This is a genomic window from Ketobacter sp. (genome assembly GCF_003671495.1).
Classification (GTDB): Bacteria; Pseudomonadota; Gammaproteobacteria; order Pseudomonadales; family Ketobacteraceae; genus Ketobacter.
Genome location: NZ_RCHN01000023.1, coordinates 1 through 115,343 on the forward strand (window position 1 = coordinate 1; position 115,343 = coordinate 115,343).

Genomic DNA, 115,343 nt, shown 5'->3' on the forward strand with positions numbered 1-115,343 from the left:
CCGTTTGGTGCAAATTGGGCCATCAAATGGCCAAAAATGAAGAGATGCTTGGCTTGTTTTCTTGAGATTGGTGCCAGTTGGTATTTTGCAGGCCAATTACCAAGTTATTCAGAGGTTCCTTAGCTTTGTTTTTCTCTACAACTTCCTCTCTCTTATCAAAAGCAAGACTGTCATCGAATTTTCGACCTACATAATATTCAGGAGACTCTTTTAGGGAATGGTATATTTCTTGAGCTTTGATAGCCAAGACAGACAAGCAGTACAAATCAGTAAAACATACGTTGCTTTTTGTTTGTGAGAGCACGAATCGTAAATGATTAAAGGTTCGTTTGAGCTCTCGCGGGCTTCGTATTAGATATTTAACATAACGATGATATAGATAACTAAGTCGCTCTTGGTCACGTTCAAAACTATCCGTTAACGATTTGTCTGATAAATTCTGAAGTTCTATATCAGCCAGCTTTTGAAGATCATTGTGAGCAATAAGAGGCAAAGAAATCCGTAACTGAACAACTTTATCTAGATATTGGTTCGAATTTTCAATGCCGTGCTTTTCTAGTGAGCTTGCGAGATAAGTAGGATCAAAAGACAGCAAGAAAGATGTCCCAGGAAAGTCAGCTACAGCTTTTACCAACCTAACCACTTGAAACGCCTCATCTGGGGTCAGGCGATCAATATCGTCAATTATGACGACAATTGATACCCCAAGCTTTTTTAGAAGATCGTTAATCTTATTTTTTCTGCCAATTAAATCTAACTCTTTTAGCTTGCTAATTTTTTTAGTGGCTCCACCAACCACTTTGAAAACACCTTGAACTGTAGACGCCCAAGGCTCGACCCCAGGAATGAATTTCATGGCGTTAAACAATTCTGAATATGCCAAAAGCTCCTTAGCGGCTTTCAGCCCTTCTTTAGGTCTGTCAGGAATATTAAGCTGGGATGAAAACTGGACCAAAAAATCTTGAACTAATGCCTCTGCTTTACCAGCAAGCCACGGATTGTACTCAATTATCACAGGGCTATTTTCTTGGTTGCCTAATGATTTCTTGACAAGATTTATAACTGACGTCTTTCCATAACCCCATTCCCCTTCTAGAGAGGACGTCATGCAATCCTCACTAGGAGCGATACGAAGCACAGTAGCTAAATGTTCAGAAAAAGCCGCTCTTCTCAATAGGTCAGGGCTTTCCGAATCTCCAGTAATCGGCTGGTCATTATGATAGCTTCCCATGTACTTATTTCTTCCTTTCTATTCTTTCATAACTTGAAGTACCGAAATGACCTCAACTCATAACGCCCCAATCACTGGGCCAGCGGAGTGGAGCCAATTTTGTGGTATAAAGGAGCGTAGCGACACCACAAAATATTGCGCAACGTAGCTGGCTCCGCGTGCATTGGATTGTTAGGCGACGGGAGTGACATTTGGATTTCGCCAATTCCAAACAACGTCCTTATATTTATCATGCTTTGCACCAATAAGGTCATTCCGGTAATACTGCTCAATCCCATCTTTATTTTTCTCGAGAAACTCAATATCAATCGGCGTCAATCTAAACTGAAAGACATTGCCACTTAGATTGTATTTTTCCGGTGATTCGACCAATATTTCTGCTGTGTATAATCCCGACTTCCAGCTGAACGCATGTTTGATGAAATTATAGATATCTGACATTTCTTCGCATTTCAAAAACTCAAAAGGCTCGAATCCTTCTTTCTCTTTCTCAAATGCAAGTCTTTTAACTGCCTTCTCTTCGACTAACCTTTTATCGGATATAAAGGAAACTTCTTGGCATTGGATTAGCCTTTCTTCGATTTCCTTTAAATTCAGCTTTATTGCTAGAACGCTATTCTCCTTTTCATAAGGAATTGGCCCATCAGCCGTGTCCATTTTGCCAAGACTTTGCCTAATTCCCTGCCACTCAAAAAGCTTTTCCTCACCACTTTCGTGTTTTAATCGAATTCGAAAATTGGACACGACTATGTCGTGATTTTTAACTGAAAACGCCACTCTCATATTCAAGATTGGTCCCAGTGACGTAAACCCAATCTCCGCTGTTTTCTGGGTAATTATTCTAACTTCAGACTTGGTTAGGTAGCTCCTAATAACCGATATAAGATGAGGAGTCCATGCCAATGCTCCTAAAATAGCAATCCAATCAATGAACTTCATTTTTGCTCCTATCTGAATATTCGCCTAACAACTTAGTGAACCGAACCATTCGAGATATCCAAGTCCCGCTCTCCTAACCATCTGTTTTAATAACCAATTAAAAAGTATAGGTTATAAATCAATCCGGCAAAAGCTGAACCTTTCGTGATACCCAGGCCTGCAAATCACGGAACCTTCGGACTATCCCGTAACCCAATACCGCATGTACCGGTATATCCAAATCATGTTCCTTAACCGTACACCCCAGTCTACTGCATATAGGTATACGGCACTCTCAGGCCAGGAACCGATTGCTATGAATTTACAAGCACCAGCCTTACCCACATCAACATCACGGCCAGAAAATTCACAGTGAACAGGGCACCGCGTAATCGTATGTTGTCAGTCAATATCTGCACCGCGCTATGAATAAAACGACCAAGCAGAAACGTGACCGCGCATGCGATGATAAAACTATCCGTAACCCCGGTGGCAATACTCAAAATACCCCCAGCATAAAACAGCAGTGGCCATTCAAACTGGTTTGTCAGGTTTGCGCTTACCTTGGGCTCATAACGTGCCAGTTTGCGAAGCTGGCCCGACCGGGTATCAACGCCCCATGCGGAAGGTGCCCGCAATATTGTCAGCAGAACGTAGAGTAAGAAGACCCAACATACATGAACAAACATCAGAGTAATCAATATGAAATCGCCTTTTAATAACGGGTCTGTTCCCGGTTTGAAGGGGTTCTACCGTGCGGCCGGATGAAGGCTAAACGTGGATAAGCAAAGCAGACCCAACAAAACACACCAGTGCTACCAGAATTCCCCAAAAAGGTATTTTAAACCAGTACCTATATGCCAAGCACAAATAGATGCTGCCTGCAGCAACCGGCAAGATAGAAAACCAAAGCGAGCTTTCCACTGCTTCAAAATGGCACAGGGTCAACGGTATGTAGGTGGCGCTCAACAACATCAACCCCAGGCTATGGCTGGCATTGAATCCCACCCATGCGTTCCACATGCTGGTGTCTTTGGTTAAGCGGGGCGAAGTGCTTTTCATGGCATCAGCAACCGTCGCATCGTGGGGTGAAAACTTATCGGTGAGGAATGTGTAAATCAGATGGATGGCGCCCAACAGCCCGAGCACGGTAAATCCAGCTACCAGCAATACTTGATCCATGTTGTTATCCAGAAAGTGGTTCAGTCTACGTAGGAATAGTCTGGTAATTACCACTCTCTGTCAAAGCCTCCGTCATGCCTTAATCCCTGGCCACAATACCGCTTGCCCGCTCCGCCACCACCGGCATACCATGAGCCGTTCCGGTTATTGGATTGGGTGTATGGGTCACAACGCCGGGCTGCAGGGGCGTCTGTCTGCCGATCTGCTGGCCTTCGTTCAAAAGGGGATCTCCATCAGTGTGGCGTCGCGGGATCGGCGTTTGGTGCCGTCCGTGAGCCGGGCGCTGGCCTGTGTCGCGTCAGAGGATGGCAGGCAGCTGCGGCTGCTGGTGGTGCGTTCCCAAGCGGTGGAGCTGGTGCGGGATCTGGAATGCTGCGGCGCCATCGCGGTGGGCTTTACCGAACCCAGCACCCATCGCACATTGCAGATCAAAGGCGGGGATGCGGCGCTGGTACCGATCACGCCGCGGGATCAGGAGGCCCTCGCCCGCAGTGAGGTTGCCTTCGGTGGCCAGATTGAGCCGTTGGGATTCGACCAGGCCTATACCCGGCGGCTGTTCAGTGCCGGGCCCGATGATCTGGTGGTGATCGCGTTCACGCCGGACAAGGTGTACCAGCAGACACCGGGGCCTGCCGCCGGCGCCCTGTGGGAGCCCGGCTCATGACGCCCTCCCTGAGTGCCATTCGCCCGTGCCTGGAGGGCGCTATCCCCGGCATTGTGGCCACCTGCGATCTGCAGGGGACGCCCAATGTATCCTATGTCTCCCAGGTGCATTATGTGGATGCGGATCAGGTGGCGCTGTCGTTCCAGTTCTTCAACAAGACCCGCCACAATATGCTGCAGAATCCGCAGATGACCGCCTATGTGATGGACCCGGTGACCACCGCCCGTTACCGGCTGGCGTTATTGTATTTGCGCACTGAAACGGAAGGCCCCTTGTTTCAGGCCATGAAAGCCAAGCTGGCAGGAATTGCATCCCACACTGGCATGACGGATGTGTTTGAGCTGAAAGGGGCGGATGTGTGCCGGGTGTTGCAGGTGGAGCCGGTGCCGGGCGAGGTGGCGGCAGCGCCCACGTTAGCGCACTCGGGCCGCAATTGGTTATCGGTGTTGCGGGCCTTGTCGGAAAGCATTGCCCGTCAATCGGATCTGGCGGCATTGTTCGATGAAACCCTTTCAGCTTTGGCGCAGGCAGCGGGCGTGACCCACAGCATGTTGTTGATGGCGGATGCCCATCGACAGACGCTTTATACGGTAGCCACCCGGGGTTATGCGGATTCCGGGGTGGGCTCCGAGATTCCCCTGGGGGCGGGCGTGATTGGGGTGGCGGCGCAATACCGGGTGCCCATTCGCATCACGCACTATGCGGCGGAATACGGTTACGGTCAGGCATTGCGGGCCGCCTGCGCCAGTGACGCCCAGTTGGAAACCGCTATCCCCTTCCCCGGTTTGCCGCAGCCTCATTCCCAGTTAGCGTTGCCGGTGTTGCAAGGTGGGGATCTGCTGGCCGTACTGTATGTGGAATCGGAGCAGGCGGCCGGCTTCAGCTACGATGACGAGGACGCCCTGATGCTGCTGGCCCGTCTGTTGGCGGATGCCATCACGCGGCTGCAGTGGCAGCAGGAATCGGCCGAGAAGGAATCCCCGCCGTTTACCCCGCTGCACCCGCTTCAGGGTCAGCCGGTGGTGGTGCGTTATTACGCCAGTAACCACAGTATTTTTCTGGATGAGGATTACCTGATCAAGGGTGTGGCCGGGGCAATTCTGTGGCGTTTGCTAACGATCTACCATGCCGAACAACGACTGGAATTCAGTAATCGTGAACTGCGCCTGGATGCGCAGCTGCGTTTGCCGGAGGTGGACGATAACCTGGAGGCCCGGCTGATTCTGCTACGGCGCCGGCTGGCGGAAAAAACCGGCGCCCTGGCCCTGGTCAGAACCGGGCGCGGTCGTTTTCGTTTGCAGCTGAATCGGCCGCTGCAGCTGGAGGGGTTGCCTTAGCCGGCGTGGGCCAATTTACCCGGGGCTAATTCACTCGGGGTCAGGTGCAGTGCCTGTTGCAGGCGTTCCCAGTCGGTCGCGGGTAATTGCCCTTGGGCGATGCCCAGCGCGCCGTTGAACACGGCCTCTGGCGCGCCCAGCCGCATGCCGGTCAGAAACCCGTAACGTTCCGGGTGGTTAATGGACGGCAGTATCCATTGCAGGGTGGCGGCGTTTTCTTCCGGGGTCAGGGAGCTCACCAGGGCGTGTTCGATGGCCAGGATCTCGTCATCGGTATAGCCTTGCCAGAGGATGGCGTTGTTGACGGTTTCCTCCTCGTGCATGTGGGTCAGGTTATCCGCCACAAACAGGGCCAGGTTGCGGTACAGGTCGGCTGCCAGCGAATCCCGCTGTTCCTGGGCGGCGCTTGCCAGGCTGATGGCCGCTTGCTCCAGCGAGGCAATCATATCGGTATGGTGCTGGTGATGTTCGTACATGGCCTGGGCACAGCCGGGTTGCACGCGCTCCATGGCCGGGTGCACAAACTGGTTTTCGTGCTGCAGGTGCTTGCTGCAAAAATCCAGCAACTGTTGCAGCTGGTGCAGGGTGCGTTGGCAGGCGCCAGCATCGTGGGGGTCCATACGGCCTACGGCCAGCAGGGTTTCGGTCAGGTAAGATCGAATGCCTTTGTGGATCAGTCGGTAAATATCGTAGCGTTGGGGTGTCATGGTCTCTCTCCGTGATGGGGGCAAGTGTTGGTGCTGTCACGGAGCAAGACTACGGGGAAACGGCGGGGCTGTTTGCTAAATATTGATTAGGGAAATCCTAAGATTTCCCTATCAGAACGAGGACACCTTGTCGTAGTGGGGGTACTCCCTGGATTTGGCCTGCTCATAGCGCAGGGCGGCGCCGGCCACCTTGCCACCGTTGCCCGTGGTGAGCCAGCGTTTCACCCGGCCGGCATCCCCCAGGGGGGTCAGTTTACCGAAGGCGTCCAGCAGCACGATGGCCACTTCGCGGCCTTCCACGGTGCTGACCATGATCAGGCAGCGTCCGGCTTCGGTGATGTACCCGGTTTTGCTCAGCTCGATATCCCAACTGTTGCGGTGCACCAGTCGGTTGGTGTTGCCGTAGCCCAGGGAGTAGCGGGGTTTGCGGAAATGGGCGGTGTAACGGGGGGTGGTGGAGTATTCCTCGATCACCTTGTGTTTGGTGACCGCGGTCACCAGCTTCACCAGGTCCGCAGCGGTGGACAGGTTGCGGGAGGAGAGGCCGCTGGGATCAGCAAAGTGGGAATCCACCATGCCCAGGGACTGGGCTTTGCGGTTCATCTCGGCCACAAAGGCTTCCACCCCGCCGGGGTAGCTGGCGCCCAGGGTGTAGGCGGCCAGGTTCTCGGATGACATCAGGGCCAGGCGCAGCAGGTCCTTGCGTTTCAGGGTGGAGCCCACCCGAATGCGGGAATAGGCGTTTTTGCGGGTTTCCCGGTCCGGCTCCGGGATCATCACCCATTCCTCCAGATCCTGGGGGCCTTCCACCACCACCAGGGCGGTCATCAGTTTGGTCAGCGAGGCGATGGGCGTCTGCCAGTCAGAATGCTTGGAATACAAGGTGTTACCGTTTTCCAGCTCCACCACGGTGGCTTTCACCGAGCCCAGCTGGATGTCCGCCGGGGAGGGGGTTTCCAGGGCCTGGGCCAGGCCCGATAGCAGTATGAGAATGCCGGTCAATAATGTCTTGTAAGTCACTGGTCTGCATGGAATGTGGGTGGACGATATGTGCAGTATAGGGTCCCGTTTACGGGTCGGCAATGGGTCAATAGTTCGACTGGGTGTCGTCCAGGGGCTCGGCGGCGCCCAGATGTCGGTACACCAGAATGGCGGAAACCAGATAAATGATCATGGGCAACAGGAACACCGAGGCGGCGGCGGCCCAGCTCCAGTGCCAGGCGGCGACGGAGCCCATCATGGCCAATGTGGTGTTTACGACCGGCGTAAAGCACAGCAGTGCTGCTACAAAGATACTCAGCACCAAGGGTAGTTCCGTCCAAGCATCCATACCGGCTGTAATCGCAATCATGTGTGAAAAGCCGAGGATGATGTACGAAAGAGTGAATCGCACTTTCATCGTCAATTACCCCCTCATCAAATAGTCCATCGTGAACGTCTATTCGATAGAGTAATGTCGCTGCTCCCAAAGCGCTGGTGGTACTGCGCCATTTGTTTGTCTAATTCTTATCATACTGCGCCACGGCCTTATCCCTCTTGATCAGGCAGCCAACGCGGGACACGTCTTCTGTTTATAAAACATAAAAAACATTTATTGAAGTGAAAGTTAGTAAATACCCCCTGCGCCGGGGTGATAAATTTAATGAATTTGCCTTAAATGATTTTGCCGTGGCGCGCCCCCGGCGAATGGGGCCGCGCCACGGCGTTGGCAGTAACCCTTTATGAGTACCGATAGGGGCGGCCAGCCTTGGCCATATCCTCGTTGTATTGCTTGAAGATTTTTACCACCTTCGCCTTGGTCTCGGATTCTTTGGCAATTTCGTCCCAGAACTTGTGGGCGGCCTGTTCCACCTGATCCCACTCCTGGTCGGGGATGCTGGTGAGTTTCATCTTGGTGCCGTTGACCCGCAGCTTGGCTTCGCCGCCCCAGTACCACCACTGGCGATAGTAGTGGGAACTGTCCATGGTGATCTTGAGCAGTTCTTTCATCTTCTCGGGCAGTTCGTTGTAACGATCCATGTTGGCAAAGAAGGAGCCGATCCAGGCGCCGGAAATGTTGTTGGTGAGAAAGTAGTTGGTGACGTTGGCCCAGCCTACGGTGTAGTCCTCGGTGATGCCGGACCAGGCGATGCCGTCCAGTTCACCGGTCTGCACCGCCACTTCCACGTCCTCCCACGGAATGGACACCGGCACAATGCCGAACTGGGCCATAAAGCGCCCGGCAGTGGGGAAGGTGAACACCCGCAGGCCTTTCAGATCCTTGAGGCTGTTCACCGGGTTTTTGGTGGCAAAGTGGCAAGGGTCCCAGGCGCCGGCGGACAAATGTTTTACGCCCACTTTGGCGTATTCCTCTTCCCAGATTTCTTTCAAACCGTATTGGTTGAACAGCACGGGTACGTCCAGGGAATAGCGGCTGGCAAAGGGAAAGTAACCACCGAATACGGTGACTTCGGTGGGGGATGCCATGGAGTCGTCATCGGATTGCACTGCGTCCAGGGTGCCTTTCTGCAGGGCCCGGAACAGTTCGCCGGTGGGCACCAGCTGGTCAGCAAAATAAAGCTCAATCTGCATTTCATCGCCGGCAATTTTATTGAAACTTTCGATGGCGGGTTTGATGACGTGCTCGGCCAGGGCGGGGCCAGCATAGGTTTGCATGCGCCATTTTATTTTGGGCTTGGCGGCGTACAGGCGGGGCGGAGTCAGGGCAGCGGCGGAACCCGCCAGAAGGGCAGCAGACTTAATAAACGTACGGCGATCTTTCATTGGTTTATCCTCATTTACGTAGCAGTAGACTTCGGTTCAACACATGAATCGGTACAGCATTCAAATCATGACAGCGGGGTGAAGGTTTGGTTATGGTGTTGTTATGGGTTGTACACATAGTTCGGCAACCACAGGGCCAATTGCGGGAAGATCATAATGATGGTCAGGGCCAGCACCATGACCAGCACAAACGGCAGGATGGAACTGTAGATGTCCCGCAGGCTGATGTCCGGCGGTGCCATGGCGCGCATTAAAAACAGGTTGTAGCCAAACGGCGGGGTCATGTAGGCAATCTGGGTGGTGATGGTGTACAGCACGCCGTACCAGATCAGGTCAAAACCCAGGGCCTGCACCAGGGGCACATACAACGGCGCCACGATTACCAGCATGGCGGTGTCGTCCAGAAAGGTGCCCATCACCAGAAACGACAATTGCATCAAAATCAGAATCACCCAGGGGCTTAACCCCAGTTGTTCGGTGAACAGGTTGTCGATGGCTTTCACTGCCCCCAGGCCATCGAACACTGCACCAAAACCCAAAGCGGCCAGAATGATCCACATGAACATGCAGGAGATGCCCAGGGTGTTGCGCAGGGAATTTTCGAACACGGTTTTGTTCATGCGGCCTTTGAGGATGGCGGCCACCATGGCGGCCAGCGCGCCCAGGGCAGAACTTTCCACCAGGCTGGTCCAGCCGTTCACGAACGGCACCATCATCACCGCAAAAATGCCCACCGGCAGCAGGCCTGCCCGCAACAGCCGCAGCTTTTCGGCGCTGCTGACCTGGCGCTCTTCTTTCGGCAATACCGGGCCCAGCTCCGGCTGCAAGCGACAGCGGACGGCGATGTACAGAATAAACAGAGCTGCCATGATCAGCCCGGGCACAATACCCGCCAGCCACAACTGCCCCACCGGCTGGCGCGCAATCATGGCGTACAGCACCAACACCACCGACGGCGGCACCAGAATCCCCAGGGAGGAGCCGGCCTGCACCACCCCGGTCACCATGCGTTTGTCGTAACCGCGCCGCAGCAGTTCCGGCAGGGCAATGGTGGCGCCAATGGCCATGCCCGCCACTGACAGGCCGTTCATGGCGGACACCAGTACCATCAGGCCGATGGTGCCGATGGCCAGGCCGCCGTGGATGGGCCCCATCCAGACATGGAACATCTGGTACAGGTCATCGGCAATGCGGGATTCCGACAGGATGTAGCCCATGAAAATGAACATGGGCAGGGTCAGCAGCGGATACCAGTTCATCAGTTTCATGGCGGCGGTAAAGGGAATGTCGGCGCCACCGGTGCCCCACAGGGCCAGGGCCGCCACCGCCGCCACGGCGCCAATGGCCGCAAACACCCGCTGGCCGGTCATCATCAGCAGCATCATGAGGGCGAACATGGTGGAGGCGATCAGGCTATGAGACATCAAACTTCCTCTCTCTTATCCAGTTCCACACCCCGGATGCGGGCGATGTCCTTACACAATTCCGACAGGGCCTGCAGGATCATCATGATAAAGCCCACGCACATCACTGCCTTGATGGGCCACAGGTAAGGGCGCCAGGCGGTGCGGCTGCGCTGGTTGTATTCCCAGGAGTACATCAGGCTTTCGTAACCGCCATAGAGCAGCACGCCCAGAAAGAACAGCAGAAAGCACACGGTGAAGGTGTCCACCCAGGCTTTGGTGTGGGGTGACCACTGGCCATAGAACAGGTCCATGCGCACGTTGGCATTCAACTGGATGGAATAGGCGCCGCCCAGGATGTAATAGGCCACCATGGCGAACTGGGCGGATTCCAGGGTCCACAGAGAGGGCATAAAAAAGGTTTTGGAAATGGAGGACCATAGCAGTATGCCCACCATGATGAAGATGCTGTACATCATCAGGCGGCCGATGCGGCGATTGAACTGATCGACTAGCCGTACATAACCAACGATGAACCGTGGCATGCCGTGTTGCTACTCCCCATATCAGAAGAAAAGTCTGAATGATATTCCCAAGGGGCACCCGGGAAACTGCATCAGGTTGCCATGGAAACGTCATAACATCTTAGTGGGTTGGGAGCAAGTAATATGCCACCAGAAAGTGTCCGCTGATCATTTGTCACTTTTTTCCCGGGCTTCAAGCATGTAAATTGCAGGTAATGCTGTCCCATCCCTGCTCCTGCCGGAGACCACCGAATGAATCAGCTCCCTGCGCCTTTTTCTGAATACGACCGCACCGCTTTGACCAAGGACGCACTGAAGAAGGGCTTTCTGGACAATCTCTACTTTATGCTGGGCAAGTTTCCCTCGGTGGCCACCCACACGGATTACTACCTGGCCCTGGCGTACACGGTGCGTGACCGCATGCTGCACCGCTGGATCAGTACCGCCAGCACGTACACCGACCAGGGCGCGCGCACGGTCTGTTATCTGTCGGCGGAATTTTTGATGGGCCCGCACCTGGGCAACAACCTGATCAACATGGGCATCTATGGCGAGGCCCGGGAGATGGTGGAAGAACTGGGCCTGGATCTGGATGAGCTGATGGCGCGGGAGGAAGAGCCGGGCCTGGGCAATGGTGGTCTGGGCCGCTTGGCTGCCTGCTTCATCGACTCCATGGCCACCCTGGAGGTGCCCTCCATCGGTTACGGCATTCGTTATGAGTTCGGCATTTTCGAGCAGACCATCGTCAACGGCTGGCAGGTGGAAAAGACCGACAAGTGGCTCAAGTATGGCAACCCCTGGGAAATCGCACGGCCGGAGTGGACCCAGGAGATCAAACTGGGTGGCCACACTGAACGGTATACCGATGAGGAAGGCCGCCTGCGCATTCGCTGGGTGCCGGCCAAGATCGTCAACGGCATCCCTTACGACACCCCCATCCTGGGGTACAACAACAATACCGGCAACACCCTGCGCCTGTGGAAATCAGAAGCGCCGGAATCCTTCGATTTTGAAACCTTCAACCGGGGCGATTATTACGGCGCGGTCAACAAAAAAGTCATCTCGGAAAACATCAGTAAGGTGCTCTACCCCAATGATGAACAGATGAGTGGCAAGGAGTTGCGGCTGGAGCAGCAATACTTTTTTGTGTCCTGCTCGTTGCGGGACATGCTGCGCATTCTGCAGCAGCAAAAACTGCCCTTGAGCCGGTTTCATGAAAAGTACGCGGTGCAGTTGAACGACACCCACCCGGCCATTGCGGTGGCGGAACTGATGCGGCTGCTGGTGGATGAGTATCTGCTCAGTTGGGAGGACGCCTGGGACATCACCCAGCGCACATTTGCCTACACCAATCACACCCTGTTGCCGGAAGCGCTGGAGCAGTGGCCCCTGTCCCTGTTTGAGAAAGTCCTGCCGCGCCACCTGGAAATCATTTACGAAATCAACGACCGCTTTCTGGAAGAGGTGCGCATGCGTTTCTTTGGTGACGAAGCGCGGGTGGCCCGTTTGTCCCTGATCAATGAGGGTGGGTCCCGCTACGTGCGTATGGCCCATCTGGCCTGTGTCGGCAGCCATGCCATCAACGGGGTGGCGGAACTGCATTCCGAATTGCTGAAGCAGGATGTGCTGAAGGATTTCTATGAGCTGTGGCCGGAGAAATTCCAGAACAAGACCAATGGGGTTACGCCGCGGCGCTGGATGGTGCTGTCCAACCCGAAACTCTCGCACTTGATCAGTGAACAGATCGGCTGTGAGTGGGTCTGCGATCTGGACCAGTTAAGCAAACTGGAGCCGCTGGCAGAAGACGCGGGCTTTCGCAAAGCCTGGTGGGAGGTCAAGCGCGCCAACAAGGAACAGTTCTCACGCTTTATCGTCAACCGGACCGGGGTGCTGGTGGACCCGGATTCCATGTTTGATTTTCAGGTGAAACGGATTCATGAATACAAGCGGCAACACCTCAGCGTATTGCACATCATCGCCCTCTACCGGCAGTTGAAAGACAATCCCAATATGGATATTCCGCCGCGCACGTTCTTGTTTGGTGGCAAGGCGGCCCCGGGTTACCACATGGCCAAACGCATCATCAAACTGATCACCTCGGTGGGGGACATCATCAATCGTGATCCGGGCATCCGCGATCAGATCAAGGTGGTGTTTGTGCCCAATTTTAATGTCACCACCGGGCAAAAAATCTATCCGGCGGCGGATTTGTCGGAGCAGATTTCCACCGCGGGTAAGGAGGCTTCCGGCACCGGCAATATGAAGTTCTCCATGAACGGTGCCCTCACCATTGGCACCCTGGACGGTGCCAACGTGGAGATCCGCGAAGAGGTGGGGGCGGAGAATTTCTTCCTGTTCGGGCTCACCACTGAAGAGGTTTATCGCCTCAAAGCCGAGGGTTACCGGCCTTATGATTACTATCAGAATAATGCGCAGTTAAAGGACGTCATCGACCTGATCCAGCACGGATTCTTTTCCCACGGTAATGGTGAACTGTTCAAGGATCTCATTGACGCCCTGCTCTATCACGATCCTTACTGCCTGTTTGCGGATTTTGCCTCCTATGTGGAATGCCAGCAAACGGTGTCGGAGGCGTTTCGGGATCGGGACCAGTGGACCCGCATGTCCATTCTCAACGCCGCCCGCACCGGCAAGTTTTCCTCTGATCGTTCCATCCAGCAGTACTGTGATGACATCTGGAAGGTGCAGCCGGTGCCCATTACCCTGATGACCTGATCATTCCGGTTCCAACAGAAACGCTTCGATTTCGTCAATGCGCTGGGCTGCATCCCGATAGCCCAGCTGAATCAGTTCGCGGGTGAATTCGGAATCAAACAGCAGGAAGCTGGTGAGGTCGGCGCTTTGGGCATCCGGCGTGCCGAGCCCTTCCATCAGGTAGCGAATGCTTTTCGGCATGCGATGCTGCAGGGTTTTGGCAATGATGGCGATGTCGGCAGAAGGTGAAATCACCAGGGGTGACACAATGCGCATGGGCTCGTGATCCGGATCGCTGTCTTCCACCAGGTCCACCAGGGACGCCAGTTTTTCGTGTTCGGTGACGAAGGAGTTCATGCGCTTCAGGTGATCCAGATCCGCGTCCAGGTGATCCAGGAAGATGGCGTTCATCAGCGTACCCAGAATTTGTGACAGGGGCGGACGCCGGAGCTTGGCGGCGAAGTCTTCATCCTGGGTCCACTCCGAGCGCAGCAGACTGTTGGCGGATTCCTGGCAGCGTACACCCACCGCCAGCAGGCGGCGAGCCCCCAGGCGGATGGCCGGGCTCAAGGGCGTCACCAGGCGCATGGCGCCGTCTCCAAAATAGGCGTTGGAGGCGCCGGCGGGCAGTTCCACCGGCGGGAACACGATGGGGATGGCGGCGGAGGCCAGCACATGGGGCAGGGTTATCTCTGCAGAGAGGGCCACCCGCCGGCTTTTGTTCCACAGTGGGTGCCCCGGTTTGCCCTCCACAAAGGTAAAGGCCCGGCCGCTGTGGTAACCGGTGGCGGTGATGCCGAGGGCATACAGGCTGCCTTTGTTCACCGCCTGGCGAATGCCGTCCAGCTTCAGGTTGTTGCCCAGAAAATGATAGAGGGGTGAAGAGTCCACCAGGGACTGCACCCGGCCGGCGCCGATCAGTCCGCCCAATCCAAAGTCCAGGGCCATGCTGGCGGCGTTCTTCATCATGGCCAGGGGATCGGTGCGATAGACATCCTTGGCCTGCAGACTGGACCACAGTTTCACCAGCAGTTTGGAGGCGGCGGTGAAATCCTGGTGTTGGCTGGCGATGGCGGCACCGTTGATGGCACCGGCGGAGGCGCCGGTGATGATCGAAAAGGGTGCGGTCTGGTGCGCGAAGGCCGGAATTTCGCTGATGCGTTTCATGACCCCGGCCTGGTAGGCGCCGCGGGCACCGCCGGCGGTCAGCACCAGGGCCGTGTGGTTATGGGGTATTGCCGGGGGTATTACAGGGGCTTGTTGTGACATGGAGCTACCAACTGTGAACGAAAATCAGTAGCTCCGATGCAGGGAGTATGCCACGGCCTTGAAGGCCACCGGCTTCGTCCCAGTGCCGGTTCAGGAGGCCATCAGATTGCGCTCGATGGCGTCCAGAAAGCCGTACATGTCCACCACCTGTTCCTGATCGGGATGGTTGGTTTTGCCCCGTAAATCCGCCGTGATATAGCCCTGCTCCACGGTGGTGATGAGGGCGCTTTTCAACTGGTCGGAATAGGTTTTCAAAGCCTCGTTTGCTTCCCGCGAGGCCAGGGTTTCCAGCGCATTGGCCACCGCAAACAACAAGGCAGAGGGGTTGAACAGGGCCACCTCGCCGTTGGACTCCAGGTATTTCAGGTACAGATCGTGGGCGGTGCCGTGGGGCGCTTCGTAGAGCATGGTGCCGTCCATGCTTTCGATGATGGAAGACGCCGTGGCCAGACTGCCCCCCAGGGCGGCGGAAATATCGGAGAAGATATCCCCATCCAGGTTGAGAGAGGGATAGAGGCCGTTGCGGGGCGGGTCGGTGATCATCTTTTTCAGTTGCGATGAGGGCCGCATGATCATGAAGGACGGTGGCTGCAGGTTCAGGGCCACGATTTCCTGGCGCACATCCTTGATCACGGTGCTGAATACATCGTCGTATTCCATGTACTCCCGCTTCAGGCCGAAATAGATTTCCTTGCCGTTCTTGGCGGCGTCGCGGAACACCTGCCCCACCCAGTCCTTGATGGCATCCCGGTCGTTGGCCATGAAGATCACCGGGTCGCCCTGCTTGACGTCGCGGGCGCATTTTTCTTCTCCGTCCAGCACCACCTTGATGATGCCGTCTTCGTCCATGGGGGCGTTGAAGCTGCCGTACTGGTCGCCGCCGCCGGCGCTCATACGGGAGATGGACACACTGAAGCGACGGTCGGGGATGCCGTATTTTTTCAGCTCTTCCACCAGCTTATAGAGTTTGCGGCCGGTGGTGTTTTCCGGCACCCCCCAGATGGCCCGCTGCGGTGGGTTGGAGACAATGCGCGCCGCCTGGGCATCGATCAGTTCGTAGAAATACTTTAACCCCAGTTTGTCGAACTCCGCCTGGTACTGCTCTTTGAAAATGGTTTCCACGGTTTCTCGCATCACCCCGTCGTAACCGGAGATCACCGTATCCTTCAGCCCCAGGTACGCGTCGCGTTTTTCGTCGATGGCTCGGCGGAAAAAATTGTGGGCCCACTCCTTCACCTTTTCGGTATCGTTGGAGGCCAGCAACCAGGGGTCGCCCTTTTTGATTTTGCGGCGGTGCAACTCCACCGGGTCGCCACTCTGGCCCACGAACAGCACTTTGATGATGCCGGTGGATTTGGAGATTTCGTTGTGGCTTTCCTTGTTGCCGCCGGTTTCCATGGTGTCCACCACGATGTCCCGGTTGATCCAGTCGGGGGTGAGGCGTTTCAGGTTGCGAAAGGGAATGTCCTCGCGGGTGATGTTGCCGCTGATGCCTTTGCGGATAGCCCCGTTGGGGGATTTGGTGGCCAGGGGTTTCAGGGCGCTGCGCTCCAGCTCCGGCATCTTCGCCAGAAATTCATCCAGCTGTGCCTTGTTCACGGTCATGCCGGCGTTTTTGATGCCCACCCCGTGTTGCTTGAGGGCCTCGATGGAATCCTTCACCACTTCGCCGTTGGTGCGCAGGCGGTTCTCGGCGGACAGGTCCACCTCCACCAGGGGAATGTCCAGCTTGCTGGTAACGAACTGCTCCAGCACCCGCTCGAAGGAGACTTGGGCCATTTCGTCTCCGTGCAGAATGACCAGGGGGCTGTTGACTTTGATTCGATTGGACATGGGGGATCTCCAGGCAAGCGGTTACGCGATTCATTCCGACCATCATACATGGAAGACAGTAGAACGCTTATTCGACTTTAATACAATGCCGGTTTGGCGCTTCGCCTGCTGAACCCCAAAACTGTGCAAGCAGGCGCGGTGCTGCCGGGAAATGGGTCGTTTGCAGCGGCCTGCTTGTTCAGTCCAGGCGTTTAGGCGGCGGCTTCGGCCTGCAGGAACGCGAGGCGGGGATCAGTGCGGCCGGGGCTGATTTCCAGGATCTCGGCACTGACCACCCCGTGGGCAACGAAGGGGTCTTCCTCCACCCGTTGCAACAGGGCCTCGCGTTGGGTGTTGTGGGCCAGGATGCTGCCACCCAATTGCGGTTGCAGGCTGCCCGCCAGCAGGAACACACCGTCGTCGAAGCCTTGTTGCAGCCAGGCGTTATGGTCCGCCATCAGCTCCGGTGCCTTGGCTTTGTGTGCGGAAAATTTCAGTAATACGATGAACATGGTGCTGTCTCCCTGTGCTTATTGTTTGGCGTCATCCACGCACTGTTGTAACCATTGATTGAGCCGTTTGACTTCCTGTTTGAGGAATTTCTCATCCTGAAAAGCGCTGGCCAGGGTGGCCACGCCCTGACTGCGTCCGAGCACATGCATGGCCAGCTCGTCGGCATCCTGTTTGCGCCCCATGGCCTGAAACTGTTGCCGCAGCCAGGTACGGAACAGGGTGAATACCGCGTTGGCCTGGTCCAGGGCGTGGTGGTTCAGTTTTGCCAGTTCGGTGGTGAGGGTGCCCACGGGGCAGCCGTACAAAAGAATCCTGGCCTGATTGGCGATCAAAATATGAATAAAGCAACGGATGCGATCCTGGGGCTGGGCGCCCTGCTGTTCCCACTGCTGCAGCAAGGCTTGGGTGTTGCGAAGGCGCTGGTCGATGACCGCTTCCAGCAGGTCGTCCTTGGTTTTGAAATGGTAATAGAAGTTGCCCCGTGACAGATTCACCGTGGCGGCGATGTCCGCGAAGGAAGTGCTGTCAAAGCCCTGTTCGTAGAACAGCTGGTCCGCCGCATCGACAATCTGCTCACGGGTGGTTCTGCTGGCGGAGGATGCTGTGCTCATAAACAGTTGTGCTCTCAGGGTGTTAGCTACTCAGGAATCTGGCGTGTCTAGGTCATTTGTCCTAGCGTCGAGAGTGAAGCCTAGGACAAGCGTCCTAGGGCTGTCAAGAGGCTTGGGTTACCGGTAGCTTGGGGTGCAGGTCCAAGGTCGCTGGGGTTGAGGCTGTTTGTCCTGGGCTCGTGTTTGTCCTGGGCTATAGTGATAAGGTATGAACATGAGCACACTGCGACACTGGGTGGCACCCATGAGGCATTCTCTTCCAACCTTGAATCCGGGCTGGCTGTTGCTGGTTCCGGCACTGTGGCTGGCCGCCTGCGCCAGCACGCCCACACCGACGTTGGTTAATCCGTCAGTGACGCTGCAGCGCCCGGCGGATGAGCGCAATCGCCTGCACCATCATTATCAGGCCTGGGCAGGCACGCCCCATCGCATGGGTGGCCTCAGTCGGCAGGGCATCGATTGCTCGGGGTTTGTCTATGTCACCTATCGGGACATCTACGGCCTGAACCTGCCCCGCTCCACGGACCAGCTGTGGGACATCGGCGAGGCGGTGGATCTGGAGCAGGTGCAGACCGGCGACCTGCTGATGTTCAAGACCGGGTTCAAACAGCGGCATGTGGGCATCTATGTGGGCGGCGGGGAGTTTATTCATGCCTCCACCTCCAACGGGGTGATGTCCTCCAGCGTGCATGCCCCCTACTGGTCTGATGCCTATCGGGGCGCCCGCCGCCTGCTGCCGTAACGGCGCTTGTTGTGGTGTCTGTTATGACGCATCGGGGGTGCCAGGTGTGGGGTGTGAGTGCGGGGCGGCGGGCAGGTCTGCGTCGCAGGTCACGCAATTGCGGCCCCGGCTTTTGGAGGCGTAAAGCGCCTGGTCGGCCCGCTTCATCAGAAATTCCGGACTGTGTTCGTTGGGCAGGGTGGCGGTGCAACAGCCGATGCTGACGCTCATGGTGCGTTGCATGGATTCCTGCCGGAATGGCATGTCGTGCACGGACTTGCGCAGGCTTTCCGCCAGGGTGCAGGCAGCGGCGGCATCCATGCCTGGCAGGATGGCGGCGAACTCCTCGCCTCCGATCCTGGCCACCGTATCCTGGGAGCGCAGCAGACTGCTCTGGATCATCATGGCCACATGTTTCAGGCAGCGATCCCCGGCCAGATGGCCATATTCATCGTTTACCGACTTGAAGTGATCAATGTCGATGATCAGCAGGGAAATGGGATACTCCAGGCGCGAGGCCCGATTGCATTCCTGTTTCAGGGTGGTTTCAAAGTAGCGTCGGTTGCGCAAGCCGGTGAGGGAATCGTTGTTGCTGAGTTCCGTCAGTTGCCGGGCCTGGTCCTGCAGTTTCAGGTTGCTGAGCACTGCCCGTTCGTATTCCCGCCGCGGTAAGCGGGTCAGGTGATACATGGCCACGCAATACACCAGCAGCACCAGGCCCAGTCCGTTGGGTTGTTCCGACAGGCCCAGCAACAAGGTCAGAATGGACGGGCCGTAGAGGGCGGTGAGGAACAGCCCCACGGTTTCCTTACGGATGGAGAGGTTGATCAGGGCGCCGGAGCTGAGGGCCAGGGTGGCGGTGATGATCAGTGAATAGTGTTCTTCAAACGGGGTGTTGAGCAGGGAGGACAACAGCACACTGGACCAGGTCAGGGCGCTGAGGGCGACCCCGGCGTCCACGAATAAAAACTGCCTGAGCTGGCGGAATTCGGCATATTCCACCCCCCGCTCCAACAGGCGGAAGCGCAAATGGGTAATGAACGCTTCCACGATGAAGATCGCGATCACCAGCGTCAGCTTGGTGGGAGTGGCGTGCTTTACCAACATGGCGGCCCCAATCACCGCCCACACCACCGGATAAAACAGAACGCCGGAGCGAATCCGGTTGCTCAGGTCGTGCAGGCGCTGCTGTTCCAGGGACGGATGCTGCGTGGACGCGATGGTGATCTGCGCCATGGCGCGCCAGCCGTTGAAAATGTCTTTAAAGCGGCCCATAGCCTCCTCGATGATTGGCCTGACCTCCCGCTAGCCGGAATGTCATATTGTTAAACAAATACCACATTGTGCTCGCATAGTATGCGCTCATTCATGAATAACTGCTGAATATTTGTACAATTCAACAGGTAAAATGGTCGTATTGCCTAAAATCATTTTTTGCACAGAGCACAATGATCGAGGTAGTTTCCTTAACAAAATAGGTTGGTCATCGCGTCGGGGCATGGCGTGGCGGCCCTTGCCCTCCCCGGCTTTGCCGGCGCACAATGAGGCCAACTCCATTGAATTCCGGTGGTTCCCATGGTGAGCAAACCTGTGTGGTGGGTATGTTGCCTGGCCCTGAGTGGGCCCGTGATGGCCGAAGCGCTCTGCGCCGACTATGACCTGTTCCAGGACCAGGGCTGGCAGTATCCCGAGGTGCAGGATGCCATGGATGCCTATCTGCGTGAGCACCGCATGCGGGCCAACTGGCTCAACCAGCCAGCCCCCCCGGACCAGATCGGCCGGGACTATTACGAGTGGCTCTGGCACAACAGCTTTGGCGCCCGCATGAAATCCGAGGTGGTGCATCGCTTTTGCGGAACCGGTGGGGCGGAAGTAGAGCGTCAATAGACGAAAGTATGATGACCGCCAGGTCGACTGCTGATAGCGTGAAATCTGACAATAACCATTGCGATCTTTGCCTATCAGTCCATGAAAGCACCCAAGCCGAATACCTATGTGTCGCTGATCGGGACCATCCTCATTATGTGGTTGATGGTGGGTTACGTGTACCTGCTGACCCCGCTGGACACCCTTCCTTCCGCGGCCGAGCGGCAACTGAGCCAGGAAAACCCACTGCCGGCCAAGGCGTTGCTGCACAGTACGGCCCGGGTGGGGGATGCCAGCCTGCAGCTGCTAACCGTGAAGCCCCAGTATCAGGCGAGGGAGCCCGTGGTGGTGGTGGCGCAGCTCAGCGGCGTGCCCCGGGATCAGGTGGAGACCACCCTGGCCAGCCTGTTGATCGAGGGTGATATTCAGGTGCTGGGCCCGATTGCGTTTGCCCGGCATTCGCTGTCCGGGGAATACATTGCCCGCATCACGGACAACCCGGCCACCGGTCTGCCCCTGGCGGCCGGTACTTACAAGGTGGTGGTACGGGTGGGAACCGATCTGGTGGCGGCGGTGCCATTCCAGGTGCAAGCGGAGACAGGGGAACTGGCCTGGCAGGGCAGGCCAGTAAGACAACCACTGAAAGCAGCGATTACGGATAGTACTGGAATCCGATACTGATCATCTGGGACTCTACATCCAATTCGTATTCTTTGTTTTCTGCATCTGGGAATACGGTGTAGTCCAGGGTAATGGCCATGGTTTCGTTTATGGACACCTGGCCTCCGACCCCATAGGAGAAGCCGTTCTTGCTGTACTCATCATTGTCGCTGTCTTCAAACGTGATGCGCGCCAGTCCGACTTTGGCGTACAGCTTGGCCGCGTCACCCAGAGGCAACAGGCCTTTCACGTCCAATCCGATCATGGTGTCTACTTCGGCGTCGATCTCAGTATCTTCAATGGTATCTTTACCAAGACCCATACCCAGGTAGCCTTCGATGGCCAGGTTGGGGTTGAGCTCGCTGCCACCTTTCACGCGGAACGCGGTGGGCTGGCTATCGAAGCTACCGGAGAAGTAATCTGCGGTAAATTCCGCATCCACTTGGCCAATTTCGGCGCCGATGTAACCGGTCTCTGCCCACACAGAGGTGGCAGCAAGGCTGGTTAATGCGACGGTAGCAAACAGTTTTCTCATGGAGACTCCTTATCGTTTTTTCTTGTTTCGTGGTGCAAGGCAGTTGGAACGCGGTGAGGCAGGTAGAAGCCGTGTCGCTCCCGGACTTGAGCAATCAGTTGGTCAAGGCTGTTTCCCAAATGCGATGAAGTTTAATTGTTGTTGGTGCTGGCCGTGGTCAGATCGATCCCCGGTCAGCACGGCTTAATAAATAGCCGATGAGCTAAGGTTGTGCAACCTAATTGCGCAGGTATTTTTCCAGTGGCACGTCGTCCAATTGCTCCGGTTGCAGGTAGCGTTGTGCGTAGTCCCGATACACGCCACTGCTGAGGAACAGCTTGAATACATCCCGGTCGATATCACCACTTTCCACCATGCGATGCAGGATGGCGATGGATTCACTGACCGGTTTGGGAGGCTTGTAGGGGCGGTCCGCTGCGGTTAGCGCTTCAAAAATATCCGCGACCGCCATAATGCGTTCCGGAATGGAGAGCTGTTGCGCTTTCAGTTTGCGGGGGTAGCCTGTGCCTTTGAGGGTCTCATGATGGGTGGATGCGTAGCGGGGAACGTTGGCCAGCTCCGGTGGCAAGGGCAAGGCGTCGAGCATGCGGATGGTGCCGATCATGTGCTCCTGAATTTTGAAGCGGTCTTCCCGCGTGAGGGTGCCGCGGGCGACGGAAAGATTATACACCTCCCCCAGGTTATACAGGTGCTCAGGGATTTCCATATTGATGTGCAGGTGCTCGGCAAAGCGTTTGGGTTGGTGATGGGGGATGATGTGTTGGGGTTTATCCGCCAATAAGGTTTCAGTAGCCGGCAGAGTGGCTGGGGCCTCCGGCTGGCGCATGGCTTCCAGTGGCGACAACCCCAGGCGGTCGTCAAAATGCCGTTGCCAGCGGATCATGGCGATTTCGCCCAGCCGTTGCAATTGCTCCTGCGTCACAAACTCCCCACCCTGATTCAGTTGGGCCACAAATTCAAAGTCGCTCTGCAGTTGCTGGCGTTTGTGTTCCAGCTGCTTGCGCAAAGCGGGTTCCCGGCTTGGGTCTTCCAACAGGGCCTGCAGGTACTGGATCTCGGCATCCCGCCACAGCACTTCAAAACGGGTGCGAATTTCGTGGATGCGATTGTAGATGGTTTCCAGTTTGCTGCCTTTGTCCACCACGTGCTCCGGCGTGGTGATCTTGCCGCAGTCGTGCAGCCAGGCGCCGATGCGGAATTCCCGGTATTCATCCTCATCGCGAAAACGGAACTGGTCGAACGGGGGTTGCTGGCTGTTTTCGGCAGCGGCCACCAGCATCAGGGCCAGTTCCGGCACCCGTGCGCAGTGGCCGGCGGTGTAAGGTGATTTCTCATCAATGGCCTGGGCAATCAACTGAATCAGGGATTCCATCAGGGCGCGTTGCGCCTGTTCGTGTTGCTTGATGGTGGCAGCCATATCCACGATGGAGCGGGACAATTCATAAATCTCGATGATGCTGCTGTCGTGAAATGCCACGTCATCATAACGCCGGTGTTTGATGTGATCGTTCTCGATGGCGAGGCGTTTGATGGGACGCACAATGGGGGCGGCGAACAGCCAGATGAACGGCAATAACAGAATCAGGCAGAAGGCGGTAATGGCAACGGACAGGGTGACCTTCTGCATGCTGGGGGCAAGCAGTTCACGGGTGGGAATCACCACTGCGAACAGATCGCTGTGGGCGGATTCCGGGTTGATGGCCGCCTTGTACACAAAGTGCGGGCGCCCCTTGATACTGATTTCGTGCAGGTGATCAAGAATGCCGGTGCTGGGGGCGAGCAGTTGCGGGTAGGGCACGGTGGTCTTGGGTTGGGTGGCGGCCGCGGCGGTTGGTGTTACGAACCATTTTTTTCGCAGATAGCTCACCTGGTATTCTTCCAGCTGTGACAACGCCTGGTTGAGGATGTTCACCAAATGTGGGTGCCGGTTGCTCACCAGAAAGTGCATTTCATTGGGGATGCGGTCGGTTTTTGGATTCAGGTTCTCGTGAAACTGCAGTTGATCCAGGTAGTAGTGGTCGGCGGTGTAGTGCAACACCGGGGCGGCATCCAGGGTCGCAAACGCGTTGCCGTCCAGTACCGCATTGAGGGCGGCAATGGGATTGGCCACCAGCAGCAGATCGATGTCCGGATAGTGTTGCTGCAGTACATCAATCACCGACCAGCTGGCGGGAATGGCCAGTGTTTTGTGTTGCAGCTGGGCCACGGAGGTGATCGGCGCCTGGCCGGGCCGCGTGACCACGGCATAGGGCAGGCTGACGAAACTGTTGCTGAGTAACCCCAGTTGCTGGTTGGCGGGATTGCTGTAAATGGGCTGCAGGATGTCCAGTTCGCCGGACTGGAACAGGTCCATCAGTTGCGACCAGGTATAGCCGTTGATGAATTCGAGCTGCAGCCCGGTCATGTTGGCGATCATGCGCAACAGATCCACCGAATACCCCAGGGGCTGCGCCGACACGGCGTAATCAATGGGGGGCCAGTCCAGTTCGTTGGAAACGCGGATCTTGCCTACCGACTGGACAAACTCCGCTTGCGCGGTGGAGAGTTCAATGGGGGGCGCGTAAGGCAGGCTTTCAATGGCCGGGCGGGTGCGGTTGGAGGAGATCAATTCACCACTGGGTTGGTACAGGAAAACCTCTGACCCGCTGTTGCCGGTCTGGGCTTTCAGAAACCCCGCCAGGGACGAAAGGGTGATGTCCACGGCCAGCACCGCATGGCCCGCGCTGGTGCGCATGGAATAGGACTGCCCCGGTGCCTGCAGATGCTGGAACAGGTAGGGATCGGTTTTGAACACGGTATCCGGGCGGGCGCTGGTGTACCAGGGGCGCACCCGCGGGTCATAATCGCTGGGCTCGCTGTGGCGGACCCGCAGTTGCAGTTGGTCGTTGTAGTATTCCAGTATGCGTTGGCGCCCGGCGCCCTGCCCCTGCATGCGGATCACGATCCAGCGGTCTTCCGGAATGGCTTTCAATTGGCGGCGGGCGGTATTGCTGCTGTTGAGGTTGACCACTTCAAAGAAGTCGCCGTTGTCCAGCCCCAGATAGATGGCGTAGAACAGGCGGTTGTTTTCCATGATGTCGGCGAACAGGCCCAGGCTGTCCGGGTTGATTCGCCCATTGTGCAGAATCTGGGGATGCTTGGCCAGAATGCGGGCCAGGTGGAAGGCATTGGTGTCGATGGAGTTGAGAAAATTGCGGGTGCTTTCCGCATTGCTCTGGTACTTGGCTACGGCGGTTTCGATGGCCATGGCACGGCTGAAATAGTATTGCAGGCCGATGGCGATCAGCGCGGTGAGGGTGGTGGCCAGGGCAAACACCGCCACCACAGTGAGGCGGATGGAGAAACGCAGGCCATTACGCTGGATCTGGATGGTCAATGGAACCGTGCTCCGTTCAGGAAACCTATTTGCGTTAGTCTTGGCACTATAACAGCCTTCCACCGGGTTTATCGAATTTTCCCGCCTGCCATGACCGGGCAAATCTGCTATGTTAGGGCCGACTATTCAGGAGCATTCAGGATTGCTCAGGACCGCGTTTGTTGGCCAATAGAGGGAAAATATTTGTGTCTGATTTGATTTTGCATCATTACGCGCTTTCACCATTCTCAGAAAAAGTTCGTGCCATGCTGGGGTACACCAACCTGCCCTGGCAATCCGCCATCACCCGGGAGATGCCACCCAGGCCGGTGTTGGCCACCCTGGCCGGAGGTTACCGTAAAATCCCGGTGGCCCAGTGCGGCGCGGATATCTTCTGTGATACCGCCACCATCTCCACCGAGATCGCCATTCGATCCGGCAAGCCGGAACTGGCGCGACAAAATTGCAGCGACGAAGTGAACCAGTTTATCGCCTATGTGGAGCTGGAGGTGTTCTTTGCCTCGGTATTGTCTTCGGCATCCTGGGCCCTGAACAAGAAAGTATTGAAAACCCTGTCCATCCTGGACTTGTTCAAGTTCTTCGCGGATCGTATCCGTATGGGGCGCAATGCATCGATTCCCATGGTGAAGCCCGGTGAGGCGCCCGCTATTCTGAAGCGCCATCTGCAGGACATGGAATCCCGTCTGCAGCAGGATTTTCTGTTCGGTGATACACCCAATGTGGCGGATTTTGCGGCCTATCACAGCCTGTGGATGGTACGGGATGCCGGTGAGAAAAAATACGTGCGGCCCTATCCCGGGGTCAATGGGTGGATGGATCGCATCAAGGCGTTCGGCGAGGGCCAGCGCACTGAAATCACGGCGGAGCAGACGTTGCAGATCGCCAAGAGCAGCGAACCCAGACCCATTACGGATGCAGAAAAGCAGGATGAGCTGATCGGCACCCGGGTCAGCATTGCACCGGCGGATTACGCTCAGGATGCCAGTGTGGGTGAGCTGGTAGGCAGCTCGGCCAATCGCTGGATCATTGCCCGGGACGATCCCAAAGTGGGTCGGGTGCATGTTCATTTTCCCAAGCAGGGTTTCAGTATTGTGGGTCAATAAGGGTGCTAAAAAAAGGGCCCCGTTACCGGGGCCCTCACGTCGGCAGGAAACCTTATTTGAATAATTTGCCCAGGTGCATGAAACGGGTTTCGCCGGAGGCGTCGTCCACTCCATCGTTATCGGTCACCACGTAAACTTCACCCCGTTTGGTGATGGCCGTGCCTTCCACTTTATCCGGCGTCCAGCCGTGGGTGGCGTTCAATTCCGGTAACAGGTCCTTGACCAGGGTTTTGCTCAGTAGCGGGAAGCTTTCACCTTCCGCCGCCGGCGTCAGACCGCTGATTGAGAACTGATACAAGCGCTTCACCGCTGCGTCCACGCCCTGCTGGTTGTCACGTTCGATTACCACGAAGGTGTTGTCGTCCACCGCTGTCAACTCGCTCAGGCCAATCCAGCCCTGGCTGGCGGATTCCAACGGATAATAGAAGAAACTCCAGCTGGCACTGGCCGGTGTGTAGACGCCGATGCGCACCAGGCCTGCCGGATCGCCGGTCCATTCCCGCTGGAACGCAACCAAGACTTTCTCTTGATCGCCGCTGCCGGTCACCGCAACGCCTTCAAAACCGTTGCTCTTCTGCTTGGCGATCACCGCGGCGGGCAGGTTGATTTCCTCCAGCACGGTGCCATCGGCGGCGGTTTTGATCAGCAGGTTGGGGCGGCTGCTGCCGTTGCCTTCCGATACCAGCCAGAAGCTGCCGTCGGCGCGCTGGGCGATGCCTTCCAGATCATAGTCCACAGTGCTGCCGTCTTTGGTCAGAACAATGGCCTGTTTGATGATGGCCGGGCCCTTTTTGGCGATTTCCGCTTTGAAAATACGGGACTGGGCGTAGTAGCTGTCCGGCACGGCATACAGGGTGTTGGCGTCGTGATTGTCCGCCACCATGCCGCTCAGGGCACCCCAGGGAATCAACTGCTTGGGATCGGATTCGATCTGGGGATAGTCAGCAGTCTTGTAACCGTACTGGTACAGGGAGACGGTGGAGCGGATGCCGTCGTCGGCGGAATCCTCTTCACTGGATACCACCAACAGATTGCGGGACGGAATCGCCAGAATGCCCTCCGGGCCGATGGTGGTGGGCAGTAACTGATGCAGTTCCGGCTTCTGGAAGGCGCCGGCTTTGTACACCGCTACGATGTTGGCGCGCTCGTTACCCACGAACAGGAAGTTCTGCTTGCCGAACTCGCCGCTGAGCACCGCTTCCGGCTCCACGCCTTTGTTTTCGGAACGGCTTTCAGGGTAGTGACCGGCACGAATGATGGCGTGTTCCAGACTGGCGCCGGACTCATAGCGGACCTTGCCGAAGGGACTGAAAATGGTGAAACCGCGGCTGCCGCCTTCCACTCCGTTCTCGTCTTCGTAATCCCCTTCGTTGGCGGTTACCATCCACCAGTTATTCAGCCAGGTAATGGCATCCGGTTCACGGCGGCGATCCAGAATGGTGTCCACCGGGTTGATGACGTCGTCTTCCACGGTGTCCACATTGAACAGATCCACCGTGCCGGCGCTGAAATCGTTGATCACTTTGGCGCGGCGCAGATCCACCAGAATGATGTGGTTGTTTTCCTGCAGGGTCACTGCGGCAATGTTGAAATCGTTGATGGCGACGTATTCCGGTTCCGGGTCGCTGGGGGCGGTGGCGGCGTAACCGGTCAGATCCACGCTGCGTACCTGCCAGTGGCTCACCGGCCCACGCATGGTCAGTACCTGCAGGTTACCGGCGGGGAGTTGGGGAATGATGCCGTCTTCAAAATCCTCATCCCGCTCGTTTTCAATGGCCACGGCGGCGTAACGACCGTCCGGGCTCACGGCGATGGCATCCGGTTGCCCGCCCATGTCGAAGTTGGCCAGCCACTGGGGCTGCAGGGGATTGGCAATGGAGTACACCGACAACTTGCCACTGGGGGTGGTGAAGCTGGAGGAGGTGTTGATGGCCACCAGCAGATAATCCCCTTTGACTGCGACCGAGGTGGGCTCGCCATCCAGGGCGATGAAACCGGCGGCCACCGGCGCCTGGACATCCTTAATGTTGATCAGGCCAACGCGCCCTTTGGGGCTGTCGCTGTAGTACACCACGTTGCCATCCTGGCTGGCGGCACTGATTTCAGCCGCAGTGGTATCGTCCTGGGCATCACCGCTGGCGGCATCCAGGTTCTGGTATACCGGGAAGGTGGCCACTCGATTGAAGTAGCGGTCAGAGCCGTGTTTAAAGTCCGGGACGTGGTGATTGGCACCGGCCAGTGCACTGCCGGAGGCAACGGCGATGGAAAGCGCCAATGTATTCTTGATCAATGCGCTCTTGGTTAATGGAAGTTTCATGCGATTCCCCTATTGGTCGAGAACAGTACTCGAAAAACGGTTATGGACATTATCGGTCGTAATGTGACCGGGAATACTAGGCCCGGGAATGTGACAGGGGCATGAACAGCGGGGCAAAGCGGTGTAAAATTTCAGCCAGACCATCAGCTCAGGAAGCACTCCATGTCCGGCGGACTATTTGCAGAAACCGATCTCAACGCCTTGTACTTTTCCCGCAGTGACGCGGATCAGCTGTTGGGCGCCTGGTCGCCCCACCCGTTCCAGCTGGAGGCGCGGGAATGGCCCACGGTGGAGCACTATTTTCAGGCCATGAAGTTTGCAGACCCGGCCTATCAGGAGAAAATCCGCCGGGCGGAGAGCCCCAAGCAGGCGCGCAAACTGGGGCGCACCCGCTTCAAGAAAATCCGTGCGGACTGGAGGAAAGTCAAAGTGGTGGTGATGACCCGTGCCCTGTATACCCAGTGCCGAACCTATTCACACAAAGCCGGGGCTCTGCTGGATACCGGGGATCAACGTCTGGTGGAGAACAGCAGCTACGACTATTTCTGGGGTTGTGGCCGGGATCGGCGCGGCACCAACATGTATGGCCAGGTGCTGATGAATGTGCGCAACAAACTCAGGCAGGAAGCCAGCGACCATCAGACCCCCTAAACACTGAACAGCATAGAGGCCAGGGCCGCCCCGGCCACCACGCCCATCAGCAGGCCCGAGGCCAGCGGCAACGCCGAGCGTTTCTGGGCCGAACTCTGGTACAGCTGCTCTTTCAACAGGGTGATCTCTTCGTTGAGGGTTTGCACCTGGCGCGCCATGTTCAGGTTGTCCTGGCTGAGGTTGCTGAACCACAGGGCCGGGGTGGCGGTTTCCACTTTGTTGCGGTTGACATGGGGGCTGAGCTGGGCGACTCGCTCGGCCCCAAATTGCAGGCCACCCCTGGGGGATTTGCCCACTGCAAAGCCAAGTTGTTTCAGGCAGCTGACGGCGATGGCTTCCCCATTGGGATAATTCAACAGGGCGCTGCTGATGCGGCCGGACACCACCGTGAAATCCCCGAACTGGGCCTGCGCCCACTGGATCAGCTCCGATACCGCCAGTGACCCCAGGCCGCCACCCCGCAGTAAACTGGGCAGCGCGGCTTCGGCGCCGCCAATGTCGAACAGCACTTTGCCCTCGTTCAGATCCACCACCACCTTGAACAGCGCCTCCTCCATGTTGATCAGGCGCTGATCCCCGCCGCGGCCCGCCACCAGGGGCAATGGCACCACCCGCACCAGGTACTGCAATGCCCGCACACCGTCCTTCTCGATCCGGTTCAGACTTTTGTAGATGCAGGCGTAGGTTTCGTCCCCGTCGGCGCGATGGCTATGGGGTTTCAGGCAAATCAGATCCCAGCTCATGATCATCCCTGGTGATGGCGGAGTCTGTTCAGTATAGGAAACGTTGGTGAGACAGCGACCCGGGTTGCGGGTCGCTGGCGGGAGGGGTGAGAGGCCCGGCTGTTGCGTCAGGCGGATTCCATCTTGTAGTCCGCTTCATTGGTGCGGTATTCCGCCCGGCCGGCAATGTTGAGCTGGTTTTCCACTTCACGGGTGGCAAAGCGGTCCACCCACTCCCGGCCACCGGGCACTTTCTTCAGCAGGCTGAGGGCGCCCACGCCCAGGCCAATGGGGGCAAACATGGCTGCGAACGCCAGCAGGTCGGTTTTTTCCTCGTGGACGCCCATGGTGTCGGCGGTTTTGCGGCCCACCATGCGGTTGTACATCCAGCGGCTGGCCTTTTGATCCAGGCGGTGCACCACCCGATCGTACCAGTGGCCCCCCCGGCGCTGATAGGCCTCCATGGTGGCCGCATTCAGGTCCCGGCCGCGCTCGTCGAACTTGTGCCGCAGGGTGGCCTGGCACATGTTCCAGGTTTCCACGATCTGCTTGGGGTCGTTGCTCAGGAACTGATCGTGCATGCCCAGCAGATAGGCCAGGTAGCGGGCCTGTTCCACGGCACAGGCTTCGGCCGCGCTGAACTTGCCACCGTTTTTTAACGCTTTCTTGGCCATCATGAAGTTGAAACCCAGGGCGGCGCCCATCTGGTCCACCTGGGGAATGGGGGTGCCGTACACGCTGTAATCCCACACCTGGGGCCGTTTCAGCAGGCTGGTGCGAACCATGGCATGCATCACCCTAACCTTGACCGCCGACTGGTAGGCCTCACCACCGCGCCGCAGGGCACCCGGCAAGGTGGCCAGCTTGAAGGTGCTGGTGGTTTCACGCATGCGTTTGGCGGCGGAATCGCTGGTGAGGGCGCCGGTGATCACCATGGGCAGGCCCTGGTAACCGTTCACATAGGTCATCATGAAGGCCACCCGCATGATGGCCTCCCCACCCAGGGCAGTAAACAGCCGGTTGTTCTCGCAGGCTTTCTCGATTTTGGTCCAGTCCACCCATTCCGGCACCGTTTCCACGGCGGTCATCAGATCCACCAGTTCCTTGGGCGCTTCCGGCACCTTGGCGATGCCCTCTTCCGCTGCCTTGTCCAGCATGGCCCGGGCCTTCTTGTACCCCAGCTCCGGAATGATGGCGGCAAACGCATCCGCCAGGGGGTCACCCATCAGGGTCAGCTGGCGGAAAAATTCCACTTTATCGGAATCTTCCAGCAAAGCCTGGATACGTGGATTATCTTTAACGATGCTGTTTTCGCCCAGCTCGGTGCGAAAGCGTTCCGGGGTGATGTCCAGATCAACATCACCGTACACGGCAGGAGCGATGGATTTTTGCAGCTTACTGACGTCTCGTGTACTGTAAGTCACTGTTTTCTCCGCAGGGAAGTGGAATGGGAGCTGGAAAGTTCTCTTATATTGCGCAAAAGAGTGCCCCAGGAATTTGCCCTAGTGTAGTCAGAGTGGCGGGAAAACAGTATGACCGTTTGGTCAACGGGATCGATGTTTTTGGTCAGTATGGAAGCAAGACAGGGACAGATTCATGACATACCGCCTGATCGGGATGACGGCATCCGTAGCGACCCAGCGTGTACTCTGGGCCTTGGATTATACCGAAGTTCCCTACACGTTCGAAGATTATATCCCCATGATCAGTACGCCCTGGCTGCGTGCCCGTACTCGCTGCTGGCGCGGGGCCATCAGTGTGCCGGTGTTGTTGGGCCCCGGCTGCTGCCTGCTGGATTCCTGGGACATTGCCCTGCAGATCAATCAGGATCAGCCCATGGCCGGCCTGATTCCCACCCCAAGCCAGGGGGAGGTGGCAGCCCTGAACCAGCTGAGCGAAGCCATCTTCAATGCGGCCCGCAGCCTGATGCTGGCGCGCGCCCTGCAGGATGACCAGGCCCTGCTCGGGGCCATTCCCGCCAAGTTCCCGGCCTGGAGCCGACGCCCTATGTTGCCGATGATGCGGAAGACCTTTCGTGACCTGCAGAACAAGTACAGTGAGCCCGGGGTTTCCCGCGAGCAGCAGCTGGAACGGCTGGCCACTGCCGTAGGCCGGGTGCGGGAACAGCTGGACGGCAAGCCCTATCTGCTGGACCGGGGGTTCAGCTACGCCGATATGACGGTCGCCGCCGCCCTTGCCATGGCCAAGCCGGTACCCCGCTCCGACAGCGCACCCATCACCGCCTATGAACGGGTCAATACCTGCGATGAAGTGGTGGCGGCGTATCCGGACGTGTTCGATTGGCGGGACGGGGTGGTGGCCCGGCATCGGTATCGCAGTTACCTGGGCAACAGCTGCTCTGGTAACCGCCTCCCGGGCAAGCAGCACGAACCATGACCCCCGCCATCCTGCTGGCCCGTAAAGCCAAAATCGTGCACCGGGTACACGAATACTCCCACGACCCGGCGAGCGAATCCTATGGACTCGAGGCAGCGGAAAAGCTGGGGGTCGAACCGCAGCGGGTGTTCAAGACCCTGGTGGTGAGCCTGGATGGCAAGAACCTGGCGGTGGCGGTGATCCCGGTGTCGGCCCTGCTCAGTATGAAAGCCGTGGCCAAAGCTGCAGGTGCCAAGAAGGCCGTCATGGCCAATCCCATGGACGTGGAGCGCAGTACCGGCTATGTGCTGGGAGGTGTGAGCCCGCTGGGGCAGAAAAAGCGCCTGCCCACCCTGGTGGACACCTCGCTGCGGGAGCTCGCCACCGTGTATGTGAGCGCCGGGCGTCGCGGGCTGGAAATTGAACTGAGCCCTCAGGATCTGATCAAACTGACTCAGGGTGTGCTGGCCGACCTGTGCCAATAGCGCTTTTTGTTTGCTCCGACCGTGGGTCTGGGGTATATGAACAGCAACGGCCGCCGCCAATACCAACCTCACGGGACACACCTCACAGGACTAACCCATGCCAGAACCCAAACGCATAGCGCTGTTAATCGATTGCGACAACGTCAGCCACAATGCCATAGAGGGCGTGCTGGATGAGCTGGCCAAGTATGGCATGGTGAACGTGCGGCACGCCCATGGTGATTGGAACAACCCTTCCCTGTCGGGCTGGATTGAGCGGCTGCATCCCCATGCCATCCGCCCCATGCAGCAGTTTGCCTATACCAAAGGCAAGAACGCCACCGACGCCGCCATGATCATCGATGCCATGGATCTTCTGTACAGCAAAAACGTGGACGCCTTCGCCCTGATGACCAGTGACAGTGATTTCACGCCGCTGGTGCTGCGGATTCTGGAAAGTGGATTACCGGTGTACGGCTTTGGCGAAAAGAAAACCCCCAAGCCCTTCGTGGACGCCTGCTCCCCCTTCATTTACACCGAGAACCTGATGCCGGACCTGACGCCGGAAGGGGAATCCAAACCCAACGCCGGGCGGCAGCGGGAGAGCAAAAACCGCAACGTGCTGAAAGGGGATACGTCATTGGTTCGCCTGCTCAGAACCGCAGTGGAGCAGACTTCAGAAGATGACGGCTGGGCGCACATGGGGCGCGTGGGCCATTACATTTCCAACAACAGTTCTTTTTCTGCCATTAATTACGGGTATAAAAAACTCGGCGACCTGATTCGGGCAACTGAACTGTTCGAAGTGGAAATGCGCAATGACGGCAAGGCCATGTACATCAAGGACGCTCGCAAGTGAAACGGTGGTGTAACCCAAACAGGATTGATCCCATGAAGCATTCAAGGCTGAGGTTTATATTGATGCCGGTGCTGGTCACGGCGCTGATGGCGTGCAGCAGCAAGGGCACCTATGAAGCCATTCAGAATGGGCAGAAGAATGATTGCCAGAAATACTACGGCGACGAATACGATAAATGTATCGAACCCTATTCCAAGCCCTATGAGGATTATGAGCGGGATCGAGACGCGTTACTGGAATAAAGTTGGAAAGGAGCGGGAGCATGGACAACATCAAAGCGATCTGTGCAGGCCAGCTCTGGCATCTGGCCGCGCTGGTGGCGTTGTTGCTGATGCTGGTGGGGTACTGTTCTTTGCGCCCGGATCTGTTGCAGGGTGCGTTGCTGGGGGTGAGCACCCAAACCTGGTTCTGGATCGCCATCGCCACGCCGGTGCTTCATCAGGTCTACGTCTGGCTCGTGTGGCGAGTGGAACTGTACACCCGGGCCTTCACCCGGCGTTTTGGCTTGCCAACCGCCTTTAAAGCCTATGCATTGGGGTTTTCGCTGTTGTTTGTGGGGCGCTTGATTACCATCATCCTGCTGGCGTCCAGCAGTGCATGCTCCCTATCCTGGCCGCCGCTCTTGGCCTATGGCCTGGCCGTGTTGATCACGCCGCCGGTGCTGTTCCTGTTCTATTCGGTGAAGCGATATTTCACTTTCGAAAGAGCCTATGGAATAGATCACTTCGATCCGCAATACCAGGAGCCCTATGTAAAACAGGGCATCTTCCAATACACCGATAACGGTATGTATGTCTTCGGGTTGATGGTGCTGTATCTGCCAGGGCTGCTGTGGTTGTCGGAGGCGGCTTTGCTGGCCGCCGCCTTCAATCATGCCTACATCTGGGTTCACTATTACTGTACCGAGCGCCCCGATATGGTGGCGATCTACGGTAAGGCCCCATAGCGGGGCCTCTGGCTTGGCTGATCAGAACTGGGTCACGCTGTAGCGGAATGTTTCACGGCGTTGTGCCTGTCGCTCTGCCGCCAGGGCTTTCAGTCCGTTGAGGGTTTTCACCGGCACTTCAGTGGACAGTTGATTGGTCAGCCAGCTGGGCAGCTCGCCACCCGGGTCGGCATGGCCGAAAGTGCGCACCAGGGTGGAGCCATCCTCCAGCGGCGTCAGTTCCCAGATCACCGTGGCCTGCTCAATGCGAATGTGTTGATCCAATGGTGCCAGGATGTCACGGGTAGCCACACCGACGGCTCTGACCGCTTGGGTGCGGGGGTCTTTTTCCCAGGTGATGCGGGCGAGGGTGTCGCGATCCTTGAGTGGGAAAGGCATCTTGCTTGCGGTGTACACCAGATCCACGTTGGGCGTCTCCTGGGCGAAACGGTAGGATTCGCCGCAACGGTAGACCCAGTCGGTACAGGTGGCCGGGTTGCGAATAATCTGTACCAGATCGTCGGTGGAGGCTTCCACCACGGTGATCGCCAGGTAGGCGCTGAAGCGGGAATCCGGCACAACGGCGGACAGGACTTTGATCCCGCCCTTCTCTTTTTTCAGTTCCCAGTCCAGGTTGTCGATTTCCAGTGCAAAGGCATGGGAGAGACAGGACAGCAGCAGGGTCAGTGCGATCAGGGGCTTTTTCATGGTGGGTTCCTCTTGGGTTCATGTCATTGGCAGCGCCTTCAGTTTGATGACGCTTCTATGAGACTGATACGAACCCGGGGGGCGCAAAGTTGCAGCAGGGCGGGGTTATGGCTTCGTGAATATTGCGCATTGTCTTGCCGGTAAAACAATGCTACATGTTCCGATAACCGGAGCTGACCTAAGGGGTGAAGGGCTGCGGTCTGCCCGAATTACACGGTGCCTGACGTGCGTGTTTCAATTCTGATGTTGATATTGATGGCCTGCCCGGCGGTGGGTGAAGATCTGTCCCAGCCCCTGGTGGAGGCGGCGATTGAGCGTACCCGGCATGCGGTGCGCTATGACGGCCAGTACCGGGTGATCCCGTATCCGAATGGTGATGTGCCGGCAGAGGTGGGAGTGTGTACGGATGTGGTGATTCGCGCCTATCGAGCCCTGGGCATTGATCTGCAGCAGCGGGTGCATGAGGATATGTCCGCCGCGTTCAGCGCCTATCCCTCAACCCGGATCTGGGGCCTGAAGACAACGGATCGAAACATTGACCACCGCCGGGTGCCGAACCTGCAGACATTCTTTGCCCGCCGGGGTAAGGCGTTGCCCATCTCGGATCAGGCGGCGGCCTATCAACCCGGTGATCTGGTGACCTGGATGCTGCCGGGCAACCTGCCTCATATCGGCATTGTCACTGATCGGGTTGATCAGGCCAGCGGTGTTCCCCTGATTGTGCATAACATCGGCGCCGGCCCCAAGTTGGAGAACATGTTGTTTGATTACCGAATTACTGGCCACTATCGTTATCTACCTGACGGATGAAACCGGATTCCATGCAGCCACAGCCCGGGAATTCACAGCCGCTATACCACTACAAAAAATCCCGGCGCTTCCTCTATATGTCAATGAACTACGGCAACCACATGGGTGACCTATCCCGCAAGGGTAAAACAGGAAAGCACAAGGCCTGGGTATCAATAAGGATTATGATGCATAACATTTCTGACATCATGTAACCCCATGATACGGGTGCGTGTTGCTGGATATCACCGGGAAAAGACCTAAACAAGGAGTGAAAATAATGAAACTGCACAATCTTCCTGTGGGGAAACGGGCTGCCTGCGCTTTGCTGGCCGCGACCCTCGCCATCAGCACCGAGGCCGCGCCCTCGATTCCGGCTGCCATCACCACCCCGGACCGGGTTGAAACCAGCATCGGCACGTTGGAGTTCAAGGATGGTGTACCATCGCCCGCCACCACTCAGAAGCTGTACGATCAAGTGGATTTCTCCTACGCTTATCGCGCTTTCATGGACAATCTGCGCGGCGTCAGCGTGCATGCTCTGCGGCAGGGCATGCACGATATGGGGGTGAAGGACGGTGAGGTACTGATTTTTTCGGAATTGATGGATGCCAATTCCCTGTTCCTGACCGCCAACTGTGACACCATTTACGCCATGGGAGCGCTGGATTTATCGCAGGGGCCCATGGTGATTGAGACACCGCCCCTGTTCCTGGGCGTGGTGCAGGATGCCTGGTTCCGCTGGGTGATTGATCTGGGCCTGCCGGGGCCGGACCGGGGGGCAGGTGGCAAGTACCTGATCGTACCTCCGGGCTACACAGGCACGCTGCCCCAGGGTGGATTCAACATTGCACACGCTGAAACCCTGTCGTCGGTCTGGTTTGGACGTTCCTATCTGAAAGACGGCAAAGATCCCAAGCCGGTGGCGGACACCATTCGTAAAACCCTGAAGATTTATCCTTATCAGCCCGGTGGCGCCGGCACCCCCATCGCCGAGTTTCTGGCGGGGCGGGCCACCCTGGGTAAGATCGAGCCCCCGAAGCCCACCGTTTTTCATGAAGGCAGCGGCAAGGTCATGAACACAGTGCCGCCCAACGATTGGCAGTTTTTTGAAGCCCTGAATGAGATCGTGCAACGGGAGCCGGCCACCTCATTGGATGCAGAGCTGATGGGGCCCATTGCTGCCCTTGGCATCAAGAAGGGGCAACCGTTCAAGCCCGACGCCCGCATGAAGAAAATCATGACCGACGCGCTGGCCGTGGCCAACGCCAGTACTCGCACGCTGTTCATGGGGCCGCGGGACCCCAGCTGGTATTTTTATCCGGATTCTTCCTGGTACAACTGGTTGTTTGAAACCGGCTATGAATTCGAAACCCCGATCCCGCGCATCACCAAGCAAGGGGTGGAACCTCACGCACCCACTGGTTATCGCACCATGGATGCCCGCTCGATGTTTTTCTATGGCGTCACCGGCATCACACCGGCCATGGCCATGCGCCTGACGGGCATCGGCTCCCAGTATCTGTTGGCGCTGACCGATGCGGACAAGAATTACTTTGATGGCGCCAGGACCTACAAGATCACCCTGCCGAAAGGCATTCCTGCAGAGAAGTTCTGGTCGTTGACCCTGTACGATACGATGACCCGTTCCATGCTGGCCACACCTCAGCGTTTCCCCCGTGCCGGCAGCCAGAGTTACCCTTCCCCGGCAGCGCAAGCCAATGCCGACGGCTCGATCACGGTGTACTTCTCACCCAAGCAACCGAAGAACGTGAAGCGTGGCAACTGGATCCAGACGGACCCGAACAAAGGCTGGTTTGTGATTCTGCGTCTGTACAGCCCGTTGCAGCCATTCTTTGATAAGAGCTGGCGCCCCAGTGAAATCGAGTTGGTGAGCCAGTAGCGCAACCTGGGTGCCCCTTTGCTGACTCTGACAGGGTCATTCCTGGACTAGTCCGGGTCAGGGAAGCGGCGCCCAAACCCTTCCAGTGGCAATTGCACCGCATTGGTCAGGTAACTGACCGTGCGGTAGTAACCGGCCAACATCAGCAGTTCCAGCATGGCATTTTCCGAATGGTCCACGCGCAGTTGCGTCCACAGGGTGGCGTCCACAGTGCAGGTGGTGTGCAAGGCGTCGCAGAGCTGGATCAGCCGTTGTTCCGGCGCGTCCCAGCAGGCATCCCCGCTGTCACCGTGGACCAGGGAATACAATTGCTCATCGCTTAACTGAACGCGGGGTGCAAAGAACGCCGCGTGCACGCCCCATTCGTATTCGGAGCCGCATCGGGCGGTGACCCGGTGAATGACGATCTCCCGTTGCCGCAGGGTCAGGTGGCCTTTGTCCAACAGCCCACCGGCAAAGAACCGGCTGAACAGACGCGGGTCCCGGGCCAGGGTGGTGAACAGGGTCAACGGTGGAACGCCCGGCGGCATGATCCGGTCCAGGGCGGCTTGGGTGTCCTCAGGAAATGGCGGTGATGCCGGTTCGATACGTGGCTGCATGGCGGGCTCCAGCGTGCTATGATTTTCATAGCAGATTAAAGGTGGTGCTATGAAAAGTAAAGCAAAAGGTTCCCAGCGCCTGGGCCCCCAGGTGGGGCAGCCGGTGCGGGGCTCCGGCAGTGGCAGGCCCATCATGGTGGTTCTGGACCTGCTGGGACGACGCAGTGCCCTGCGCCTGCTGTGGGAGTTACGGGAAGGAGCTCCCCTAACGTTTCGGGCGTTGCAGGAGGCGGCAGAGACCAATCCCAGCCTGCTCAATACCCGACTCAGGGAATTGCGTGAGGCGGGTATTGTCATACACCAGGGTGAAGGCTATACACTCTCGCCCTCCGGACTGGAGTTGCTACAGGCATTGAGCCCGCTGGCCCAGTGGGCAGAGGTCTGGGGTGAGCGGGAATTGAAAGAGCGCAGATCAAAAGGCAAACCTGAATGATAGACGTGCTGGCGATTTTCATAACATTCTTCGCGGTAATCGATCCGATTGGCACCATTCCGGTGTTCATTGCCGTGACCGACCAATACGATCCCAAAGAAAAGCGCCGCATCGCGCTGCTGGCGAGTGTATTTTCTGCGGGGATTCTGTTGTTCTTTGTGGTGGTGGGGGAGCTGATCCTGAAAGCTTTGTCCATCCCGCTGCCGGCGTTTCAGATTTCCGGTGGCATAGTCCTGTTTTTGTTCGCCTTGAATATGATTTTTGGTGACAGTAAACCCGAGGAGGAGATCAAGCTGCTGAAAAAGGATCAGCGGGAGACCGCGATTTTTCCCCTGGCGGTGCCTTCCATTGCCAGCCCGGGTGCGATGTTGGCCGCGGTGTTGCTGACCGAGAACGCTTTGTTCAGTATCTGGGAGCAGGCGCAGACGGTGTTGGTGATGTTGTCGGTGATTCTGCTGGCCTATGTGCTGATGTTGATGGCGGGCTGGATCAATAAACTGATCGGCAGCAGTGGTGCCAGCGTGGTGAGCCGTATCATGGGGTTGTTGCTGTCTTCGGTGGCCACCACCAATATACTGACCGGGTTGAGTGAATATTACGATCTGCTGAAAGGCTGATTGGGAGCTGCCAGCCGCAGCGTTACTTCCTTACAGTGAGTTTTCTTTCGGGGGTGAAGACTGCCCGACGGCTTCCACCCGATTGCGGCCGTTGGCTTTGGCCTGGTACAGCAGGTCATCCGCCATCCGCAGCAGGGCTTCGTGCTCGTCGCGCTGCAGAGGGGTTTCGCTGGCCAACCCGATGCTGACCGTGACTCGGGCGCTTTGCCCCGCGTGGCGAATCACCTGTTTTTCAAATGCGCTGCGAATTTTTTCCGCCACCGTCAGGGCGCCGTCCAGGTCGGTATTGGGCAGCACGATGACAAACTCCTCGCCGCCATAGCGTACGGCAATGTCCGGCGGGCGGCGGGTGCAGTCCTCCAGCAGTCGGCCGGCGGCGCACAGGCAATGGTCACCGAACTGATGCCCATAGGTGTCGTTCAGCTGTTTGAAGTAGTCGATGTCCAACAGCAGGATGGAAAGCGGTGCTTTGTCGCGATAGGCCCGGCGGTATTCATTGGGCAGGGCTTCGTTCAGGAAACGGCGATTGCGCAACCCGGTGAGGTCGTCCTTGGTGTTCAGGTCCCGCAGCAACTGGTTGGCCTGTTCCAGCTCCCGGGTGCGCTGGGTCACCAGGTCGTCCAGGTCCTGATTCAGTTTTATTTGCGAATCCAGCAGCTCCTGTTGTGCCAGGGCGGTTTCTTTCTGTGCCTTTTCCCGCAGGCGCCGCTCATTGTGCACCATGTCCGCCAAGCCAATGGAAAACAGAATCAATTCGAACGCGGAGCACCATTTCATCACCACCGGCGCAATGTGATAAAGCGGTATGATTTTTTGTGAGGTAAGCGCAGTGAACAGGACGCTGATGATCACTGCGCCCTGCCCCAGGCAATAGTAGACGGCCGGGCGGTAACCGGCCATCAGGCTGCGGATGGCAGCGCCGATGAGCGACAAGGCACACACCACGGTAATGCCGGCAGTGAGTTTGGCGGACAGCGGAATCGGCAGGAAGAACAGCGTGGGAATCAATGCCAGGCACAGCAACACCAAGACCTGAAACAGGCGGTGAAAATAGGGGTGGCTGCTGTGGGTTTTGAGATAGGCCATGCCAAACAGAATCACCGCAATACCTGAGGTGTAGCTGAACAGGTAAACCGGAATCTGCTGAAACGTGAGGCTTTCGGGCCACAGGCGGAAGGTGAGCCCGTTGATGCTGGTATTGAACAGCATGATGTTGAACACCATCAGCACATACAGGCCATACACCCGGGAACGAATCCCCAGCCACAGGAACAGGTTGTAAATGCCCAGGCCCACGGTGATGCCGATGTAGATGCCGTCCAGGGTGTCCAGGGTAAAGCGCTGGTCAATGAACGACTGCTCGGTCTGCAGGGTGACCGGGATGAACAGGGAACTGTTGGAGAACACGCGAATGTATATTTCGCCGGTTTCCCCGGGCGTTAAAGCTAAAGGAAACACATAATTGTTCAGGTTAAAATAGCGCTGCGAAAACAGGTAGATGTCACCGGTGACCATGGTGAAAAGCTGATTCTGGCGTTGATGGAAAAACTCCACATTGTCCAGCAGGGGATAGTCCACCGTCAGGTAGAAACGGTCTTCCCGGTTGTCGGCAGTGTGGGACAGCAGGTCATTGCGCAACTTGAAGTACAGCCAATAGGTGCTGTCGTTATAGCCCAATTGCAAATGGTCTTCGTCAACGGCTTTGAAGCGGCCTGCCTGCAGGGCAGCCTTGGCATCCTCCAGGTCCATACGGTGGTCGGGGTCTTCCAACAACATGAGCTGCTTTGACAGCGTCAGGCTGCTGTGTTGATCCTTGATGCTCACAACGGAATCTGCCCGCAGGCTGGTTGCTGATGTGCATACAGCGACCACCAGCAGCAGGCTGAACAATGTGTGGAGCGACAGCGCTCGCGCAAGAAAACGATGCATGTATCGGTGATTCGCAGTCCAAAGGTTAGGCGAAACAGTTTTTGTTTAATGTTTCACCCAGTATAGACGAGTTTCTCTGGGCTCCGTTTTTTGAAGTTATATAAAGAGGTGAATTTATGTCGAGCGGTAATTACGTAATGGATATGTGGCAGAAACTGTCGCCGCTACCGGGGGGTAAGTTTCTGCTGTCACAGGTGATTTCCCGTAAAGCCCCCTACTTCAAAACCGTGAGTGCCACCATTGAGGAGCTGCGCCCCAATTACGCCCGGGTGAGCATGAAGAAGCGCCGTGCAGTGCAGAATCACATCGGCACCGTGCACGTGATTGCTATCTGCAACCTGCTGGAAATGGCCATGGGGGTGTGCGCCGAAGCCTCCGTTCCCAAACACCTGCGCTGGATTCCCAAGGGTATGTCGGTGGATTACACCGCCAAGGCCGGTTCGGATATCACCGGGGTGGCAGAGATCAATCCGGAGGACTGGAAGCCTGGCGATCTTGAGGTCAAAGTCACCGCCAGCGACAGCAGCGGCACCCCGGTTGTGGTGGGCGTCATCAAGTTGTGGATCAGCGAGAAGAGATAACCCCTAACGGGGTTAAGGTGTAATTGCGGCGCAGTCCACATTTTGTTGGACGACCGGGGCAGGAATCTTCGGAATAGCGGCTATAGTGATACTATGTCGTTATTAAACAACCGGCTACAGAGCCTGCTCAGCCTGAAAGGCCTGCTGCTGATCAGCGGAATTCTGTTGTTATCCGGAGTCATCAGGCCCGATTCGGCGCTGCTGCTGGAACGCTGGTATTACCAGTTGGGACAGCGTCTGTCCGCCCCCGCCAACCTGCCTGCCGATATTGCCCTCATCGAACTGGACGCGGAATCCGTGCTGCAATTGCAGCGCGACCCCGGTCAGTCTGATCTGTTGCCCTTGCTGTTACAGCCGGGCCCCCTGGTGGGCATGGTGCTGGATCATCCGTTGCGGGAGCAAAATGTGGCCGCGGAACGCCTGCTGAACTGGCTGGAAAAATCCGCCACCGCGCCAGAAGCGGTGCAGGCCTGGCAGGAACAGAACCGCCGCTTCCAACATTTGCAGCAACGACTGCAGCGCGGTGACATCCTGTTGGGGCTTACCGCGGCCGGTGTTTCTGCCTTTCCGGAACAGGCCTATCCGCTGGTGCTGCAGGACAGCCTGCCCTGGGAGGCCGTAGGCTGGATTCCGGAGGCCATGCTGGGCCGGCTGCGGTCCTGGCTGGATGGGCGTAATCAGTTACAGGCCGCCACCTGGCCGGTGGACCCCCGCCTGCAGGGCCCGGCCTATCGGGCAGTGGACAGGGCGCTCGCCGATGGCCCCCGCCAATTGATCTGGGAACAGGAATCCCAGCTGCACCCGGGCTTGGCATTGGCCCTGTATACGCGGCAACTGGCCCGCACCCTGGAAATCCAGGATGAACCCACAGTGCGGTTCAACAAGGCGTACGCCATTGAGATGGCGCACATTGCCCAACCCATCAGCCGCAGTGGCACCGCCTGGATTCCCGCCAGCGTCCACCCGCTCAAACACTACAGCCAGGCCCAGGCCCTGGCCCGCCCGCCCGCGGAGTCGGTGTGGATCATGGCCACCGACGTAAGCCTGGGGGAATCCATTGCGTCCACCCTGCTGGCCCTGCAAAACCAGCAGACCCTGGTGCGACCTTCCTGGGGGCACTGGCTCAGTGCCGGACTGGTGCTGGTGGGCCTGCTTTACCTGATGTGGATTCAACCCCTGTTCCGCCCCGCCATGGCCATCATGACCGCGGCTGTGATCCTGCTGACCCTGAGCGTGATTCAGGTGGCCTGGCAATTGAGCTACCAGCAGATTCTGCCGTTGCCCCTGGTGATGGCCTGGTTTACCGTCGGTAGCGTTCTGATGCTGGTGTGGCGCTTCCGGCAGCGCCAGTGGACCCAACTGCAGTGGGAGAACCACAACATCAGTTATCAGCTGGGCCAGCAGTGGTATCAGCAAGGCCGGCTGGAGGAAGCCCTGGCCGCGCTGCGCCCCTGCCAATCCACGGAAGCGGTGTTGACCCTGCTCTATGACATTGGTGTGCAACAGGAACGCAAGCGCCAGTATCAGGAAGCGGCCCGCACCTACGGCGTACTGGTGGCGCGCAAACCCAAATTCAAAGACGCCCGCAAGCGCGCGGACGCCCTGCAGCAACTGTCGGAACCGGTGCAGGTCACCACCGACTTTGCCGCCACCCACAGCCTGGTGATGCCCTCCCAGGATTTGAACAAACCGGTGTTGGGCCGCTATGAAATCGAGCGTGAGCTGGGCCGCGGTGCCATGGGCGTGGTGTACCTGGGGCTGGACCCGAAAATCGCCCGCCGGGTGGCCATCAAAACCCTCAGCTATCGGGAATTTGATACGGCGCAATTGAACGTGATCAAGGAGCGTTTTTTCCGTGAGGCGGAAGCCGCGGGACGCCTCAATCACCCCAACATCGTGACCGTGTACGACGTGGGTGAAGAGACTGATCTGGCGTTCATTGCCATGGATTATGTGGAAGGCAAATCCCTGGATCGCTGGGTGGCGGAATCAGCGTTGCTGCCGATCCGTGAAGTCTACGAGATTGTGGCGGAAGTGGCGGAGGCGTTGGCCTATGCCCACCAGCAAAACATCGTGCACCGGGACATCAAGCCCGGCAACATCATGTACGACCAGAACAGCGGCCAGGTGAAAGTGGCGGACTTTGGCATCGCCCGCATCGTGGATGATTCCAAAACCAAAACCGGGGACATGCTGGGCAGTCCGGTGTACATGTCGCCGGAGCAATTGAAAGGGGCCAAGGTCACCGGTGCCAGCGACGTCTACAGTCTGGGGGTTACGCTCTATCAGTTGCTCACCGGCGCCCTGCCCTTCAACGGTGACAGCATTGCCAATCTGGCATATCAGATCCTGAATAAAAAATACATCAGCGTGCGGGAGTTGCGACCGGAATTGTCCGCCGGGGTGGTGCGGGTGGTGAATAAAGCCCTGCAGAAAGAACCGTCCAAGCGTTATGAATCGGCGGCGGATATGGCCAGCGCCCTGCGTGGGTTGCTCACCCGAGAGTTTGGCCGCAGTGACAGCAGGAAGGCCAGCTGATGGATATTTTCGGGGTGACCGACATCGGCTGTGTGCGTAAACAGAACGAGGACTGCATTCATTGGCAGGCGTTACCCCGGGATCGTGGTTACCTGGCGGTGCTGGCGGACGGCATGGGCGGTTACGGCGGCGGGGCCCTGGCCAGCAAGTTGGCGGTGGAATACTTTACCAAGTGCCTGCTGTCCACCTTGGAATTCCAACAGGATTTCAGTAATGACAGCATGCTGCAGATGATGGAAGAGGCCGGTGCCCTGGCCAACAACGCCATCCGCCAGGAACGCAATGCCCACCCGGACTTTCAGAAAATGGGCACCACGCTCATTGCCATGCTGGTGCTGGACGGGCACTACTGGCTGATGCACGTGGGCGACTCCCGTTGTTATTGCTGCGGGCAGGATGGCTTGCAGGCCCTGACCCGGGATCACAGCCTGGTGCAGGAACTGGTGGACAAAGGTAGCCTGACGGAGAAAGAAGCCGAGCGGGCACCGTTCCGCAATATGCTCACCCGGGCCCTGGGGCCGGACCGGGGAGTGCAATTCAGTTTTGCCAAACATCATTTCCACCCCGGTGAATCCTGGCTGCTGTGTTCCGACGGTCTTTACAACACCTTGGACCCCAAGCTGATTGATCACTGGATGCAGGCCGGCTTATCCGCCCAGGAGACCGCCGCCGCTCTGGTGCGGGAAAGTGTACGCCAAAATGCACAGGACAATGTTTCTGTGATTGTCATAAAACAAGATGCCACAAGCAGGAGTAAACACTATGGCCATATTAGCGCAACTGGTCGATGATGTGGTGGTCAGCAAGTTTGATCTGAAACCCGGCCGCCTCAGCATCGGTCGTCATCCGGATAATGATGTGATGATCGATGATATTTCGGTGAGCGGTCATCACGCCATAATTGAAGTGGTGGCAAGCAAGTACATGGAAGGTACGCTGGAATATTTCATTGTGGACAAGGGCAGTAAAAACGGCACCTTCATCAACGAGCAATCGGTGCATGAACGGGAACGGCTGGTGGACGGGGATGTGATTCGCCTGGCCTGGAACAAGTTCAAACTGATTGACGACAACGGCAACCCGTTGGCGAGCACGGCCCACGTATTGCAATAACCCACACGGACAAGATTACCGGATACGTTCATAGAACCCCTTGCTGAAACTGTGTATCATTTTTGGGTCAACCCGCATCGGGTGACCCGGGGTGCGCAGTTTCAGAAATCCTGCTGCCAGTAATGTTGAAGTCAGTTAGGCCGATCGATTGGGGAACACAACGTGTTGAAGAACGAATACAGAGCGGCGCGCTTGGCCGTCGTGTTGGGGGTGGCTCTGCTGTCGGCCGCGTGCAGTACGCAATACGGCCCGAAATCGGCCCAGGGTGGATTCATGGAAAAGCGCATGAATACCACCACCTATGCCCTTACCTTTGAAGCCGGCCAGTTTGCCAACCCCTTTGCCTCCCTGCACGAACTGGTGCCGTTGTGGAAACAGCGGGCGGCGGAACTCTGTGAAAGCGATGATTTTTTCTACGACATCGAAACCGATACCCTGACCCAGAACCATACCCTGTTCGGCACCCAGATTGCCTACGGTTATGTGTATTGCAATTCCAAGATCGTCGACACCCGGGAGCTGGAAAACGACGCCGCCTTTGCCATGTTCCAGAACATTACCGATTCCGCGTTGACCTACCGCGACATTACGCCCTGGTGGGAGCTGTTGCTGGCATCCCGCTTTGAGGATCTGGAACGTGCCCTGGCACAAACCCGGGCGGAGTATCGTCGGGGGGAAGTGGGGGAGGCGGAATTCATTCGCCTGATGAGCACTTTCGGGCGCATCAATCCGGCGGCAACCGCGGCGCTGGACGGCTGGATCGGGCAGTATCCACAATCCGCCTTTGCCTACTATGCCCGGGCCAAACATCTGTACAGTATGGCCTGGCATTACCGCGGCCACCTGAGTTGGGCGGAGGTGACGCCGCAGAACCGGATCAAATTCAAGGACACCCTGCAGCTGGCCAAAGCCGATATCCAGCAGGCCATTGCACTGGACCCGACCCAGGTGCTGTTCGCCAAATTTGAGCTGGACACGGTGCGGGTGCAAGGTCTGCCGCGCTCCGAAGTGCAGGCCGTCTATGAGCAGGCCGTAGGCCGGTTTCCGCAATCCCTCGAGATTCGGCTTCCCTATCTGTATTTTCTGGAACCGCGCTGGGGTGGCTCCAGACACCAGATGCGGCAGTTTGTGGATGACAGCGTGGCGCAGCGCGCGGAGTTCCGTGCCCTGGAGGCCGTCATACTGGCTGCAGACGGGGACGAAAAACTGATGGACAACAACTTTGAAGCCGCCATTGAGCTGTATGAACGGGCCATCGACATTGCGCCATTCCCCTACATCCATCACCAGCTGGGCCTGGCCCAGGAAAAACTGGGTTTGTTCAAGGCCGCCATCGAAAGCTATGGCATGGCGGCATCACTCTCGCCCTACTATTACCCAGCCTACGAAGGCATGACCCGCTGCTACCTGGTGCGCAATCAGGTGGTGGACGCCCTTGGCACCACGGTGACGCTGACCGCGCTCAATAATCAGAACCCGGCGTTGTATGAGTTGCAGGGGGATCTGTTCTACGGCATGCGCCGGTATCCGGACGCGCTGATCAGCTACAAAAAGGCGGCAGTGCTGACCGAGATGAACGGCAAATATCAGCACAAGGCCCGCATGGCCGAATACCAGCAGGACATCCGTGAACGGGATGAAGCCGCTGAGCAGCAGACGCGGGAAGTGGCCCTGTAAGTCCATGAGATGGGAAGTACTTGGGCTGCCGCCATCCCGAAATTGCTTTTCATTCTGCGAACCGGCTGCATTGCGAAAAACAAAACTTCATACAAAACAATGATTTAAAGTTGGCCTGTCAATTGCTAACTATCCTGGTGAAACCCTATCGGAAACCTAATCAGGATAGTGCCAGGTGTTGGAGCTCAGTAGAAAACAGTGTGTTGATGGCAAGTGGCGGTCCCGGCTGGCCATATTGGTGTGTAGCCTGTTGTGGGGTTGCACCCAGCATCATGCCATCCAGTCGCCCGCCAATCCGTCCGGCAAGCAGTACGGTACACCGGAGCAAGCCGGAGAGGTGCTGGAGCAGGCGGCACCGGCTTCCACCGTGTTTGCATCGGACCTGAACTGCCAGGCCAGCGCCACTCAATATGCGCCCCGCCATTATCGGGTGGACAGCATTCTCACCGACCTGAAGAGCACTGCCCCCACCCCGCATACCGGGTTTAACCAGGACATGGCCCTGAGCCCGGGGGACATCATCGAGCTGCAGATTGAAAATGGTGAGGGCTTCAGTGGTCGTTATGTGCTGAATCCTCGCGGTGCCATCAATCTGCCCATGGTGCGCCCGATCAATTTGCGGGGCATGGACAGCATGACCGCTGCGGACCAAATTGAACTGGCCCTGGTACGGGGTGAGATTTTCCAACCGGCGACGGCGGCGGTGCATGTGCATGTGCTGGAATGGTCGGAGATCGACGTAACCGTGCTGGGCGCGGTGTTTCAGCCCGGTCGCCAGTACATCAACAGCAAGAGCATCAACAACCACATCGTGGAGAAGATGACCGCGTTCGGAGATTACTCCAATACCCGCATGCTGTCGGAAGCGTTGCGGGCGGCGTCCGGCGTTCGCCCGGATGCGAAGATTGACCAGGTCATCCTGGTGCGCAATGGCTGGCAGGTGGAGCTGGACATGAGCGGTATTTTCACCGGCCAGAGCGTCACCGATGTGCCACTGATTGCCGGTGACCAGATTGTGGTGCCCAGTACCGGCTGCTTCCAGCGCCATCTGGTGCGCCCCAGCCAGATCACCCCGAAAGGGTTTCGGGTGTTCATGTCCAATCTGATCAAACCGGCGGAATCCAATGCCAACGCGGCGGTGGGACGCTTCAGCAGCAATCTGCCCTATGGCTCGCGCCTGTTGCAGGCTGCGGTGTCGGCCAATTGTGTGGGCGGCACCCAATGGACCAACGCCCCCCGCAAAGTGGTCCTGGCCAGCAACAACCCCCTCACCGGTCAGTACCAGGTGATCGAACGCTCGGTGGAGGAGCTGATGCGGCAGGCCCATGATGAAACCGCCAATCCCTATCTGATGCCGAACGATGCGGTGGCCTGCTACGACTCGGACATCACCAATCTGCGCGATGTGGCCCGTACGGTAATGGAAGTACTGGTGCCGGTGCGGGCGCTGTAAGGGTGTGATGGAAGGGCGTGATGATGAAGCCGGTGGAACCTCACAAGCAGTTGAAAATCCCCACGGACGCGGATCGGCGTCGGGCCCGTCGCCGTGGTTTCCTGCGCAATCCCTACGTTCTGTGGGCTGCCCTGTGCTACGGAATTGTGACCGCGGTATTGCTGGCGTACCTGCGCCAGACCCCGGTTTACAGCAGTTCCATGGCCCTGGTCCTGCCGGGTTCGGGCTCCTCCAACAGTGTCCGTCTCAACGAGGTGGGGCACGTTTCCTCCAGCACCCAGTCCCCTTATTCCAGTGCGACGTTCAACCCGCGGGTGAACTATCGGGAGATCCTGAAAAGTCGCGAAGTGTTGAATGCGGCGGCCACTGAGGTGGCGCTGCCGGTGGAGGTGTTTGGCTTGCCGCGGATCAAACTGACTGAACAAACCAGCATCCTCAGTGTTGAACTGCGGGCGCCCAGTGGCACCCTGGCCCAGGCCAAAGCGTTGGCCCTGTACGCTGCGTTTCAGGATCACCTGGATGCGCTGCGTAAAGATGAAGCCCAACGTCGGGATGAAAGCATCATGAAGGTCCTGGATCAGTACATCGAGCGGGTCAATGTCACGCGGCGGGCCCTGGTGGAGTTTCAGCAACGTTCCCTCCTGGTATCAGAAGAGCAACTGCAGCAGCATACCCGGCACCTGTCGGAGCTGCGTTCTCAGATTCACTCTGCCCAGGCGGAAGAACAGCACCTGCGTAACATGGTGGCGCAGTTGAGCTATGACCTGGGAGTGTCACCGGACCTGGCGGGGCGTGCCTTCAAGCTGCAGACCGATGCCCAGTTTGTCGGGCATCTGAAAGAGCTGGATGAGAGCGCCAAGCAGATCAGCGAGTTTTCGTCGGTGTGGGGGCGCAACCATCCCAAGGTGAAAGCCAGCGAAACCCGACTGGTGAAGGCGGAAAAAGCCGCCTACGATCGCAGTGCCACCATTCTGGGGATGGGCCATGCGCAAATGCTGCATACGGTGAACCTGAACGCCAGCCCCCAGCGTGCCAATCTGTTCAAGGATCTGATCGGCTCCTATGCCCAGGTGCAGGGTATCCATGCCCGAGTGGATGACCTGCGCCTGACTGAACAGCGGCTGCAGGATGAGCTGCGCATTCTGGCCCGGGAAGCCACTGAGCTGAAGCGCCTGCAGCGGGAGCACGATCTGGCTGAAGCGGTGTACACCTCGGCGGCGGCGGAGCTGGAAGCGGGCAAGGCGGACATCTTTGCCTCCTACCCGGTGGTGCAGTTGATGACGGCCCCCAATGATCCCATGCAGAAAACCAGCCCCAGCCTGAAAGTGGCTGCTGCCGGTGGCGTGCTGGGTTATCTCTTCATCAGTGCTGTACTGATCATCATCTGGCAGCGGGCATTCCTGCTTGCCCGCCTGCTCAACCGTTCCTGATTCGTTTCCATCCTGCAAACCGGCCTGCTTTGCAGTTTGGGAATGGGCCGGGCAACGCCTGCCAGGTAAATCGGTTTGGATATTCAAAAGATCAATGCTTTCAGGTGGTTGCGTTGCGTTGCGAGGCTTGCCCAGGGGCTGGCACGGGGTCTGCAAAAGTACTTTTACTCTTAACAGCAACTGACGAGCGTGATGCAGGCCCCATGACCACCACTGCCATTCGACATGACACCGCGATCAGCCAAAACACCGTCACCAGCACTGAGGAACGCCTCATCTGGATCGGCATCGTGTTCACCTACGGGTTCTACCTGACCGGTACCCTGTATGTGGTGGGTTCCCTGATCGGCTGGGCGTTGTTGGCCATGGTGTTGCTGCGGGCCTTTGTGGAGGGGCGCTGGCCGGAGCGTGCGGTGGTTCCGGCGACCGTCTGGGTCTGGATCATCGGTATGCTGGTGATGTTGGTGGCGCTGTGGGTGGCCCATCACGATTACAACATGGGCAGCGGCCAGACCATCAAATCCAGCATTGGCTGGGCCAAGGGCTGGGCATTGTTGGCGTTGTTTCCCTTGCTGGGGGCGGTCATCCACTTCAAGCCCGCGGTTCTGGTTCGCGCCTGTTGCGTGCTGGCAGCGCAGGCCATCGTCTTTGTGCCGCTGGGGCTGGCGGGATTCATGGTGGGCCTGGATGGCCCCCTGTACCTGTCGCCATTGAAAGCCATCGGCGGTCCCATCAGTACCTTTGAAGTGAACCTGTTCGGGATGAACCCGGAGTCCGGCCGTCCGCGTTGGCCCTTCTTTGCTCCCTGGGCGCCCGCCGCCGGTCTGATGGCCTGCATCTATCTGGTGATCTGTTCCCAGGAGCGCAATCGTTTCTGGCGTAACGCCGGTGTTGTGGGGGCGTTGTTCATGTGCCTGTTCTGTCAGTCCCGCGCCGGTTGGGCCATCTTCGTCATGCTGATCCCCGCATTGATTGTGTTTCGTCGTCTGCCCTTGCCGATGGCGTTGTTGATGCTGGGTACCCTGGCCTGCGTGGTGCTGCTGCTGGGTCAGCCCATTTATGAAGGCGTCATGGATTTATACCAGCAGGCCAAGGACAGCCGCCCCGGTTCCACCCGGGTGCGGGCCGCGCTGGCGAACCTGGCGCTGCAACGCTGGCAGGCAGAGGCGCCAATCTGGGGTCACGGGGTGATTGAAACCGGGCCCAAGATGGTGGAGTTCATGCCCATCGGCAGTCATCACAGTTGGTATGGGCTGTTGTTTGTGAAAGGCCTGGTGGGGTTGTTCGCCCTGGCCATTCCCATGGCCATCACCGCGTTGTACCTGGTGCTGGTGTGCGGCGACCGCCCTGCCATCTGGGTCAGTATTCTGCTGATGACCATTCTGGTGTGTTACAGCTTTTTCGAAAACCTGGAAATCCTGGCGTATTTGCTTTGGCCCGCGTTGTTGTGGCTGGGCATGACGTTGAATCCGTTGAAAGAAGGAGAACAACCCGATGACTAAGACATTGTTGATGGGCTACTACGGCATGCAGAACAGTGGTGACGACGCGCTGTTATGCGCTACCGCCATGGGCGCCAAACAGTATCTGGGGGCGCGTGACTTTATCATTAATGCCCCGCGCGAGCTGTCCGTGCCCGCTGTGGGCCACTTTAATGCCCTGCTGGCGGAACCGCAGCGGGTGCCCGGCAGTAATCGCTTTCGTCAGTACGGCGCGGCTTATCGCAGCAACCGGGTGATCTTCGGTGGTGGTTCGGTGTTCCACAGTCGACGGGATCTGGATCTGAACCGGGATCTGTTGAGCCTGGTGGGCGGTACCGGCCATCTGGCCCTGGGAGTTGGCATTGGCCCCTTCGACAGCGTGGCGGCGGAGCGCTCCTGCGCAAAACTGCTGCAGCGTTTGAGTTTTGTGGGCGTGCGGGATGCTGCCAGTAAAGAGATCGCCGACGCCATCGCCCCCACTGCCCATGTGGAGCAGACCTTCGATCTGGCACCGTCGTTGTTGCAGCATCCACACTTTCATCTGCCTTCGCGGCGCCGCCATGGGATTGGTGTGTGCCTGTGCCCGAAAGAGCGGTTGCAAGGGGACCCAGGTACAGAGCAGGTCCGGCTCAAGCAAATTGCCCGTGCCCTGGACATGGCGCATTTTTACAGCGGCGAGCCGGTTTATTTTCAAAATTTCAATGGCCACCCGCAATGGGGTGACGCTGCAGTACACCGCGAAGTGGCCGCAATGATGGATTCGCGGGTGCCGGTGCGGTTTGTGGATTACGATCCCAACCCGTTCAACGTGCTGCAGCAGATGGCGGGTTATCGCGTCGTGCTCAGCATGCGCCTGCACGGTTCCATTTTCGCCTATATGACCGAGACCCCGGTGTTGTCCCTGAACTATCACCCGAAGTGTGAAGGATGGTGTGAACAGGCCGGCGTGCCCTCCCACCTGCGCTTTGACTGTGCCACCTTACAAGCCGACAGCCTCACCGATGAACTCTGTGAAGGCCTGGACGAAGGATTTGAACTGGCCCGCTTACCGGTGGCCCAGGCTGTGAATGCCTCTATCAAAAACTGGAGTAGTGATTATGTTGTTACGCATACCAACCATTTCCGTGGTTATTCCGCTGTATAACAAACGTGCCCACATCGAACGGGCGCTGCAATCGGTGTTCAGCCAAACCCTGAAACCCGATGAAGTGATTGTGGTGGACGACGGTTCCACCGACGGCGGCGGTGAGTGGGTATTACAGGAATACGGTAGCGGGGTACGCTATCTGCGCCAGCCCAACGGTGGTGTCTCTCGCGCCCGCAATCGGGGCATCGCCGAAGCCAGCTACGACTATGTGGCATTTCTGGACGCGGATGATCGCTGGGAACCGCATTATCTCGAGGAGATTCACCTGTTGATCCATCGCTTTCCCAAGGCCACCGCTTTCACCACCGCCTATCAGTTTGTGCTGGGCGATCAGGACTATGTGGACCCGGCTGTGCGGCGTCTGGCCTTGGGTGGCGTGCGTACTCTGCTGGACAATTTTTTTGAAGTGTGTGCCCACGGCGATTTGCCATTCCATATGTCGTCGCTGTGCATGACCAAAGCGCTGCTTAATGAAGTGGGTGGTTTCCCGGAAGGGGAGCCCATGGGTGAGGATCAGGATCTGTTCAGCAAGGCGGCCTTGCGGGGCGCCCTGGCCTACAGTCGCCGGGTCTCCTCCTTCTATCACATGGATGCGGACAACCGGGCCTGCCTGAACAACATCCCTGAGCAGGAATGTCCGTTCAGTCAGCGTTTGGTCAGCCTGGCCGAGCGGGGTGAGCTGGCGCCGGAATTGCGGGAATCCATTCTGGACTATACAGCGGGTCACCTGCTGCATTTAGCCTCTCTCAACATTCGTGCCGGTAATCTCAGCGCCGCGCGTCGCTTGCTGGAGGACGATCGCTGCCGCCGTCGCTGGAAACGTTACCTGTGGTGGCAGACCCGTTATCTGTTGGCCAGCATGCGGGAGCATCCTGCGATAGCAGCGTGAGGAATACGGTTGTCTGAACAGGCAACAGGAGAAGACCAGAACCCCGGTAGTGCACCGGGGTTTTTTATTGGTAGTTGAAAAAATCGGACAGGTGCAGATCGGCGAACAGGTCAATCCCCAGCAGGGATTTGAGCAGATAGAAGGCCAGCAAAAACAGGGGCGTTAACATACTGAGTATGATGTACATGCTGAGCAGGGCGCTGCCCATGGCGGCCTGGCGTCGACGTCGCTCTTCCTGGTTGCGGGTTTGCGAGCGCTTGTCTCGCCCCATCAGCAACACAAAATAAATGCGGACAAAATAAAACGGGAAGGTGCCACGGAGATCGATCGGGTGTTTCTGGTAAGGGCGACTGGCGCGAATCGCGTTCTCGATGGCAGTCACCTGGCGGGGGGTGAAGGTGGAACGAACGGCCGGATCGATCTGCTGGTAAACGTGGTGGGTGAAGGCGTCGGTATGCTGGTCGATATTGATGCTCATTGGGGTGACCTTGGAATCAGGGATTCGATGGTTAGTGGCAGTTAGTGGCTGGCAACGGAGTCGGCCGTGATGGCGTTCAGCCGCTTGCCCCAGCGGGGCTGCCATGCCGGTGCCAGGCACAGCAGCCCCATGACCACCCAGCCGCCGCTGACGCTGAGCACCAGGCAGGCCATGGCCAGGGGCGAATCCGGCGTGAACAGGGCCAGGGTTGCCAGGAGTACAGTACTGCACAGAGTGATGTAACCCAGCTCGCGGCCAACCCGGTGTTGTACCCGCCAGGTTAAGGCCAGTAAGTCGGCGATCAGAACCGGAATGGCCACCAGACACATGAGCTGGGCCACGTCGATGGCAGCTTGCCAGCGATCACCGAACAGAAAAGTGATGTACCAGGGCGCCAGTAGAGCCTGCAACAGATACAACACCAGGATGACGGCAGTGACCATAACGCAGAGGCGCAAGGCCCGCGGCCACTGCCCGGCACGATACTGCTGGCTCAGATAAGGATAGGAACCGGCCAGGTACGCGGCGCTGAACGACTGGCTGATGCCGATGCTGGCGCTCTTGGCAAAGCTGTACAGGCCGAACAGTTCCGGGCTCAACAGGCGGGCGGCAAACAGGGAATCCGCTTGCCAGCGCAATGCCCGCACCAGCTCGCTGCCGAACACCTTGCTGGAAAAGCCCAACAGTTGACGCAGGGTGAGCACATCCAGCACGGGACGTACCCGGATCGGCATCGACCGCAAAAACAGCATAACCCAGAATACGGCGGCGGCCACTTTGCTGTAGGCGATCATGGCCAGGCTGGCATCCAGTAACACCAATGCCGCCACCAGAATGTTTTCGAATGCGATGCAGGAGCCGGAAGCAATGCCGAAGTAGCGCATGCGATTGGCCCGTTGCAGGCGGAATACTTTGATGGACACTAATGGGTAAATCACATGGGCGAGGGCCATGGTCACCAGCAGTGATTCAATGTCGGGGTTGGAATAAAACGCCGCCAGAAAAGGTGCGATGGTGATTTGTAACGCCGCCACCGACAGGGCGATGCTCCATTGCAGGGTGAGCGCATTGCCGGAGATCCGTTCCAGATCATCGTCACGGCATTGGATCACCATGGCGCCGGCACCCAGCTGGGTAAATACCCGTAGAATTTCGTGGCACATCAGGGCCAGCATAATGCTGCCGTATTGTGCGCTGCTGAAACTGGCGGCCAATACAAACAAAGTGAGAAAACGTGAGGCCCGAGACAGGATTTCCGCCACCATCATCCAGGAGAGGTTACCCAGCAGGGCATTGTAACGCAGGCGTGCGACAACATGTGCAATCATGAGGCTGCTCGTATATTCAGGTTGGGTGCAGAGTGCTGTTGAAACTGCGGGTAGTGCTGAAACACCCGCCGACTGAGCTGTTCCAGATTTTGGTGAAAGCCCGCTTGTGGCCAGGGCAGGTGAGCGCGTACCACACCCAGCAGGCGGACACCGTGAAACAGCATGTGCCCCAGGCCGGAGTGCAAGGGATTGGCCTGGTGGTGATGCTGTAACGGACCGGCGCTGAAATGGCGGATATAGTCGTCCAGCTCCGGTCGCTGATTGTTATTCCATTTCTGATCCAGATAGTGAACACAGGAAGCAGTACGACACAGCTGAATCAGGTGACCGTTCTCGCCCCAGCCCACATCACAGTCCGCGTCCACAGGCGTGGTGGCCAGGTGTAATGCGGAGCGCAGTAAATGCTCCGTGTTCGGGTGACGTCGCAGGATCAGCACGCCAGAGTTCAGGCGTCCGCTGAAGCCCCGTGCCCCATATAAATGGCATCCTGGCCGTTGCACGGTTTCCACCGCCGGAGTGTGGGGCGCTACCCGGGTGTCTGCATCCAGAAACACCACCCACTCATATCCGGAGACCAGAGCCTCCAGGGCCAGCCGGATTTTGAGCCAGCAGACTTCGCGACCCAGCGAACTGAGCCCCGGGCGCCGCACCTGCACGTAACCATAGCCGTGACGCTCAGCGTAGTCCGCATGGGTAGCGCTCAGGTTCCGGTACAGCCATTGATAGCCGTTCAGGGCAATGGAGAACACCAGGACTGGGGCGGCCTGGGTGCGGGCCGAGGTGTTCATGAGCGCTGACCAAACCAGTGGGTGCCCAGGTTGAACAGGCGCTCAAACCAGGCGTGCGGCAGCAGGCTGAGATAGGCCGCGCCATAGGTAAGCAAAGTTTTGGTGGGTTCGCGCCACAGAATGCGCGCATCCCCGACCAGGGCTTCGTGCACCAGTTTCAGGGCAGTGGTGCCCTGGCCGGACTTGATGGCGCGGCGGGCCAGATACAGTTTCTGGAACGCGCAGGCCAAGGTGAACCAACGGGCATAAAAATCCGGATTGAGGCCGCGGTTCTTGTTCACTGAGTAGAGCCAGGCCTGATATTGTTTGTCCAGATTGGCGGATAATCCGGACGCATTGACGCGGTAGTAGGTGAGGGCCTGGCCGATGCCTTCAAACTGGTAATCGGTGGTCAGTGCCAGCCGCAGCCAGAACTCCACGTCTTCCGATTGACGCATGGTTTCATCGAAATACTCGATGCGCTGTGGGCTAGTCTGCGCCGGGCGCGCCACCGCCAGCAGCATGGACTTACGCAGCACGGCGGCGGAGCCGTTGCCCACCGGATTGCGACAGAAAATATCGGCGGCATCGATGTGGGTGAGCTTGGGGAACTGGCCCAGGCCCAAGGGTTTGCTGTGGTCGTCCATAAACAGGCTGGCGGAATAACTGACCCCCAATCGTGGATTGCTGCTCAGGTGTTTGAAGTGCTGTGCCAGCTTGGTGGGGTGCCAGGCGTCATCGGAATCCAGCAGCGCAATATACAAACCACGGCTGGCGTTGATGCCGGTGTTGCGGGCTGCGGCCAGACCGCGGTTTTTTTGCCGTACGATGCGGATGCGCGGATCGTTGAAGCGTTGCACCCGTTCAATGGAGCCGTCCGGTGAACCATCGTCGACACAGATGATTTCAAAGTTGTGATAGGTCTGGTTCAGCACCGACTGAATGCATTCTTCAATGTAGCGTTCTACGTTATAAACCGGAATGACGACGGAGAAAATAGGCTTGGTGTGAATGTTCGGCATGATGCACCTCTGCTTAATTGAATTGATGGGTCAGACTGGTGCCGTCGATGGTCACCAACTGCTTGTTCTCAAACCCCATAGCGTCGAGCACCAGCAACAGTTGTTGGCCAAAACCCGGTATGTCTAGCTGGCGGCTGAACAGACCATCGGCATTGGTGATACCACGGGTCAGCAGTTCCGCCTGGTCCATGAGTTCGTCATTCCACTCAGTGATGGTGCCGGGAATCAGGTACACCGAAATCCGGCTGTAAGTAAGCGGGACGTTGTCACTGTCCACGGCGCTGATGTACAGCTGGATGCTCTGGCTGGAGCGAAAATCAAATACCGGTTCCACATACAGATCGTCGGAAGCACTGGCAGCGGACAACAGGCGTGAGCCGTCCGGTGTATAAGTGTCGGCAGCGGTGTTGTCCTGGTTGACGCTGCTGCTCCCGTTTCCGCCGCCGTCATCACCTCCGCCTCCGCCGCCACCACCACAGGCGACCAGCAGCGGCAGTGACAGGCACAATGACAGGGACAGAGTAAGAGCAGGTAAGGTTTTCATGGCGTTCTCCCGAATCAAATCATGGCAATCAGCGATTAGTAGTAGTGATGAATACGGTCACTGGTCTGGTGCCAGTCCCGGGCCTGTGCACCGGAGGATTCCACCCAGGTTTCATAATCTGGATAGGCCCATAACACATCAATGTATTCACGGGGATGGCGCCAGGGTTTTGCAACCTGGATGGCCCAGGGCAGGTTGTCGGCGCTGCGGAAATAGCGGCTCTGTGCCGGATCACTGGTGTCGTCGAATTTGCCGAACTGGGTCAGATCAAAGCGATCGGTGGGTGGGTAATCCGCAAAATGGATTTCGCGGCCGCGGAATTGTGTGCGAAACAGGAAATAATCGAAGTGGGCGTGCGTCAGGTTATCCTGCGGATTGGCAAAGCGCACATCCAGCGTGAACGGTACCGCGTCCTGTTGCGGGCAGGATTTGACGGTGTTGAAGTGGGAACAGGCGCCCTCGCCGCCGGTGTCGGTGAAACGGTGGGTATCCTGCCACAACAGAAACACCAGGTCCGTTTGCCCGGATTCCGCCTGCTTCTGATAGTGTTCGCCGGCTATGGTGAGCGTGGCGGACTGCAAGGCCGAGGCGGGCACGTTCAGCAGGCGCAGGGCAAAGCCGTTTTGAAACGCAGCGCCCCGGGCTTCGATGGCACCGCTTAGGATAAAGCCGGTGGTCTGGTTGTTGGCATCGTACACCAGACGCACCTGCTCGCTCACCACCAGGTCGTTGAGATCGTAGTCCCCTTTTTCCGGCCAGTTATCCTCGAACGCCAACGTATTGCTGGAATTGGCGGAAGGATAGTAACTGGAGGACACCCGGCGGAAGTCGTTGGGGAATTCGTCGGCGGCATCCGGAATACCGTCGGCGTCGCTGTCGTTCACCGCCGGCACCAGGCCCAGGGTGGTGGTGTCGAGGGCGCTGGCCGGGGTGGCTCTGACGGAAAACACTGCGTCGTTGAAGTCGTTGTCGCCCCAGGTGCGTGGCAGGTCTTCAAAGCCGATGATCACCTCCTGCACTTCCTCATCGTACAGCAGCACGTTGTGCTGCTTGAGCGCGGGGTCCTGTTCCGGATTCAGGTCTTTCAGCGAATAGTAATACGGTACGGCGCTGTCCTTGACGCCGGTGTAGTAGGAAAAGCCATTGGCGGCAATGAAGAAACCGATGCTGGTGCCGGCCGGAAAGGTGCCCAGACTCAGGCGATGGCCGTTGGCCAAATGAGGATAGGACAGATTGGGGAAGACGATGGTTTCCCGAACCTGAGCGGCGGAGGTGGGGGGATTGTTTTTGTCAAACGTGAAATAACCAAAAGCATTTTTGTAGCCGGCGCCTTCGTGGATGAAGGTGACAAACACTTCGCCCTCTTCTTTCAGGGTGATGTTGGAACCGGCATCGTCGGTCATGAAGGCTTCGTTGACCCGGGCTTCCGGCAGGGCGTTGTTGATGCGGGCGAAAAATTCCCGCGGATAGTCGGCATAGTGATAGGCCAGGGCATCCGGTTTACCGGTGTTCTGGTTATAGCCGGTGGGCCAGGGGGCGTCGGTCAGGAACTCCCAGATATAACGGTTATCCTGCTGCTGCCAGGCGTAACCGGGGCTGCCCGCAGTCAGCAGCAGGGTGGTGGTTAACAGGCAAAGTTTGTTCATGACATCGCTCCAGGCTCACTGAATAAAGGTTCTGCTCTGTATTGCGGGAACCATGCCAGCGGGCGAATGCCTGGTAACGGATTGAATTTATGAGGGTTTACGCTTTGAGTGATGGGCTGGTGCCGGCCCCGGTTTCCATTCTACGCTGCACAATGAAAATGATTTCTCATGCTGCAACAGAAGACGGCGGGACCTGTTCAACGGGGGGGCTGATCTTCCCAGTTTTGCATCTTTCGATAGAGCGTGGAGGGGCTGACTTCCAGCAGGCTGGCGGCGCGCACCACGTTGCCATCGCAGTAGGCCAGTGCATGGCGGATGGCCTGCTCCTCCACTTTATGCAGGGGTAGAATGTCGCGGTCTTCCCCGACAGGGGGCTGGGCTGTGGCGGTTGGGTCGGCCTTGCGGCGTTCAACGGGCGCATTGGGTTGGGCCGGTTCTGAGCCACCATCGGGAGCGGATTCCGGAAGGATGTCCGACAGACGCATGGACAGCGCATTGGCCAGGTCCTGGCCGGTGATCAGGGGGCCGCTGGACATGATCACCGCGCTGTGGATGCAATTTTCCAGCTGACGCACGTTGCCGGGCCAGCCGTAGTGGGTAATCAACTTTTCCGCATCCGAGGACAGGCTTACGATTTCTTTGTTTTCCGACTGGTTAAAGCGATCGAGGAAGGTTCTGGCCAGGGTCAGCGCATCCTGCTCCCGATCCCGCAACGGTGGCAGGTTGATGGCCACCACGTTCAGGCGGTAATACAAATCCGCCCGCAGCTTTTTGTCATTCACCGCTTCCATAGGGTCGCGGTTGGTGGCGCAGATGAAGCGAATGTCCACCCGCTCCTGCTTGCTGCTGCCCACCTTCTGAAACGTGCCGGTCTGAATAAAGCGCAACAGTTTGGATTGCAGGTTGATGTCCATCTCCGACAGTTCATCCAGGAACAGGGTGCCACCGTTGGCCAGGGTGGCGGCACCATCCCGGTTGCTGACTGCGCCGGAAAACGCGCCCTTGATGTGGCCGAAAATTTCCGATTCCATCAGTTCGCCGGGAATGGCGGCACAGTTGAGGGCAATAAAGGCCTGCTCCTTACGCGTACTGTATTCGTGAATGGCCCGTGCTGCCAGTTCCTTGCCGGTGCCGCTTTCTCCCACGATGAATACAGAGGCTTTACTGGGGGCGGCTTTCTCGATGGCGTTGTACACGAATTGCATGCCCACGGAGCTGCCGATGAAATCGCAAAACTGTTCCTTGTGGCGGATCTGGTACTGGGCAATGGTGTGACGCAACAGGGCCCGTTCGGCGATCACCTGCTGGGTGAAAACAGCGTGGTCCAGGGTCTGTTTCAGTTCAGAATCGTTCCAGGGTTTGTGTACAAAACCCCAGATGCGGCCCTCGTTGATGGCGGCCATGATGCGGTCTTCGTCGGAATAACCACTGAGCACAATGCGAATGGTTTCCGGGTATTTCTCCGCCACGGCCGAAAGCAGCTGTTCACCGGTCATCTCCGGCATCACCATGTCGGACACCACGATGTCCACCGGGGTTTCCTCCAGTATTTTCAGGGCGTCGGCGCCGCTGCCGGCAAACAGGCACTGGTACTGGCTGCGGCGCAACATGCGGCGCAGGGCGGCCAGGATATTGGGCTCGTCATCCACAAATAACAGAGTTGCTGCCTTGTCCATGGTGGCCTCAATGGGTAGTGGTTTTCCCTAAGCCTAGATCATAATCCTCGATCATAGGAGTGGTTGATTAGGGTGCGGTGGGTAAACGAATGCAGATGTCCGTGCCCTGCCCCGGTTGGCTGCTGCATTCAATCCGGCCGTCGTGTTGGCGCACAATGGCCTGGCTGATGGTCAAGCCCAGACCATGGGCCGGCTGCCGGGTGGTGTAGAAAGGCTCGAAAATTTTGGGCTGCTGGTCCAGGGGAATGCCGTCACCGTCGTCACTGACGGTAATGCGGATTTCCTGTCCCACCTGTTCACTGCGAATGCTGATCTCACCGGAGCGCGGATGGCTCTGGGCTGCGTTCTTCAACAGGTTGCCGATGGCCAGGCTCATCAAAGTGGGATTGCCCTCGCAATCCTTCAAGACCGACAGCTGCTTGTTGATTCTGACCTGCAGCTCCGGCTCGTGGGAGATCAGCTCCACGGTGGAGTGGATACAACTGTTAATGTCGAACTGCCGGCCGTCGCGTTGGTCCGTCTGGCTGAAATAACGCAAGCCCTGAACAATGCGCTGGATGCGCTGGGAGCCCTGTACCGACTCCTGAATCAGGTCGGAGGCGTCCTGCAGCAGAAAATCCAGGTCGTGATTGTGCTTGAACTGGTTGACGAAGCGGGGATCGCTGTCCTCGATTTTACTGAGCAGAACCTGCATGGCGTCGGTTAACTGAAACACATACTTGTGCAGTGACTCCAGGTTGCTTTGCACAAAGGCATTGGGGTTGTTGATCTCGTGGGCCAGGCCGGCGGACAGTTGGCCGATGGATGCCTGTTTTTCCTTGGCGATCAACAATTCCTGCTGTTCTTTCAGTTGCAGCAACGCGGCTTCCAGGGCCTGATTCTTCTGGTACAGCTCCCGCGACTTGTCTTCCAGCTGGGCTTCGGCAACCCGGCGCGCCTGACGCTGAATCTCCAGCTCCCGTTTGTAGCTGTCCAGGCTGCTCATGCCTGGTTAATCCTGAACTCACACCGGTCGGCGCCTTGCAGACGGCAACAGACCTGCTCTATTTCAATGGCAATGCCGAAGTGATCCGCCGCGCCCTGCAACAGGCCTTCCGCCAGGTGGCACAGGTTGCGTTCCGATGAGTAAAACAGCTGGATACCGCCTGCGGGGTGGGGGTGGACCTCGATCTTGGGTGGGCGGGCCTGGTCGTCCAGTTTCATGACTTCCATGTGGATCACGCCGTCGATGCTGGCGATGAAGTCGAAAAAATCCGGTTTGGAATCGGCAAACACCGGATAACCCCGGTGCAGAAAGCCAAACAGGTAACGGCCGAAATGACGCAGGGCGTCTTCGCGGCTCAACTCCAGGCGTGTGCAGAGTGCGGCCACCAGGTCGAGGATGGCCTGATCGTCGTAATTGAGGGTGGCGGTATAAACGCCGTCGGAACCGGCAGCATCCAGCAACTGGTGCCAAAGATCCAGATCGAACTCCTCCATGATCATTTCCTGCAGCGCTATGAACACCGCGCCTTTCATATCGAATCTCCTCATCCGTCTCTATTAACTTTAGAACAGCTTGCCGGTTGTTCCTCTTCAAGATGAATGCCATTGCGTAATTAACCTGTGTTTGACGTAAAAACAGAGACTTAGCGCAACGCAAACGAACTGCCGCTGCGGGGGCTCTGGTAAATTCGCATCACGGCTTCGCGTATTGGTTCCCAGAATGCGAAAAACCTGGCTTGGCTCGCATGGGCTGAATCGGTGCGGCGCATCGCGGTTTTTTAAAATCAGGTGGTTAGCGCCGCTGGCGCAGGCGGCAGACTTTTTGCTACGGCTATGGGGTCTATCCGTGATGACCCATTGAGGAACCCCTGATGAGCAGTAAACGAGTATTGTTAGTGGATGATGAACCGGCCATTCTGCGGTCGTTGCAGCGGCTGTTGCGACGGCGGGGCTATGAAACCCTGGGGGCGGAATCCGGCGCCGCGGCATTAGCGTTGTTGGCAGAAAACACGGTGGACGTGATTGTGTCGGACATGCGTATGCCGCAAATGAACGGCGCGGAATTTCTCTGCCAGGCCCGTGCCTTGTATCCGGATACCACCCGCATCCTGCTGACCGGCTATGCGGATATGGAGTGCACCATCAAGGCCATCAATGATGGCGGCATTTACGGTTATCTGTCCAAGCCCTGGGATGGCGATCAACTGCTGGAATTGATTGGCAGCGCGCTGGCTTCCAGCAGCAACACCGACCACAACGCCAAGGTGGTGCTGGGAATGCACCGGGAGAACCAGAAACTGAAGCAATGCGTGGAACGCCAGTCCCGCGAGATGGCCATGTCTGACCAGTATGTGAAAGATGCCTACCAGTCACTGCAGGATCATTATTATCTGACGGAAGAATGCCTGCAGAACCTGCTGGATATGAAACTGCGCGGGCATCGGGATGTGTGCCTGCAGGTGGACAGCATTGCCCGCCAGATCGCTGGCCAACTGTGTTTGAAGGCTGCGGATATGGCGCTGATCCGGCGCGGCGCGGCACTGTACGGAATCGGCAAAGTGGCGCTGCCAGACCTGTTGCTGGGGGTACCGCAGCAGCAATTCACCCAGCAGGAACAAGCCGCCTATCTCAGTTATCCGGTGCACACCACCAGCATTCTTATGACGTTTCCTGCCTATCAGGAGCTGGGCGATATTCTGCTACAACATAAGGCCTATCTGGATGGCTCCGGTTACCCAGCCAGTGGCGACGCCAGGCAGCAGCACCCCATTGCCAACATCCTCATGCTGGCCGTGGACTATGTGGAGTACTCCGTGGGTTGGGTGACCGGGCAGCCGGAGCATCATGAAGCCACCATTGCCGCGCTGCAGCAGCAGGCACAGCGCTATGATGAACGCCTGTTGGCGGCCATCAGCACCGTTACCATGGAAGTGGCCACCCTGGAGAGTGACGCCAGCATCATGGTACCGGTCAGTTCCCTGGTGGAAGGGATGGTACTGCAGCGCGATCTGTATTCTCCCCAGGGTGTATTGTTGATCAGAAAAAGCACCGCCCTCACCCGCAATATGATTCACCAGTTGCGGCGCTTGCAGGCCAATACCGACCATCGGTTGATTTTCGATGTGCGCTTTCCGCAGCAGGCAGAGGCCCTCTCGGCCAGTGGTTAGGCGGGAATCTCTGCTAAGGTTAAGAAGCAATGGACGTCGCAACAGAAGGAATGGCGTGATGGAGGTCAGAACCGCCTGCAGCAGTGCCCCGGGCCTGGCGGAGGCCTTGGAGGAAGTAAGCCTCCAGCTGCAGGGCTTTGCCCCCACCGTGCTGGTGGTGGCTTTCAATACGGTATTTTCCGGAGAACAGCTGGTGTCCGGATTGGAAGCCCGCTTTGGCTGCATCATTGCCGGCTGCAGCTCCTGCAAGGGAGCGCTGTGCGTGGTGCCTGATGCATCTTCTGCATATGCCAGCCACACCAATGCCACATTAAGTCTGTTTGCCATTTCAGATCCACAGGGGCATTACGGCGTGGGTCAGCATCAACTGGACCCGGAGGATGTGCAGGCCAGTGCCAAAAGCGCGTTGGATATGGCGTTGTACGCATCCGGACGTGGCTATGAGAGCCCGGCGGTGATCTGGTGCATGTTGCCACCGGGGCAGGAGGAGAACATCATCGCCGGATTCCAGTCGGTGGTGGGGGAAACCGTGCCGATTCTGGGTGGCAGCAGTGCCGATAATGACGTCAGTGGCAAGTGGCAGCAGGTGTCCACGCTGACCGCAGGCCACGATCACATTGTGGTGCTGGTGCTATACCCATCGCGCCCCCTGGGTTACGCATTCAGCTCCGGTTACAAGCCCGGCCCGCAGGTGATGACGGTCACCGGCTGCGACGGTCGGCAGCTGAATACCCTGGATCATACTCCGGCAGCGGCGGTCTACAACCGGCTCACCGGTCACACCATCGACGGGTTTCTGCAGGGCGGCAATGTGCTTGCCGCCAGCACCCTGCATCCACTGGGGCGCAAGGTGGGGGCCGGTGATCACTACCATGAATACCTGCTGAGCCATCCCCATACGGTGACTGCAGAGGGGGCTATGACGCTGTTTTCCGAGGTGAGCCTGGGGGATGAACTGGTGTTGATGGAAGGCAGCCGCGACAGCCTGATTCATCGTGCTGACCGCGTGCTCTGTAATGCCCTGGATCTGCTGGAAGAAGGCGCCCGGCCCAAGGGTGTGCTGATGATCTACTGTGCCGGTTGCATGCTTGCCATTGAAACGGATCTGACGCTGATGATCAACGAACTGCGGCGTTCCCATCCGCACTTGCCCATCATGGCCATGTACACCTTCGGGGAGCAGGGCTGCTTTCTGGATGGAAAAAGCCGGCATGGTAATCTGATGATTTCTGCATTGGTGTTCTCCGCATGATCAGCCGGGAAGAACAGTTGCTGGAGGATTTATCCCGTGCCCATCGCTTGAAAGCGCGGGCCGACGAGGCCCGCCGGGAAAGTGAATTGCTGGTGTCGGGCACCCGCTCCCTGCTGCAGGCAACCTCACCGGAAGATATGTATCAACGGATGTTTGCGGTGCTGGGCAATCTGATTTCATACGATGTGTCTTTTGTGCTGGATCAGAGTGAGCCTGGCACCATGATCTGCACTTCCAGTACCAGCGAGGGCCTTAAGCAAACCCTGTGGGAGGTGGACCCGGTGCTTAAACGTACGGTGCTGGGACAACCCTGTGCGGTCTACGATATTGCTCGCCAGCCGGCCTGGGCGCCGCATCTGGAACGCGTTCAGCCGGCGCTGGTATCTGCCCTGTATTGTCCTTTTAGTGGGCCGGATATGAACGCCATTCTGGTGTTCTGCCATCGACAGAAAGGCTTTTACGTGCAAAGCCATGCGCAGATTGCAGAGCGCTATAAAGCCTATATGGAGCAGCTGATCCTCAGTGTGCACGCCAAGCTGCAAGCATTGGAATCCCAATCGTTGAAGCAGCAGAAAGAGCAGGTGGAACAGGGGCTCATGCAATCGGAAAAGATGGCCTCCCTGGGCCTGCTGGCTGCCGGTGTGGCCCACGAGATCAACAATCCGGTGAGCTTCGTCACCAGTAACATCAATTTCATTGCCAGCAGTTTGCAGGATCTGTCGCAACTGAATCGGTATTTTCATGACCTGCTGCAAGCCAATGGTCCTGCTTTGTCTGAGCTCAGGGAAGAGATGCTCACCTGGGCGGAGCAGGCCCGCGTGGACGAGACCATCGCGGATCTGGAAGACATAGTCGACGACTGTGCCGGCGGCTTGAAGCGGGTACAGGATATCGTCAGCAGTTTGCGGAGTTTTGTGCGCGCCGAGGAAGAATCCAGCTCGGTGGATATTAACCAGTGCATTGAATCCACCTTGAAGCTGGTGGCCAATGAACTGAAGTATCATTGTGCCGTCAAGGTGAACCTGGGGGCGGTGGCGTTGGTGAGTGGCAACGCCGGCAAGCTGAACCAGGTGATCACCAATATACTGATCAACGCCGGGCACGCGATTGCCGGCCAGGGTCGGATCGAGATTGAATCCGGTGTGGCACAGCATGCGAGCCTGGGCAAATGCACCTGGTTCTCCATTCGGGATGACGGTTCCGGTATATCCCAGGAAAAGCTCAACCGGATTTTCGAGCCCTTTTTCACCACCAAAGAAGTGGGTAAAGGCACTGGCCTTGGTCTGGCAATCAGTTATTCCATTATCGAAAAAATGGGTGGCGTGATTGCAGTGGAAAGCAAACTGAATCAGGGCACCTGTTTTACGGTTTGGCTGCCCATAGCGGTTTCAAATTAAAAAAATTTTCATTCTGAAATTCAGGATGGAAAACATCCCCCTCCCCGGCTTTTGAATCATTCCAAACTTTCTGCAAAATCAGGCGTTTAAAAATTGGCATAGCCCCTGCTCTATCTCTCTGCAGTAATTGGGAGAGAATCAATGAGCACATTGCAACAGCAAAACAAATGGATTGGATGGCATGCGGAACAGGTTTTGATGTTTCCGCTGGTGACGCTGCTGAGCGTCGTCTGGGTGATGAATGTTCTGTTGGCGAAAATGCAGGGCAGCGCCGTTCTGAAAAGCAGTCGCCACATGACCTTGTCCGGGCACGAACTGGTGCTGCGCCAGTTTACTCACGGTATCTTGCGGCATTCGTTTTGGGTGTGGGAAATTCTGAACGGCAGGGTGTCGTTGGTGGGCATGCCGCTGAACACCGGGCGGCGCTTGGGAGTTGCTGCGGCAGCGCAGCCGGGGCTTGTCAGCCTGTGGCAATTGCGTCAACTGAGCGGTTTGAGCGAGGCCGGGCTGTATGACACTGTCATTCGCCAACTGCGTTATTCCCGCGTTGAGCAGTTGCAACTGTTGATCAAGTTCGGTGTGGCGAAATGTCTGTATCAGCAGGCCAACCTGCACCGACCTGCCTGCTTTCAATTGTTTGGCATGCGCATCAACAATCTGAGCATGGATGAAGCCGTGGCCAGGATCACCGCCGAGCCGATGTACGACAGCGCCCGGGTCGGTTATTTCGTGAATGTGAATTCCTTCAACATCGCCCACAGCCGGCCTGGGTTTCGCGCGCTGGTGAACACCGCCGACTGGGTTTTTGCCGACGGCTCCGGTGTGCGCCTGGCGGCAAAACACCAGGGTATTGCCCTGCGGGATAACGTGAATGGCACCGATATGCTGCCCAAGTTGTGTGAGCAGGCTCGGAACCAGGGGCTGTCCCTTTATTTGCTGGGGGCAGATAAAGGCGTGGCAGAAGCCGCGGCAGCGGCATTGCGCACTCAGTTTCCCGGGCTTCGCATTGCCGGTACGGAACATGGTTATATCGACCACCATGACTCGCAAGCGGTGATTGAGCGCATCAATGCTGCCGGCACGGACATTTTACTGGTGGGCATGGGGTCACCGATCCAGGAACAGTGGCTGCGGGACCACGCCCAGCGCCTGCATTGCCGATCCGCGTTGGCGGTAGGCGGCCTGTTTGATTTCTGCTCCGGACGGATTCCGCGGGCGCCCCTGTGGATGCGGGAGCTGGGACTGGAATGGGTCTGGCGCCTGCTGCAGGAACCCAAAGCCAAGTTTCACCGTTACGTAATCGGTAACCCACAATTTCTGTTTCGCATGATCAAACACAGTTAAGGAGAGCATCATGACTGCACACAATACCTTTCTTTACCAACACACCCCGTTGCCCATTGACGAGCAGGTGCGGGCCGGTTTCCCGGTGCTGCTGCAAAAACTGGCGGCCGCGGCTGCCCTCTTGCTGCTGAGTCCGCTGTTGTTGCTGCTGGCCTTGCTCATCCGCCTGGAAAGCCAGGGCTCACCGTTGTATGCGCAGATCCGGGTGGGTGAAAACGGGCGTCGATTCAAATTCTACAAGTTTCGCTCCATGTACGTTCCCCAGGACTCCCGCTGGGTGGACGTCACTCAGCTGGCCAGTGATCGCGACGGCGTCTGCAAGAAATTCAAACACGACCCGAGGATTACGGCCATTGGCCGCTTCATTCGCAAGTTTTCCATTGACGAACTGCCGCAATTGCTCAACGTGCTCAAGGGCGACATGGTGTTGATCGGCCCGCGTCCGGCGCTGTGTACCGAAACCGATCGCTACAACGGCCAGCAAATGAACCGGTTGGATGTTAAACCGGGTTTGACCGGTCTGTGGCAGGTGTCCGGACGAGCGGACACTACATTCGAGCAACAGGTGGAGTTGGATATGTATTACATCCAGCACCAAAGCTGGTGGTTCGACATCAAGATCGTGCTGCAGACCATCCCTGCGGTGCTCAGTTCCAAAGGCGCCTACTGATCCCAATACCTGTAGGTTGCCTTCAAGTGGACTGCAACGCGCGAAAAAACCGGGCGGAGCCTTCATCCGCCGGGAAGAAGGTCTCCACCCGCAGCTCGTCGGCGGTAATGTCCAGGGCGGTGCCAAAGGTGGAGATCATGCTGAAGATGCGCAGGGAGGTGCCGTTGAACCGCAACGCCAGGGGCAGAATGGGTTCTGGTGGCTGCAGGCTGGAGTCCGGGGAGGCATTCAGCGCAGGATTCATCGACAACAATCCCTGCCAGCGTTCCGGCACCGAGGGCAGGTTGATCAGATCACTGAACAGTTGCGCCAGCTCCGTTTGATCAGGATAGGCGGACACCTCCCGCTGCAGTCGCGACAACAACATACCGGCCACCTCGGGCCAGTTGACAATCAGGGGCTGCAGCCCCTGCGGGGAGAACGTCAAGCGCATGACGTTGGGCACCGCCTCGGGATGGATGCGCTGCCACAGTTGATCCATGGGCCCCAACAAGCCCATAAAACGCTCCGCCGCTGTATTTTGCAGCAGCAGGTTCCAGTGGCGATCCACCACCACCGCAGGATAAGGCTCATGATGCTGCAGGGTTAAGTCCAGGGCCTGTTTCACCGCAGACATGGCGGCACTGTCCAGCGGGCGGGAGGCAAAGTGGGCGCTGAACCCGGCGCTGTTCAATAGCAGGTTCTGTTCCCGCAACGGAATCTCCAGTACCGAAGCCAGTTGCAGCACCATCTCCCGGCTGGGCTTGGCGCGGCCGGATTCCAGAAAGCTCAAGTGCCGTTGCGAAACGCCGGCATCCAGGGAAACATCCAGCTGTGATCGCTTGCGGCGTTGGCGCCAGGTGCGCAACAGCGCACCAAAGCCCGATTGATTTTGTGGCGTTTGAGTGTAAGGCGTTTGAGTCACAGTATTCATGCTTCCATTGTTCAGGTCGACGCGCGGGTTGGCGATTACCTGTAAGGTAATTGTTTGTGCCCAATTGGCAAGTCAGACTGGCTGCACCTGACAACGAAAAGGAGTGGGAACGATGAAACGAGCCACGTGGAAGAAATGGGTTTTATGGATGCTGTTGATCGACTTCAGTGTATTCAGCGGCTGGGTCATGTGGCAGGTGGGCTATTGGGGTATCTGGCAGGCGGGCCTGGCCTCACCCGGCGCAATGCAGATCCTGCTGGACCTGGTCATCGCCGGCAGCTTGATCTGTTGTTGGATCGTACTGGATGCCCGGCAGCGGGGTGTGAACCCCTGGCCCTGGGTATTGGTGACATTCGCAGTGGGCACCATTGCGCCCCTGGTCTATCTGTTGTGGCGTGAATACTCACCACAATCGCAACAACCGGTGAACCCGGCGCCCCTGGCTTCCAGCCTCTGAGCGCTCGACCACAACCTGAGCTGGGTCACCGGTCGCTGATGACGTTCAGCAATGCTGCTTAGCAGTGACGTTCAGCAATGAAAAGGCACATGATGAAAACCGGAGGAATCCGGGTCGATGGCCACCTTCTCGTAATCAAAGCTGTCACCCCATTGGGCCGTGGAGGGGCCCACGAAAACGGAGCGGCCGGCGGTGGATTGGTATCCCGCCAGTTTCTGGCGAATGGATTCCACACTGGCGGTGCGTTGTTTCTGGGGATTGCGGTTGTCGGTTTTGCCAAAAAGCCATTTCATGGTGGTGCTCCGGTGCGGTTGTGGTCTGTTGTTTTGGTGTGGACACAGTGTCCCAAAGTGCAGGAAATTGCCCAATTGAATAGTCAGCCAAAAAAATGAGACTTAGTTCACGTCAGTTTTGTGAGCCAGCCCAAACAGCCTTCGTAACGCATTGAAAATTGGGAATATGCTGTTTCTGTGATGAGAGTAGAGAAGCGAAGCAAGCAGAGCGGTGAGTGATGACAGGGTGATCCGGGCCTGGCCCGGGATCACCCGCTTGGACGGTGGGAAATTACTTGCCCTGCAGCTTTTCAGCCTCCAGCACGGACACTTTCACCCCAATCACCAGTACCCCGATAGTGGAGTCGTTGTACTCCATGGGGACGGAAATCTGCACGGCGTTGGCCTGGGTGCTCTCGTCGTATTCCACCGGGCCGATAAAAATCTGCCCCTTGCCGTCCTGGAAGCTGGCGGTGAACTTTTCCTCGTCCCCCTGCCAAAAGTCGCTGGTGGCGGGATAAGCGGCCACATTGGCCCCCTGTTCGTCGGTGAGAAACGCCTCGCTGTACACATCGGCCTGTTGGATGATGATGTTTTTCAGGAAGTTACCCGCTTTGTTCTCCTGCAGTTCCTTGATCAGGGGGGAGGTGCCGGCGCGCCATTCGGCGTCGATCTGCTTGATTTCATCCAGGCTGCGCCCCATCCGGTTCTGGTCCCGGATGGCTTCCAGCAACATGCCGTTTTTGGTGAGGAATTTCAGGCCCTCGATGCGGGGCGCCAGAATTTCCGCCAGTTCCTCCTGGCTCATTTCGGCATAGGTGACGGGCGACAGAATCAGTAAAACGATGAGCAGCAATCGGGTCATGGTGTGTCCTTCCTTGGTGGTTAATTGGGTGGTTGAATTCCTGAGGGTCTGTCTTTAAGCGTAGTCCATGCCGGGCCGCTCGACACTATTACCGGTGCCGGCTTATTGGCGGTGCAGGCTGCGGTATTTGGCCGGGGTCAGTTGTGACCAGCGCTGGAAGGCGTGGATAAAGGCCGCCGCCTCGGTGTACCCCAACTGCTGGGCAATGGCGTCAATGGAGAGAGTGGAGTGCAACAGCAGCTGGCGCGCCTTGTCAAAACGGACCTCGTCCAACAGGGTGCGAAACGACAGGCCGGCGGCGCTGAGCTTGCGGCGAAAACTGCGTTCTGCCATGCCGAAGGTGGCGGCCACCTCCTGAATCGAGGGGTAATGCTCCACAAACAGCTGCAGGTAGTCCCGCACTTCTTCGGCGATGGAAAGGGTGCTGCTGTCCAGGGTCATCAGCAGGCTGTCACACTGTTTCTGGTAAAGGCTGAACGCCATCCGGTTGCCAGCGGGAAACGGGGTTGCCAGGTACTCGGTGAGAATGCCGATGTCCACCGCGTCGCTGCCGAATTCAACCGGGCAGCCAAAGCGTTCCTCATAAGGCCGGATGTCGTCCGGCTTGGCATAAGGCAGGCGCACGTAACTGGGGTTGAAATTCACCCCGATGCTTTTCTGCAAATCGTTGATCAGCTGGAAGGTGCCGGACACATCCCGGTCGATCAGAAAACGGTGGCAGATGCGGGGCAGGGGTGCGGGCTTCAGGCGCAGTCTGGATTCCTGCTCCCCCGCTTCGAATTGCAGCTCGCCGAACAGGTAAGTGAGGGCCTGATAGTGTACGCCGGTATTGAAGGCTTCCCAGGCGTTGTTGCAGGTCATCAGTAACATGATCAGTGGGCCATAACCCGCCAGGCTCATACTCTGGCCGATCTTCAAACCCACCAGTGGGTCCGGCACACTGGGCAATACATCGCAATACACCCGCAGCTCCAGGGCGCGCTCGATGAAGCCGTCCGGGGACAGGTTGTGCACGTTGAGCCCGTAGCGTTGTTCCAGCCCGGACAGGTCGCCGCCCTGGGCTTCCAGGGCCTGCAGCGTGTAAATGAAACCGAGAATGGCGCGTTTGCTCATGGCGGGTTTTGGCTGGGTTGTTGGAGCCTTCGGGGAGGGTGGCCGTAATCATCAATTCTGCGCACTTAACCTCAATCCGTCAATGCACGGATTGATTGTTTTGTGATCAACCGTTCCATTGATTTATGTCAAATAATGGCCCGTTTTCCATGGCATTGGCCGAAACTATCAATTCAAGAGGGGTTTACATCCTGTTCACCCTCCTCTGGCCAGGTCTATAGTGCTGGCATGGCTATCCCAGAAACGCCATTCCATAACAAGACCACAGAGGTGAAGCATGACCAGTCGGGCCCCCATTGAACCCAATACCCAGCAGGTGGATGTCGTTATAGCCGGTGCCGGCTTTGGCGGACTCTGCATGGCAATCCAGCTGCAAGCCGCCGGCAATGAAAACTTCGTAATCCTGGAGAAAGGCCCGGATGTGGGGGGCACCTGGCGTGACAACAGTTACCCCGGCTGTGCCTGCGATGTGCAGTCCCATATGTATTCCTATTCCTTTGCCCCCAAGCATGACTGGTCGAAGCGCTATGCACCCTGGAACGAGATCCAGCAGTACATTCTGGACACCACGGAGCAATTCGGGATTCGCCCCTTCTGCCGCTTCGGGGTGGAGGTGAACTCCGCGGTGTTCGATGAGAAATCCGGCACCTGGTCCGTGGGCACCGCCAACGGGGACACGTATATCTGCAATCATTTCGTGTTGGCCTCGGGCCCATTGCACGTGCCGCAGATTCCCAACATCAAGGGGCTGGATAGTTTCAAAGGCAAGCTGTTCCACTCGGCCCAGTGGGATCACGACTACGACCTGAGCGGCAAGAATGTGGTGTCCATCGGCACCGGCGGCAGTGCCATTCAATACTGCCCGGAAATCGCACCGCAGGTGAAGCAACTGACGGTGCTGCAGCGCTCCCCGGCCTGGGTCATTCCGCGGGATGAGCGCCAGTATCTGGAGCTGGAAAAATCCCTGTTCAAGCATGTGCCCCTGGCCCGCCTGCTGCACCGTTACCGACTCTACTGGACCAATGAATCCAGGGTCTGGCCGATCTTCAATCCCCTGCTGGCCAAGACCTTGAGCAATCTGGCCAAGGCTTTCATCAAGTTGCAGGTGAAGGATCCCGCCGTGGCCAAAAAGCTGACGCCGGATTACGTGCTGGGCTGTAAGCGTGTGCTGATCTCCAACAAGTATTTCCCCATGTTCAATCGCGATAATGTGGAGCTGGTGACCGAAGGCATCCGTGAGATCAAAGCGCACAGCGTGGTGACCGCCGACGGGAAAGAACGGCCGGCGGACTGCATCATTCTGGGCACCGGATTCATCACCGATCCGCGCATTTACATGAAGAATTTCCCGGTGGTGGGGCTGGGGGGGCGCAGCCTGGGCGAAGACTGGAAAGAAAACGTAGAGTGCTATTACGGCACCGCGGCCTCCGGTTATCCCAACCTGTGGCAGTTGGTGGGGCCGAACTCCGGCCTGGGCCACAACTCCATTATTTTCATGATCGAAGCCCAGGTGCATTACATTCTGGAAAGCATGAAGCTGCTGCAGAAAAAAGGCGCGGATTACATGGATGTGAAACCCGGCGTACAGACCCGCTTTAACGATGCACTGCAGGACAAAATCAAAAACACCGTGTGGGGGACAGGATGTCAGAGCTGGTATCAGGATGCCGGTGGCCGTAACTTTGCGATCTGGCCCAAGTCCACCTGGAAATTCTGGTTGGAAACCTATCGGGTGAAGGCCAGGGATTACCGATTCTATGCACGCCAAACCGTGCCGCAAACCAGCAAGGCCAGTACTGCAGCCTGAGTCTGAATGCAATCGGCGCACCGCTATCTCCGGGTCGTGTGTGCGCCGCTTCGTGGCCACATATCACCATTGATAATTTGATCAATGACAAGCAGTTACAATTATTCACCCTGCACTACACAATATCCCTATAGTATCCTATGGCAAAACACCGTCTGCGGATTCGAAACTAAAGCTCAAACAAGAAAGCAAAAAATAATAAATCGGGGATGATCATGTTGTTGAGTAAAGGGACTGCAACCAGACTGCGGCTGGCTGCTTTGATTGTGTTGGGAACCAGTGTTTTGGGGGCCATGAGCGGATGCAAGTCCACCAGCTCAAGCAATGTAGAAATGAAGCTGAACGTGGCCGGTGCAGACACCGCCCTCGACAGTGCCACCACCAACTCCCCCACTGCAGGGAATTTTTACACCAACGGGTTTCCCACGGATCTGCGTCGCAACGCCGATGGCAGCATCAACATCAATGATTTTCCCCGGCGCTTTCATTTCCTGACCAACACCTACGTCAACGGCATCAAAAAGTACATCAACATCGGTGGTTTCCACACCGTCTCGCCCATCTACATTCCGTTCACCGGCGCGCTGGATGTGGCGGCCCTGCCGCAATGGGATCTGGATTATACCCAGGCGGATTCGCCCATTCAGGTGGTGGATGTGGATCCGGATTCTGCCGAGTATGGCCGTCGTTTTCCTCTGACGGTGACCATGACGGAAAAAGCCGATTCCTATCGTCCGGTGAACCTGTTGCAGATCATTCCCACCCTCGGCATTAACCTGCGCCCCAATACCACCTACGCCGCCATTGTCACCGATCAGGTGCCGTTGCCGGAGGGCAATGCCCTGCAGCAGAATCCGCAGTTGGCGGGCTTGCTGGACCCGGCTCAGGCCGATACGCCGCTCTCGTCACAGGCGCTTGCCGTGTATGCCCCGTTGCGGGATTACCTGCTGCAACAGGGTATGGCGGCCTCCAGCGTCATCGGTGCGACAGTATGGACCACCGGGGATCCCACCGTGAAAATTCGGCAGGGAGCGGAATACGCAGCCTCCATGCCGCTGGCCCCCACCACACCCCTGCAACCGTTGGAAGACTATCCCGAATACTGTGTGCTGGAAGGCTATGTGGACGTACCCGGATTCCAGCGGGGTGTCCTGCCCTATGTGTTGACCGGTGGTCAGGTGGAATGGGATGACGAGGGCCACCCCATTCAGCAGTACACCCGCAGCGCCAAGTTTGTGGTGACCATTCCCAAACACCAGCCCATGCCGGCGGCCGGGTTCCCGGTGTTGTTCTATCATCATGGCGCCGGTGGTAATGCCGATCAGGTGTTCACCCGGGGTAAATACCTGCGCACTGCCATCGATATCGTCGTGCCGTATAAAGTGCTGGAGCGCGGCGCCGGGCCATCGCAGGTGGCGGCCCAGCGTGGTTGGGCCAGCACCGGCTTTGCCGGCCACACCTCCCTGGATCACCTGGGTCTGGTGTTGGGGTATGGCATGTTCGGCTACAACGTCTTCAACCCGGTGGCGCTGTACAACAATTACTACCAGATTGCGTGGGAGCGCACCTACTTCCGCCGCGTCATGAATCAACTGGAAATCGATCCCGCCCTGTGCCCGGAGGCGGACACCGGGGGGGGCACCACGTTACGGGTCGATCCGGACATGCAGATGCTGATGGGGCAGAGTATGGGCAACTGGACCTCCAGCCTGCAACTGGCGGCGGACCCCGACCCGTTCGAAGGCATTCTGTTCACCGGCATGGCCGGCACCTGGATCAAACTGTTCACCAACAGCAGCACGTTCCGTACGGCCATGTCCGCCGGTGTGGTCAATCTGCTGCCGGGGCAAAAACTGGATGATGCCCATCCCTTCCTGATGCTGATGGAATGGTTGATGGGGGGCGCGGATGTGGTGCCCCATATGGACACTATTCTGCGTTATCCGTTGAAAGAAGCGCCCCATGTGCTGGCCATCTCCGGCATTGATGATGGCGGCAGCGGCGAACCTGTGCAGCGTACCCACATGCTGGCGGTGGGTGAGGATCTGGCGGGCCCGGACCTGGGTGACACCTACGACACCACCCTCTTCCCCCATCTGGAAATCGGTGGTGCGCAGCAGTTGCCCTATCCGGTGGTGAACAATGTGGAGGTGCCGGGCCAGGGCCCCCGCACCGCAGTGATTGTGCGCTATGAAAACGATGTGCGGCCGGACCACAACGGCCACCACGTCACCTTCGACCTGGAAGCCACCAAGCATCAGTACGGTTGTTTCATGGAGCACCTGGCCCAGGGCCGGGCGCCAGTGGTGGGTGAGGGTTGGCTGCAGGGCGGCCCCTGCCTTTAAGCTGGCTGTTGTCTTTAAGGCATCAGTCCCATCCCATGGGTTGAGTCGCATTTGCCATGCGGCTCAACCGAATTCCCGGGTTTCAGCTGCCCCAGGCCTGCCACTGTTCTGTCCAGAAGCCCAGCAGGTTAAGTTCCGCGTCGTCAAACATTGCCTGCCCGTCGATACCAAACAGGATGGGGTTCGTGACCAGGGCTGCAAAGATCAGCAGGGGCAAGAGCGTCAGCCATTTGAAGCGGTGCTTGATGGCGAAATACGTGGCGATCAAACAGAGTGGCGACAGAATCGCGCCCCAGACCCGAACTTCGTTCCCCCATTTCATGCTCCAGAATGCGTTGCCGTACAGGGCGTAGTAAAGGGATTCAATCATCATGGGAGCCAGGGGCAAAAAGGATAGAAAGAATATCAGGGGCATAGATTTTGTTCCGCTCTAAAGAACCGCGTTCAAGCATGCTCATGCCGGTGATGGATGTCCGGGAAATGAGGGTGCTTATGGGTGATCTTAGGGTGGTGATGCTCATGGCTGTGAGGCTCCGTGCCATCCCACTCAAATTCATGGACATGCCTGTGATGCTCGTCGTGTACATGAGAATGAGCGTGCGTCATTGGCTCATGGGTGTGGGTGTGAGCATGTTGCTCCGTCAAATGCAGCCACAAGCCAATGGCCATGGCGGCGAAACCCAGTAGAAAGAGCAGCCCAGGGGTCTCCCCAAGAATCATTAGGGAAAGTGTAGCACCTACAAAAGGGGCGGATGAAAAATAAGCCCCGGTGCGTGCAGTGCCCAGGTGGCGTAAAGCCAGTACAAACAACACCAGGCTTAATCCGTAACCCAAAAAGCCCACGATCATGGCGGGGGCCAGGGTCTCTGCAGAAGGCAGCTGGGCGCCTACCATCAGTGCCAGGGAAATATTGACCACGCCCGCCACCAGCCCTTTAATGCCGGCGATCTGATAGGGGTCACTGGCGGATACCTTGCGGGTCAGGTTGTTGTCCAATGCCCAACACAGGCAGGCGCCGACGATGGCGCAGATACCCAAAGCACCACCAGATTCCGGGGCCTGCTCCCAGGACAGCAAAAGACTGCCCGCCACGATGCACACCATCCCCCAGAAGATACGACGATCAAAATTCTCCCGAAACACAAACCAGGCCAGCACAGCGGTCAGTACACCTTCCAGATTCAGGAGCAGTGATGCACTGGAGCCAGGGGTACTGGTCAATCCGTACATGAGCAGGGCGGGGCCGATTATGCCGCCCGCAACAATGGCACCACTGAACCATGGCAGGTCTTGGACGGTCAGGGGCTCCGGGTTCGCCGCCGCTGCGGATTGCGCCGATTTGCGCCAAACCATGACTATCGCCAGTCCTACGCCACTGCCCAGGTAGAGCAGTCCGGCCAGCATGAGTGGATGGGTGCTCCCAACCAGCACTTTGGCCAGGGGGGTGCTGACGCCAAACAGTGCGGCTGCCAACAGTGCGTATGCAATACCGGTTTTGATAAGCGAATCCTTGGTAACAGTGGCTTAGAAAATGGCTTCCATAATGGCTTAGAGGTACTTGATGGCTTAGAGGTACTTGGTGATTTCCTTGAACTGTTCTATCGCCTCTTCTGCCTGCGTTAAGACCGCGTCTTCCAGGCAATGATCGATATGATCATGAACCAGGGTTTTCTTCGCGCTGGAGATGGCTTTTTCCACCGCCTGCAGCTGTTGTGCGATCTCCAGGCAGGAGCGTTCGGACTCCAGCATGGAGATGATCTTCAACAAGTGCCCGTTGGCGCGTTTCAGGCGGGCAATGATTTGGGGGTGCGTTCGATGAGCAGACATGGCTGAATTCTATCCTCCCGGGGGGGATGCTTCAATGTTTTGTTTCGGTGGTGTATCATGGGTTCCATTCACATGACCAAAGGCAATGCCGCATAGCCTGGTTTGCCCAGATAGACCTGACTACAGAGGAACGTTGTTTCTTGAATCGGTTCGTGGATCGGAATGTCCGCACCAGTAAGCGCTTGATCGTAGGTTTGTTGATTCTCGGCCTGCTGGCGGTGTCCTGTGGCCGCGGATACTGGGTTATCGAGCAGTGCCTGCATGCCAGTCAGACGACGATGCATATGGATGCCGCTCACCAGGGCTATGTGGACCATCACCATCATTCAGGTCTCGAATTACTGGATGAGGCGGATAGCGCTACCCACCAGCTGATTCATGTCATGGACAGCATCGAATACAGCGTACCGGTATTGCTCGCAGAAGAAGATTTTCGTAGTCCCTTGAACGGCAGAGTGAGCGACCTCACACAGCACCCTCCTGATTTTATCCCTTTCAGACTGTATCGTCCTCCCAGAGCGTAAAGCGCGATCATTGCGACCCGAACGGCTCCCGCTGGCGTGGCGGCCGTTCACACGTTCATTTTTTCTGTGGAGTTTACAATGACGAGTTTTTTCTCGCCGGGTTGGGCCAGGTTTCGCGCCTGGGATACTCGATTACTACTATTGTGCGTTTTTCTGTTCGTTGGATTGATGTTCTCCAGCCCTGCCCTGTCACATGGGGTGGCCGAAGACGATGCGGCGTTTCTTGAACAGAGTGCTGGAACACAGCTGATACCTTTTATATATCTGGGTGCCAAGCATATGGTGACAGGGTACGATCACCTGTTGTTTTTGTTCGGTGTTATCTTTTTTCTATATCGAATGAAAGATGTGGGAATCTATGTGACCCTGTTCGCCATAGGGCACAGTGTAACGCTGCTCTATGGTGTATTGAGCGGCACTCATGTGAATCCTTACATCATTGATGCCATCATTGGTTTGTCGGTGGTTTACAAGGCGCTGGATAACCTGGGGGCATTTCGACGCTGGTTTGGGGTTCAGCCCAATACCAAGGCCGCGGTGCTTATATTTGGTTTCTTTCATGGCTTTGGCCTGGCCACCAAACTGCAGGATTTCAAATTGTCTGAAGACGGGTTGGTGGCGAACATCCTGGCGTTCAATGTTGGTGTGGAAATCGGCCAGCTGCTGGCGTTGGGGGCCATCCTCATTTTGATGAACTACTGGCGCCAATCCACTTCGTTTGTCCGGCATGCATTCACCAGTAATGTGGTGTTGATGTCAGCGGGCTTTATCCTGTTGGGTTACCAGCTCACCGGTTATTACATTCATTCTTAAGGAGTCGTCATGCACGATATCAGTGATCTCAATAAAGAGGGGCTGCCTACGTCGGCAAGCCTGATTAAAGCGACTGTCATTGCGCTGCTGGTGGGCGGGCTCGTGCTCGTTGTGGCGGTATTGCCGGCAGAATACGGTGTTGATCCAACCGGCCTGGGCTCCAGCATGGGGCTGAATGCATTAAGTGCAGCCAATGCTGAAGAGCAGGACGCAAGCGGTGGCAATCTGTTGCTGGCGTCCAGTGCGGCACTGGGGCCAGTCTGGAAGAGTGCTGCGGCATACCGGTCGGATACCCTGTCGCTGACGCTCCAGCCCGATGAAGGCACAGAAGTCAAAGCGATGATGCAGGAGGGTGATCGCTTTGTGTTTAGCTGGGAGGCCATGGAAGGGGGAGTAAACTTCGATATGCATGGTGAGCCCCCGGGTAGTGTTGACACCTTTACCAGCTATTGGAAAGGCCGTAATCAAGTCAGTGCCCATGGTGAGTTTGTGGCACCGTTTACCGGCACCCACGGTTGGTATTGGCGCAACAGAAACAAAGAGCCTGTGACCATTACGCTAAGCACCAGCGGTTATTACGAAAAACTGTATCAACTATAACAAGCAACCCAACGGAGATCTTAAATGAAAAACCTAGTCCAATGTATCGTTATCGCGCTGATGGCCATGATGCCCGTACAACTGATGGCCCATGCAAACCATGCTTCCTTTGATCCGGTGACTGCTGAGCAGGCGGAGGCCGTTGCGGAGAAAACCGTACACAATCTGGTGAGCTCCAAACAATTGGCTGAATCATGGAAAAGCTCAAAGAAACAGCCGGTGACCCAGAGAGAAACCCGTTACGGTAAGGTATGGGTTGTGGTGTTCACCAATGACAGTGAGAAAGCGGAAGACAAGCGAACACTGCATGTTTTTGTGGATGAGTTCGGCAACCCGATCTCTGCCAATCACGAGGGCAAAATTTAATCCAATAAACTTGAAGAGGGGCTGGGTCAGGCCCCTTCTTCAAGATATTATTCCGTGTGTGGGGCAGAAGCAGATTCAGCCTTACACTCTATTGGTGTAGGCGCGCTATTGGTATAGGCACGCTATTTGTAAATGGGTTCGAGGCTGAAACGCATAAATTTATGCTAGACATGTTGTTGATTGCGGTTGGGGTGTTGCTGCTGACCGGCGGCGGTGAGGCTTTGATCAGAGGCTCTTTGGCTGCTGCGAACCGGTTGGGCATTTCACCCCTGCTCAGTGGCTTGTTAATCGTCGGTTTTGGCACGTCTGCGCCCGAGTTGGTGGTTTCAATCGATGCTGCTCTCAGTGATCGTCCAGACATCGCAATCGGCAATGTCGTGGGGAGTAATATCGGTAATGTTCTGCTGATCTTGGGTATATGTGCCATCATCTCGCCCCTTGCTGTCAGACCGCTTGTGTTGCGGCGCGACGCGGTAACTGCCTTGGCGGCCAGTGTATTGTTTCTGCTTCTGGTGGGCGGGGATGCATTGGTCCGGTCGGATGCCGCCATATTCCTTTTGTCGCTGGCGGCGTATTTGGTCTGGGCCTATAGAACTGAACGTTCCGGAAACGCACCTTCTGCTGGATTGCACATTGCCGAAGGGCAGGAGGTGACTTCTTTACCAACCAGTGCGCTGAGGATAGGGGCGGCGGTTGTGTTTGGCTTGGCACTATTGATTGCTGGTTCACAAGTGCTTCTAAAAGGCGCCGTCGGTATCGCTGAGTCGCTGGGGGTTTCGCAAGCTGTGATTGGGTTGACGCTGGTGGCAGTTGGAACGTCGCTGCCGGAGCTGTCAATTTCAGTGATCGCTGCATTTCGGCGACACGCGGATGTCGCTATTGGTAATGTCCTGGGAAGCAATATTTTTAACCTTTTGGGAATCCTTGGGGTTTCCGCATTGTTACAGCCACTGCCGGTCCATGCGCGAATTTTGCTATTTGATCAGTGGGTGATGTTGGGTACGTCTTTAATTTTGTTGTTTTTCCTGTATACCGGTAGCAGGCTTAGCCGATTTGAAGGCAGCCTCCTCCTGTTGGGTTATGGTGTATATTTGAGTCTGAGCTTTACGGTGTTCGGTACGTAGAGTCGAACGCCTGTTCTGCTAGATGTCCTTCTCGGCTACCACTTTCCCACTGCGACAATTTGTCACATCCCATCCCCCCTTATCCTTTTTTTATAATGGCCTTGAGTGTCTGGCACAGGGAGGTGCCACCCAAAAAATACAGTGTGTAGGGGGCAAAGAATGGTTCGTGTTGTGCGTAAGAATGGGCTGGCGCTGGGTGTGACCGCAGTGTTGGGTGCGATGGGTTTGACCGCCTGTGGCGGTGGGGGCGGCAGCTCCTCGGATGAGGCGCCCAAAAGCCTGGAGTCCACCCCGGTCAGTATTGAATTCGCCGCGATGGTGGCTGACCAGGTGTTGGCCTGTGACACGGATTACACCGGTGTGGGCACCGCAGGCAGCACGGTGCAGGTCAAGGATTTCCGTATGTTCATACATGGGGTCGAGCTGTTGACCGATGGCGGGCACAGTGTTCCGGTGACGCTGGACGATTCACCCTGGCAGGCCCAGGGTGTGGTGTTACTGGATTTTGAAAATGGCACCGGGGCATGCACCGGTACCGCGGAAACCAACCGGATCATCAACGGCACGATTCCGGATTCCGGCGACGTCTATACCGGGGTGCGCTTTGTCGTGGGCATGCCGGAATCACTCAATCACCTGGAGCAGGCCAGTGTCAGTCCGTTCAATGTCACCGGCATGAACTGGGGCTGGACCAACGGTTTCAAGTTTATCCGCTTTGATATCCCCAACTGGAACGTCCACATCGGCGCCACCGGCTGTGTCGCGGACGGCAATGGCGATGTGCAGTGCAGCCAGGCCAACCGGCCTCAGATCGAACTGGATAATTTCGACTTTCAAACCCAGTACATTCGCATCGATTATGCCGCCCTGGTACAGGACAACAACGTCAGCACCGACACCGGTGGTGCAGTGGGTTGCATGTCCGGGGGGACTGATCCGGAGTGCAATGGGGTGTTCACCCAACTGGGCCTGAACCTGGCCAGCGGGAATAACGATCCCGCACTGGTGCAGACCGTTTTCTCTGTCTCCAACTGAGTCGGAGCGTAGCCGATGAGATGCGCCGGCGTGCGGCGGCGGTCCCGCTTGTGGACCCTGTTGTATCCCCTGTTGTGCTCTGTGATGTTGGTGGCCTGCGGCGGCAGTGAAACCCACCTGGATGACGAGGCTGCCAACAAGACCGCATTTGACTGGGCGTTACGGGAGGGGGTGCCGCTGCCGCTGGAGCCGGCCGCCAATCCCATGACCGAGACCAAGTTCCAACTGGGACGACACCTGTTTTACGATGCACGCCTGTCCGGCAATGGCACCCAGTCCTGCAGTTCATGCCATCACCAGGATAAAGCCTTCACCGACGGCCTGGTGGTCTCGGTGGGCTCCACCGGGGATTCGCACCCGCGCAATTCCCAAACCCTGACCAATGTGGCTTACAACGCCACCTATACCTGGGCCAATCCCGCGCTCATCACCATCGAGGCACAGATGCACACACCCTTGTTTTCGGAGCAGCCGGTGGAGCAGGGTATCGATGACCGCAACCGGGACGCGGTGCTGCAGCGCATTCTGGATGAACCGCGTTACGAAGCATTGTTTGCCGAGGCGTTTCCAGCGCAGGGCAGTCCGGTCAGCTTTGCCAACATCATCGATGCTATTGCGGTGTTTGTGCGGGGCATGACCTCGTTCAACGCTCCCTTTGACCGCTACCAGCTGGGTCAGCGTTCCGCCCTCTCCGCCTCCGCCTTGCGTGGCCAGGAACTGTTTTTCAGTGAGGCGCTGGAATGTTTTCACTGCCACGGCGGTTACAACTTTTCCGACTCCACTGTGGATCGTACCATTGCCTTCGTGGAACGGCCTTTCCACAACACCGGCTTGTATAACATTGGTGGCAGCGGCGACTTCCCGCCGGATAACCAGGGGGTGTTCGAAGCCACCGGTGATCCATCGGACATGGGCAAGTTCCGCGCGCCCACCCTGCGTAACATCGCCCTGACGGCGCCCTACATGCACGACGGCAGTATCGCCACCCTGGAGGCAGTGGTTGAGTTCTACGCCGCCGGTGGTCGCAACGTGGCGTCAGGGCCCTATGCCGGGGATGGTCGCACCAATCCCTTCAAGGACAGCTTTGTCAGCGGCTTTGCCATCACGGCGCAGCAGCAGGCGGACCTCATTGCCTTCCTGCACAGTCTCACGGACGAATCCTTCGTCACCTCACCCCGTTTCAGCAATCCCTGGGAGTAAACATGATACGCACCTTCCCCCTGTGCCGGGTGATCGGCACCCTGTTGGCTTGCCTGTTGTCGGTGAACGGCCATGGCCACGGCGAGACACCCACGGAGGTTGGCACCCGGGTGTCGGCGGCGGTGAGTGTCACCTGGCGCGATGACGGCATGTTGCTGCAGGACGACGGCCGCTGGTTGATTCCCGGCGTGCTGATGGGGGGCGAAGCCTATCCGGTGGACGGGGGGGTGACGGTGGATGAGGCGCGCCTGGATCTGGCCCATCGCACCGCAGAGCGGGTGTTCGGTCGCCTGCAGATCTCCAGTCATGACGGCGTGTCCGATGCGGAGATTCATCATGCCTATGGCGGACTGCAGCTGGATACCGGCCCCGTCCTGACCACCCTGGCCGCCGGCCGGATGGCCGCTGCCATGACGCCCGCCAATGGTGAGCATGCCAGTGATCGGCTGTTCAGCGAAACGCCTCTGCCCCTGCAGGCGTTTCTGGGCAGCCAGTTAAACGACGACGGCGCCCGCGTCAGCCTGGACCTGGGAGCATGGCAGCTGGGGCTGGAGAGCTGGCGCGGGGACAGTTTTCCCGCCGCCGGTGAGGGGGAGGAGCTGAACGATGTCTACCTGCACTACCGGGATGGCTGGAATGGGGTGCCGGTATTTGCCGGTATCTGGTGGCTGCAGGCGGATGCGGTGAACCGGTCGGATACCCGGTATTCTGCGGATGGCCACGATCACGGTAGCGTCAGCCAAAGCACCACCCTGCCGGAATACTGGTTCGATGGGCGCACCGAAATAGGTGGCGCCTTCCTGCGCCTGGCCGGTGGCCATGCCAGCCACTGGCATTGGGCGCTGGAAGCGCAATACCTGCAGGTAAGCATTGAAGGCAGTGTCCGTGACAGCACGCGGCTGGCGCCCTGGTCGGCGGAGGATAACGGTGGCTGGCTGCAGGCCAGCCTGGGGCGTGGGGCGCACACGCTGGGGTTGCGTTGGGAGCGTCTGGTGCTGGAGAACCACCTGAGCGGCGCCGCGGCCGGGGCACTGGCAGACCTGACCGGATTGTATAACCCGGACCACGACCCGCAGCGGAGCAGCGCGGTCTACCATTGGCAGGTGCAACCGGGCCTGGCACTGCGGCTGGAGGCGGTGGACGACGGGATACAGATGGAATCGATCCAGCGTATTGCCGTGGGCCTGGTGTGGCAGGCGGAACTGCTGTAGCCGCCTTGCACCAGCTTGGTTCCATTTCCCACGGGGGTCACAGGATTGTGATGATGCTGACAGAGATTGCGCGCTCAGCGGGCAATCAGTCAGGTTAATTACCGTTCACCCCAGGGCGCTCCGCGGTCCGCTTCCGTCGTGGTGATTCCTGGTGATTGTCAAATCTATCAGTGGCTTAGGTTGGTGTTGAGGACGCTCATCCCGGACCCTGGATACTGACTGGCGTAGAACTTGCGTGGCCTCTTGCCGAGGTTCGCTGCCTGACACCAACGGGCGGCCACCGTTGATGAACTGAGTCAGCTTGTATTCCAGAACCGTTAGCGGAAGCCCCATGCCTACCATCACCTACCAACATCAACAGATCACGCTGGAAAGTGGGAAAAACCTGCTGGAAGGGTTGGAGAATGCCGGGGTGGAAGTCCCTTGCAGCTGCAGTTCCGGTGTTTGCCATGGCTGTATGGCCCAGGCCCTGGGGGGTACGGTGCCGGCGGAGGCGCAGATGGGGTTGAGTGCCAACCAGCGTCGCCTCAAATACTTTCTCACCTGCCAATGCTATCCCAAGGACGACCTGCAGTTTACCCTGGCCGGCAATCTGGAGGCCCGCACCACCGCCACCCTGGTGGAGAAACGGGTGTTGAACCAGCGGGTGCTGATGGTGCGCCTGCAGGCGGACATCGATTGGCGCGCCGGACAACACACCATCCTCTGGCGCACGGAAACCCGCGGTCGAACCTACTCCATCGCCAGCTCCCCGGATGACGGCTTTGTGGAACTGCATGTGCGGCGGCGGCCCAATGGCCTGGTGAGTCACTGGCTGGAGCATGAACTGACCGTGGGCGACCAGTGCCAGATCAGCCCCGCCACCGGCGATACCTATTACAGCCCGGCCATGCCGGGGCAGCCTCTGTTGCTGGTGGGCACCGGCACCGGCCTGGCCCCGCTCACCGGCGTCTTGCGGCAGGCCCTCAATGACGGCCATCATGGTGAAATCTATCTGTACGCCGCCGCCGGTGAACCCCAGTACCTGTACATGGTGGATGAACTCCGGGCGCTGGCGCAACAACACGCGGACCTGCACTATTTTCCCGTGGTGCACCGCAATCCCGAGCATCAGCCCGACCTGCTGTTGGGGGACCTGGTGGAGTTGATTCCCCAGCGGCATCCCCGCCTGCGGCGGCATCTGGTGTATCTGTGTGGGGCCCAACCCATGGTGGATTTTCTCAAGGAGTACTGCTTCTACCGCGGTGCCCTGATGGAGGACATCTTCATCAAAACCTTTTCCCCAGGGGAGAAAAGTCCGGCGGACGCTGCGATGGCTGGGCAACAATAGAGCGCCTGAGTATCCCCCCATGCGCCAACAGGAGACACCGCCGCCCCGCGATGACTCTTAATTGAGCAGTAAAGTCCCACAAGCGTCGATTTTCTCAGCGTTTTTCCGATCTTCGTCATGGCATGGAAATTGCGCTTGTGTGCAGGCGAACTTTTGCTGTCATGATTGAGTCGCTTCATGGTATTAAGCTCGCCACCGGTTTCAATCTGTTAGTTGCAAGGATAGTTATGTCCATTCGAGTTGCCATTCGTCACCACACCAAGTATTCCTATGATCGCAATACGAAACTGTTTCCCCATACATTTCGCTTGCGCCCGGCGGTCCACAGCCGCACGCCCATCGAGGCCTATTCCTTCAAGATCAAGCCGGAGAACCACTTCATCAACTGGCAGCAGGATCCGTTTGGCAACTTCTTGGCGCGGGTCGTGTTCCCGGAGCCGGCCAAAGAACTGCAGATTGATGTGGAGGTGATCGCCAACCTCAAGGTGATCAACCCTTTTGATTTTTTTGTGGAAGAGTACGCCCACGATTACCCGTTCGAATACGAGAAACAACTGGCGAAAGAGCTGGTGCCGTATCTTGAGATCAAGGAAAAAGGCCCCCTGTTGATGGAGTGGCTGAGCAAAGTCGACCGTGGTGAGAAGCGCATTGTCGATTTTCTGGTGGAGCTGAACCAGAGGCTGTTCAACGACATCGGATACTCCATCCGCATGGAGCCCGGGGTGCAGACCTGTGAGGAAACCCTGGAGCGCAAAATCGGCTCCTGCCGGGATTCTGCCTTCCTTTTGGTGCAGATACTGCGGCATCTGGGCCTGGCGGCGCGCTTTGTGTCCGGCTATCTGGTGCAATTGAAATCCGATGTGAAATCCCTCGATGGACCGTCCGGCCCGGAGGAGGATTTCACCGACCTGCACGCCTGGACCGAAGTCTATGTGCCCGGCGCCGGCTGGATCGGACTGGACCCCACTTCCGGTCTGTTCGCCGGGGAAGGTCACATTCCCCTGGCCTGTACACCGGACCCGGTGAGCGCGGCGCCGGTGACTGGGGCCACCGGCAAGTGCGAGGTGGAATTCGAATTTGAAAACCGGGTGGACCGCATTCACGAAGATCCCCGGGTTACCAAACCCTACACCGAAGACCAGTGGCAGAACATCCAGGCCCTGGGCTACAAGGTGGACGAAGAACTGATGGCCAACGACGTGCGCCTGACCATGGGGGGGGAACCCACCTTTGTGTCGGTGGATGACATGGAATCGCCGGAGTGGAACACCACCGCGGACAGCCCCCAGAAGCGGGCCCTGGCCCATAATCTGTTTCTGGCCATGCAGAATCAGTTTGCCCCCGGCGGCGTCAAACACTACGGCCAGGGCAAATGGTATCCCGGCGAGCCCCTGCCCCGTTGGCAATACGCCTGTTACTGGCGCAAGGACGGCCATACCCTCTGGCACTACCCCAATCTGATGGCCGACCCCAACCGCAACTACGGCCTGGGCACCGACGATGCCCAGAGCTTTATGACGGCTCTGTGCAAGCGTTTGCGTTTGCCCAACCGCTTTGTGTTGCCGGCCTACGAAGATGCCATCTACTACATGTGGCAGGAAGGCAACCTGCCGGCACAGTTCGATCCCCTGGAACACGACCTCAAACTGGAAGGTGAACGCAAACGCCTGCTGGCCCATCTGCAACGGGGCCTGGATGCGCCGGTGGGGTATGTGTTGCCCCTGAACTGGGACTGGTACCAGCAGGCCTGGCACAGCTGTACCTGGACCTTCCGCCGGGGTCACCTGCATCTGGTGCCCGGGGATTCCGCCATCGGCATGCGTTTGCCATTGGAGGTGATTCACTGGCTGCCGCCGGAGAAGCGGGAATATCACCAGCCCATGAGCCTGTTTGAGGCGGCCCCGGCGCTCCCCTACTACCCACCCAATCTGGCGCCCATTGAGTACACCCAGAATGACGAGGTGAACGAAGTTGAATCGTTCATCCAGACCGCCATGTGCGCCGAAGTGCGTAATGGCTGCCTGTATGTATTCCTGCCACCGCTGACCCACGGTGACCAGTTCATCAAGCTGATGGCCGCCATTGAAGGGGCTGCCCACGAACTCAATATGCCGTTGGTACTGGAGGGCTATGAGCCGCCCAAAGACAACCGCATGGAGAAGTTCATGGTGACCCCGGACCCGGGCGTCATCGAGGTGAACGTGCATCCGGTGCATACCTGGGACGAGCTGCAGAACAACACCCATACCCTCTATGACATTGCTCACAAGTGTCGCCTGGGCACTGAAAAATTCATGCTCGACGGCCGTCACACCGGCACCGGCGGCGGCAACCACGTTACCATGGGGGGCGCCACGCCGTCGGACTCACCCTTATTGCGACGCCCGGATGTGTTGCGCAGCCTGATCACCTTCTGGCAGCACCATCCCGGCCTGTCCTACCTGTTCTCCGGCTTGTTTATCGGGCCCACCAGTCAGGCACCGCGGGTGGATGAAGGTCGCAACGAAAGTCTGTATGAGCTGGAAATCGCCTTCAGCCAGATGCCCAAGGAAGAGATCTCCCAGCCCTGGTTGGTGGACCGCTTGCTGCGTAACCTGTTGGTGGACATTTCCGGTAACACCCACCGCTCCGAGTTCTGTATCGACAAGCTGTACTCACCGGATTCGTCTTCCGGGCGCCTGGGTATCCTGGAATTCCGCGCCTTTGAGATGCCGCCCCACCCGCGCATGAGCCTGGTGCAGATGCTGTTGCTGCGTACCCTGCTGATGATGTTCTGGCACAAACCCTACGAACACCGGCTGGTGCGCTGGGGCACCGAGCTGCACGACCGCTTTATGCTGCCCCATTACGTGTGGGAAGACCTGCGCGATGTGTGCGAGTTCATGCAGCTGCAGGGCTATCCGTTCCAGCTGGAATGGCTGGAGCCGTTTCTGGAATTCCGTTTCCCCCATTACGGGCGAGTCAACATCCGCGATATCCAGATTGAGCTGCAGACTGCCATCGAACCCTGGCATGTGATGGGTGAGGAAGTGACCCGGGGCGGTACCTCCCGCTTTGTGGATTCCTCGGTGGAGCGCATGCAGGTGCGGGTCCACGGACTCAGCGAGGGCCGTTACGTACTGGTGTGCAACGGGCGCCGGGTGCCACTCAACTTTACCGGTACCCACGGTGAGTATGTGGCCGGAATCCGTTACCGCGCCTGGCAGCCACCTTCTGCCCTGCATCCTTTGATTGGCGTGCATTCACCCCTGGTGTTCGACCTGGTGGATACCTTCAATGGCCGTTCCATCGGCGGTTGTACTTATCACGTGCACCACGCCGGGGGCCGCAGCTACGATACCTTCCCGGTGAACGCCTATGAGGCGGAAGGCCGCCGTATCAGCCGCTTCTGGAGCCATGGCCACACTCAGGGACCGCTGACGGTGCCGCCGGAAGTGCGCCCCTTCATGCAGAGTGAGGACCGTTTTTACCCCCATGGCAGTGGCGTGGGCCCCATGCAACCGCCGGCGGACGAGATCAATCGGGAATACCCCTACACCCTGGATTTGCGTAGACCCCTGCGCACTCTGTCGTGAACCCGTTATAATCTCTGGGAAATGAGTGTAAGGGGTTCTATTTAGGGCTGTATGGCAACCAACACAGAAGAAAAGACAAGCGCTGAGCCGGCACCAAGCCTGGAGCAGGTTCTGGAGCATTATCCCCGGGATATGGTGGGATACGATGAGATGTGGGTAGAGGACAGTGCCCGGGTTAACCCCCATTGGCGCCGTTTGATGAAGGATCTCACCAAACTCGGCGACAGCGAGCTGGAGCGTCGGCGTACCGATGCCCGTCGCCTGTTGCGTGAGAATGGGGTGACCTACCACATTTACAACGACCCCAAGGGCCAGAAGCGCACCTGGCAGCTGGACCCCATTCCCCTGGTGATCAACAGCCAGGACTGGGGTGCCATCAGTGTGGGCCTGAAACAGCGGGCGCGCCTGCTGGACATGATCCTGCGGGATATTTATGGCCCCCGCCGCCTGATCAAGGAAGGCCTGATTCCGGCGGAACTGATCTACGCCCAGCAGGGCTTTCTGCGGGCTTGTGACCAGGTGCAGATGAAGGACCTGCCCCATCTGTTGCTCTATGCCGCCGATCTGGCGCGGGGGCCGGACGGCCGCATGTGGGTGCTGGGGGATCGCAGCCAGGCGCCTTCCGGTGCCGGCTATGCCCTGGAAACCCGCATGGCCATGACCCGGGTGATGGCGGAGGAGTTCCGCCGTACCCAGGTGCATCGCTTGTCGATCTTCTTCCGCCATTTGCGCAGCATGCTGGCCAGCCTGCTGCCCCACCGCAAAGACGATCCCCGGGTGGTGATCCTCACCCCCGGGCCCCACAACGAAACCTATTTCGAGCATGCCTACCTGACCTCGTATCTGGGCTACAGCCTGGTGCAGGGGGATGACCTGACCGTGCGCGGTGGCAAGGTCTGGATGAAATCCCTGGATGGCCTCAAGCAGGTGGACATCATTGTGCGGCGGGTGGATGACACCTTCTGCGACCCCCTGGAGCTGCGGGAGGATTCCCACCTGGGGGTGCCCGGCCTGCTGCAGGCCGCCCGCCTGGGCAATGTGATCATCGCCAATCCCCTGGGCTCCAGCATCCTGGAGAGCCCGGCCCTGATGCCGTTCCTGCCCAACATTGCCAAGCACTGGCTGGGGGAGGAAATCCTGCTGCCTTCTGCTGCCACCTGGTGGTGTGGTCAGCAAAAAGAACGGGATTATGTATTGGCCAATATTCGTGACCTGGTGATCAAACCCATTGATCGCCGTGGTCCCTCGGTGTTCGGTTCTGCCCTCAGTGAAAAACAAATGCAGGAACTGAAACTCCGCATCCAGGCCGAGCCGCACATGTATGTGGGGCAGCAGGTGCTGAGCTGTTCCACCGCGCCTTCCCTGCGCAATGGCAAACTGGTACCGCGGCGGGTGTTGCTGCGTACGTTCCTCACCGCCCACCAGGGGGATTACGATGTCATGCCCGGTGGCCTGACCCGGGTGGCCCAGGACGAGGACGCCCTCTTCGTCACCAACCAGACCGGCGGCCTGTCCAAGGACACCTGGATTCTGGCGGATAAACCGGTGCATCAGGCCAGCCTGTGGCCCAGCATCCGGCAGATGGAAAGCCTGATGTCCGGCGAGGGTGTATTGCCTTCCCGTTCCGGGGAAAACCTGTTCTGGGTGGGCCGCTACACCGAGCGCTCCGAGGGCCTGTTGCGCCTGATTCGCACCGTGCTCAACAAGCTGGCGGACTATGACGATTACCGCGATGTGTCGGATCAGGTGGTGCTCAACCACCTGCTGGAAGCACTGACCCACTTCACCTGGGTCTACCCCGGCTTCACCGGCGAGGATGCCGAAGAAAAACTCAAGCGGCCCCGTCTGCACATCATGGACATGGTGTTGAACCGGGAACATCGCAGCAGCCTCATCGGCACCCTCAATGCCCTCTTGCAGAGCGCCTACAACGTGCGCGACCTGTGGTCGGTGGACACCTGGCGGGTGGTGGATGATATCGACGAGAACCTGCAGTACCTGAGTTCCAACAAGACCCGCTTCTCCATCCTGCAGACCGAGCTGGACAGCCTGCTGGCGTCCCTGATGGCGTTCAATTCCCAGACCCAGGAAAGCATGCCCCACGAACATGGCTGGTATCTGCTCAACGTGGGGCGTCGCATGGAGCGGGCACTGCAGCTGATCTGCTTCATCCGCACCTGTTTTGTCCAGTACGCCGGTGAGGTGCCGGAGCACCTGATGCTGGAGGCCACCCTGGTGAATCACGAAAGCCTGATCACCCACCGCCGCCGCTACCGGTCCGTGCAACACATCTTCACGGTGCTGGACCTGATGTTGTTGGATACCCGCCACCCCCGCTCCCTGGCCTATCAGGTGGACAAGATCATGTCACTCATGGAAGCGTTGCCCCAGCCTACCCCGTCCCATCACCTGAGTCGGGAGCAGCGGCTGATTTTGCAGGCCAGCACCGAGATCAAGCTGGCGGAAGTGGAGAAGCTGGCCAATATCAATGATGAGCTGGGCAGTCGACGGGCGTTGGCCAAGCTGCTGGACAGCGTGGAGCGGCGCCTGGAGAAAGTATCCGAACTGCTGCACCAGCGTTACTTCACCCATACCCAGAGTGCGCGCCAACTGGCTCCCACCAAGCTGGAGTTGCCGGCATGAAGTATCACATCAAGCACACCACCCATTATCAGTACAGCAGTCCGGTGAGCATGTGTTTCAACGAGGCCCGCATGTCACCGGTGAACAGTGCGCACCAAACTTGTGCGCGCAATCGGTTCGTCATTCACCCTGCACCAGAATCGCTCCACAAGCGCTTTGATTATTTTGGCAACCAGGTCACCAGCTTCGATATTCTCCAGCCCCACAAGGAGTTATCCGTCACCGTGTACTCCGAGGTGCAGGTGCTGGACCACACCCAGCAGGCACTGTTTTCGGCCGACTACCCCTGGGAGTTTGTCCGGGACAGCCTGAAGACCGCCACTGATCCCGAGCACATCGTGGTGCGCGAATACATCCTGCCGTCGCCGCTGATACCGGTGTTTGATGAGGTGAAGGAGTACGCCGCCGAGTCCTTTACCGAGGGGCGACCGGTGCTGGAGGCAATCCAGGACCTGGTGCAGCGGATCTTCACGGATTTCAAATACGACCCGGGGTTTTCCACCATCAGTACCCCCCTGCACACGGTGATGGAGCATCGGCGCGGGGTGTGCCAGGACTTCGCCCACCTGGGCATTGCCTGCCTGCGGGCCATGGGCCTGGCGGCGGGTTACGTCAGTGGTTACCTTGAGACGGTGCCGCCGCCGGGGCAGGAAAAGCTCGAGGGTGCGGATGCCTCGCACGCCTGGTTTGGCGTCTACATGCTCGATTTCGGCTGGATGCACTTCGATCCCACCAACAATATGATGGCCAAGGACCAGCACATAACATTGGCCTTTGGCAGAGATTTTGCAGATGTGACCCCACTCAAAGGGGTAATTTACGGCGGCGACGATCACGAGCTGAAAGTGTTCGTGGATGTGCGCCGGATTGAAGAATAGAAGCAGTTCACCCACAAGCATTATTGCGAGACAAAAGAAGCGATTATATGTCTGTAAGCTGGAACGAATACGACCCGGGCAAGTTCTTCGATGAATTGATCAAACCCAAGGGGAAGCCGCGGAAATACGCTAAAAACCTGGCGAAATACCTGGCTGACCACAGCGACGAGGAGCTGGAAACCCGCAAGGCGGTGGCAGAGCTTTCCATCAAGGAGATGGGGATCACCTTCACGGTGTACACCGAAGAGGAAGGTTCCATCGACCGCTCCTGGCCGTTCGATATTTTGCCGCGGATGATTCCCAAGTCCGAGTGGCTGCAGATTGAGCTGGGGCTCAAGCAGCGGGTGAAGGCCCTCAACCTGTTCATCAACGATATCTATCACGATCAGAAAATTATCAAGGATAAAGTCTTTCCGGCGGAGCTGCTGGCCAATTCCGTGAACTTCCGGAAGGAGTGCATGGGGGTGTCACCGCCCTTGAACATCTGGGCCCATATCTGCGGTTCGGATCTGGTGCGTGACAGCGACGGCACCATGTACGTGCTGGAAGACAATCTGCGGGTGCCCTCGGGCGTTTCCTATATGCTGGAAAACCGCTCGGTGATGAAGCGGGTGTTCCCGGAGTTGTTTGAGAGCTACAACATCCAGCCGGTGGACGATTACTGCTCCCAGCTGTTCGACATGCTGGCCTCCCTGTCACCCCGTCCGGCAGACTATCCGGAAGTGGTGGTGCTGACCCCCGGCATTTTCAACTCCGCCTATTTTGAGCATTCCTACCTGGCCCAGCAGATGGGCTGTGAACTGGTGGAGGGCCGCGACCTGCTGGTGCAGGACGACGACTGCGTCTACATGCGCACGGTGGAAGGCCTGCAGCGGGTGGACGTGATCTATCGTCGTATCGATGACCTGTTCCTGGACCCGGAAGCCTTCAACCCGGATTCCATGCTGGGTGTGCCGGGCCTGTTGCGGGCCTGGAAGAAAGGCAATGTGGCCCTGGCCAATGCCCCCGGCGCCGGCGTGGCGGATGACAAAGTGGTGTATGCTTTTGTGCCGGAGATCATCAAATACTACCTGGGAGAAGAGGTGCTGTTGCCCAATGTGCCCACCTACCGCTGTATGTTCCAGGATGAACAGGATTATGTTCTGCAGCATCTGGATGAGCTGGTGGTGAAACCCGCCAACGAGTCCGGCGGCTACGGCATGATGATTGGCCCCATGGCCAGCAAAAAGGAGCGCGAGAAATTCGCTCAACTGATCAAGAAAGACCCCCGCAATTACATCGCGCAACCCACGCTGGGATTGTCCACCGTGCCCACCTTTGTGGAGCATGGGGTGGAGCCCCGGCACGTGGACCTGCGCCCCTTTATTCTCAGCGGTGACACCACTTCTGTCACCATGGGTGGATTAACCCGGGTGGCCCTGCGCAAGGGCTCCCTGGTGGTGAACTCCTCCCAGGGTGGTGGCAGTAAAGACACCTGGATCGTTGAGGAGGAAGCCTGATGCTAGCTCGAGTAGCCGAAACCCTGTACTGGATGGCCCGGTACATGGAGCGTGCGGAAAACATGGCGCGCCTGATCAACGTCAACGCCAACCTGATTCTGGACATCCCCAAGAAAACGGTACTGGGCTGGGAACCCCTGATTGACATCACGGGCACCCGCACCAACTACGAAGAGAAATACAACTCCTTCGAAGAGCGCCAGGTGATGAAGTACCTGATCAGCGACGTGGACAGCCCGGTGTCCATCGCCAACTCCCTGAAATGGGCGCGGGAAAACGCCCGCACCGTGCGCGATGTGATTCCGCGGGAGGCCTGGGAGCAGATCAACGCCTTGAACCACTATGCCAAGGATCAGCTCAACGTGGCCATGTCCAAGCGCGGTCGTTTCAGTTACCTCAATGAGGTGATCCTGCGCAGCCAGACCATCGTTGGCCTCTTGTCCGGCACCGTGAACCGGGATCAGGGTTATGTCTTCATCCGCCTGGGGCGCAACCTGGAGCGGGCCGATATGACCTCGCGTATTATTGATGTGCGCTCGGCGAACCTGCTGATGGAAGAAAGCATGGAGCTGCGGCCCTTCGAGAACATTCAGTGGATGAGCGTGCTGAAATCCCTGACAGCCTATCAGATGTACCGCCAGGCCATGCAGGCGCGCATCCGGCGTGCCGACGTGGTGAAGTTCCTGTTCCAGTCCCAGCGCTTCCCGCGCTCGATCCTGTTCTGTGTGCAGCAGATGGAGCGCTGTGTGCAGGAGCTGCCGGATTTTGAAAACAGCCTGCGCCGGATTCATCAGGCCAAGCGGCTGATTCAGGGGGCGGAACTGCATGCCTACGATCAGTCCATGTTGCACGATTTCATTGATCACATTCAGATCGAACTGAATAACATCCACGAAGCCCTCAACGATCAGTACTTCCTCAGTGGCCGTATCTATGGCCAGGAGCAGGAACAAAAGCAGGCCTCCTGACCTGTGTGCAGCGACCGGAATGACCCCGGTCGCTGCTGAGCAAGCCGCCTGCCGCAACGGCGTTTTGCGGGAATTGGTCTAGACTGGAAAAGATCCGTTTTTGTCCGGTTTTACTCAGGCTGATTCCCTTTGTCCTTACCCCGATCCGACCAAGTCAAACGTTCCCTTGCCACGCTGACCCTGCTGCAGATGGGGATTCGGGTGTCATTGGTGGTACTGGCGGTGACCATCCTCAGTTACTGGCATATCGTGCGCACCCTGGAATCCCAGACCATCGACAAGCTGAGTAAATACATCGTGGAGCGGGCCCAGCGCGAAAGTGCGGTGTTCGAATTGGCGGAGTCCAGTCAGCAGGTATTGAAGGACATCTTTTTGCGCGCCTGGGAGCACGCCCGCGAATCCGCCCATGAGGATTACCCGAAGTACTTTGTGGCCGGAGACGATGGCGCCGTGCGCACCCGCCAGCAATGGTTCGCCGACGGTTTCACTGAGCAGGGTTTACCCACTGGTTCCATTTCCGGTTTTGTCAGCCCGTCAGCGCCGGTGGCGGAGGCGACGTTTCGGGCCCGCCTGGTACTGTCCTACCGGTTGCTGGAGCGCTACGGCGCCAGTTATCGCAACCAGTTCGCCAATCTCTACGTGCACATGCCGGAAAACGTGAATCTGGTGTACTGGCCCGGTTTTCCCTGGGGCCTGGAAGCGCAAGCGGATCTGGACATGACCGTGGAAGAGTGGATGTACATCGCCTTCCAGCAACACAACCCGCAACGGGAAACCCGCTGGACCGGGCTCTATTACGACCCCACCGCCAAAGACTGGATGGTATCCTGCGAGACGCCGGTGGACTGGCAGGGGCAGCACCTGGTGACCATCGGCCACGACATCCTGCTGATGAACCTGTTCAATCGCGTCTTCAGTGATCATCTGGCCGGCGCCTACAATTTCATCCTGCGGGCTGACGGTCGTATCATCGCCCACCCCAACAAGCAACCGGAATTGTATGCCGCCAAGGGTGAGCTGAACGTGCAGGATCTGCAGGACCCGGTGCTGGCAGACCTCTATCAACGCTTGCAGGAGCAGGCCCGACAACCGCACCAGTCCGACCCGATTTTCTATCATCCTGCCAGTGATGCCTTCATCGCCCATGCGCCCATCCAGGGGCCGGACTGGTGGTTTGTTACCGTCTACCCGAAAAGCCTGTTGTCCGACTCCGCGAAAAGTACGGCGCAGTTTATTCTGCTGCTGAGCGTGATTTCCCTGCTGGTGGAGCTGGTGATGCTCTATCTGGTGATGCGGCGTCAGGTGATCGAGCCGTTGTCCCATTTTGTGACGGCCTCCCGGCGTTTGGGGGAGGGAGCGTTCACCGCCAAGGACCGCCTGCCGATCCAGCGCCAGGATGAGATCGGATTGATGGCGCGCACCTTTCGTGCCATGGGGGAGCGCATTGCCAACTATCATCTGGATCTGGAACAGGCTGTGGAGGATCGAACCCGGCAATTGAAAACCATCACCAACCAGTTGCAGAAAGCCAATGCCGAGCTGGAACTGATGACCTACACCGATGCTTTGACCCAGGTGGCCAACAAGCGGCGCTTCGACGACAGTCTGCAGCAGGAATGGAATCGGGCAGCCCGCAACCAGACGCCATTGGGGTTGATGATTCTGGATATCGACTACTTCAAACGTTACAACGACACCTACGGTCATGTGCAGGGGGATGAATGCCTGCGTCAGGTGGCGGGTGCGGTAAAACAGTGGGCGAATCGTTCCGGTGAACTGGTGGCGCGCATCGGCGGCGAGGAATTTGCCGTACTGCAACCCAACGTTTCCGTCGAAGCCTTGAAAGCCTCGGCCCGTCATATTCTGGAGACCATTCGCGCTCTGTCGATTGAGCACAGCGACTCCGAAGTCAGCGACAGGGTCACGGTGAGTGTGGGCATCGCCATTTGCATTCCCGGGCCCGGCCAGTCTGCCATTGACCTGGTGACCGCAGCAGACGATGCGTTGTACCGGGCGAAAAGTCTGGGCCGGGACCGGCTTTCAGACTAGCCTCTTGTTTCGCCTTTTTTCCTGTGTCACATTAGCGGGCCGCAGTAGCACACAGGGATGACAGCCACCATGAAGACCGGCGCAGTGAATGCAGATGCAGTGACAGCAGAGGAAAGGCTCCACATTCGAACCGCTCAGGCAGATGATGTGGGTTTGATCGCAGAGTTGATGTACAGCTCTGGCCCCGATATTTACGATTACCTCTATCAGGAAAAGGCCCTCGATTTTTTACGCTATGAATTTGCCTCCGGCCGCGGCTTTGCCGGCCATCCCCACGTCACCGTGGCGGTGCGGGCTGGCGAAGTGGTGGGCACCGGTTGCTTCTATGGTCGGCGGGATTACGAGCGGCTGCTGAACGGCACCGTAAAAAACATGACCCGGTTCTTCGGCTATCTGGGGGTGGTGCCGGTGTTGTTTCGTTCCCGTCACCTGAAGAGCGTGATGCGGGCGCCGCGGCCCGGTGAGTTGTACCTGTCGAATTTCGGCGTCAGCCCGCAGCAGCGCAGCCAGGGCATCGGCTCGCAGATGATCCAGCACAAACTGCAACAGGCCCGGGAGCAGGGCTATGATCTGTTTGGCCTGGATGTGTCGGTGGCCAACCCCCGTGGCCAGGCATTGTATTCGCGGCTGGGATTGCAGGTCACCCAGGAAAAAACCTTCTCCAATCCCCGGGCCGGTGTGAATCCGGCCCGCAAAATGGAACTGGCGTTGTTGCCCTGACGCAACGCCCTTGAATCCCGTCGTTACCAAACTAAACTTGTCAGCAGGTGGTCACTGTGCACAATAAGGGCTGCCTGGATGGCGCTTTATGTGACAGGGACGGTTAACAGCATGTGTTCTTCTCTTCGGTAATTCCCTGTTTCAATATTCGCGTTCGATGTTTGCGCTGTCATTTCGAATGCCCGCTTGGGCATGTCATGTTCGTTTGGATGGGGATACTCATGAGAAAACTTTGTTACGCGCTGCTTGGCGGAGCCCTGTGGCTTGCCCACAGTTTTGCCTTGGCCGCAGCCAGTGGATACTGCGATGCCAATGGCCGCAACAGTTACTACTTCTGGCAGAACAGCATGACCATTGGGGACACGGTGATCAGCACCGGCAACAATGGTGGATACCAATTTACTCCGGATGCCGGCATCACGCTGCAACCGGGCGCAAACCAGATCCAGTTGAATCCCGGATATCGTTTTTATAACTACACAGTGTACTGGCGTGGCTGGCTGGATCTGAACGGTGACCTTCAGTTCAGTGCCGACGAACAGCTGTTCCAGGCCTCTTCCCGCGGCGCCCTGACGGTGACGGCCACGCTGCCGGAAACGCTGACACTGGCGTCCTCCACCCTGCGCATCAGCATGAAGTACGGCAGCTATCCCGCTCCCTGCGAAATCTATTCCTACGGTGAAACGGAAGATCTGGTGGTGCAACTGCCGGTGGCGGACAGCCCGGCGTTGACCGATGCCTATCACCTGCAACTGGGCAGCGATTTTACCGTGCAGCGCAGCGGTGCCATCGGCGATGACCTCCGCTGGGTGGTGGAGAAGAACGGTGCCGTGGTGCTGCAGCGCATGGCCGCCAGCGAATTGGAGTATCGGTATTTTGCCAACAGCAGCGGTGCGGATTTCCGCTTATGGCTGGAGCAGGATGTGGCGGGCGACCAGCAGCGGGTGTCCAACGTAGTGGCCTACACGCCGGGCACCACCGATCGCTATGCCCTGCACCTGAGTGAAGGCTACCAGCTGCATCGCTCCGGGGGCCTGGGGGAAGCGGGCAATCTCACCTGGGTGATCGAAATGGATGGCGAGGTGGTGCTGGAGCGTCTGGCCACCGAAGAGCTGAGCTATGTCTATTACCGCAACTGGGCCGGCACCCGTTTCCGGGTCTGGCTCAAGCAGTTTATCAACGGTCAGTATGAGGTGGTGTCCAACACTCTGGAATATCAGCCGAACCAAACCGAATTCACCCTGACCCTGGACCAGAAATACAAACTGACCCGCAATGGCCAGCCCGGCGATGCGGTGCGCTGGATCGTGGAGCAGGATGGCCTGGTGATCGTGGATCGGGATGCCGCTGCGGAACTGGAATACCGCTTTATCGAATCCATTCCCGGCGCCCGTTACCGCCTGTGGCTGCAGATGAACATCGATGGCCAGGATCGGGTGGTGTCCAATGTGATCGAATACGATGAACCCACCACCTACCCCTATCAACTGGCATTGGGCCCGAATTATCAGGTGACCCGCAGCGGGAGCACCGGCGAACCACTCACCTGGGTGGTGGTGAAGGATGGCAGCAAGGTGCTGGAAAGCAATGCCAGCAATGGTTTGTCCTTCCTCTATTCCGGCAATACCCAGGGCAGTTATCTGGAGCTGTATCTGCACCAACGCCTGGACGGTTACGAACAACGGGTCTCCAATATCATTCGCTATGAGGTGAAGGATTTCGGCTACAGCCTGAATCTGGGGCCGGACTATCAACTGCAGCGCACGGGTCAATTGGGTGAGCCTTTGTACTGGGTGATCGAAGAAAACGGTAACCGGGTCTTGCAGCAGGATGCTTCCCAAAGCCTGAACTTCACTTATCCCGGCAATACACCGGGGGCCGCCTATCGGGCCTGGTTGGGCATGGAGGTGGACGCCACCTTCCGTCCGGTGTCGAGCCCTGTGTACTATCAGGTGCAGGAACCACAACCGCCCCAGCCACCGTTCACCATTGCACTCGGCACCGATTATGTGGTGACCCGGGACGGTGGCCTGGGTGATCCCCTGCGTTGGGTGGTCACAGAGAACGGCATGCTGGTGTGGTCGCAGCCGGCAGCTGAAACAATGCAGTTCCAGTACCCGGATCATCAACCCCATGCCCAGTACCGGGTATGGCTGGAAGATGAGATGAGTGGCGAGGTGCTGTCCAATGAGGTGGCGTACGAGTATGTGGTCGCCAGCACCTTCCAATTGACCCTGATGCAAGACTATTCCGTGGAACGCAGCGGACCGGTGGGAGAGGGGCTGGAGGAACCATTGGAATGGGTGCTGCTGGAAAATGGCATGGAGCGCTGGCGCGAGGATGCCAGCCAGCAGCCGGGGTTCTATTTCCATGACTACATTCCGGGCAGCCAGTATCAGCTGTGGCTGGTCTCCATGGCCACTCAGGCGGTGGTGTCTGAGGTGCTCACCTTCACCTATGTGTTGCCCGGCGCGGAATACAGCCTGACCCTGGACGAGGCCGCCTACCAGGTCACCCGCAGCGGACAGTTGGGAGAACCCCTGAGTTGGATCGTGGAAGAAAACGGGGTGGTGGTGAATGACTTTGACGCCGGCGGCGCACTGGATTTTGTGTACCAGAATCCCATTCAGGGGGCTCACTACCGCATCTGGCTGGTGCGGGCAGGGGAGGTCAAGCCGGTGTCGAATATCATTGAATACGATGCCGATGCGGCAACCCACGAGTTCAGCATCAGCCTGAACAGCGATGGCACCATCACCCGCAGCGGGTCAGTGGGGGATCAACTGGATCTGGTGTTCCTGCAGAACGGGCAGATCGTGGCCGGGATGGACGCGTCCCAGAGCCTGGTGTTGGCGTTCCCGTTTGTGAGCAGTGGCGCATACGAGGCTTATCTGATTGCCTGGGGTGGTGAAGAGGGAGGTGAGGAAGGTTCGCCGGTTTCCAATACCCTGCAGATCAACGTGCCCTGATCGGGGATCGTTGCCACGACAAGGGAAGGGGGCATTACTGCCCCCTTTTTTCTGAGCCCGGTTTTGTGCTGCTAACGCATCCGCTCAGAGGGTTTTCATGTATTCGATCAACGCCAGGCGTTCCTGGTCACTCAACACTTCGGTGAAGTCGTGGCCTTCGTTGCCGCGGCTAAACTCGTGGGTGTTGACGATGCGTCGCGCTTCCAGGTCTTTCTGGGTTAACGGCGGCATGGCCTGGTAGGCGAGCCAGAACTTGTCGCCCAGGGCGTTGGCCAGCCAGCTCAGCATTTTGTCGAAGACATTGGTGGGATTGCAGCTCCATTTCTCGGTGCCCGGCTGACAGGGGATCTCGGTATAGCGCCAGCCCAGGTTATCCAGGTCATAGGCCGCCAGACTGGAATCCAGGCCTGCGTTCAGGCCGGGGGCGACCGGCTCGGTCAGGGGCGGTTGCCAGATGTTGGGGCGGTCCGCCGGTTTCAACACCGCCCACACCGTGGGCACACTGCCGTTGTGGAAGAACGGCGCTGCCGCCCAGACCCCGTACAGTGAGGGTGCGTTGTAGCCGATCATGTCGTCCCAGCGGTTGGGGCCTTCCAGGCGCTGGCCACCCCCGGCCAGGTCGTTGCGCAACCGTTCCAGGGTCTGGCCGGGCCGTCCCTGTCCTTCCCGGGTCCATTCCGGGTGCAGTTCATCATAGGCCCACCAGGAGGTGTTCCAGGCCACTTTCATGGGCTCCGACATGACATTGGTGCGTTCCGGGTCGGTGCGGATGGTCTCCAGGGGGGTGTTGACCCCGGCAATGCCCTTCAGCCGGGGGGCCGGCAACATGCTGGGGTCGGCGGCGTAGCGGGGCGAGTACACCCCATGGCAGCTGGCGCAGGAGCCGTTGCCCGCCGGCTTGGGAATATGGCTGTTGCTGCCGTTGGACCACAGGTCACGACTGTGGAACAACACCGCTCCGGCTTCCGCCAGTGGCAGGTCGATCAGCTCAGGGTAGGGGAACGGGGGCGGCGCCAGGGAATTCATAAAGGCGTCCACGTTCTCGAAGGTGGGTTCCAGTGCGCGCCGCTCCTCACCACTCAACATAAAGGTGGCCATTTCCAGTGCCATGGTGGAACGCACGTTGTCGGAAGACAGCAGGCCATGGAACAGGCGGGTCATCCAGGCCCGGCTCCACCAGTTGGGGGTTTTCACCTGGCCCTCGGAGCCGTGGGAGGGGAACAGTTCCAAGCCCAGACGCAGCTGCAGGGTTTCGGCGTCAAAGCCCACGAACAAGGCATCAATCACGCCCAGGGCGTTGGAGACCCCGGCATTGGTACCGAAGGGGAAAGGCACCACCGCCGGTATGCCCGCCAGTACCTTGGCGTTGTCATTGACGAACACGCCGATGTCAAAATAGTTGCTGCCCCGGCCCCAGTGGAACTGCTGGCCCTCGGCGTCGGTGCCGAGGCGGGAATCGTGGCAGAAGGAACAGCCCACGGTGAGTTCTCCGGTGTATTTGCCCTCCAGGTTCTTCACCATGGTGAGCCCCATGGGCAGCTGGCCGCTGCCGCCGTCGGTGAGATTGGGGGCTTCCCCTTCCAGGGGGTAGGGATTGCGGAACTCCGCGGCGAACAGTCCATAGCGTTTCAGGACTTCCTCATCAAAGTTGGCCGGTCGCTCCTCCAGGCCCCAGGCCTTCCACAGTTTGCGATAGGTGCGGGGGGTGAACAGGTGCAGCCCGGCCATGAAATAGGATGTGCTCTCGAGAAACGCTTGGCCAGCGGCCACCTGTGCCCGCCATTCGCCGCAGGTGGCGGCTTTCTGCAGGGGGTTGGGTTTATAGGGGGGCAGCGGATTGTGTACGTCTATCCAGTAGGCGTTGAACTGCACCGCGGTGCCGGGCTGATTAATGCCTTCCACCACCAGGCTGCGGGGGTCCAGGGGCACGGGGGTGGCATCCGGTTGGCCTGCGCAGCCGGCCACGATGGCCGGTTGTTTCTGCCCCAGCTCCAGCAGAGGCAAGGGTTCAGCGGCCAGGGGCGTGGTGGCCGCGCGGTCTTCCCCACTGTCGGTGCAGGATTCCGGGTCCTCCCAACAGCCGAACAGGTAGGCCACGTCGTCATAGATGGCACTGCTGTAAGGCCAGGTTTTGCCACCGCTGTGGGGCTCCGCCGGGTCTGCATTTTCCACCAGCAGCGGGTTCAGGGTGATGCCACCGCCCAGGGTCTGCCAGGCCTGATAGAAATTGTCATAGTGTTGGCTGGCGTCGGTGGAGAGGAGGAAGCCGTCGCCTTCTTCGGTGTCCGCCAGTCCGCCGGGAATGTGGCAGGTACTGCAGAAAGTGAGGTTGGATTGAACGCGCTCGGTGAAGAACGCCTGATCGTCAAAGGTTTCGGTGCCGGTACCGGGCTCTTCCTCTTCCGCCCCGCCACAGGCGCCCAGCACCAGACTGCCAAGGGTGAACAGAATCAGTTTAGAGATGGGGGTCATGGTTGTTCTCCGTGGTGATAGTAATGTTCGGCACACAAACACCGGTCACAGGAGACAACCCACACACCTTTCAGGGCAGAACCGAATTGAACCTCTCAGTCATGCCGTTGCCAACAAAGCGTGACTGATTGGTCACGAATCCTCGCACAGAGTTTTGGGGGAGTGAAGGAGGCGCACTTAATCGCTGGCGTGATTGGTCAGCCGCCGTTGCAGCATGCGTTGCATGGGGAGGGGATCTTTCTGGGCGACTGCTTTGTTGGCGGGGGAGTGCCAGGACAGCAGGCGGGAAATCCAGAAGCGCAGGGCGGCGTAAATGAGCATCCGTGGCCACAGTTGCTGCTCGGCGGAGGTAAAGGGCCGGTGCTGCTGGTAGGTGTCCAGCACGGCCTGGTAGCGCCGGGGTTCCAGGTTGCCGTCGGGGTCGCTGCACCAGTCGTTCACCAGCACCGCCAGGTCATAGATGAAGCTGTCGTCACAGGCGTTGTAGAAATCAATGATGCCGGTGAGCCGGTCCCCGTCAAACAGGGCGTTATCGTGGAACAGGTCATGGTGGTTGATGCCGGTGGGCAGTGCGTCGATTTGAGGTTGGTGCAGGCGCCAATCCGCCACCTGTTGCAGCAGCAGGGATTTCTGTTCGGGGGAGAGAAACGGCTGCAGGGTCTGTACCGCAGCATCGCGCCAGGCAGCGCCGCGGTCGTTTACCCGGTGCTGGTGGAAGCCCGGAGAGGACAGGTGCATGCGCGCCATGGCTGCGGCGATGGCCCGGCATTGGGCCAGGTTGGGCGTGGTGGGGTGGCGGCCGCTGAAGCAGGGTACCAGGATGGCGGGCTTGCCTGCCAGCTGCAGAACGGCCTCTCCCTGATCATTGCGGTAGGGCGCCGGCACCGGCAGGCCGGCCTCGGACAAAAAACGGGTGAGGGCGACAAAATAGGGCAGCTCGCTGCGGGGCATCTGCTCAAACAGGGTCAGCACCAGGCGGCACTTGGCACCGGCCTGATCTTCGGCGCTGACAAAATAATTGGTGTTCTCGATGCCGGCATGGGTGGCCTCCAGGCTATGCAGCCGCACAAAGCCGAAGGCCGCAATAAACTTGGCCGTCTGGTCCTGACTCAGGGGTGTGTAGACGGCCATGGGCTCACCAGGACATCAGCACCCACTCCGGCACCAGAATGCGGTCCGCCGCATCGCGGATGAAGGTGCCGTCGCCGTTGGTGTCCACCAGATGGTAGGGAGGGGCATTTTTGGGCACGACCTTTATGCCATACACTTTGCCGTTGATCTGGTAGATGTTCAGGGTCTTGTCACCGTCTTCCACAATGGTGATCTGGGGCTCGGGGGCAATGGCCTCTTCCCCTTCTCTGGGCTCCACCCGGGCTTGCAGGGGCATGGACGACAGCATCAGGCAGAAGACAAGCAGCTTTCTCATAGGGTTCCGGTATCCACAGGCGGTTTAATCAGCGGGTTCAAAAAGGGTTATTTCACAGTAGTTTATAGTGCAATTGCTCACCATACAAAGACCCACTGAAACCAAACCAATCTTTTATTATGCAGAAATCATGTGAAAAACTTGCTACGCTAGAAAGACTGTCTGGTAAACAGTCAGGAATGGAGTGTTTCCTTTAAGCGGCGTACGGGCCTGGTCAAAACCCTGACTGTGACCGCCGCGTCTGGATTTAATGCTGCTGAATCAAAGGCTTATAATGCAAATAATGAGCGTTTGGTTTAAGTGGTATCGTGAAGTATGACTTTATGGTTAAATTATCGCCCTCATTTTCAGCATGACAGAGGGCGGTCATTCGCCTTTAACAAAGGTCAGCCGTATGACGAATAAACCGCGCTATGCCGAAGCCAGTATGGAAGCCATGTATCGTATTTTTACGGTACCGGAGGCTCCAGGGTCTACGTTGGGTAACATCGATCAGAAGCTCTCCCAGGACCTGGCCGGGTTCCTCCAGGAGCATATTGTTGCGGTTGAAAAGGACCCGGAAGAGTTACAAAAGGATTTTTCCGACTCGGTCATTCCTGAAAAGCCCATCTTTGTTTCCGATCAGGCAGATTTCCTGATGGATAAACTGGTGGCCCAGTCGGTCCACACGGCGTCCCCCAGTTTTATTGGTCACATGACCTCCGCGCTGCCCTACTTCATGTTGCCCCTGTCCCGCATCATGATGGCCCTCAATCAGAACCTGGTGAAAATCGAGACCTCCAAGGCGTTTACCCCCATGGAGCGCCAGGTGCTGGGGATGATTCATCGCCTGATCTACCAGCGCGACAACGCTTTCTATAAAAAATGGATGCATGAGCCCGGTCATTCCCTGGGTTCGTTCTGCTCCGGCGGTACCATTGCCAACATCACAGCCCTGTGGGTGGCCCGTAACTGCCGCTTTGACCGCGACCCGAAAAACGGTTTCGCCGGGATTCAGCGGGTGGGTCTGTTCGGGGCGCTGCAGCATCATGGTTATCGTGGCGCGGCGGTGCTGGTGTCCGAGCGGGGGCATTATTCCCTGGGCAAGGCGGCGGATGTGCTGGGCATTGGTCGCGATTTTCTGGTGTGCGTCAAAGCCGACGCCCGCAACAAAATCGATCTGCAGCAACTGCGGGACAAGGTCGCCGAACTGAAAGCCAACAAGATTGCCATCATTGCCATGGTGGGGGTGGCCGGCACCTCGGAAACCGGCAGTGTGGACCCGCTGGACGAGATGGCGGACCTGGCCCAGGAAATCGGTTGTCATTTCCATGTGGATGCGGCCTGGGGTGGACCCACCCTGTTCTCGAAAAAATACGCGCACATTCTGAAAGGCATCGAGCGGGCGGATTCCGTCACCATCGACGCCCACAAGCAGATGTATGTGCCCATGGGCGCCGGGATGGTGATATTCAAGAGCCCGTCCCTGGTGTCCTCCATCGAGCATCACGCGGATTACATTATTCGTAAGGGTTCCCGGGATTTGGGGGCTTATACCCTGGAAGGATCGCGCCCGGGTATTGCCATGCTGCTGCATTCCGGTTTGAAAATTATCGGCCGCAGTGGTTATGAAATCCTGATTGAGCAGGGTATCGAAAAAGCCCGCACCTTTGCCAGGATGATTCAGGCCGAGGCGGATTTCGAACTGGTGTCCGAACCGGAACTGAACATTCTTACCTATCGTTATGTGCCGGCGTTTGTGAAAGCGAAACTGGCCGCCGCCAGCGCCGAGGAAGTGGACCGGATTCACGATGTGCTCAACCGGCTCACCAAGCGCATTCAGAAAAACCAGCGGGCCCGGGGCAAGTCATTTGTGTCCCGTACCACGTTGACCCCGGAAGCCTGGGATCGACGCCGAACCATCGTGTTCCGGGTGGTGTTGGCCAATCCGCTCACCAGTCATGAGATCCTGCAGGATGTGTTGGCGGAGCAGCGTTACATTGCCAGCACCGACACCTGCAGCGAGTGTATGGCAGAACTGCACGCGCTCTGTGATGACCGTCCGTTGCACGCCCATGCGGTGTGAACCCGACGGTCCACACCACACTTTTGCCTTAGAACATTACCCGGTTCAGCACTGATCAGAAACTGTATTTTGCGGAAAACTGCAGGCGGTTCAGAGAGCCGTCGGTGCCGTCTTCCAGTTCCTTGTTGGCAATGATGATCTCGCCACCGATATCCAAAGGCGCCGACGGCTTGTAGATCAGGTTGGCGTGGAAGCTCTCGTAAGCCTTGGGCGCGTTGCCGGCGGAGTCCGGATTGTCGGCCTGGGATGCCGCCAGTGAGAAACTGGAACGCCACTGCTGATTCCACAGATGTCGATAGGCGGCGAATACACCCACTTCATCAATCAGTTCGATGCTGCCATCGGCCTCGATGGCGCCGGCGCGGAAACTGTTCAGGCCCATGTAGCGGCCCAGGGCATTACCGGCGTTCAGCATCACCCGCAGATCATCCCCGCCGTTGCCGATGTTGATTTTACCCGCCAGGCTGACCGCATAACCGAATTCACTTTCAAGGTCGGTGCCGGTGTCATAGGCCAGCTCACGCCCCATCACCGCCACACTGTAATTGGCCCCGTCACCCCCGAAGTTGTAGCGGGCGATCAGGTCCGGGTATTGATTGGAATCCGAAGAGGAAGCCGCATCATTGTAGAGTGTGCTGGAAGGGTTTTCCGCAGCGAACATCCAGCCACCGGAGGTGTAGCGTATCTGCGGTTGGCGAATAAAGATGGTGCTCACCGGGCCGACAAAATCCAGCAGGTCCGGCAGTGCGCTGACATTGAAAAAGGTGGACCAGGTCTGCCCGAACAGCCATTCATCCCAGGTGAAAAAGGCATGCCGGATGCGCGGTGAATAGGAATTGCTGATGCGCTCATCCCCCTGCATGCTGCCCTGAAAATCCACTTCAATCATGCCTTTGATCAGGCCGGCGTCAGTCTGGGTCTGGCCTTTGATCCAGAAACGGGATTCCTTGGCGGAGAAGTGGGTTTTCGGATCACCGGATTCACCGCCGGTGGGAATGGTGGACGGCACCAGGAAGTCCTCACCGATGCTGGCGGTGGCGGCGCGACCATCGCTGTAATCGCTCACCATGGCGTCCAGTTTTATGTATCCGCCCACGGTGACGCTGCTGCTGTTGGTGCCAGGCGCTGCAGATTGGGTTTGGGTTTTCAGGGCTTGGATTTCCTGCTCCAGTTTTTCAATTCGCTGATTCACGTCGTCCGCCAGGGCCGGCGCAGAAATGAGTCCGGCGGAAACCAGTGCAGCAGTCAGAGGTAGTCGTTTCATTGTCTCACCTGTTGTTTTTTTCCGTTTGTTATGTGTGCTCCTCAGACTCAAGGCTGTAATAAATCGGTCACAGGGAGTATTAGCCAAAGGTCGAAGTCTCGACCAAAGTCTAATTTGCACTGCAGTGTCCCGGTCGCAGACTGGCTTCCACCCAAGAGTGTGCTGCAGTGAGGATGTGCCATGAATACGGCAGAACAGGCGAAGGAAACCCGGTATCAGCAATATCGGGTTGAGTACCCGCGCAGTGTGCGGGACCCGGATGGGTTTTGGGGCGAGGTTGGCCGCTGCATTGACTGGATCCAGCCGTTCAGCCGTGTGCAGGACGTGTCGTTCGATCCCGGCGATGTGCACATTCGCTGGTATGAAGACGGTACGCTGAACGCCAGCGCCAATTGCATCGACCGCCATCTGGCCAGGCAGGCAACGCAGCCTGCCATTCTTTGGGAGCCGGACGCGCCGGGCGAGGCCCGCATCATCACTTACCAGCAATTGCATGACGAAGTCTGCCGACTGGCCAATGCCCTGCGTTCCCTGGGGATCGGTAAAGGGGATCGGGTCATGATCTATCTGCCGATGATTCCGGAAGCGGTATTTGCCATGCTGGCCTGCGCCCGGATCGGTGCTATTCACTCGGTGGTGTTCGGTGGCTTTTCACCGGAGGCCCTGGCCGGTCGCATCGAGGATTGCGGCGCCCGCCTGGTGATCACCGCCGATGAAGGACTGCGGGGCGGGCGTGCGATTCCCCTCAAGCACAACGTGGATGCAGCCCTGGCTCACCCCGACATCCAGTCGGTGACTCACGTGTTGGTGGTGCGTCATACCCAGGCTGAGGTGCAGTGGCACGACGGCCGGGATGTGGATTATGAAACCGTCACCCGGGCGGCCGCACCCCGTTGTCCGCTGCAGGAGATGGCAGCGGAAGATCCCCTGTTCATCCTCTACACCTCCGGTTCCACCGGCAAACCCAAAGGGGTGCTGCATTCCACCGGCGGCTATCTGGTGTATGCCGCGTTCACCCATCAACAGGTTTTCGACTATCAACCGGGGGAGGTGTACTGGTGTACGGCGGACATCGGCTGGATCACCGGCCACACCTATCTGGTGTACGGCCCGTTGGCCAACGGGGCCACGGTGGTGATGGGGGAGGGGCTGCCCAACTATCCTGATGAAACCCGCCTGGGGCACATCATCGACCGGCACAATGTGTCCATCCTCTACACCGCACCCACCGCCATTCGTGCGTTCATGGCCAAAGGTGAGGCCCCCTTCCAGCACTCCAGCCGTCGCAGTCTGCGTATCCTGGCCACCGCAGGGGAGCCCATCAACCCCGCCGCCTGGCAATGGTACCGGGAGGTGATTGGCGCGGGTCAGGCTCAGGTAATCGACACCTGGTGGCAAACGGAAACCGGTGGCGTGATGATCTGTCCCCTGCCGGGCAGTCCGGCCCACAAGCCCGGTGCCGCCACCCAACCGTTTTACGGCATCGCCCCCCAGTTGGTGGATAACGATGGCCGGGTGGTGGACGGTGCCGGCGCGGGTAACCTGGTGATCACCGGCAGCTGGCCGGGACAGATGCGAACCCTGTGGGGTGACCACGAACGCTTTGTGCAGACCTACTTCACGGCCTTCCCCGGCAAATACTGCAGTGGAGACGGTGCCCGCCGGGATGAGGATGGCGATTATTGGATTACCGGGCGGGTGGATGACGTGATCAATGTGTCGGGCCATCGCTTGGGAACAGCGGAGATTGAAAGTGCGCTGGTGGCCCATGCCAAGGTGGCGGAGGCCGCGGTGGTGGGCTGCCCCCATGCCATCAAAGGCCAGGGCATTTATGTGTATGTCACCGTCAATGAAGGCATTGAGCCTGCGCCGGAGCTGTTGCAGGAGCTGCGGTTATGGGTGCGGCAGGAGATCGGGCCGGTGGCCTCCCCGGACTGGATTCAGTTTGCCCCCGGCCTGCCCAAGACCCGCTCCGGAAAAATCATGCGTCGCATTCTGCGCAAGATTGCGGCTAACGAGTTTGATCAGTTGGGCGATGTGTCGACTCTGGCCGATCCCACTGTGGTCCCACAGTTGGTGGATGGGCGCGTCAATCGTTAATGGTCCGGTCGCCGGCCCACCCCCAATGGCTTTCCATCGCCAGGGTCGGCGGCCTTTTTTTTCAGGATCTGCCTGATTTGACGTTGCTTTGATCAACACCCACAATTAGCACAACACACGGCAACGGTACCCATAACAACAATGACGTTACTCGGAAACGTGCTGGTGGCGGACGATCACCCCCTGTTTCGCATGGCACTGAAGCAGGCAGTGACCCAGGCTTTTCCCAACGCCAACGTGGTGGAAGCGGAAAACATTGACCAGCTGGAACGCCTGACCGACGCTGGGGAGCAGTTCTCCCTGCTGCTGTTGGATCTCAACATGCCTGGAGCGCACGGTTTTTCCGGCCTGATCTACATGCGTGATCGTTACCAGGCGATTCCCCTGGTGGTGGTGTCCGCCTCAGAAGAAGCCGCCGTGATTCATAAAGCGGTGGAATATGGAGCCAACGGTTTCATTCCCAAATCCGCGTCCATGGAGGTGATGGTGCAGGCCATCGAAAAAGTGTGCGCCGGGGAACGCTGGCTGCCCCCCAACATCCTGCCCCAGCACAATCCGTTGTTGCGGGATGAGGATCACGATCTTGCCAAGTGCATTGCCTCCCTCACACCACAACAGTTTCGCGTGTTGGGCATGCTGGCGGAGGGCCAGCTGAATAAACAGATTGCCTACGAGTTGAATGTTTCGGAAGCCACCATCAAAGCCCACATGACTGCCATTTTCCGCAAGCTAGGGGTGCGCAACCGCACCCAGGCGGTGATTCGCCTGCAGAACCTGGACGTGGAATCCTTTTCTGCCAATTGATAGCGTGGTGTTTCAGCGCTATTGCAGGAAGAGTTGATAGAACGCGATGGGAAAGATACCGCTGATGCCCACGAAGATAGAAAACCAGATGTGTCCGTAGCGGGAGCGGATGAACCACTCCAGGTTCAGGGCCAGGGCGAAGTACATCACCAGAATCAAGAAATACAGCCGTTTGTTGATCAACCCCACACCGAACAGCACCGCAATGGAAACCAGGGTGTAGAGTGCCGAGGTCACCCACTTGTCCCGCTCCCAGGCGTCCACGTGCCGTGCCGCCCACCAGGACGACAGGCCCACGCAGACAATTGTGAAGAGAGAGGCAATATCCATAGAGCGTAGAGTAATGGATATCGTCCGCAGAGGCTCGCTTTATTGCTGTAAGGGCGTGCTACTGATGCAGGGCAGCCCACTGTTGCAGCAGCGGTTCCACCTCCGTCACAATGCGGAACCCCTCGGCCTGGGAACCGAGCAAGCCCTGGCGGGCCAGGATGCCAAAATAGCCGTGTTCCCGATCCAGAAACGGATAGGCGCCATAGGCACCGGGGCTGGAAAACCGGTTGGGTTCAGCACAGGTAAATGGCACCGTAGCGCATTCAATCCAATTGCCGAATCCGTAGTGCCAGTCCAGGCCGCGGTCTTCACCGGCGGGGGTTTTCACAATCGTGGCGTTGGCGATCTGGTCCGTGCTCATGGCCTGGATCAGTTCCGGTGTCAGCACCCTGTATCGATACAGCGCCGCCAAAAAGTCGGTGTACTCAATGGCGCGCCAGTGCATGCCGCCGGCCAGCCGTGGGTTCTCCAGGGACGGCAGATCAAAGGCCGCGGCCGGAAACAGCCCGGTGCGGGCCTGGAAGCGGGCAAACACATCGGACCACGCCGTGCCGCCACTGGGGTCCAGGGCGCGCATGGCCATCAATCCCGCCACCTGCAGGTGTGCGCTGTTATAGTTGAATTCAGCGCCGGGCGGGGGAATGTCGCTGTTCTGCTCCAGAATCCTGGCCACGCACTCACTGAAATCAAACCGGCGCGCATTGATGCAGAGGGGTTCGTTGCTGAGCCCGGAACTGAAACTCAACAGGTGGCGCAGGCGGATTTCGCCCAGGCGGCCGGTCTCGGGCCAGAAATCGATGTGGTCCTGCGGGTGATCCTCCAGGGTCAATAGCCCCTGTGCAACCAGATCCAGTATCACCGTGGCGCTCACCCATTTGCTGGTGGAGGCGGATTCGTAGTCTGTGTATTCCGTGGAAGCCCCGGTGCTGTGTATGAAACGGTGGCCGTTGTTGGCTTCCAGTACCAGGGTGAAATCCCGGTCGCTGTCCAGGGCGTCCAGGGCCAGCCGGATCTCATCCTCCAGGGTCGCCGGCGGCGGGTTGTCATCGCTCCCGCATGCGCACAACAGTGTGCTGACGACCAACGCTGCCAGTAGCCGCAGCACGCCGGCAAAGCTTTGTAATGGTTTGATTTGCATAGTTATCCCTTCCTGTATCGAACGCGTCTCAAGGCATTATTTGTTAATCCCTCCCTGTGGTAAACGTTACAACCAACGCACGGTTTACCGGATCACCGGATTTTTTATCGCAGGTGGTTGACCTGTGTCTAGGACACAGGTGTAGGCTGACATCAAGATCAACCTGACCAGACCCAGAGGTGGAACATGCGTGTGGCGGAACTCTCGGAGCGCTTGGCAATCACACCGGATACAGTGCGTTTTTACACCCGCATCGGATTTTTGCGGCCCCGTAAAAATCCCGACAATGGATACAAAGAGTACGGGGCGGAGGATCTTCAGCGCCTCAAGTTTATTCTGAGTGCACGGGGGCTGGGGTTTTCGGTGGACGATGTGGGGCAGATACTGAGGGAGGCGGATCAGGGCAAAAGCCCCTGCCATGCAACCCGCACGCTGATGGCAACGCGGCTGCGGGAAAGCGAACAGCGCTTCCGGGAAATGCTGGCGCTACGGAACAAAATGCAGGCAGCTTTGACATCCTGGGAGACGGTTCCGGATTGCCCACCCAGCGGGCACACCATCTGTCACTTGATCGAAGCGTTCAGTGAACAGGAATGGTCAGCGGAGCCGGGTCTGGATTCAAGCACTGAGATGGATGCGATGAAGGACGAGACCGAAGCAATGAACAAGGTAACGAGCAAGAGGTGAACACCATGAATTCAGTAACGCATTGTGCGCATGAAGATGCGCCCAAGCGCACAACGGCAGCGTCGGCATCTCAACAGGAGCTGTTAATTGAAGGTGCCGGTTGTGCCAGCTGCGTGGCGAAAATTGAAAGTGCCCTGAAGGCCGTGCCGGGTGTCACAGACGCGGAGATGAACTTTGCCCAGCGTTCGGTGCAGGTATTCGGCGCGGCACCGGTGGCGCAATTGATCCAGGCGGTGGAGCAGGCCGGTTATCAGGCCACCCCGTCTGCCGCCGAGTCGGAGCAGGATGCTCTGGCGGAAAAAGAACAGGCAGACCAGGCCTATTACCGGCGCCTGCTGCGCCACATGACCATCGCCCTGGGGTTGGGGGTACCGCTCATGCTGTATGGCTTGATCACCGGGGAAATGTCGGTGAACAGTGGGCCCCAGCGTCTGGGCTGGCTGCTGGTGGGGGTGCTCACACTGGCGGTGATGTGCGTTTCCGGCCGCCATTTTTACACCGGTGCCTGGCAATCCCTGCGCAATCATTCCGCCAACATGGATACTCTGATTGCATTGGGTACCGGCACCGCCTGGTTGTATTCCATGGTGGTGGTGTTGGTACCCCACCTGGTGCCCGAGATGGCGCGCCACGTGTATTTTGAAGCCACCGCCATGATCATCGGCCTGATCAACCTGGGGCTGGGGCTGGAATTGCGGGCCCGGGGCCGTACCTCAGAGGCCATCAAACGGCTCATCGGCCTGCAGGCGAAAACGGCGCGGGTGCTGCGGGATGGAGTGGAGCAGGATATTCCCATCGCAGCCGTGCTGCTGGGGGATCGCGTGCGGGTGCGCCCCGGCGAGAAAATTCCGGTGGATGGGGCCGTGGAAGAGGGGCACACCGCCGTGGATGAGTCCATGCTCACCGGTGAGCCCATGCCGGTGGAGAAATCCATTGGCGATGACGTGGTGGCCGGCACCCTCAACAAAAGTGGCAGCATTCTGTTTCGGGCCACCCGTGTGGGTAAAGACACCGCCCTGGCGCGCATCATTGGTATGGTCAAGCAGGCGCAGAATTCGAAACCCCCTATTGGCCGGCTGGTGGATGTGATCGCTGCTTATTTTGTGCCGGTCATCATGATCATTGCGGTTCTCAGTGCGCTGGCCTGGCTCAATTTCGGCCCGCAGC

Annotated in this window: 102 protein-coding genes (1 of these 102 running past the window's edge); 56 read left to right on the plus strand and 46 right to left on the minus strand. The window is 58.0% G+C overall.

Features of this window, described 5'->3' with window-relative positions:
• Window positions 1–22 precede the first annotated feature (22 nt).
• From D9N14_RS11935 to D9N14_RS11950, 4 genes are all read right to left on the minus strand, one after another.
• On the minus strand, window positions 23–1,231 hold the full coding sequence (locus D9N14_RS11935; RefSeq protein WP_290579909.1) for a P-loop NTPase fold protein: 1,209 nt from the start codon (window positions 1,229–1,231) through the stop codon (window positions 23–25).
• 171 nt (window positions 1,232–1,402) lie between these two features.
• Complete coding sequence (locus D9N14_RS11940; protein WP_290579911.1) at window positions 1,403–2,170, minus strand: hypothetical protein; 768 nt, start codon at window positions 2,168–2,170, stop codon at window positions 1,403–1,405.
• 293 nt (window positions 2,171–2,463) lie between these two features.
• Window positions 2,464–2,850 carry an MAPEG family protein gene (locus D9N14_RS11945; protein WP_290579913.1) on the minus strand — a complete coding sequence of 129 codons (387 nt, stop codon included), beginning with the start codon at window positions 2,848–2,850 and terminating at the stop codon, window positions 2,464–2,466.
• A 70-nt stretch (window positions 2,851–2,920) separates the two neighbouring features.
• The gene (locus D9N14_RS11950; protein WP_290579915.1) at window positions 2,921–3,331 is read right to left on the minus strand and encodes an LIC_13387 family protein; all 411 of its coding nucleotides are present in this window, start codon (window positions 3,329–3,331) and stop codon (window positions 2,921–2,923) included.
• 160 nt (window positions 3,332–3,491) lie between these two features.
• Here D9N14_RS11950 and D9N14_RS11955 point away from each other — a divergent pair, with 160 nt between their 5' ends.
• Both D9N14_RS11955 and D9N14_RS11960 read left to right on the plus strand, forming a co-directional pair.
• Window positions 3,492–3,995: a hypothetical protein gene (locus D9N14_RS11955; protein WP_290579917.1), complete on the plus strand. Its 504-nt coding sequence runs from the start codon at window positions 3,492–3,494 to the stop codon at window positions 3,993–3,995.
• A complete protein-coding gene (locus tag D9N14_RS11960; RefSeq protein ID WP_290579919.1) occupies window positions 3,992–5,332 on the plus strand; it encodes a GAF domain-containing protein in 1,341 nt (446 codons plus the stop codon). Before D9N14_RS11955 ends, D9N14_RS11960 begins: the two co-directional genes overlap by 4 nt.
• On the opposite strand, the gene D9N14_RS11965 is transcribed toward D9N14_RS11960, so the two are convergent.
• From D9N14_RS11965 to D9N14_RS11990, 6 genes are all read right to left on the minus strand, one after another.
• Window positions 5,329–6,039: a hemerythrin domain-containing protein gene (locus D9N14_RS11965; RefSeq protein WP_290579921.1), complete on the minus strand. Its 711-nt coding sequence runs from the start codon at window positions 6,037–6,039 to the stop codon at window positions 5,329–5,331. The genes D9N14_RS11960 and D9N14_RS11965 overlap by 4 nt on opposite strands.
• Before the next feature lie 111 nt (window positions 6,040–6,150).
• Entirely contained in the window at window positions 6,151–7,059 is a 909-nt protein-coding gene (pbpG, locus tag D9N14_RS11970) for a D-alanyl-D-alanine endopeptidase (RefSeq protein WP_290579923.1), read from the minus strand.
• A 67-nt stretch (window positions 7,060–7,126) separates the two neighbouring features.
• On the minus strand, window positions 7,127–7,390 hold the full coding sequence (locus D9N14_RS11975; RefSeq protein WP_290579925.1) for a hypothetical protein: 264 nt from the start codon (window positions 7,388–7,390) through the stop codon (window positions 7,127–7,129).
• 368 nt (window positions 7,391–7,758) lie between these two features.
• The gene (locus tag D9N14_RS11980; RefSeq protein WP_290579927.1) at window positions 7,759–8,802 is read right to left on the minus strand and encodes a TRAP transporter substrate-binding protein; all 1,044 of its coding nucleotides are present in this window, start codon (window positions 8,800–8,802) and stop codon (window positions 7,759–7,761) included.
• Between the two features lie 101 nt (window positions 8,803–8,903).
• Window positions 8,904–10,226 (minus strand): TRAP transporter large permease subunit, encoded by a 1,323-nt coding sequence (locus tag D9N14_RS11985; protein ID WP_290579929.1) that lies wholly within the window; start codon window positions 10,224–10,226, stop codon window positions 8,904–8,906.
• Complete coding sequence (locus tag D9N14_RS11990) at window positions 10,226–10,750, minus strand: TRAP transporter small permease subunit (RefSeq protein WP_290579931.1); 525 nt, start codon at window positions 10,748–10,750, stop codon at window positions 10,226–10,228. The genes D9N14_RS11985 and D9N14_RS11990 overlap by 1 nt, the downstream gene beginning before the upstream one ends.
• A gap of 231 nt (window positions 10,751–10,981) precedes the next feature.
• Between D9N14_RS11990 and D9N14_RS11995 the strand changes: the two genes are divergently transcribed.
• The gene (locus D9N14_RS11995; RefSeq protein WP_290579933.1) at window positions 10,982–13,465 is read left to right on the plus strand and encodes a glycogen/starch/alpha-glucan phosphorylase; all 2,484 of its coding nucleotides are present in this window, start codon (window positions 10,982–10,984) and stop codon (window positions 13,463–13,465) included.
• On the opposite strand, the gene D9N14_RS12000 is transcribed toward D9N14_RS11995, so the two are convergent.
• From D9N14_RS12000 to D9N14_RS12015, 4 genes are all read right to left on the minus strand, one after another.
• On the minus strand, window positions 13,466–14,713 hold the full coding sequence (locus D9N14_RS12000; protein WP_290579935.1) for a patatin-like phospholipase family protein: 1,248 nt from the start codon (window positions 14,711–14,713) through the stop codon (window positions 13,466–13,468).
• Window positions 14,714–14,803: 90 nt separating this feature from the next.
• Complete coding sequence (locus D9N14_RS12005) at window positions 14,804–16,546, minus strand: NADP-dependent isocitrate dehydrogenase (RefSeq protein ID WP_290579937.1); 1,743 nt, start codon at window positions 16,544–16,546, stop codon at window positions 14,804–14,806.
• 191 nt (window positions 16,547–16,737) lie between these two features.
• Window positions 16,738–17,037, minus strand: coding sequence for a YciI family protein (locus tag D9N14_RS12010; protein WP_290579939.1), 300 nt, complete (start codon window positions 17,035–17,037; stop codon window positions 16,738–16,740).
• 18 nt (window positions 17,038–17,055) lie between these two features.
• The gene (locus tag D9N14_RS12015; protein WP_290579941.1) at window positions 17,056–17,649 is read right to left on the minus strand and encodes a TetR/AcrR family transcriptional regulator; all 594 of its coding nucleotides are present in this window, start codon (window positions 17,647–17,649) and stop codon (window positions 17,056–17,058) included.
• Between the two features lie 214 nt (window positions 17,650–17,863).
• On the opposite strand from D9N14_RS12015, the gene D9N14_RS12020 reads away from it, so the two are divergent.
• Window positions 17,864–18,391, plus strand: coding sequence for an NlpC/P60 family protein (locus D9N14_RS12020; RefSeq protein WP_290579943.1), 528 nt, complete (start codon window positions 17,864–17,866; stop codon window positions 18,389–18,391).
• A gap of 21 nt (window positions 18,392–18,412) precedes the next feature.
• Here D9N14_RS12020 and D9N14_RS12025 read toward each other — a convergent pair whose 3' ends face one another.
• The gene (locus D9N14_RS12025) at window positions 18,413–19,645 is read right to left on the minus strand and encodes a GGDEF domain-containing protein (protein WP_290579945.1); all 1,233 of its coding nucleotides are present in this window, start codon (window positions 19,643–19,645) and stop codon (window positions 18,413–18,415) included.
• A 300-nt stretch (window positions 19,646–19,945) separates the two neighbouring features.
• On the opposite strand from D9N14_RS12025, the gene D9N14_RS12030 reads away from it, so the two are divergent.
• A complete protein-coding gene (locus D9N14_RS12030; RefSeq protein WP_290579947.1) occupies window positions 19,946–20,257 on the plus strand; it encodes a hypothetical protein in 312 nt (103 codons plus the stop codon).
• Window positions 20,258–20,338: 81 nt separating this feature from the next.
• Entirely contained in the window at window positions 20,339–20,917 is a 579-nt protein-coding gene (locus tag D9N14_RS12035; RefSeq protein ID WP_290579949.1) for a hypothetical protein, read from the plus strand.
• On the opposite strand, the gene D9N14_RS12040 is transcribed toward D9N14_RS12035, so the two are convergent.
• The gene (locus D9N14_RS12040; RefSeq protein ID WP_290579950.1) at window positions 20,889–21,431 is read right to left on the minus strand and encodes a porin family protein; all 543 of its coding nucleotides are present in this window, start codon (window positions 21,429–21,431) and stop codon (window positions 20,889–20,891) included. The two genes, D9N14_RS12035 and D9N14_RS12040, sit on opposite strands and share 29 nt — an antisense overlap.
• A 217-nt stretch (window positions 21,432–21,648) precedes the next feature.
• Window positions 21,649–24,807, minus strand: coding sequence for an HD domain-containing phosphohydrolase (locus D9N14_RS12045; RefSeq protein ID WP_290579952.1), 3,159 nt, complete (start codon window positions 24,805–24,807; stop codon window positions 21,649–21,651).
• A 185-nt stretch (window positions 24,808–24,992) separates the two neighbouring features.
• Here D9N14_RS12045 and D9N14_RS12050 point away from each other — a divergent pair, with 185 nt between their 5' ends.
• Window positions 24,993–25,910, plus strand: coding sequence for a glutathione S-transferase family protein (locus D9N14_RS12050; RefSeq protein WP_290579954.1), 918 nt, complete (start codon window positions 24,993–24,995; stop codon window positions 25,908–25,910).
• Between the two features lie 52 nt (window positions 25,911–25,962).
• Here the strand turns inward: D9N14_RS12050 and D9N14_RS12055 are convergent, their stop codons facing one another.
• The gene (locus D9N14_RS12055; RefSeq protein ID WP_290579956.1) at window positions 25,963–28,227 is read right to left on the minus strand and encodes an esterase-like activity of phytase family protein; all 2,265 of its coding nucleotides are present in this window, start codon (window positions 28,225–28,227) and stop codon (window positions 25,963–25,965) included.
• Between the two features lie 162 nt (window positions 28,228–28,389).
• Here D9N14_RS12055 and D9N14_RS12060 point away from each other — a divergent pair, with 162 nt between their 5' ends.
• Complete coding sequence (locus D9N14_RS12060; protein WP_290579958.1) at window positions 28,390–28,878, plus strand: NADAR family protein; 489 nt, start codon at window positions 28,390–28,392, stop codon at window positions 28,876–28,878.
• Here the strand turns inward: D9N14_RS12060 and D9N14_RS12065 are convergent.
• Both D9N14_RS12065 and D9N14_RS12070 read right to left on the minus strand, forming a co-directional pair.
• The gene (locus tag D9N14_RS12065; RefSeq protein ID WP_290579960.1) at window positions 28,875–29,621 is read right to left on the minus strand and encodes a hypothetical protein; all 747 of its coding nucleotides are present in this window, start codon (window positions 29,619–29,621) and stop codon (window positions 28,875–28,877) included. The two genes, D9N14_RS12060 and D9N14_RS12065, sit on opposite strands and share 4 nt — an antisense overlap.
• A gap of 107 nt (window positions 29,622–29,728) precedes the next feature.
• Window positions 29,729–31,024 (minus strand): oxygenase MpaB family protein, encoded by a 1,296-nt coding sequence (locus tag D9N14_RS12070; protein ID WP_290579962.1) that lies wholly within the window; start codon window positions 31,022–31,024, stop codon window positions 29,729–29,731.
• Window positions 31,025–31,196: 172 nt separating this feature from the next.
• On the opposite strand from D9N14_RS12070, the gene D9N14_RS12075 reads away from it, so the two are divergent.
• From D9N14_RS12075 to D9N14_RS12095, 5 genes are all read left to right on the plus strand, one after another.
• Window positions 31,197–31,997 (plus strand): glutathione S-transferase family protein, encoded by an 801-nt coding sequence (locus D9N14_RS12075; RefSeq protein ID WP_290579965.1) that lies wholly within the window; start codon window positions 31,197–31,199, stop codon window positions 31,995–31,997.
• On the plus strand, window positions 31,994–32,461 hold the full coding sequence (gene ybaK, locus D9N14_RS12080; RefSeq protein ID WP_290579967.1) for a Cys-tRNA(Pro) deacylase: 468 nt from the start codon (window positions 31,994–31,996) through the stop codon (window positions 32,459–32,461). Before D9N14_RS12075 ends, ybaK begins: the two co-directional genes overlap by 4 nt.
• Before the next feature lie 97 nt (window positions 32,462–32,558).
• A complete protein-coding gene (locus tag D9N14_RS12085; RefSeq protein WP_290579969.1) occupies window positions 32,559–33,299 on the plus strand; it encodes an NYN domain-containing protein in 741 nt (246 codons plus the stop codon).
• 32 nt (window positions 33,300–33,331) lie between these two features.
• Window positions 33,332–33,541 (plus strand): hypothetical protein, encoded by a 210-nt coding sequence (locus tag D9N14_RS12090; protein ID WP_290579971.1) that lies wholly within the window; start codon window positions 33,332–33,334, stop codon window positions 33,539–33,541.
• 20 nt (window positions 33,542–33,561) lie between these two features.
• Window positions 33,562–34,245, plus strand: a complete 684-nt coding sequence (locus D9N14_RS12095) for a methyltransferase (RefSeq protein WP_290579973.1) — start codon at window positions 33,562–33,564, stop codon at window positions 34,243–34,245.
• 21 nt (window positions 34,246–34,266) lie between these two features.
• Here the strand turns inward: D9N14_RS12095 and D9N14_RS12100 are convergent, their stop codons facing one another.
• Window positions 34,267–34,932 carry an START domain-containing protein gene (locus D9N14_RS12100; RefSeq protein ID WP_290579975.1) on the minus strand — a complete coding sequence of 222 codons (666 nt, stop codon included), beginning with the start codon at window positions 34,930–34,932 and terminating at the stop codon, window positions 34,267–34,269.
• 243 nt (window positions 34,933–35,175) lie between these two features.
• Here D9N14_RS12100 and D9N14_RS12105 point away from each other — a divergent pair, with 243 nt between their 5' ends.
• A complete protein-coding gene (locus D9N14_RS12105) occupies window positions 35,176–35,742 on the plus strand; it encodes a DUF1287 domain-containing protein (protein ID WP_411267940.1) in 567 nt (188 codons plus the stop codon).
• A gap of 259 nt (window positions 35,743–36,001) precedes the next feature.
• On the plus strand, window positions 36,002–37,624 hold the full coding sequence (locus D9N14_RS12110; RefSeq protein WP_290579980.1) for a DUF1254 domain-containing protein: 1,623 nt from the start codon (window positions 36,002–36,004) through the stop codon (window positions 37,622–37,624).
• A 47-nt stretch (window positions 37,625–37,671) separates the two neighbouring features.
• On the opposite strand, the gene D9N14_RS12115 is transcribed toward D9N14_RS12110, so the two are convergent.
• Window positions 37,672–38,223 carry a carboxymuconolactone decarboxylase family protein gene (locus D9N14_RS12115; RefSeq protein WP_290579982.1) on the minus strand — a complete coding sequence of 184 codons (552 nt, stop codon included), beginning with the start codon at window positions 38,221–38,223 and terminating at the stop codon, window positions 37,672–37,674.
• Between the two features lie 49 nt (window positions 38,224–38,272).
• Between D9N14_RS12115 and D9N14_RS12120 the strand changes: the two genes are divergently transcribed.
• Window positions 38,273–38,656: a winged helix-turn-helix transcriptional regulator gene (locus tag D9N14_RS12120; RefSeq protein ID WP_290579984.1), complete on the plus strand. Its 384-nt coding sequence runs from the start codon at window positions 38,273–38,275 to the stop codon at window positions 38,654–38,656.
• The gene (locus tag D9N14_RS12125) at window positions 38,653–39,273 is read left to right on the plus strand and encodes a MarC family protein (RefSeq protein ID WP_290579986.1); all 621 of its coding nucleotides are present in this window, start codon (window positions 38,653–38,655) and stop codon (window positions 39,271–39,273) included. The genes D9N14_RS12120 and D9N14_RS12125 overlap by 4 nt, the downstream gene beginning before the upstream one ends.
• A 30-nt stretch (window positions 39,274–39,303) precedes the next feature.
• Here D9N14_RS12125 and D9N14_RS12130 read toward each other — a convergent pair whose 3' ends face one another.
• Complete coding sequence (locus D9N14_RS12130) at window positions 39,304–41,097, minus strand: diguanylate cyclase (RefSeq protein WP_290579988.1); 1,794 nt, start codon at window positions 41,095–41,097, stop codon at window positions 39,304–39,306.
• 221 nt (window positions 41,098–41,318) lie between these two features.
• On the opposite strand from D9N14_RS12130, the gene D9N14_RS12135 reads away from it, so the two are divergent.
• From D9N14_RS12135 to D9N14_RS12180, 10 genes are all read left to right on the plus strand, one after another.
• The gene (locus D9N14_RS12135) at window positions 41,319–41,783 is read left to right on the plus strand and encodes a hotdog fold domain-containing protein (protein WP_290579990.1); all 465 of its coding nucleotides are present in this window, start codon (window positions 41,319–41,321) and stop codon (window positions 41,781–41,783) included.
• 93 nt (window positions 41,784–41,876) lie between these two features.
• Window positions 41,877–44,321, plus strand: a complete 2,445-nt coding sequence (locus tag D9N14_RS12140; RefSeq protein WP_290579992.1) for a serine/threonine-protein kinase — start codon at window positions 41,877–41,879, stop codon at window positions 44,319–44,321.
• Complete coding sequence (locus D9N14_RS12145; protein WP_290579994.1) at window positions 44,321–45,112, plus strand: PP2C family protein-serine/threonine phosphatase; 792 nt, start codon at window positions 44,321–44,323, stop codon at window positions 45,110–45,112. Before D9N14_RS12140 ends, D9N14_RS12145 begins: the two co-directional genes overlap by 1 nt.
• On the plus strand, window positions 45,084–45,434 hold the full coding sequence (locus tag D9N14_RS12150) for an FHA domain-containing protein (protein WP_290579996.1): 351 nt from the start codon (window positions 45,084–45,086) through the stop codon (window positions 45,432–45,434). Before D9N14_RS12145 ends, D9N14_RS12150 begins: the two co-directional genes overlap by 29 nt.
• Window positions 45,435–45,596: 162 nt before the next feature.
• Complete coding sequence (locus D9N14_RS12155) at window positions 45,597–47,111, plus strand: DUF4034 domain-containing protein (RefSeq protein WP_290579998.1); 1,515 nt, start codon at window positions 45,597–45,599, stop codon at window positions 47,109–47,111.
• A 175-nt stretch (window positions 47,112–47,286) separates the two neighbouring features.
• Window positions 47,287–48,564: a polysaccharide biosynthesis/export family protein gene (locus D9N14_RS12160; protein WP_290580000.1), complete on the plus strand. Its 1,278-nt coding sequence runs from the start codon at window positions 47,287–47,289 to the stop codon at window positions 48,562–48,564.
• A gap of 20 nt (window positions 48,565–48,584) precedes the next feature.
• Window positions 48,585–49,994, plus strand: a complete 1,410-nt coding sequence (locus D9N14_RS12165; RefSeq protein WP_290580002.1) for a GumC family protein — start codon at window positions 48,585–48,587, stop codon at window positions 49,992–49,994.
• 203 nt (window positions 49,995–50,197) lie between these two features.
• Window positions 50,198–51,496, plus strand: coding sequence for an O-antigen ligase family protein (locus D9N14_RS12170; protein WP_290580004.1), 1,299 nt, complete (start codon window positions 50,198–50,200; stop codon window positions 51,494–51,496).
• On the plus strand, window positions 51,489–52,619 hold the full coding sequence (locus D9N14_RS12175) for a polysaccharide pyruvyl transferase family protein (protein WP_290580006.1): 1,131 nt from the start codon (window positions 51,489–51,491) through the stop codon (window positions 52,617–52,619). Before D9N14_RS12170 ends, D9N14_RS12175 begins: the two co-directional genes overlap by 8 nt.
• Window positions 52,573–53,511: a glycosyltransferase family 2 protein gene (locus D9N14_RS12180; RefSeq protein WP_290580008.1), complete on the plus strand. Its 939-nt coding sequence runs from the start codon at window positions 52,573–52,575 to the stop codon at window positions 53,509–53,511. The genes D9N14_RS12175 and D9N14_RS12180 overlap by 47 nt, the downstream gene beginning before the upstream one ends.
• Before the next feature lie 64 nt (window positions 53,512–53,575).
• On the opposite strand, the gene D9N14_RS12185 is transcribed toward D9N14_RS12180, so the two are convergent.
• From D9N14_RS12185 to D9N14_RS12225, 9 genes are all read right to left on the minus strand, one after another.
• On the minus strand, window positions 53,576–53,989 hold the full coding sequence (locus D9N14_RS12185; protein WP_290580010.1) for a hypothetical protein: 414 nt from the start codon (window positions 53,987–53,989) through the stop codon (window positions 53,576–53,578).
• A gap of 41 nt (window positions 53,990–54,030) precedes the next feature.
• A complete protein-coding gene (locus tag D9N14_RS12190) occupies window positions 54,031–55,317 on the minus strand; it encodes an oligosaccharide flippase family protein (RefSeq protein WP_290580012.1) in 1,287 nt (428 codons plus the stop codon).
• On the minus strand, window positions 55,314–56,105 hold the full coding sequence (locus D9N14_RS12195; RefSeq protein WP_290580014.1) for a hypothetical protein: 792 nt from the start codon (window positions 56,103–56,105) through the stop codon (window positions 55,314–55,316). The genes D9N14_RS12190 and D9N14_RS12195 overlap by 4 nt, the downstream gene beginning before the upstream one ends.
• Window positions 56,102–57,106 carry a glycosyltransferase family 2 protein gene (locus D9N14_RS12200; RefSeq protein WP_290580016.1) on the minus strand — a complete coding sequence of 335 codons (1,005 nt, stop codon included), beginning with the start codon at window positions 57,104–57,106 and terminating at the stop codon, window positions 56,102–56,104. The genes D9N14_RS12195 and D9N14_RS12200 overlap by 4 nt, the downstream gene beginning before the upstream one ends.
• A gap of 13 nt (window positions 57,107–57,119) precedes the next feature.
• The gene (locus D9N14_RS12205; RefSeq protein ID WP_290580018.1) at window positions 57,120–57,650 is read right to left on the minus strand and encodes a hypothetical protein; all 531 of its coding nucleotides are present in this window, start codon (window positions 57,648–57,650) and stop codon (window positions 57,120–57,122) included.
• A gap of 35 nt (window positions 57,651–57,685) precedes the next feature.
• Entirely contained in the window at window positions 57,686–59,296 is a 1,611-nt protein-coding gene (locus D9N14_RS12210; RefSeq protein ID WP_290580020.1) for an LruC domain-containing protein, read from the minus strand.
• Between the two features lie 197 nt (window positions 59,297–59,493).
• Window positions 59,494–60,972, minus strand: a complete 1,479-nt coding sequence (locus D9N14_RS12215; protein WP_290580022.1) for a sigma-54-dependent transcriptional regulator — start codon at window positions 60,970–60,972, stop codon at window positions 59,494–59,496.
• 67 nt (window positions 60,973–61,039) lie between these two features.
• A complete protein-coding gene (locus D9N14_RS12220) occupies window positions 61,040–61,957 on the minus strand; it encodes a sensor histidine kinase (RefSeq protein ID WP_290580024.1) in 918 nt (305 codons plus the stop codon).
• Window positions 61,954–62,490 (minus strand): heme NO-binding domain-containing protein, encoded by a 537-nt coding sequence (locus D9N14_RS12225; protein ID WP_290580026.1) that lies wholly within the window; start codon window positions 62,488–62,490, stop codon window positions 61,954–61,956. The genes D9N14_RS12220 and D9N14_RS12225 overlap by 4 nt, the downstream gene beginning before the upstream one ends.
• Window positions 62,491–62,828: 338 nt before the next feature.
• On the opposite strand from D9N14_RS12225, the gene D9N14_RS12230 reads away from it, so the two are divergent.
• From D9N14_RS12230 to D9N14_RS12250, 5 genes are all read left to right on the plus strand, one after another.
• The gene (locus tag D9N14_RS12230) at window positions 62,829–64,124 is read left to right on the plus strand and encodes a response regulator (protein ID WP_290580027.1); all 1,296 of its coding nucleotides are present in this window, start codon (window positions 62,829–62,831) and stop codon (window positions 64,122–64,124) included.
• Window positions 64,125–64,182: 58 nt separating this feature from the next.
• Window positions 64,183–65,376: an FIST signal transduction protein gene (locus tag D9N14_RS12235; protein WP_290580028.1), complete on the plus strand. Its 1,194-nt coding sequence runs from the start codon at window positions 64,183–64,185 to the stop codon at window positions 65,374–65,376.
• Window positions 65,373–66,773, plus strand: coding sequence for a sensor histidine kinase (locus D9N14_RS12240; protein WP_290580030.1), 1,401 nt, complete (start codon window positions 65,373–65,375; stop codon window positions 66,771–66,773). Before D9N14_RS12235 ends, D9N14_RS12240 begins: the two co-directional genes overlap by 4 nt.
• 141 nt (window positions 66,774–66,914) lie before the next feature.
• The gene (locus tag D9N14_RS12245; RefSeq protein WP_290580032.1) at window positions 66,915–68,117 is read left to right on the plus strand and encodes a WecB/TagA/CpsF family glycosyltransferase; all 1,203 of its coding nucleotides are present in this window, start codon (window positions 66,915–66,917) and stop codon (window positions 68,115–68,117) included.
• Window positions 68,118–68,127: 10 nt separating this feature from the next.
• Window positions 68,128–68,787, plus strand: a complete 660-nt coding sequence (locus D9N14_RS12250; protein ID WP_290580034.1) for a sugar transferase — start codon at window positions 68,128–68,130, stop codon at window positions 68,785–68,787.
• Window positions 68,788–68,809: 22 nt separating this feature from the next.
• Here D9N14_RS12250 and D9N14_RS12255 read toward each other — a convergent pair whose 3' ends face one another.
• Window positions 68,810–69,700, minus strand: coding sequence for a helix-turn-helix domain-containing protein (locus tag D9N14_RS12255; protein ID WP_290580036.1), 891 nt, complete (start codon window positions 69,698–69,700; stop codon window positions 68,810–68,812).
• 112 nt (window positions 69,701–69,812) lie between these two features.
• Here D9N14_RS12255 and D9N14_RS12260 point away from each other — a divergent pair, with 112 nt between their 5' ends.
• A complete protein-coding gene (locus tag D9N14_RS12260; RefSeq protein WP_290580038.1) occupies window positions 69,813–70,157 on the plus strand; it encodes a DUF2834 domain-containing protein in 345 nt (114 codons plus the stop codon).
• Between the two features lie 71 nt (window positions 70,158–70,228).
• Here D9N14_RS12260 and D9N14_RS12265 read toward each other — a convergent pair whose 3' ends face one another.
• The 3 genes from D9N14_RS12265 to D9N14_RS12275 all read right to left on the minus strand — a co-directional run bounded on the left by D9N14_RS12265 (window position 70,229) and on the right by D9N14_RS12275 (window position 72,407).
• Window positions 70,229–70,450, minus strand: a complete 222-nt coding sequence (locus D9N14_RS12265) for a hypothetical protein (protein ID WP_290580040.1) — start codon at window positions 70,448–70,450, stop codon at window positions 70,229–70,231.
• Between the two features lie 271 nt (window positions 70,451–70,721).
• A complete protein-coding gene (locus tag D9N14_RS12270; RefSeq protein WP_290580042.1) occupies window positions 70,722–71,294 on the minus strand; it encodes a PDC sensor domain-containing protein in 573 nt (190 codons plus the stop codon).
• 102 nt (window positions 71,295–71,396) lie between these two features.
• On the minus strand, window positions 71,397–72,407 hold the full coding sequence (locus D9N14_RS12275) for an AraC family transcriptional regulator (protein WP_290580044.1): 1,011 nt from the start codon (window positions 72,405–72,407) through the stop codon (window positions 71,397–71,399).
• A gap of 277 nt (window positions 72,408–72,684) precedes the next feature.
• Between D9N14_RS12275 and D9N14_RS12280 the strand changes: the two genes are divergently transcribed.
• Together D9N14_RS12280 and D9N14_RS12285 are read left to right on the plus strand one after the other, a co-directional pair.
• On the plus strand, window positions 72,685–74,214 hold the full coding sequence (locus D9N14_RS12280) for a flavin-containing monooxygenase (RefSeq protein ID WP_290580046.1): 1,530 nt from the start codon (window positions 72,685–72,687) through the stop codon (window positions 74,212–74,214).
• Window positions 74,215–74,546: 332 nt separating this feature from the next.
• A complete protein-coding gene (locus D9N14_RS12285) occupies window positions 74,547–76,559 on the plus strand; it encodes a hypothetical protein (protein WP_290580048.1) in 2,013 nt (670 codons plus the stop codon).
• An 82-nt stretch (window positions 76,560–76,641) separates the two neighbouring features.
• Here the strand turns inward: D9N14_RS12285 and D9N14_RS12290 are convergent, their stop codons facing one another.
• The 4 genes from D9N14_RS12290 to D9N14_RS12305 form a co-directional block, all read right to left on the minus strand.
• A complete protein-coding gene (locus tag D9N14_RS12290; RefSeq protein WP_290580050.1) occupies window positions 76,642–76,974 on the minus strand; it encodes a hypothetical protein in 333 nt (110 codons plus the stop codon).
• Window positions 76,975–77,003: 29 nt separating this feature from the next.
• The gene (locus D9N14_RS12295; protein ID WP_317622621.1) at window positions 77,004–78,059 is read right to left on the minus strand and encodes a DMT family transporter; all 1,056 of its coding nucleotides are present in this window, start codon (window positions 78,057–78,059) and stop codon (window positions 77,004–77,006) included.
• 66 nt (window positions 78,060–78,125) lie between these two features.
• Entirely contained in the window at window positions 78,126–78,386 is a 261-nt protein-coding gene (locus D9N14_RS12300) for a metal-sensing transcriptional repressor (protein ID WP_290580052.1), read from the minus strand.
• Window positions 78,387–78,454: 68 nt separating this feature from the next.
• A complete protein-coding gene (locus D9N14_RS12305; protein WP_290580054.1) occupies window positions 78,455–78,712 on the minus strand; it encodes a hypothetical protein in 258 nt (85 codons plus the stop codon).
• Between the two features lie 276 nt (window positions 78,713–78,988).
• Between D9N14_RS12305 and D9N14_RS12310 the strand changes: the two genes are divergently transcribed.
• The 16 genes from D9N14_RS12310 (at window position 78,989) to D9N14_RS12385 (ending at window position 101,890) form a co-directional block, all read left to right on the plus strand.
• Complete coding sequence (locus tag D9N14_RS12310; RefSeq protein ID WP_411267937.1) at window positions 78,989–79,723, plus strand: HupE/UreJ family protein; 735 nt, start codon at window positions 78,989–78,991, stop codon at window positions 79,721–79,723.
• A 9-nt stretch (window positions 79,724–79,732) separates the two neighbouring features.
• On the plus strand, window positions 79,733–80,323 hold the full coding sequence (locus tag D9N14_RS12315) for a hypothetical protein (RefSeq protein WP_290580056.1): 591 nt from the start codon (window positions 79,733–79,735) through the stop codon (window positions 80,321–80,323).
• Window positions 80,324–80,347: 24 nt separating this feature from the next.
• Window positions 80,348–80,689 carry a DUF6488 family protein gene (locus tag D9N14_RS12320; protein WP_290580058.1) on the plus strand — a complete coding sequence of 114 codons (342 nt, stop codon included), beginning with the start codon at window positions 80,348–80,350 and terminating at the stop codon, window positions 80,687–80,689.
• A gap of 161 nt (window positions 80,690–80,850) precedes the next feature.
• Window positions 80,851–81,813 carry a calcium/sodium antiporter gene (locus D9N14_RS12325; protein ID WP_290580060.1) on the plus strand — a complete coding sequence of 321 codons (963 nt, stop codon included), beginning with the start codon at window positions 80,851–80,853 and terminating at the stop codon, window positions 81,811–81,813.
• Window positions 81,814–81,972: 159 nt separating this feature from the next.
• Entirely contained in the window at window positions 81,973–82,848 is an 876-nt protein-coding gene (locus tag D9N14_RS12330) for an MbnP family copper-binding protein (RefSeq protein ID WP_290580062.1), read from the plus strand.
• A gap of 15 nt (window positions 82,849–82,863) precedes the next feature.
• Window positions 82,864–84,048: a methanobactin export MATE transporter MbnM gene (locus D9N14_RS12335; RefSeq protein ID WP_290580064.1), complete on the plus strand. Its 1,185-nt coding sequence runs from the start codon at window positions 82,864–82,866 to the stop codon at window positions 84,046–84,048.
• Between the two features lie 2 nt (window positions 84,049–84,050).
• Window positions 84,051–85,259: a hypothetical protein gene (locus tag D9N14_RS12340; RefSeq protein WP_290580066.1), complete on the plus strand. Its 1,209-nt coding sequence runs from the start codon at window positions 84,051–84,053 to the stop codon at window positions 85,257–85,259.
• Between the two features lie 331 nt (window positions 85,260–85,590).
• Window positions 85,591–86,589 carry a 2Fe-2S iron-sulfur cluster binding domain-containing protein gene (locus D9N14_RS12345; protein ID WP_290580068.1) on the plus strand — a complete coding sequence of 333 codons (999 nt, stop codon included), beginning with the start codon at window positions 85,591–85,593 and terminating at the stop codon, window positions 86,587–86,589.
• A gap of 227 nt (window positions 86,590–86,816) precedes the next feature.
• The gene (locus tag D9N14_RS12350) at window positions 86,817–90,164 is read left to right on the plus strand and encodes a DUF2126 domain-containing protein (protein WP_290580070.1); all 3,348 of its coding nucleotides are present in this window, start codon (window positions 86,817–86,819) and stop codon (window positions 90,162–90,164) included.
• A 51-nt stretch (window positions 90,165–90,215) separates the two neighbouring features.
• Window positions 90,216–92,807 carry a circularly permuted type 2 ATP-grasp protein gene (locus tag D9N14_RS12355; RefSeq protein WP_290580072.1) on the plus strand — a complete coding sequence of 864 codons (2,592 nt, stop codon included), beginning with the start codon at window positions 90,216–90,218 and terminating at the stop codon, window positions 92,805–92,807.
• A complete protein-coding gene (locus tag D9N14_RS12360; protein ID WP_290580074.1) occupies window positions 92,804–93,685 on the plus strand; it encodes a transglutaminase family protein in 882 nt (293 codons plus the stop codon). The genes D9N14_RS12355 and D9N14_RS12360 overlap by 4 nt, the downstream gene beginning before the upstream one ends.
• Before the next feature lie 47 nt (window positions 93,686–93,732).
• Complete coding sequence (locus tag D9N14_RS12365) at window positions 93,733–95,184, plus strand: circularly permuted type 2 ATP-grasp protein (RefSeq protein WP_290580076.1); 1,452 nt, start codon at window positions 93,733–93,735, stop codon at window positions 95,182–95,184.
• Window positions 95,184–96,152 (plus strand): alpha-E domain-containing protein, encoded by a 969-nt coding sequence (locus D9N14_RS12370; RefSeq protein WP_290580078.1) that lies wholly within the window; start codon window positions 95,184–95,186, stop codon window positions 96,150–96,152. The genes D9N14_RS12365 and D9N14_RS12370 overlap by 1 nt, the downstream gene beginning before the upstream one ends.
• Window positions 96,153–96,281: 129 nt before the next feature.
• Window positions 96,282–98,201 carry a diguanylate cyclase domain-containing protein gene (locus D9N14_RS12375; protein ID WP_290580080.1) on the plus strand — a complete coding sequence of 640 codons (1,920 nt, stop codon included), beginning with the start codon at window positions 96,282–96,284 and terminating at the stop codon, window positions 98,199–98,201.
• Window positions 98,202–98,270: 69 nt separating this feature from the next.
• The gene (locus tag D9N14_RS12380) at window positions 98,271–98,921 is read left to right on the plus strand and encodes a GNAT family N-acetyltransferase (protein WP_290580082.1); all 651 of its coding nucleotides are present in this window, start codon (window positions 98,271–98,273) and stop codon (window positions 98,919–98,921) included.
• Window positions 98,922–99,142: 221 nt separating this feature from the next.
• Window positions 99,143–101,890 (plus strand): GEVED domain-containing protein, encoded by a 2,748-nt coding sequence (locus D9N14_RS12385; protein WP_290580084.1) that lies wholly within the window; start codon window positions 99,143–99,145, stop codon window positions 101,888–101,890.
• An 84-nt stretch (window positions 101,891–101,974) separates the two neighbouring features.
• On the opposite strand, the gene D9N14_RS12390 is transcribed toward D9N14_RS12385, so the two are convergent.
• The 3 genes from D9N14_RS12390 to D9N14_RS12400 all read right to left on the minus strand — a co-directional run bounded on the left by D9N14_RS12390 (window position 101,975) and on the right by D9N14_RS12400 (window position 105,788).
• Window positions 101,975–104,362 (minus strand): hypothetical protein, encoded by a 2,388-nt coding sequence (locus tag D9N14_RS12390; RefSeq protein ID WP_290580086.1) that lies wholly within the window; start codon window positions 104,360–104,362, stop codon window positions 101,975–101,977.
• A gap of 177 nt (window positions 104,363–104,539) precedes the next feature.
• Window positions 104,540–105,493, minus strand: a complete 954-nt coding sequence (locus tag D9N14_RS12395; protein ID WP_290580088.1) for a homoserine kinase — start codon at window positions 105,491–105,493, stop codon at window positions 104,540–104,542.
• A gap of 4 nt (window positions 105,494–105,497) precedes the next feature.
• Window positions 105,498–105,788 carry a DUF2782 domain-containing protein gene (locus D9N14_RS12400; protein ID WP_290580090.1) on the minus strand — a complete coding sequence of 97 codons (291 nt, stop codon included), beginning with the start codon at window positions 105,786–105,788 and terminating at the stop codon, window positions 105,498–105,500.
• 394 nt (window positions 105,789–106,182) lie between these two features.
• On the opposite strand from D9N14_RS12400, the gene panP reads away from it, so the two are divergent.
• A complete protein-coding gene (panP, locus tag D9N14_RS12405) occupies window positions 106,183–107,853 on the plus strand; it encodes a pyridoxal-dependent aspartate 1-decarboxylase PanP (RefSeq protein ID WP_290580092.1) in 1,671 nt (556 codons plus the stop codon).
• A 55-nt stretch (window positions 107,854–107,908) separates the two neighbouring features.
• Here the strand turns inward: panP and D9N14_RS12410 are convergent, their stop codons facing one another.
• Window positions 107,909–109,117, minus strand: a complete 1,209-nt coding sequence (locus D9N14_RS12410; protein WP_290580094.1) for a DcaP family trimeric outer membrane transporter — start codon at window positions 109,115–109,117, stop codon at window positions 107,909–107,911.
• A gap of 180 nt (window positions 109,118–109,297) precedes the next feature.
• Between D9N14_RS12410 and acs the strand changes: the two genes are divergently transcribed.
• Together acs and D9N14_RS12420 are read left to right on the plus strand one after the other, a co-directional pair.
• Window positions 109,298–111,217, plus strand: coding sequence for an acetate--CoA ligase (gene acs / locus D9N14_RS12415; RefSeq protein ID WP_290580096.1), 1,920 nt, complete (start codon window positions 109,298–109,300; stop codon window positions 111,215–111,217).
• A 141-nt stretch (window positions 111,218–111,358) separates the two neighbouring features.
• A complete protein-coding gene (locus D9N14_RS12420) occupies window positions 111,359–112,021 on the plus strand; it encodes a response regulator (RefSeq protein WP_290580098.1) in 663 nt (220 codons plus the stop codon).
• An 18-nt stretch (window positions 112,022–112,039) separates the two neighbouring features.
• On the opposite strand, the gene D9N14_RS12425 is transcribed toward D9N14_RS12420, so the two are convergent.
• Window positions 112,040–112,351 (minus strand): hypothetical protein, encoded by a 312-nt coding sequence (locus D9N14_RS12425; RefSeq protein WP_290580100.1) that lies wholly within the window; start codon window positions 112,349–112,351, stop codon window positions 112,040–112,042.
• A 58-nt stretch (window positions 112,352–112,409) separates the two neighbouring features.
• Window positions 112,410–113,489, minus strand: coding sequence for a serine hydrolase domain-containing protein (locus tag D9N14_RS12430; protein ID WP_290580102.1), 1,080 nt, complete (start codon window positions 113,487–113,489; stop codon window positions 112,410–112,412).
• A 186-nt stretch (window positions 113,490–113,675) separates the two neighbouring features.
• Between D9N14_RS12430 and D9N14_RS12435 the strand changes: the two genes are divergently transcribed.
• Both D9N14_RS12435 and D9N14_RS12440 read left to right on the plus strand, forming a co-directional pair.
• Entirely contained in the window at window positions 113,676–114,176 is a 501-nt protein-coding gene (locus D9N14_RS12435) for a MerR family transcriptional regulator (RefSeq protein ID WP_290580104.1), read from the plus strand.
• 5 nt (window positions 114,177–114,181) lie between these two features.
• Window positions 114,182–115,343 carry the 5' portion of a heavy metal translocating P-type ATPase gene (locus D9N14_RS12440; protein ID WP_290580106.1) on the plus strand. The gene runs 1,130 nt beyond the window's last position, so only the first 1,162 of its 2,292 coding nucleotides appear in the window; the start codon lies at window positions 114,182–114,184; its stop codon lies beyond the right edge, outside the window.

What these genes read in the sequence shown, in the direction of transcription:
- D9N14_RS12335 (WP_290580064.1), top strand. Translation starts at nt 82,864, where the DNA reads ATGAGATGCGCCGGCGTGCGGCGGCGGTCCCGCTTGTGGACCCTGTTG.
- D9N14_RS12390 (WP_290580086.1), bottom strand. Translation starts at nt 104,362, where the DNA reads ATGACCCCCATCTCTAAACTGATTCTGTTCACCCTTGGCAGTCTGGTG.
- D9N14_RS11935 (WP_290579909.1), bottom strand. Translation starts at nt 1,231, where the DNA reads ATGGGAAGCTATCATAATGACCAGCCGATTACTGGAGATTCGGAAAGC.
- D9N14_RS12125 (WP_290579986.1), top strand. Translation starts at nt 38,653, where the DNA reads ATGATAGACGTGCTGGCGATTTTCATAACATTCTTCGCGGTAATCGAT.
- D9N14_RS12135 (WP_290579990.1), top strand. Translation starts at nt 41,319, where the DNA reads ATGTCGAGCGGTAATTACGTAATGGATATGTGGCAGAAACTGTCGCCG.
- D9N14_RS12380 (WP_290580082.1), top strand. Translation starts at nt 98,271, where the DNA reads ATGAAGACCGGCGCAGTGAATGCAGATGCAGTGACAGCAGAGGAAAGG.
- D9N14_RS12100 (WP_290579975.1), bottom strand. Translation starts at nt 34,932, where the DNA reads ATGAAAAAGCCCCTGATCGCACTGACCCTGCTGCTGTCCTGTCTCTCC.
- D9N14_RS12290 (WP_290580050.1), bottom strand. Translation starts at nt 76,974, where the DNA reads ATGCCCCTGATATTCTTTCTATCCTTTTTGCCCCTGGCTCCCATGATG.
- D9N14_RS12285 (WP_290580048.1), top strand. Translation starts at nt 74,547, where the DNA reads ATGAAGCTGAACGTGGCCGGTGCAGACACCGCCCTCGACAGTGCCACC.
- D9N14_RS11995 (WP_290579933.1), top strand. Translation starts at nt 10,982, where the DNA reads ATGAATCAGCTCCCTGCGCCTTTTTCTGAATACGACCGCACCGCTTTG.
- D9N14_RS12345 (WP_290580068.1), top strand. Translation starts at nt 85,591, where the DNA reads ATGCCTACCATCACCTACCAACATCAACAGATCACGCTGGAAAGTGGG.
- D9N14_RS12195 (WP_290580014.1), bottom strand. Translation starts at nt 56,105, where the DNA reads ATGAACACCTCGGCCCGCACCCAGGCCGCCCCAGTCCTGGTGTTCTCC.
- D9N14_RS12245 (WP_290580032.1), top strand. Translation starts at nt 66,915, where the DNA reads ATGAGCACATTGCAACAGCAAAACAAATGGATTGGATGGCATGCGGAA.
- D9N14_RS12435 (WP_290580104.1), top strand. Translation starts at nt 113,676, where the DNA reads ATGCGTGTGGCGGAACTCTCGGAGCGCTTGGCAATCACACCGGATACA.
- D9N14_RS12150 (WP_290579996.1), top strand. Translation starts at nt 45,084, where the DNA reads ATGGCCATATTAGCGCAACTGGTCGATGATGTGGTGGTCAGCAAGTTT.
- D9N14_RS12360 (WP_290580074.1), top strand. Translation starts at nt 92,804, where the DNA reads ATGAAGTATCACATCAAGCACACCACCCATTATCAGTACAGCAGTCCG.
- D9N14_RS12385 (WP_290580084.1), top strand. Translation starts at nt 99,143, where the DNA reads ATGAGAAAACTTTGTTACGCGCTGCTTGGCGGAGCCCTGTGGCTTGCC.
- D9N14_RS12235 (WP_290580028.1), top strand. Translation starts at nt 64,183, where the DNA reads ATGGAGGTCAGAACCGCCTGCAGCAGTGCCCCGGGCCTGGCGGAGGCC.
- D9N14_RS12180 (WP_290580008.1), top strand. Translation starts at nt 52,573, where the DNA reads ATGTTGTTACGCATACCAACCATTTCCGTGGTTATTCCGCTGTATAAC.
- D9N14_RS12305 (WP_290580054.1), bottom strand. Translation starts at nt 78,712, where the DNA reads ATGATGGTGATGGTCCACATAGCCCTGGTGAGCGGCATCCATATGCAT.
- D9N14_RS12330 (WP_290580062.1), top strand. Translation starts at nt 81,973, where the DNA reads ATGGTTCGTGTTGTGCGTAAGAATGGGCTGGCGCTGGGTGTGACCGCA.
- D9N14_RS12170 (WP_290580004.1), top strand. Translation starts at nt 50,198, where the DNA reads ATGACCACCACTGCCATTCGACATGACACCGCGATCAGCCAAAACACC.
- D9N14_RS12340 (WP_290580066.1), top strand. Translation starts at nt 84,051, where the DNA reads ATGATACGCACCTTCCCCCTGTGCCGGGTGATCGGCACCCTGTTGGCT.
- D9N14_RS12225 (WP_290580026.1), bottom strand. Translation starts at nt 62,490, where the DNA reads ATGAAAGGCGCGGTGTTCATAGCGCTGCAGGAAATGATCATGGAGGAG.
- D9N14_RS12420 (WP_290580098.1), top strand. Translation starts at nt 111,359, where the DNA reads ATGACGTTACTCGGAAACGTGCTGGTGGCGGACGATCACCCCCTGTTT.
- D9N14_RS12010 (WP_290579939.1), bottom strand. Translation starts at nt 17,037, where the DNA reads ATGTTCATCGTATTACTGAAATTTTCCGCACACAAAGCCAAGGCACCG.
- D9N14_RS12240 (WP_290580030.1), top strand. Translation starts at nt 65,373, where the DNA reads ATGATCAGCCGGGAAGAACAGTTGCTGGAGGATTTATCCCGTGCCCAT.
- D9N14_RS12190 (WP_290580012.1), bottom strand. Translation starts at nt 55,317, where the DNA reads ATGATTGCACATGTTGTCGCACGCCTGCGTTACAATGCCCTGCTGGGT.
- D9N14_RS11940 (WP_290579911.1), bottom strand. Translation starts at nt 2,170, where the DNA reads ATGAAGTTCATTGATTGGATTGCTATTTTAGGAGCATTGGCATGGACT.
- D9N14_RS12365 (WP_290580076.1), top strand. Translation starts at nt 93,733, where the DNA reads ATGTCTGTAAGCTGGAACGAATACGACCCGGGCAAGTTCTTCGATGAA.
- D9N14_RS12110 (WP_290579980.1), top strand. Translation starts at nt 36,002, where the DNA reads ATGAAACTGCACAATCTTCCTGTGGGGAAACGGGCTGCCTGCGCTTTG.
- D9N14_RS12430 (WP_290580102.1), bottom strand. Translation starts at nt 113,489, where the DNA reads ATGCAAATCAAACCATTACAAAGCTTTGCCGGCGTGCTGCGGCTACTG.
- D9N14_RS12000 (WP_290579935.1), bottom strand. Translation starts at nt 14,713, where the DNA reads ATGTCACAACAAGCCCCTGTAATACCCCCGGCAATACCCCATAACCAC.
- D9N14_RS11975 (WP_290579925.1), bottom strand. Translation starts at nt 7,390, where the DNA reads ATGATTGCGATTACAGCCGGTATGGATGCTTGGACGGAACTACCCTTG.
- acs (WP_290580096.1), top strand. Translation starts at nt 109,298, where the DNA reads ATGAATACGGCAGAACAGGCGAAGGAAACCCGGTATCAGCAATATCGG.
- D9N14_RS12140 (WP_290579992.1), top strand. Translation starts at nt 41,877, where the DNA reads ATGTCGTTATTAAACAACCGGCTACAGAGCCTGCTCAGCCTGAAAGGC.
- ybaK (WP_290579967.1), top strand. Translation starts at nt 31,994, where the DNA reads ATGACCCCCGCCATCCTGCTGGCCCGTAAAGCCAAAATCGTGCACCGG.
- D9N14_RS12025 (WP_290579945.1), bottom strand. Translation starts at nt 19,645, where the DNA reads ATGGGCCGCTTTAAAGACATTTTCAACGGCTGGCGCGCCATGGCGCAG.
- D9N14_RS11985 (WP_290579929.1), bottom strand. Translation starts at nt 10,226, where the DNA reads ATGTCTCATAGCCTGATCGCCTCCACCATGTTCGCCCTCATGATGCTG.
- D9N14_RS12185 (WP_290580010.1), bottom strand. Translation starts at nt 53,989, where the DNA reads ATGAGCATCAATATCGACCAGCATACCGACGCCTTCACCCACCACGTT.
- panP (WP_290580092.1), top strand. Translation starts at nt 106,183, where the DNA reads ATGACGAATAAACCGCGCTATGCCGAAGCCAGTATGGAAGCCATGTAT.
- D9N14_RS12425 (WP_290580100.1), bottom strand. Translation starts at nt 112,351, where the DNA reads ATGGATATTGCCTCTCTCTTCACAATTGTCTGCGTGGGCCTGTCGTCC.
- D9N14_RS12205 (WP_290580018.1), bottom strand. Translation starts at nt 57,650, where the DNA reads ATGAAAACCTTACCTGCTCTTACTCTGTCCCTGTCATTGTGCCTGTCA.
- D9N14_RS11990 (WP_290579931.1), bottom strand. Translation starts at nt 10,750, where the DNA reads ATGCCACGGTTCATCGTTGGTTATGTACGGCTAGTCGATCAGTTCAAT.
- D9N14_RS11980 (WP_290579927.1), bottom strand. Translation starts at nt 8,802, where the DNA reads ATGAAAGATCGCCGTACGTTTATTAAGTCTGCTGCCCTTCTGGCGGGT.
- D9N14_RS12315 (WP_290580056.1), top strand. Translation starts at nt 79,733, where the DNA reads ATGCACGATATCAGTGATCTCAATAAAGAGGGGCTGCCTACGTCGGCA.
- D9N14_RS11965 (WP_290579921.1), bottom strand. Translation starts at nt 6,039, where the DNA reads ATGACACCCCAACGCTACGATATTTACCGACTGATCCACAAAGGCATT.
- D9N14_RS12230 (WP_290580027.1), top strand. Translation starts at nt 62,829, where the DNA reads ATGAGCAGTAAACGAGTATTGTTAGTGGATGATGAACCGGCCATTCTG.
- D9N14_RS12175 (WP_290580006.1), top strand. Translation starts at nt 51,489, where the DNA reads ATGACTAAGACATTGTTGATGGGCTACTACGGCATGCAGAACAGTGGT.
- D9N14_RS12280 (WP_290580046.1), top strand. Translation starts at nt 72,685, where the DNA reads ATGACCAGTCGGGCCCCCATTGAACCCAATACCCAGCAGGTGGATGTC.
- D9N14_RS12320 (WP_290580058.1), top strand. Translation starts at nt 80,348, where the DNA reads ATGAAAAACCTAGTCCAATGTATCGTTATCGCGCTGATGGCCATGATG.
- D9N14_RS12410 (WP_290580094.1), bottom strand. Translation starts at nt 109,117, where the DNA reads ATGAAACGACTACCTCTGACTGCTGCACTGGTTTCCGCCGGACTCATT.
- D9N14_RS12270 (WP_290580042.1), bottom strand. Translation starts at nt 71,294, where the DNA reads ATGACCCGATTGCTGCTCATCGTTTTACTGATTCTGTCGCCCGTCACC.
- D9N14_RS12200 (WP_290580016.1), bottom strand. Translation starts at nt 57,106, where the DNA reads ATGCCGAACATTCACACCAAGCCTATTTTCTCCGTCGTCATTCCGGTT.
- D9N14_RS12035 (WP_290579949.1), top strand. Translation starts at nt 20,339, where the DNA reads ATGAAAGCACCCAAGCCGAATACCTATGTGTCGCTGATCGGGACCATC.
- D9N14_RS12210 (WP_290580020.1), bottom strand. Translation starts at nt 59,296, where the DNA reads ATGAACAAACTTTGCCTGTTAACCACCACCCTGCTGCTGACTGCGGGC.
- D9N14_RS12275 (WP_290580044.1), bottom strand. Translation starts at nt 72,407, where the DNA reads ATGAGCAAACGCGCCATTCTCGGTTTCATTTACACGCTGCAGGCCCTG.
- D9N14_RS12115 (WP_290579982.1), bottom strand. Translation starts at nt 38,223, where the DNA reads ATGCAGCCACGTATCGAACCGGCATCACCGCCATTTCCTGAGGACACC.
- D9N14_RS12250 (WP_290580034.1), top strand. Translation starts at nt 68,128, where the DNA reads ATGACTGCACACAATACCTTTCTTTACCAACACACCCCGTTGCCCATT.
- D9N14_RS11950 (WP_290579915.1), bottom strand. Translation starts at nt 3,331, where the DNA reads ATGGATCAAGTATTGCTGGTAGCTGGATTTACCGTGCTCGGGCTGTTG.
- D9N14_RS12085 (WP_290579969.1), top strand. Translation starts at nt 32,559, where the DNA reads ATGCCAGAACCCAAACGCATAGCGCTGTTAATCGATTGCGACAACGTC.
- D9N14_RS11955 (WP_290579917.1), top strand. Translation starts at nt 3,492, where the DNA reads ATGGGTCACAACGCCGGGCTGCAGGGGCGTCTGTCTGCCGATCTGCTG.
- D9N14_RS12260 (WP_290580038.1), top strand. Translation starts at nt 69,813, where the DNA reads ATGAAACGAGCCACGTGGAAGAAATGGGTTTTATGGATGCTGTTGATC.
- D9N14_RS11960 (WP_290579919.1), top strand. Translation starts at nt 3,992, where the DNA reads ATGACGCCCTCCCTGAGTGCCATTCGCCCGTGCCTGGAGGGCGCTATC.
- D9N14_RS12065 (WP_290579960.1), bottom strand. Translation starts at nt 29,621, where the DNA reads ATGAGCTGGGATCTGATTTGCCTGAAACCCCATAGCCATCGCGCCGAC.
- D9N14_RS12165 (WP_290580002.1), top strand. Translation starts at nt 48,585, where the DNA reads ATGATGAAGCCGGTGGAACCTCACAAGCAGTTGAAAATCCCCACGGAC.
- D9N14_RS12265 (WP_290580040.1), bottom strand. Translation starts at nt 70,450, where the DNA reads ATGAAATGGCTTTTTGGCAAAACCGACAACCGCAATCCCCAGAAACAA.
- D9N14_RS12325 (WP_290580060.1), top strand. Translation starts at nt 80,851, where the DNA reads ATGCTAGACATGTTGTTGATTGCGGTTGGGGTGTTGCTGCTGACCGGC.
- D9N14_RS12040 (WP_290579950.1), bottom strand. Translation starts at nt 21,431, where the DNA reads ATGAGAAAACTGTTTGCTACCGTCGCATTAACCAGCCTTGCTGCCACC.
- D9N14_RS12355 (WP_290580072.1), top strand. Translation starts at nt 90,216, where the DNA reads ATGGCAACCAACACAGAAGAAAAGACAAGCGCTGAGCCGGCACCAAGC.
- D9N14_RS12105 (WP_411267940.1), top strand. Translation starts at nt 35,176, where the DNA reads ATGTTGATATTGATGGCCTGCCCGGCGGTGGGTGAAGATCTGTCCCAG.
- D9N14_RS12350 (WP_290580070.1), top strand. Translation starts at nt 86,817, where the DNA reads ATGTCCATTCGAGTTGCCATTCGTCACCACACCAAGTATTCCTATGAT.
- D9N14_RS12145 (WP_290579994.1), top strand. Translation starts at nt 44,321, where the DNA reads ATGGATATTTTCGGGGTGACCGACATCGGCTGTGTGCGTAAACAGAAC.
- D9N14_RS12395 (WP_290580088.1), bottom strand. Translation starts at nt 105,493, where the DNA reads ATGGCCGTCTACACACCCCTGAGTCAGGACCAGACGGCCAAGTTTATT.
- D9N14_RS12060 (WP_290579958.1), top strand. Translation starts at nt 28,390, where the DNA reads ATGTCCGGCGGACTATTTGCAGAAACCGATCTCAACGCCTTGTACTTT.
- D9N14_RS12215 (WP_290580022.1), bottom strand. Translation starts at nt 60,972, where the DNA reads ATGGACAAGGCAGCAACTCTGTTATTTGTGGATGACGAGCCCAATATC.
- D9N14_RS12075 (WP_290579965.1), top strand. Translation starts at nt 31,197, where the DNA reads ATGACATACCGCCTGATCGGGATGACGGCATCCGTAGCGACCCAGCGT.
- D9N14_RS12370 (WP_290580078.1), top strand. Translation starts at nt 95,184, where the DNA reads ATGCTAGCTCGAGTAGCCGAAACCCTGTACTGGATGGCCCGGTACATG.
- D9N14_RS12220 (WP_290580024.1), bottom strand. Translation starts at nt 61,957, where the DNA reads ATGAGCAGCCTGGACAGCTACAAACGGGAGCTGGAGATTCAGCGTCAG.
- D9N14_RS12255 (WP_290580036.1), bottom strand. Translation starts at nt 69,700, where the DNA reads ATGAATACTGTGACTCAAACGCCTTACACTCAAACGCCACAAAATCAA.
- D9N14_RS12015 (WP_290579941.1), bottom strand. Translation starts at nt 17,649, where the DNA reads ATGAGCACAGCATCCTCCGCCAGCAGAACCACCCGTGAGCAGATTGTC.
- D9N14_RS12055 (WP_290579956.1), bottom strand. Translation starts at nt 28,227, where the DNA reads ATGAAACTTCCATTAACCAAGAGCGCATTGATCAAGAATACATTGGCG.
- D9N14_RS12300 (WP_290580052.1), bottom strand. Translation starts at nt 78,386, where the DNA reads ATGTCTGCTCATCGAACGCACCCCCAAATCATTGCCCGCCTGAAACGC.
- D9N14_RS12400 (WP_290580090.1), bottom strand. Translation starts at nt 105,788, where the DNA reads ATGAGAAAGCTGCTTGTCTTCTGCCTGATGCTGTCGTCCATGCCCCTG.
- D9N14_RS12005 (WP_290579937.1), bottom strand. Translation starts at nt 16,546, where the DNA reads ATGTCCAATCGAATCAAAGTCAACAGCCCCCTGGTCATTCTGCACGGA.
- D9N14_RS12095 (WP_290579973.1), top strand. Translation starts at nt 33,562, where the DNA reads ATGGACAACATCAAAGCGATCTGTGCAGGCCAGCTCTGGCATCTGGCC.
- D9N14_RS12030 (WP_290579947.1), top strand. Translation starts at nt 19,946, where the DNA reads ATGGTGAGCAAACCTGTGTGGTGGGTATGTTGCCTGGCCCTGAGTGGG.
- D9N14_RS12090 (WP_290579971.1), top strand. Translation starts at nt 33,332, where the DNA reads ATGAAGCATTCAAGGCTGAGGTTTATATTGATGCCGGTGCTGGTCACG.
- D9N14_RS12020 (WP_290579943.1), top strand. Translation starts at nt 17,864, where the DNA reads ATGAGCACACTGCGACACTGGGTGGCACCCATGAGGCATTCTCTTCCA.
- D9N14_RS12310 (WP_411267937.1), top strand. Translation starts at nt 78,989, where the DNA reads ATGACGAGTTTTTTCTCGCCGGGTTGGGCCAGGTTTCGCGCCTGGGAT.
- D9N14_RS12120 (WP_290579984.1), top strand. Translation starts at nt 38,273, where the DNA reads ATGAAAAGTAAAGCAAAAGGTTCCCAGCGCCTGGGCCCCCAGGTGGGG.